The sequence below is a fragment of the Kineococcus deserti genome (genome assembly GCF_050871945.1).
GTDB lineage: Bacteria > Actinomycetota > Actinomycetes > Actinomycetales > Kineococcaceae > Kineococcus.
The window spans coordinates 1-106,738 of record NZ_JBJLSI010000015.1 but is presented as its reverse complement, the minus strand read 5'-3'; the positions used below and the strand labels follow the sequence as shown (position 1 = coordinate 106,738).

Genomic DNA, 106,738 nt, shown 5'->3' with positions numbered 1-106,738 from the left:
GCCCCACGCGGTCGGTGATCGACCTCGTGGAGGCGACGAGCCCACCCCGCCGGCGCGTGATCACCGCCGTTCACGCCGTGGACACCGCCAGGTCGTCCGGGCCGGGTAGACGGGTGCCTCCCCACTCAGGAGGTTCACGTGAAGACCCCCCTTCGCCGGTCCGCGGCCCTCGGGCTCGCGCTCGTCCCGTTCACCGGCCTCGCCCTGGCGCCGCCGGCCTCGGCCTTCCCCGGTCTGCCGACCGTCGGCGGGACGTTCGTGGAGGAGGCGCCGTTCGCCGTCAGCGGTGAGGTCGCCGAGATCCTCGCCGCGACCCCCGACGGCCGCACCGTCGTGTACACCGACGCCGGCGCCGGCGAGGTCGGTTTCGTCGACGTCTCCCGCCCGTGGGCGCTGCGCGAACTGGGCACCGTGGAACTCGAGGGTGAACCGACGTCGGTCACCGTCACCCCCGACGGGCGGTACGCCCTGGTCGCGGTGGACACCACCGACGGGGACTTCGAGGACCCCTCGGGCTACCTGGCCGTCATCTCCGTCGCCGGTCGCGGCGTCGTGCGCACGCTCGACCTCGGTGGGCAGCCCGACTCCATCGCGCTGGCCCCCGACGGCACCGTCGGCGCCGTCGCGGTGGAGAACCAGCGCGACGAGGAGGTCGAGGTCGACGACGTCGAGGGCGGCCTGCCCCAACTGCCCGCCGGGTTCCTCGCCGGCCTGGACCTCACCGGGACCCCCGCCGCGTGGACCGTCTCGCCGATCGACCTCACCGGCCTGCCCGGCGCGCAGTTCCCCGCGGACCCCGAACCGGAGTTCGTCGACGTCGACGCGGACGGCACCGCCGCGGTGACGCTGCAGGAGAACAACGCGATCGCCCTGGTCGACCTGCACAGCGGCACCGTGCTCAACTCGTTCTCCGCCGGTGTCGTGGAACGCACCGACGCCGACCTGACCGACGACGGGGTCGTCTCCTTCACCGAACCGCTGACGGCCCCGCGCGAGCCCGACGGCATCCAGTGGACCGCCGCGGGCAACCTCGTCACGGCCGACGAGGGCGACTACGCCGCCGACCCCGCGGGAGGCCGCGGCTGGACCGTGTTCTCCCCCGCCGGTGACGTCGTCTGGGAGGCAGGCGCCTCGGCCGAGCAGGCGCTGGCGGACGGCGGGCGCTACCCCGACGGCCGCAGCGGCGACCGCGGCGCGGAGTTCGAGGGCGCCGAGGTCGCGGGTTTCAGCCCCTTCGGCCGGTTCGGGGGGACGACCGAGTTCGCGTTCATCGGTTCCGAGCGCGGTGACGCCGTGCTGGTCTACGACATGACCGACGAGACGAACCCGCAGCTGGCCCAGCTGCTGCCCACGGGCGAGGCGCCCGAGGGGGTCCTGGCGGTCCCGCGGTCGAACCTGCTGCTGGCGAGCAACGAGGACTCGGGGACGATCAGCGTCTTCCGGTACGTGCCGACGTTCTCCTGAGGATCAGCCACCCCGTCGGGACGGGCGTGGGTGCTGCGGCGCACGGAGGGTCAGGACCCCACCGCCGCACCCACGCCCGCTCACCCCGCGGCGCCGGGGTCACTGCAGGGCGGCGGTGAGGCGCATGACGTTGTCGAGGTAGCGCTGGCGGAACGGGCGGCGCTCCCACTCCTCGGACGTGAGTTCCACCGACCTGGCCCGGTACTCGCCGACGACCCGGGCCAGGTCGGCCACGAAGTGCGGTTCCAGACCCAGCAGCGAGACCTCGTAGTCGAGGTTGAACGAGCGCATGTCCATGTTGCTGGACCCGATGACCGCGCGTTCACCGTCCACCACCAGGACCTTGCTGTGCAGGACGGCCGGGGCCGGGAGCAGGTGGATGCGCACGCCCGCGCGCAGCAGCATCGTGTAGTACGAGCGCTGCGCGTGGTGGACCATGAACTGGTCCGCCTTCTCCGAGACGAACAGTTCCACCGCGACACCGCGGTAGGCGGCCGTCGTGATGGCCTGCTCCAGCCCCTCGTCGGGCACGAAGTACGGGCTGACGATGGACACCGTGCGGGTGGCCGCGTGGATGAGCGCCGCGAACATCCGCAGGTTCGGCTCGGTGGGGAAACCCGGGCCCGAGGGCACGACCTGGAAGGCGCCCGTCGCCCCCCCGGGCAGCGACCGCGCGGCCGGTGCCGCGATCTCGTCGAGCACCTCGCCCGTCTCGGCGTACCAGTCGGTCGCGAACACGGCCTCCAGCGACTGCACGACGGCGCCGGTGAGCTCGACGTTGAGGTCGACCCAGCGCCGGCCCCGGCGCGCGTGCCTGGGTTTGAGGTAACCGGGGTCGATGAGGTTCTGCGACCCCACGAACGCCGTCCGCCGGTCGACGACGACGAGTTTGCGGTGGTTGCGCAGGTCCGGCCGCCGCCAGCGACGGCGCAGCGGGTCGATCGGCATCATCCGGTGGAACTCCACCCCGTCGGCCGCCAGGCGCTGGTTCATCCGCACGTAGCCGGGGTACCCGCGAGCGCCGAGGTGGTCGTAGAGGAACCGCACCCGCACGCCGCGCGCGACGGCGTCGCGCAGCGCGTCGAAGAACGGTTCCGTCGTCGGGTCGAGGGCGGCGATGTAGAACTCGACGTGCACCGTGTGCTCGGCCGAGGCGACCGCCTCGACGAGGGCGCCGACGAACTCCCCGTCCGGCAGCAGCCGTCGGTGGTCCCCCAGCACGCACGGCAACGCCGTGAGCCGGCGGTTCAGCTCCAGGACCGAGGCGAGGTGGTCGTCGACGGCGTGCTCGACCGGCAGGGCCGGCAGGTCCTCGAACCGGCGGGCGATGACCTCGTTCGCCTGCTGCTGCACGCGGTGCCGGCGGCCGGTCACCCAGGGGCTGCCCAGCAGCAGGAACAGCGGCAACCCGACGACGGGCAGGAACAGGATGAGCAGCAGCCACGCCGAGGACGACCCCGGGCGCCGGTTCTCCGGCACGGTCCCGATCGCGACGACCTTCACCGCGTAGTCGACGACGACCAGCAGCTCGGACAGCAGCGCGACGAGGTTCACCCCGCGGTTCCCGCCCGGGACGTCCTGCGCGGCAGCAGCAGCCGCCGTCCGATGTCCAGGAGCATCGAGCGCAGCACGTCGTCGTCGATGTCGCGGCACGACTCGTCGCCGATCGGGCCGACCATCCCGGACAGGAAGAACACCACCCGGACCCGGCTCTCGTCGTCGGCGCCCTCACCCGCGAGCACCTCGAGCATCTCGGAGGAGATCTGCCGCATCCGCGGGTAGTTCTCCTGCAGGTGGGCGATGACCGGGTCGACGGCGGCGACGACGTACAGCCGCCGGACCTCGACGATGAGGTCGACCAGCCCTTCGAGCACCGCCTCCACGCGGGCGCGGTGGCTGCGCTTGCGGCGGGCCTGCTCGAGGATGTCGAACACCCGGTCCAGGAAGGGGCCGACGACCCCGACGACCAGGTCGTCCTTGGTCTTGTAGTGGTAGTAGACCGCCGCCTTGGTGACCCCGACCTCGTCGGCGATCATCTGCAGCGAGGTACCGCTGACCCCGTGCTCCACGAACAGCCTGAGCGCCGCCTCGTGCAGCCGCTGCCGTCCCGGACCCGCCGGTCGTGTGTCTCCGACCGTCGTCGTCATGGCTCCACCTTAACGGGCGGCCTCGCGGCGACTACGACTTCCGGCGGACTCGAGAACCCCGCACTACTAGCCGATCGACTAGTGACCAGACGTTGGCGGACCCTCACGAGCCGGGGTACCGTCGACTAGCCGATCAGCAAGTAACGCTTCGTCGCCGCCGGAGTCGACGGAAACGCGTCGACCCCCGCGTGAAGGAGCCGTCCATGGCCACCCTGCTCTACCGACTCGGGAGGTTCAGCGCCCGCCGCCACTGGCTGGTGCTGGCCGTCTGGGCCGTCCTGCTCGCCGTGCTCGCCTCCCTCGCCCTGGGGCTGAAGCAGACCGCGGCGCAGGACACCAGCTTCTCCATCCCGGGCACCCAGGCCTCCGCGGGCCTGGACCTCATCGAGGAGAAGTTCGCCGCGGGTGCGAACAACGCCACGGCCACCGTCGTGTTCCAGGCGCCCGAGGGCCAGACGCTGACCGAGGCGAACGCCACGGCCGTGCAGGACCTGCTGGCCGAGCTGCGCGGCATCGACGGTGTCGCGTCGGTGAGCGACCCGCTGGCCCCCGAGACGCCGATGGTGTCCCAGGACCTGCGGATCGCCGCGTCGACCGTCACGTTCGACGGCGGCCTGGGCGACGTGAGCGAGGAGACCGCCGACGCGCTGACCGGGGCCACCGACCACGACGCCGGCGACGTGCGCGTCGAGGTCGCCTCCGACGTGGCCACGACCGAGCTGAGCCACACCAGCGAGGCCATCGGCGTCGCCGTCGCGTTCGTCGTCCTGGTCCTGACCTACGGCTCGCTCGCCGCGGCCGGGGCGAACCTGTTGACGGCGGGTCTGGGCGTCGGCGCCGGGGTGCTGGGCATCACGGCGCTGGGCAAGGTCGTCTCGCTGTCGACGACCACCCCGGCCCTGGCGGGCATGCTCGGCCTGGCGGTCGGCATCGACTACGCCCTGTTCGTCTTCGCCCGCACCCGGACCGAACTGCGGCGCGGGGAGACCCTCGACCAGGCCATCGCCAAGGCGACCGGCACGGCCGGCACCGCGGTGGTGTTCGCGGGCACGACGGTCGTCATCGCCCTCGTCGGGCTGTCGGTCGTGAACATCCCGTTCCTGACCCAGATGGGTCTGGCCGCCGCCGTCACCGTGGCGATCGCGGTGCTCGTGGCGCTGACCGCCGTCCCGGCCTTCCTGAAGGTCCTGGGCCTGCGGGTGCTGCCGAAGAAGGAACGCCACCTCGACCGGGCGGGCCTGCGCGCCGTGGCCGAGAGCGACGACAAGGCCACCACCGACCTGGCCGGCAAGGGCTTCCTGGGCCGCTGGGCGCGCGCGGTCACCGCCCACCCCGTCGTCTCGCTGCTGGCCGCCGTCGTCCTCGTCGGTGTCGTCGCCATCCCCGTCGCCTCGATGCGCACGGCGCTGCCCTCGGCCGAGAACGACGACCCGGCCAGCACCTCGCGCCAGGCCTACGACCTGCTGGTCGAGGGTTTCGGCCCGGGATCGCAGTCCACGCTCGTCGTCGTGGTCGACGGGACCGACGCCACCGCGGTGGCCGCGGCCGCCCAGACCGTCACCACGCAGGTGCAGGGGCTCGACGACGTCGTCGCCGTGACGCCGGCGATCCCGTCCGCCGACGGTTCCGCGCAGCTCATCACCGTGGTGCCCGGCAGCGGCCCGACGGACGAGGCGACCAGCGACCTGGTGCGCGACATCCGCGACGCCACCGGCGACACCCCCGGTGCCGAGGTCTACGTGACCGGTCAGACGGCGCTGGACATCGACGTCACCGACTCCCTCAACGACGCGCTGCCGGTCTACATCGCGGTCATCGTCGTCCTGGCCCTGGTCCTGCTCGTCATGCTGTTCCGCTCCCTCGCGGTGCCGCTGCTGGCCACGGTCGGGTTCCTGCTGTCGCTGGGCGCCTCGCTCGGCGCGGTCGTCGCCATCTACCAGTGGGGCTGGCTGTCCGACGTCTTCCAGGTCGCCCAGCCCGCGCCGCTGCTGAGCTTCATGCCGGTGCTGGTCGTCGGGATCCTGTTCGGGCTCGCGATGGACTACCAGATGTTCCTCGTCTCGGCGATCCACGAGGAGCACGCCCACGGCCGCACCCCGAAGGACGCCGTGCTGGCCGGGTTCCGGCGCTCGGCCCCCGTCGTCGTGGCGGCCGCGCTCATCATGTCCGGCGTCTTCATCGGGTTCGCGACCAGCGGCGACGCGATCATCGGCTCCATCGGCACGGCGCTGACGATCGGCGTGCTGGCCGACGCGCTCGTCGTCCGCATGGTCATCATGCCCGCGGCCCTGGCCCTGCTGGGGAACGCGGCCTGGTGGATGCCGCGCTGGATGCAGCGCGTCGTGCCGAACGTCGACGCCGAGGGACGCAGCCTCGAGGAGCTGCTGCGGGCGCAGCCCGAGCCCACCGGTGAGGCCATCCCGGCGCAGCGGCGCCAGACCGGCGCGGGCCCGGGGAAGACCGCCGGCGAGCCGGCCGAGCAGCGCCTGTCCCGGTTCGCGACCGAGCAGCCGCTGGGCCTGGTCGGGCTCGTCACCGACGCGGCCGGCCACCCCCTCGCCGGGGCCGTGCTGACCGTCACCGACCACTCGGGCCGGCAGGTCGCGCGCACGACCACCGACGGGGACGGTCTGTACCGGCTGCCGCTGCAGGCGGGCGGCACGTTCGTGCTCATCGTGGCCTCGGCGGACGCCAAACCCGTCGCCGACCTCGTCGCGGTCTCCGGCCACACCGTCCGGCACGACGTCCGGCTGGTCGGCAACGCGGGCCTGCACGGCACGCTGACCGACGGCTCGGGGCCGGTGTGCGGCACCGTCGTGACGCTGCTGGACGTCCAGGGACAGGTCGTGGCCTCGGTCCGCAGCGACGACGCGGGCCGCTACCGGTTCACCGACCTCGTCGCCGGCCGCTACGTCCTGTCGGTGCTCAGCGAGTCGTTCCGGCCCGTCGCCCAGACGCTGGAACTGCCCCACGGGCAGGACCTGACCCACGACGTCACCCTGAGCCACGGTGGCCGCCTGGTCGGGACGGTCGCGGCCGCCAGCGACGGCCGCGGGGTGGCCGAGGCGTCGGTGACGCTCGTCGACGGCGGTGGCGCCGTGGTCGAGTCGACCACGACCGAGGCGGACGGGACGTTCTCCTTCGACGACCTGTCCGGCGGCCGCTACACGCTCACGGCCGCGGGCTTCTCCCCCGTGGCGACGAGCGTCGACGTGCCCGAGGGCGGGCACCGCGACGTGGAGGTGCGCCTGGGCCAGGCGGCCCGCCGCAGCGCCGACGGGGAGCCCGAGGGCTCGCACCGCTGACCCGCACCCACCCGGACCCGGGGGCCGACAGCCGCTGTCGGCCCCCGGGTCCCGCGCTGTCACCCGGGGTCGGAGGACGGTTCTAGACGCGGTCCAGCAACCCCGCCGGCAGCTGCGCCAGCGCCGTGTCCGGTTCGGGGTGCGACCACACCAGGTCGCGCACGGTGTCCAGGTCGAGGCCGTCCCCGAGGACGACGAACCCGTGCCGGCGGCCGGCGTCGTCGTCGCAGGCCAGCCCGTCCTCGGTGGCCGTCAGCCACGGGTCGGGCGTGGCGGGCGGGCGGTCGCCCCACAGTTCCACGAGGGTGCCGCGGACGGCCAGGGCCCGGTTGCTGGGGCGGTGCTGACTGATCACCCGCGCTGTTCTACTACAGGTGCCGCCGTGCGTGTACCCCTCAAGAGGGACGGACCATCTCGATGTGCGGGATGCCGTCCTCGAGGAACTCCTCGCCCCGGGCGACGAACCCGAACCTCGCGTACCAGTCCTGCAGGTGGGCCTGGGCGTCCAGGACGACCTCGGAGCCCTGCAGGACGTCCAGCGCGCGCCGCACCAGCGTCCCCGCCAGCCCGGCACCGCGGAAACCGGCGGCGGTGGCGACCCGGCCGATCCGGCCACGACCGTCGGCGTCGCGCAGGACCCGCAGCGTCGCGACGGGAACCCCGCCGGACTCGGCCCACACGTGCAGGCACGTCGGTTCCAGGTCGCGACCGTCGAGTTCGGGGTAGGCGCACTCCTGCTCCACGACGAACACGTCGACGCGCAGCTTCAGCAGGGAGTACAGGACCGCGGGCGGGAGGTCGGCCAGCACCGCCTCCCGGACCACGAACTGCCGGGGAGCGCCGGAACTCATCCGAGCAGGTCGTGCCGCACGACGGTCTGCTCGCGGTCCGGGCCCACCCCGACGGCGGAGATCCGCGCACCGGAGATCTGCTCCAGCGCCTCGACGTAGGCCTGGGCGTTCTTGGGCAGGTCCGCCATCGAACGGGCCGAGGAGATGTCCTCGGTCCAGCCGTCGAAGAACTCGTAGATCGGCTTGGCGTGGTGGAAGTCGCTCTGCGACATGGGGATCTCGTCGTGACGGACACCGTCGACGTCGTAGGCGACGCAGACGGGGATGCGTTCCCAGCCCGTCAGCGTGTCGAGCTTGGTCAGCACGAAGTCGGTGACCCCGTTGATCCGGGCGGCGTAGCGGGAGATCACCGCGTCGTACCAGCCGGTACGGCGCGGACGGCCCGTCGTGGTGCCGTACTCGCCGCCGTCGACGCGCAGCTTCTCACCGTCGGCGTCGAGGAGCTCGGTCGGGAACGGACCCTCGCCGACGCGCGTGGTGTACGCCTTGACGACGGCCACGATGCGGTCGATCCGGTTCGGCGGGATCCCCGCACCCGTGCACGCCCCGGCCGCGGTCGCGCTCGAGGACGTCACGAACGGGTAGGTGCCGTGGTCGATGTCGAGCATCGTCGCCTGCCCGCCCTCGAACAGGACGATCTCGTCGCGGTCCAGCGCGCGGGACAGTTCCAGGCTGACGTCGGTCACCATCGGCCGCAGCCGCTCGGCGTACGACAGCAGGGTTTCCACCGTCTCGTCGACCGAGACCGCGCGGCGGTTGTAGACCTTCAGCAGCAGGTGGTTCTTCTGGTCGAGGGCACCCTCGACCTTCTGCCGCAGGATCGACTCGTCGAACAGGTCCTGCACGCGGATGCCGATGCGGTTGATCTTGTCGGCGTAGGACGGGCCCACGCCGCGACCGGTCGTGCCGATCTTGCGCTTGCCGAGGAACCGCTCGGTCACCTGGTCCAGGACGCGGTGGTAGGGCGCGATGACGTGCGCCGAGGCGGACACCAGGAGTTTGCCGCAGTCGACCCCGCGGGCCGTCATCGCGTCGATCTCCTCGAACAGGACGTTCAGGTCGACGACGACGCCGTTGCCGATGACGGGGGTCACGCCCGGGGTGAGGATGCCGCTGGGCAGCAGGTGCAGGGCGTACTTCTCGTCCCCGACGACGACGGTGTGCCCGGCGTTGTTGCCGCCGTTGAACTTCACGACGTAGTCGACACGTGCACCGAGGGCGTCGGTGGCCTTGCCCTTGCCCTCGTCCCCCCACTGGGCGCCGACGAGCACGATCGCGGGCATGAGATCCCCTGCTTCCTGGTGAAACGACTGTCCGGGTGCGAGCTGGCCCCACGGACCGTCCACACCCGTGGGACACGGGGCCGGTCGCCGCAGACCACCCCGAGCTTACCGGGTGGTGCGGGGCTCACGTCCTCCGTGGGATCAGCGCGCGTACCGGCGCGACAGTTCCCGGCCCAGTTCCGTGCCGGACTCCCAGGCCGTCTGGACCCGCGAACGCTCACCCCACGCGTCCCCGCAGACGCCGATCCCGCTGGCCTCGTCCCACCCGTACCGCTCCTGCGCGTGCTGGCGCAGCGGGCTGGCCAGCGACCAGCGGTGCGCCCGGGCCCACGTGGGGTCCGGGGTCGGCGCCGAGGTCAGCAGCGGCCCCAGCTCGGCCAGCACCGGCGCCACGACGGAGGCCGGGGCGTCGAGGTGGTCGCTGGAGAACTCCGGAGCGGTGTGCGCGACCAGGACGGGAGCGCCGTCGCCGCGGCGCGAGCCGTCGTCGGCCAGGAAGACGAGCAGGTCGGAGTCGTTGACGAAGGCGCCGCGGAAGTCCGGCCACCAGCGCTGCGGCCAGGCCGCGTACACGGCGATGCAGGGCCGCCAGTTCCACCGCGCCGACACGTCCAGCCGGGTGGCGACCATGCGCGGCAGCAGGTCCGCGGCCTGCGGGTCGGGCATCGCCAGCACCACCGCGGGCGCGGGACGGCCGTCCGCCGTGGGCCCGTCGGCGCCCGTGTCCACCGTCTCGACGTCGATGCCGGAGACGACGTCGAGCGCAGCCCTGCCGGGCGGGGCGACGAGGTCGTCGAGCAGCGTCCTCAGCCCCCCGGGCGCGCCCCAGCGCACCGGGCCGGACGACTCCCCGGACAGGCCCCCGCCGTCGGCGGCCGAGCCGGTCACGGTCGCGAAGGTGTCCGTCCAGGGCCGGGCCAGGCCGCGGCGCTCCCAGTCGGCCACGGTGGCGGCGAACGATCCCGGCTCCCCGGCCTCCCCCGAGGCCGTGAAGTACGACGCCCCGAGGTCCACGACCCGGACGCCGGCGCTGGTCTCCACCCGGCGCCCGCTCATCCGGCCCCCGACGCGCCGGCCGCGGTCCAGCACCCGCACCGGGACCCCGGCGTCGGCCAGCACGCGGGCGCAGGCCAGGCCGGAGATCCCGGCCCCCACGACGAGGACGGGACGTTCCGGGGTCGCCACCGCGGAGGCGGGGCTCACGAGGGCAGCAGTTCGCGCGCCGCGGCCGGGTCGCAGTCGCTGAGGAAGGTGGTGCAGCGCACCGCCTCCTCGGTCTCGCCGATGGCCTGCGCGGCCTGCTGCAGGACCGCCAGCGCCCGCAGGAAACCGCGGTTGGGCTCGTGCGACCACGGCACCGGGCCGTGACCGCGCCAGCCGGCGCGGCGCAGCGCGTCCAGGCCGCGGTGGTAGCCGGTGCGGGCGAAGGCGTAGGCGGTGATCGTCTGCCCCTGTCCCAGCGCGCGTTCGGCCAGCAGCGCCCACGGCAGCGACGCCGAGGGGTGCGCCGCGGCGACCGCGTCGGGGTCGGTGCCGGCCGCCAGGGCGGCGTCGACCTCGGGGACCGCGGGCAGGTGGGTGGGCGGGGGCCCGCCCAGCAGATTCGTTCCGGTGCTCATCGCACGCCTTCCACTAGTGGTCGATCTCGACCCAGACGATCTTGCCGCGCCGGGTGCGGGTGGTCCCCCACCGGCCCAGCGAGGCGACCAGCCGCATGCCGTGCCCGCCGGCCCCGTCCGGTCGCGCGTCGACGACCTGGGGCTCCTCGGGACTGTCGTCCTCGACCTCGATGCGCAGTGTGCCGGGCATGTCGAACAACCGCAGGCCGAGCGTCCCCCAGCCGTGCAGGACGGCGTTGGCGACGAGCTCGGACACGACGATCTCGGCCTTCGGGCCGACGTCCAGGCCCCAGACGGCGCTGGCGCGCAGCGTGGCGTGCCGGGCCTTGCCGATGGAGGACGGTTCGGAGGGCAGCTGCCAGCGGCGGCGGCGCGGGGTGTCGGCGGTGGGCAGCGGCTCGCCGCCGAGCTCGGACTCCTCGGGCACCCGCACGACGACGATGGCGGTGTCGTCCTCGGGGGTCTCGCCGAGCCCGGCGAGCAGTTCCTCGCCGATGCCGGCGGCGTCGCGGGCCTTGGAGCGGGACAGCACCTCGACCAGCACCTCGAGCCCGTCGTGCATGGGACGCGAGCGGGTCTCGATGAGCCCGTCGGTGTAGAAGACCAGGACGTCGCCCCGGGACAGGGCGCGTTCGCGGGTCGGGCGCGGGCGCTCCCCCAGCCCGACGAGGGTGCCGGTGGCCTCGCTGAGGACCTCCACGTGCGACTCGCGACGCAGCAGCGGCGGCAGGTGCCCGGCGCTGGACCAGGCCATCTCCCAGCCGCCGTCGTCCAGGCGCTGCAGGGTGGCGTAGACGAGGGAGGCCATCCGGCCGATCCGCAGTCCGCCGGCGAGCTGGTCCACCCGCATGAGGACGCTGCCGGGGTCGTCGAACTCGTGGGCGGCGGTGCGCACGACCGAGCGGATCTGCCCCATGGCGGCGGCCGCCTCGACGTCGTGCCCGACGACGTCCCCGATGACGATGCCGGCGACGGGGCCGCTGCGGCCGTCGGGCGCGGCGGGCAGCACGTCGTACCAGTCGCCGCCGACCTGGTGGTGGTCGGCGTTGGACGCGTAGAACGTCCAGACGTCGAGGCCCTCGATGCCCTCGAGTCCGGTGGTGTCGGGCAACATGCTGCGCTGCAGCGTTTCGGACAAGGCGTGCTCCCGTGCGTGCAGTCGTGCGTTCTCCACCAGCAACCCCGCCCGCCGAGCCGCACCGCTCACGACGGCGAGGTCGTCGGCGCTCAGCCCGCCGGGGTGGGGGCAGACGACGAGGACGCCGAGGACGTCCTCACGTCCTCGCAACGGGACGGCCAGCGGCGCCGTTCCCGGCTCGCTGCCCGGGGGTTGCGCGAGCTCGGCCAGCCACGCGGTCACCGTCCCGGCGGCGGCCGGTCGCGCCAGGTCGACGGGGTCGCGGCCGTCGGCCAGGACCGGGTCGGCGGGTGGACCGGACCGCCCGGGCTGCCCGGGCTGCTCCGGCGACTGCCTCGGCCGGCGCATCCGCCGGCCGAGCATCTGGTGCAGCGCCCGGCCGTGGGCGGCGACCACCTCGACCTCACCGTCACGTCCGCCGTCGCGTCCGCCGTCCCGTCCGGCCAGCCGGTCCTGCACGACGACGACCAGTGCGGCCGCGACCAGGTGGTCACCGAGCACCCGCACCACGGCCTGCAGGGCCTGGGGCAGGTCGTCGGCGGCGTCCGTGCCGTCGAGGGCGGCGTCCACCGCCGCGTCGAGCCGGGTCAGCGCCTCCAGCCGCAGTTCGGCCCGCCGGTCGAAGGCCGAGCGCCGGGTCACGTCGGTGTGCCGGGTGACGACGTGGCAGACCGTCCCGGAGGCGTCGCGCAGCGGGATCGTCCGGATCTGGTGCAGGAAGTCGGTGCCGTCGCCGCGGTGGTCCAGGACGGTGACGGTGGTGGCGCGGCCGTCGGTGACGCTGCGCGACAGCTCGGCCAGGGCGGACTCGTCGCGGGTGCGCAGCAGGTGGTGGCAGGAGCGTCCGAGCACCTCCTCCGCCGCCGTCCCCGTCGTGCGGGTCCACCCGCCGTCGACCCAGTCGACCAGCACGTCCCCGTCGCGGACGGCGGACAGCGCGGTGCCCGGGGCGGCCACGACGGCGGCGGCGCGGCCGGAGGGGTGGGGGTCACCGTCGAGCACCCCGGCGAGCACGACCAGCAGCTGGTCGCGGCCGGGGACCCGGCCCACCGTCAGCCACAGGTCGACGCCGTCGACGAGCAGCTCACCGGCGACCGTCCCGCCCCGGGCCACGACGTCCCAGGCGGGCCCGGGAGGCAGCTGCGCACGTCGCCGGAAGCCGTCGAGGTCGGCCGGGAACGGGTCGTGGGGGCCGAGCCCGGCGCGCGCGCGACCGGCGTCGTCCAGGGCCAGCAGCGCCCCGGGGCGGCGGCCGGGAACGGACTCGAGGAGCAGCACGGCGGCGGGCTCGCGCAGGGCGAGCGCCTGCGGATTGCTGCCGGGCATCGGGTCGTGCTCCTCGTCTCGCGTGGCGTCGCAGGTGCGCGGCGTCGGTGCGGACCTGGCCTCGATAGCATGCAGGTGGGCTGCACGGGACGCGCGTCGAGGGTGGCGCGGGTCGCGGGTGGGCCCTCGTGCGGTTCGAGGCCGTGCGGGACGACTTCCGCTGCCTGTAGAACCCGGGCACGGCGATACAGCGGGCGGACTGCGGAGGACTCCATGACGAACGACGCCACACCCCCGGGCGACACGCCACGGGTGCCCCAGGTCCGCTCTGTGGACCCCGGCTCGGTGCACGTGCTGTACGAACCGCGGGCGACCAGGGTCGTGCTGACGGGCGAGATCGACGCCGAACTCGGCCCGGACCTGCTCGAGGCCGCCGAGGACGCGCTCAGCTCGGGCCGGCCGCTGCAGGTCGACGCCCACCACGTGACCTTCATGGACTCGACGGGTCTGGCCTTCCTGGCCCGGCTGGCGTCCCGGTCCAAGGCCCACCGGGTGACGCTGATCCGCCCGCCGGCGGTCGTGAAGTTCCTCATCGAGACGACGAACATCGTGCAGCTGCTCGACGTCGTGGACGAGGAGCCGAGCCTGACCAGCACCCGCACCGACGGGCCCGACGGGCCCGACGACGACGGGCCCCAGCCGGCCTGAGCCGGCTCGCCCGGGCGCCACGAAGGCCCAGGACCCCCGCCGGGGTCCCGGGCCTTCGGCGTCCCGCGCGCGGTGGCGCCGGGGGCTACTTGATGCTCTGGCCGGCGCTGCGCAGGTTCTGCGCGGCCTCCACGACGCGGGCGGCCATGCCGGTCTCGGCGGCCTTGCCCCACGCCCGCGGGTCGTAGGTCTTCTTGTTGCCCACCTCGCCGTCGACCTTCAGCACGCCGTCGTAGTTCCTGAGCATGTGGTCGGCGACGGGCCGGGTGAAGGCGTACTGGGTGTCGGTGTCGATGTTCATCTTGACGACGCCGTAGTCGACGGCGTCGCTGATCTCCTGCGCCGAGGAGCCGGACCCGCCGTGGAAGACCAGGTCGAAGGGCTTGTCCTTGCCGACCTGGGCGCCGACCTGCTCCTGGATCTCCTTGAGGATCTCCGGGCGCAGCTTGACCCCGCCGGGCTTGTAGACGCCGTGCACGTTGCCGAAGGTGAGGGCGGCCATGTAGCGGCCCTTCTCGCCGGTGCCGAGGGCCTTCACGGTCGCCAGGGCGTCCTCGACGGTCGTGTAGAGCTTGTCGTTGATCTCGTGCGCGACGCCGTCCTCCTCGCCGCCGACGACGCCGATCTCGACCTCCAGGACGATCCTGGCGGCCGCGGCCCGGGCGAGCAGTTCCTCGGCGATCTGCAGGTTCTCGTCCAGCGGCACGGCCGAGCCGTCCCACATGTGCGACTGGAACAGCGGGTCGCGGCCGGACTTCACGCGCTCGTCGGAGATCGCCAGCAGCGGGCGGACGAACCCGTCCAGCTTGTCCTTGGGGCAGTGGTCGGTGTGCAGCGCGATGTTGACGTCGTAGGCCTTGGCGACGTGGTGGGCGTACTCGGCCAGGGCCTGCGCCCCGATGACCATGTCCTTGACCGTGCTGCCGGACAGGAACTCCGCGCCGCCGGTGGAGACCTGGACGATGCCGTCGCTCTCGGCCTCGGCGAAACCGCGGATGGCGGCGTTCAGCGTGATCGAGGAGGAGATGTTGATCGCGGGGTAGGCGAAGGAACCGGCCTTGGCGCGGTCCAGCATCTCGGCGTAGACGTCCGGGGTGGCGATGGGCATGGGGACTCCTCCGTCTGGCGGCTCTGGCAGGGCGATCCTTCCACGCCCGCTCCCGGAGGGGGAGTGGCCCCTTCCCGGATGCCGACGCCGCCATCCGGTGCGAGCGTTGAGGACATGACGGACGCATCGCTGACGGGTAGGAAGGTCGCATTCCTCGTGGCGACCGAGGGCATCGAGCAGGTGGAGCTGACCGAGCCGTGGAAGGCCGTGCAGGAAGCGGGGGGTGAGCCGGTGCTCATCTCCACCCGGCCCGGTTCGGTCCAGGCCTTCGACCACCTCGACAAGGCCGACACCTTCGAGGTGGACGTCGTGGTGGACCACGCGAGCCCGTCGGAGTACGCCGCCCTCGTGCTGCCCGGTGGCGTCGCCAACCCCGACGCCCTGCGCACGAGCCTGTCGGCGGTGAAGTTCGTGCAGCAGTTCGCCGCCTCCGTCCGGCCGATCGCGGCGATCTGCCACGCGCCGTGGACGCTGGCCGAGGCCGACGTGCTCGGTGGCCGGCGCATGACGTCGTGGCCCTCGCTGGCCACCGACCTGCGCAACGCCGGGGCCGACTGGGTCGACGAGGAGGTCGTCGTGGACCGCAACGGTCCCGGCCCCCTCATCACCAGCCGCAAGCCCGACGACCTGCCCGCGTTCACCGGGGCTCTCCTGGAGGCGCTCGCATGAGCCCCGTCGGCATCGGCTACACCTGCATGAGCGAGCAGTCCGACCCCCGCTGGCTGGTGCGCGACGCGCAGGCCGCCGAGGAGGCCGGTTTCGACTCGATCGCGTTCTCCGACCACGCCTCGCCGTGGCTGACGACGCAGGGCCACGCCCCCTACGCCTGGTCGGTGCTGGGCGCCGTGGCCGTGGTCACCTCGCGCGTCGAACTCATGACGTACGTGACGTGCCCCACGATCCGTTACCACCCGGCCGTCATCGCGCAGAAGGCCGCGACGGTGCAGATCCTGTCCGAGGGCCGGTTCGTCCTGGGGCTGGGTTCGGGTGAGAACCTCAACGAGCACGTCGTGGGGCAGGGCTGGCCGGCCGTCGAGGAACGCCAGGACATGCTCGTGGAGGCCACCGAGATCATCTCCAACCTCTTCGACGGCGAACTGCTCACCTACGCCGGCGACTACTTCCGCGTCGACTCGCACCGGCTGTGGGACGTCCCCGAGCACCGGGTGCCGATCGCGGTCGCGATCAGCGGCGAGAAGTCCGCCACCCGGTTCTCCCCGCTCGCCGACCACGCGATCGCCGTCGAGCCGGAGGCCGCCCTCGGCGCGTGGGACGCCGCGCGTGAACCCGGGCAGACCGCCAGCCGCAAGATCGGGCAGATGCCGGTCAGCTGGGACGCCGACCGCGACGCGGCCATCGCCCGGGCCCACGAGCAGTTCCGCTGGTTCGCCGGCGGCTGGAAGGTGAACGCCGACCTGCCCACGACGGCGGGTTTCGCCGGGGCGACGCAGTTCGTCCGGCCCGAGGACGTCGCGCAGCAGATCCCCTGCGGCAACGACGTGGACGCGATCGTCGAAGCCGCGTCGGCGTACTTCGAGGCCGGTTTCACCGACCTCGCCCTCGTGCAGATCGGCGGGGAGCACCAGCAGGGGTTCCTCGAGGCGGCCAGGAGCGACATCGTCCCCGCGCTGCGCGAGGCCGCGCAGGGGACGGACCCCTCCCCCAGCTGACGCCGCAGGGGTGCCCGGGCTCGCCGCACCCCTGACCCCACCGTGGTCGTGCACTCCCGGTCCGGAGTGTGCGACCACGGTCGGGCTAGCCGCCGCGGACGGGCGCCGACCCCACCCGGAACCGCTCCGGGACCGACCCGGTGCCCAGCGCGACGTCGGCGGCGATCTCGCCCAGCAGCGGCGCGAACTTCGCCCCGTGCCCCGAGCACGGCGACACCACGGTCACGCCGTCGGCCTCGTCGATCACGAAGTCCTCGGTCGGGGTGCTGGTGAACAGGCAGGTCGTCTCGGCGTACGGCTCGGGTTCCAGGCCGGGCAGGAACCGGCGGACGTGCTCCACGACCCGCTCGCGGTTCGCCGGGTCGACGACGCCCGACCGGGTCGACGCCGAGGTCAGGACGCGCCCGGCGTTGAACTCGGCGACCTTCTGGCCGCGGAACTGCGCGTCCCGGCCACCGGGGAGTGCGTAGACGTAGCCGCTGCGGCGCCGGTGGATCAGCGTCGGCCACGCGGACCCACCGCCGTCGCGGTAGGGGAAGTGGAACGCGTTCTCCTCCCGGACCTCCAGTGCGGGGAAGGCCCCGAGGAAGCCCGACGGCAGCGACAGGTTCCCGAGCAGCTCGGGCAGCCAGCCGCCGGCGCTGACGACGACCCGCCCGGCCTGCACGGTGCGCCCGTCGAGGGCGTGCGCGGTGAAACCCGGCCCGGTGCGTTCCAGCCGTTGCAGCGGCCAGCCCGTGAGCACCTGCGCCCCCTTCGCCCGTGCGGCGGCGACCATGGCTCCCACCGTGGACTCGGCGTCCAGCACCCCGCCCGCCGCGTGCAGCAGGACGTCGCTGTCGAAGGCGATCTGCGGCCACCGTTCACGCGCCTGCTCCTGCGGGAGGAGTTCGTGGTCGACCCCGGCCGCCTCCAGCACCGTGGCGAGGTCGTGGGGATGGCGGTCCGAACCGAAGTCGAGGGCCCCGGTCCGCGTGATGAGCGGCGCACCGTGCACCGCCGACAGTTCGGCCCAGCCCGGTTCGGATGCGCCGACGAGGTCGACGTAGGCCCGCTCCGGGTAGGCGTACCGGAAGATCCGCGCCGAGCCGTGCGAGCTGCCGTGCGCGCAGGCCGGGACGTCGCGTTCGACGAGGGTGACGGAGAACCCGCGGTCGGCCAGCCGCCAGGCGGTCGAGGCACCGGCCAGCCCGGCCCCGACGACGAGGAACTGCGCGGAACTCACGAGATCCCTTCCACCACGACGCCTCGGGCACGGACGTCCCCGGGAGCCACCGCGAAGTGCGCCTGGAGGGTCGCCAGGTCGACGACGGCCTCCGCCGTGCCCGGTTCCCCCACCCGGACATCGGCCCGGTGGGGACGGTTGGCCATGACGTTGACGGCGGTGACCTCGCCGTCGGGCGCGGCCGTCACGACGTCCTCGCCGGCGAACCGGAGCAGGTCGCCGGGACCGAGCGGATGCGCGACCCCGGCGACGGTCAGGACGAGCCTGCCCCGGGCGACCACGAACGTGCGGTCGACCCCGGGGAAGACCGAGAACTCCCCCGGGGCGGTGATCGTGGCGATGCTCAGCCGCCACCGCCCGTCGCGGTGCAGCTCACGCGTCGTCCCACCTCCGTTGCGCCACGGCTGGTCGGGGACGTCGTCGTAGCTGACCGTTCGCACCGGCTCAGGATGCCCGACCCCGGAGTGCGGGCGGGCGCTCCGGTGGCCCCGCCGGCGGATCCGCACGTCGCGCACGGGCTCACCGCTCCGGCAGGGCCTCGGCGAGCAGTTCGGCCAGGTGCTTGGGCCGCACCCCGGCGAGGTTGTCGGACTGGGTCCGGCAGGAGTACCCGTCGGCCACCACGACCGCGTCGCCGCGTTCGCGCAGCGCGGGCAGCAGGGCGTGCTCGGCGACCTTCACCGACACGTCGTAGTGCCCCTTCTCCGCGCCGAAGTTGCCGGCCAGGCCGCAGCACCCGGACAGGACCTGCGCGTCGACCCCGGCCTTCTCCAGCAGCTTGGCGTCGGGACCGAAACCCATCGCGGCGTGCTGGTGGCAGTGCGGCTGCACCACGGCCCTGGTGTCCACTCGCGGCGGGATCCAGTCCGGACGCTGCTCGGTGATCAGCTCGGCCAGGGTCTTCACCCGCCGTTCCAGGGCGTGCGCGCGCGGGTCGTCGGGCAGCAGTTCGGCCGCGTCCTCGCGCAGCAGCGCCGTGCACGACGGTTCCAACCCGACCACGGGGATGTTCGAGGTGCCCAGGGCGTCCAGGGAGGACCGCAACTGCCGCTTGGCCCCGTCCAGCTGCCCGGTCGACACCCACGTCAGCCCGCAGCACACCTGCTTCCCGGTCAACCGCACCGAGAAACCGAGGTGCTCCAGCAGTTCCACCGCCGCCCGCCCGACCTCGGGCGAGAAGTGCTCGGTGAAGGAGTCCACCCACAGCAGCACCGGTTCCCCGTCCGTCTCGGGACGCTCGGCGAACCAGGTGCGGAACGTCTCCTCGGCGAACCGCGGCAACGGCCGGTTCTGGTCCACCCCGCCGACGGCCCGCGCCGTCCACGCCAGCGCCGGAACGCTCGTCAGCGCGTTGACGACCTTGGTCGCCAGCCCGTGCACGGTCGCCAGCTTCGACCACCGCGGCAGCCAGCCCAGCAGGTAGTGGTTCATCGGCCGCAACCGGCCCGCGTAGAACTTGTCCAGGAACTCGGACTTGTACGTCGGCATGTCCACCCCGGCCGGGCAGTCGGCGGAACAGCCCTTGCAGGACAGGCACAGGTCCAGGACGTCCTTGACCTCCTGCGACTTCCAGCCGTCGGTGACCAGGGTTCCGTTGACCATCTCCTGCAGCAACCGGGCCCGGCCGCGGGTGGAGTCCTTCTCGTCGCCGGTGGCCAGGTACGACGGGCACATCACGCCACCGGAGTCGGCGCGGCACTTGCCCACGCCGACGCAGCGGTGCACCGCGCGGGTCAGGTCGCCCTCGTCCCGGGAGTACCCGAACTTCAACGGCATCCCCAGCGCGTGGGACTTCTTCGCCGCCGGAACCCGCAGGTCCGCGGCGACGTCGGCGGGCCGCACGATGATCCCGGGGTTCAGCAGGTCGGCCGGGTCGAAGGCGCGCTTGACCTCCTCGAACGCCGAGATCGCCTCGCCGTCGTACATCAACGGCAGCAGCCCACCGCGCGCCCGGCCGTCGCCGTGCTCCCCCGACAGCGACCCGCCGTGCTTGGCGACCAGCCGTGCGGCGTCCTCCAGGAAGTCCTTCGCCTTCTGCCCGCCGCCGTTCTCGTACAGCGGGAAGTCGATGCGGACGTGGATGCAGCCGTCGCCGAAGTGCCCGTACGCCAGGCCGTCCACGCCGTGGGAGGCCATCAACGCGTCGAACTCGCGCAGGTACTCGCCCAACCTCGCGGGCGGGACCGCGGCGTCCTCCCAGCCCGGCCACGCCGGCTGCCCCTCCGGGGACCGCCCGGCCAGGCCGGCGCCGTCCTCGCGGATGCGCCACAACGTGCGCGCCTCGGCCGCGGTGGGGATGACCACCGAGTCCAGCGCCTGGGAATCGGCGACCATCGCCCGCGCCGCGGCCAGGGACTCCTCGGGGGTTTCCCCGCCCATCTCCACGAACAGCCAGCCGTTGCCGCCGGGCAGCCCGTCCACCGAACCGCCGCGGCGCACGACGATGTCGGCCAGTCGCCGGTCGATGCCCTCCACGGCCAGCGGGGCGTGCGCCAGCAGTCCCGGGGTCGCGTCGGCCGCCTCGTGCATCGAGGCGTAGCCGAGCACCACGAACGTCGTCGAGGGCGCCTGCCGCACCAGCCGCACCCGGGCGCGCAGGATCGTGGCCAGCGTGCCCTCCGACCCGGTCAGCAGCCGGGCCAGCGCCGTCCCCGTCGGGCCCCCCGTCTCGGGCAGGAGGTGTTCCAGGGCGTAGCCGGAGACCTGCCGGCCGAACGTCGCGAACGTGGTACGGATCATCGCCAGGTGCCGCGAGGCGACCCCGCGCAGCTCCTCCAGCAGGTCGGCCGGCGGGGCGTCGGTCCAGAACCGCCGGCCGTGCCCGTCCAGCACCTCCAGCGCCACGACGTTGTGCGAGGTGCGGCCGTAGGCCAGCGCGTGCGAACCGCAGGCGTCGTTGCCGATCATCCCGCCGACGGTGCAGCGGGCGTGCGTGGAGGGGTCCGGACCGAACCGCAGCCCCAGGGGCGCGGCCTGCCGCTGCAGGTCGTCCAGGATCACGCCCGGTTCGATCAGCGCGGTCATCGACTCCGCATCGATGTCCAGCACCCGGTTCAGGTGCCGGGAGAAGTCCAGCACGACACCGGAGCCGATGGCGTTGCCGGCCACCGACGTCCCCGCCCCGCGGGAGGTGAACGGCACCCCCAGGTCGCGGCAGACCGCCCACACGGCCTCGACGTCCTCGACGCTGCGGGGGAAGACCACGACCTGCGGCACGACGCGGTAGTTCGAGGCGTCGGTCGTGTACTCCGCGCGCCGCCGCGTCGAGGCGTCGACGATCCCGGAGGCGGGGTCGGTGCCGAGCGCGGCGTTCAGGGCGGTGAGCAGGTCGGCACCGGCAGCCGCAGCGGCCGTGGCCCGGGTGTCGTCGATCAGGGTCACGTGCTCAGTGTGACGCCGCCAGCCGTGTGCTCCGGTACGCCCTCCTCCTCCGCGATCGAGGATTCGACTCCGGTGATCGAGGATTCGAGCAGGCGCGGGCCGGGGCCGGGTCCTCGATCGCCGGGTCAGCGCAGCAGGGCGAGGCGGCGGTCGCTGACCTGCACGTGCAGGCGCTGGCCGCGGCTGACGGTCAGCCGGTCCTCCTCCAGGCCGTCGCCGAAGACGACGAGCTCGTCGGACAGCACGTCCAGCGTCAGCGCGTCCTGGCCCAGGGAACCCACGACCAGGTCGGCGCCGGTGGTCGGCGAGGGCCAGGCCTCGCGCACGAACCAGGCCAGGGCGGGGTCGGTCGCGGCCGGCAGGGCGGCTCCACCGCGGGCACGGGCCAGCGACGCCAGCCAGCCGGTGGCGCCCGTCCCGGTGCCGACGACGACGCCGCTGGAGGCCTGCTCCTCGCGGCGGCCGGCGCACCCCAGCACGTAGCGGGAGGTCTGGTGGCTGCGGTGGCCGACGAAGACCTCGTTGAGGGCGTGCAGTTCCTGGCCGTCGTCGGTCCTCGCGCAGACCATCGTCCGCAGCTCGACCGGACCACCGGAGGTGCTGCGCTGCAGCAGGTCCCGCGCCTGTGCGGCGTGGTGCGGGACGAGCACGCCGGCGTTGCGGCCGGGCGCGGGGTCGATGCCGACGACGGGCTGGCCGGACAGGTACTTGGCGACGTTGGCCACCAGGCCGTCCTGCCCGACGACCACGACGACGTCCTCGGGGGCGAAGAGGAAGCGCGACAGCTCGCCGCGTTCGACCGATCCGCTGCGCCAGTCGGCGGGGACGGCCGCGGCGACGGTCGCCAGCGCCTGCCGCTGCTCCTCGTCGGCCGTGGCCAGCTCGTCCAGGGAGCGGCCGCGGGTGCGCAGGAAGAAGTCGGCGGCACCGGGGGTGCCGTGGCGGGCCACCGCCTGCTCGTACGCCGTCCGCCGGTGCACGAGCACGGCCCGGGGCGCCAGGCTCACGCCTGCACCCCCGCCGCCAGCTTCGTCAGGGCCCCGGTCACGACGTCCGGGGTGAGCACGAGGGTGCCCACGTTCGGCAGCTGTCCGGCGAACTCGCGCAGCGCCAGGGTCAGCAGGACCTCCGGCGGGGTGCCGGCGATCGCGGCCATCCGTGCGGCCTCGGCGGCGGCCTCGGCCTCGCCCTGCACACGGCGGGCGGTGGCGTGCGCCTGGGCCAGCCGTTCCTCCCGCTCGGCCTCGGCGGTGGTGCGGACGGCGTCGGCGGCTGCGGCCTCCTGCACGCTGCGGCGCTGGTTGGCGCCCTTCTGCGCGACGAGCTGTTCCTCGCGCCGGGCCAGCTCGATCTTGTTCTGCAGTTCGTTCTCGCTGATGGCGCGTTCACGCTCGACGGCGAGCGCCCGGCGTTCGGCGGTGGCACGGTCGGCCTCGGTCTGCAGCTGTTCGCGGGTGGGGGTGCCCAGCGCCTTCTCGACGTCGGGGTCGGGGCGCACGGCGACGACGCGGGCGTCGACGAGGGCGAGCCCGGTCTGGGCCAGCCGGCTGTCGGCCAGGAGACCGGCGGTGATGCGTTCGCGGGTCAGGGCGACGCCGGAGACGAGGACCTCGCGCAGCGGCAGCGTGGCCAGGACGTCGAGGACGTGCTGCTGGGCGGTCTCGGTGAGCAGGCCCGCGATCTGCTGCAGCGGAGCCGCACGCCAGCGGCCGGTGCCCGGGTCCAGGGAGAAGTCGACGCGGGTGGCGGCCAGGCCGGGGTCCTCGATGCGGAAGGTGACGGTGGCCTGGACGGTGACGTCGACGAAGTCGGCGGTGCGGGCGTGCAGGACCAGCGGCAGTTCGCGGTCGTCGACGGGCAGTTCGGACAGCGTCGCGCTCAGCGGCCGGAACCAGAACGCCTGGCCGGTGCCGGAGTGCGCGAGCCGGCCGCGGCGGTGGTGGATGACGTGCGTGGTGGGCGTGCTGCGCAGGTGCCGGGCGAAGGGGTAGCGGGTGATGTCGGCCATCGGTTCCTCCAGTGCTTGTCGTCGAAATGACGATAACCCCCGCCCTGCCATAATCGTCAAGTCGACGACAAGTCGTTAGGCTGACGGGGTGACCTACCCCTCCGTCGCCGTGACCGTGGACCTGGCCGTCCTGACCGTCCGCGCGGGCGCGTTGTCGGTGCTGCTCGTCGAACGCGGCGAGGAACCCTTCCTGGGCCGGTGGGCCCTGCCCGGCGGGTTCGTGCGCCCCGACGAGGACCTCCCCCGGGCCGCCGAACGCGAACTGGCCGAGGAGACCGGCCTGCCCCGCGGGCTCGTCCACCTCGAGCAGCTCGCCAGCTACGGCACTCCCGGCCGCGACCCGCGCCAGCGCGTCGTCACGGTCTGCTACCTGGCCCTGGCCCCCGACCTGCCCGCGCCGCACGCGGGCACCGACGCCGCCGACGCCCGCTGGTTCCCCGTCGCCGAGGCGCACGAACTGGCCTTCGACCACGACCGGCTGCTCGCCGACGCCGTCGAACGCGCCCGCGCCAAGCTGGAGTACTCCCCGCTGGCCACGACGTTCTGCCCCGAGGAGTTCACCGTCGCCGAACTCCGCCGGGTCTACGAGGCCGTCTGGGGCACCCCGCTCGACCCGCGGAACTTCCACCGCAAGGTCACCGGCGCCGCCGGTTTCCTCGAACCCACCGGTGCCACGACCACGCGCGACGGCGGCCGTCCGGCGCAGGTCTTCCGCCGCGGCCCGGCGACGTCCCTGCATCCGCCGCTTCTGCGCTGAGCGTTGCTGCACTAGGGTCGAAGACCGTGTCCGCCTACCCCGCCCTGGTCGTGGCGGGGTTCCGCAGGTGGTCGACGTACCGGGCCGCGACCGCCGCCGGAGCGCTGACGAACTCGGTGTTCGGCGCCATCAAGGCCGCGGTGCTGGTCGGCACCGTGAGTTCTGCGGGTGGGGCGGTCGCGGGCTACGACGCGGCGCAGGCCGCGACCTTCGCCTGGGTCACCCAGGCCCTGCTGGCGCCGGTGTCGGTGTTCGCCGACGACGAGGTCGCCCGGCGGGTGCGGACCGGCGACATCGCCGTCGACCTGGCCCGGCCGGTGGACCCGCAGCTGGCGGCGTGGGCGACCGACCTGGGCCGGGCCGCGTTCACGTTCCTGCCCCGCGGGGTTCCGCCGGTGCTGCTCGGCGCCCTGCTGACCGGCCTGGCGCTGCCCACCGGACCCCTGCCCTACGTCCTGGGGATCTGCTGCGCCGTGCTGGGCGTCTCGGTGTCGTTCGCGGCGCGCTGGCTGGTGAACCTCACGGCGTTCTGGCTCACCGAGGTGCGCGGGATCATCATGCTCTACACCGTGGTGGCCACCGTGCTGACCGGGCTGGCGATCCCGGTCGGCTGGTTCCCGGGGTGGCTGAGCACCCTCGCCCACGCCACCCCCTTCCCCTCGATGCTGCAGACCCCGGTCGACGTCTTCCTCGGCCGCACCGCGGGGCTGGAGGCGCTGCGGTCGATCGCCGTCCAGCTGGGCTGGCTGGCCGCCCTGCTGGTGGCCGGGCGGCTGCTGCTGGCCGTGGGTGCCCGCCGGCTGGTGGTGCAGGGTGGCTGAGACCACGCTGGCGGCCTACCGCGCCGTCCTGGGCTCCCGGATCCGGTCGCAACTGGCCTACCGCACCTCGTTCGCGGCCGACCTGCTGGCCAACGTCGGCGTCGGCGTGAGCGAGTTCGCGACCATCTACGTCGTGTTCTCACAGGCCACCACGCTGGGCGGTCTGGACGTGTGGGAGGCCTCGCTGGTGTTCGCCCTGGCCAACGTCACGTTCGCCCTCGCCGACCTGCTGGTCGGGCACCTCGACAGCCTGCCCACGCACGTGCGGACCGGAACCCTCGACGCGTTCCTGCTGCGACCGCTGCCGGTGCTGGCGCAACTGGCGACCTCCGACGTCTCGCTGCGCCGCATCGGCCGGGTGGTCGTCGGAGCGGTCGTGCTGGCGCTCGCGTGGCCGCACACGGGGATCGTCCTCGACACCCGCGCGGTGGCGTTGCTGGCGGTCGCGGTGGTCGGCGGGACGGCCATCTTCTGCGCGGTGTTCGTCATCGCCGGCGCCTGCCAGTTCTGGCTGCTGGACGGCAAGGAAGCCGTGAACACCATCACCTACGGGGGCTCGAACGCGGCGCAGTACCCGTCGTCGCTGTACTCCACGCCGCTGCGCTGGCTGTTCTGCTACGTCGTGCCCACCGCGTTCGTGTCCTACCTGCCGGTGCTCGCGCTGCTCGGCGAACCCGGTCCCGCGGGCCTGCCGGCCTGGCTGGGCTGGCTCTCGCCGGCCGCGGCGCTCGCGCTCTGGCTGGTCGCGCTCCTGCTGTGGCGCGCGGGGATCCGGCACTACACCGGGAGCGGGTCGTGAGCGCCCTGCAGGTGACCGACCTGGTCCGCGAGTACGTCGTGCGGGAGAAGACCGACCGCCGGTTCCGCCGGCGCCGCCGCGTCGTGCGGGCCGTCGACGGGTTGTCGCTGCGCGTCGAACCGGGCGAGTCCGTGGGGTTCATCGGCGCCAACGGGGCCGGCAAGTCGACCACGGTGAAACTCCTCACCGGCATCCTCGTGCCCACCTCCGGCACCGTCCGGACCTGCGGCCTGGACCCGGTGGCCAGCCGGCGCGACCTCGCCCGCCGGATCGGGGTGGTGTTCGGCCAGCGCAGCCAGTTGTGGTGGGACCTGCCGTTGAGCGAGTCGTTCCGGCTGCTGGCCGCCATCCACCGGCTGCCCGCGGGCGTCTGGGGACCCCGGCTGGCCGACCTCGACGAACGCCTCGGGCTGGCCGAGTTCCTCACCACCCCGGTGCGGCAGCTGTCGCTGGGCCAGCGCATGCGCGGGGAGGTCGCCGCGGCCCTCCTGCACTCCCCCGAACTGCTGCTGCTGGACGAACCGACCATCGGCCTGGACGTGCTGTCCAGCGAACGGCTGCGGCAGTTCCTGCGCGCCGAGCGCGCCGAGCGTGGCACGACGCTGCTGCTGACGACGCACGACATGGGCGACGTGCAGCGGTTGTGCGACCGGGTGCTGGTCGTGGACCGCGGCCGCGCCGCCTACGACGGCGACCTGCCCGGGCTCGTGCGCCGGGTCGGGGCCCGTCGCGTCCTCGTCGTGGACCTGCGCGAACCGTCCGCGCCCGTGCCGGTCGACGGCGCGGAACTGCTGGCCGTCGAGGCCGGCGGGTTGCGGTTGCGGTACGCGTTCTCGGCCGAGGAGACGACCGCGGCCGCGGTGCTGGCGCAGGTGTCGCGCCGGGCCGACGTCCGGGACCTGTCGGTGGAGGAACCGGACATCGCCGACGTCCTGCGCCAGCTCTACTCAGCCGGCTGAGTCACTGCAGGCGTCCGCCGGCGGTGGGCCCGGAGTACGTCTCGGCCGTTCCCGTCGACGTCCGGCGCGGCAGCACCAGTCCCAGCAGGACCATGCCGATCCCCAGGACCAGGTGCAGCCAGTTGTCGGCGGAGTTCAGCGGGACGAAGTTCGCCGCGCTGTCCTGGGAGATCACCATCCCGTAGATCCACAGGGCGAGGTACACCACCCCACCGACGATGAGGTAGCTCTTGGCGAGGGACGCCCGGCGCGAGGCCAGGATCCCGAGGACGCCGAACGCCAGGTGCACGATGTTGTGCAGGACCGACACCTGGAAGACGCCGAGCAGCATCGCCATCGACTCGTGCCCGGCTGCGCCCATCGTGTGGTAGTCCGTCGTGATGCCCGGGATGAACCCCAGCACCCCGACCAGCAGGAAGGTGGCACCGACCAGCAGGGCCGCGGTCGAGACGGGAGACCGGCGGACCGAGAGGTCAGAGGACGTGGACGTTCTGGTGTTCACGGGATCTCCTCCGAGCACGGCCGGGACCGACCCGGCGTGGGACGGCCGTGGGTTCGACCTGTCTCCACGGTAGGCAGCACCCGTGCGCGAAGCACCCCGGAGAAGGTCACGATTCGGTCGAGGACCTCCGCCGTGCGGAGGTCCCCGACCGACGGCTCACAACGCCGACGTCAACCGCCCGAGCACCGGCGTCCACCCGACCACCGAGCGGCCCGCGATGACCCGGCCGTCGGTGGCGAACGGGTCGGCGTCCAGCAGCTCCTCGACCGCCGCGGCGTCCGCGCCCTCGAAGACCAGGAACGCCCCGTCGGCGTCGGTGGGGCCGGACAGCAGCAGGGAGTCCTGGGCGGCCAGCCACTCACGGTGCGCCGGACGCACGGCGTTCCGGGTCTCGGTGTCGGGGCTGTAGGTGTAGGTCACGACGAAGTAGGGCATGGCGCAACGCTATCGACGGCGGGCACGACGGCGGGGCGGCGCCTCGCCGGGTCCAGGAGCGGCAGGAAGAAGCCGACGAGCGGGCCGATCCCGAAGGCGAAGGCGACCGTTCCCACCCCGACGTTCCCGCCGAGCGACCAGCCCGCCACCAGAACCGAGACCTCGACCGCACCGCGGCACAGCCAGATCGGCCGGCCGGTTCGCGCGTGCAGGCCGGTCATGAGCCCGTCGCGCGGCCCGGGACCCAGACCCGCGCCGAGGTAGACGCCGCTGGCCACCGCGAGCAGCACCAACCCGGAGGCGAACAGCGGAACCCGCGCCCACAGCACCCCGGGGGCCGGCAGCAGGTCCACGGTCAGCTCGATGGCCGTCCCGACCAGCAGCACGTTCAGCACCGTGCCCACCCCCGGCCGCTGCCGCAGCGGGATCCACAGCAGCAGCACCGCCAGGCCGATGACGTTCGTGAGCCACCCGACCCCGGCGCCGGTCAGCCGCGACAACCCCTGGGCGAACACCGTCCACGGCCCCACGCCGATCCCGGCGAGCACCATGAGGCCCTCGGCGACGCCGTACAGGACCAGACCGAGCAGGAGCCGCGCGACGCGGCGCAGTGGACTTCTCACCCTCTGATTGGACTGCACCTCACGCCCGGGAGACAGAGCCAATCCGCGTAGAGTGGCCTGGTGCCCGCACTCTCCGCCTCCGGCCTCGGTCAGCTCCTCGGCGACTGGCGCAGCGCCGGCGGCCCAGCCCTGCAGTCCCTGGCGGGCAGGATCCGGTTGCTGCTGGTCGACGGGCGCATCACCTCCGGCAGCCGGCTGCCCGCCGAACGCGAACTCGCGCAGGCCCTCGCGGTCAGCCGCACGACCGTGGCGGCCGCCTACGCCCGGCTGCGCGAGGACGGGTACGTCCGCAGCGTCCGCGGTTCGGGCAGCGTCATCTCGCTGCCCGCCGCCTCGCCGCCGCCGGACGGCGCACCGGGGACCCTCGCCGTGAACCTCACCCGAGCGGTGCTGCCCGCCGCGCCCGAGGTCGGCGAGGCGGCGCTCGCGGCCGCCGGGGACCTGGCCGCCCACCTGCCCGGCGACGGCTACGAACTGCTCGGCGTCCCCGTCCTGCGGGCCGCGATCGCGGAGCGGTACACCCGCCGCGGGTTGCCCACCGCGCCGGAGGAGGTCCTCGTGACCCTGGGCGCTCAGCACGCCGTGGGACTCGTCGGCCGGACGCTCACCACCGCCGGGGACCGGGTGCTCGTCGAGTCACCGGGGTACCCGCACGCCCTCGACGCCGTGCGCGCAGCAGGCGGTCGCCCCGTCGCCGTGCCCGTGACCGCCGGGCTGCCGGGACGTCCCGGCGGCTGGGACTTCACAGCGCTCGAGGAGGCGTTCGCCCGCACCCGCCCCGCCCTGGCCTACCTCATGCCGGGATTCCAGAACCCCACGGGGGCCGTGATGCCGCCGGACCAGCGACGGCGGCTGTGCGAACTCGCCCGCCGGCACGGCACCCGCCTGGTCGTCGACGAGACGACGAACGACCTCGCGATCGAGGGCGAGGTCCCACCGCCCTTCCCCGCCGACGTCCTGCACGTCGGATCGGTCGCCAAGTCCTTGTGGGGCGGACTGCGGATCGGCTGGGTCCGCGCGGACGCGGCCACCGTCCGGAACCTGGCGGCCCACCGCTCCCCGTGGGAACTGGGCACACCGGTGCTGGACCAGCTCGTCGTCGCCCGCTGCCTGCCGCAGCTCCCGACGATCCTGCAGGCGCGACGCCGGGAGCTGGGGGCCCGCCGGGACGCGCTCACCGACGAACTCGCCCGGCACCTGCCGCAGTGGGAGGTTCCGCAGGTCGCGGGCGGGCTGGCCCTGTGGGTCAACCTGGGCGCCGCGGTGAGTTCGGCCCTCGTGGTGGCCGCGGGCCGGCACGGCGTGCACCTGACGGCCGGGCCGCGGTTCGGCGTGGACGGCGCCTTCGAGCGCTACCTGCGCCTGCCGTTCGGCGCGGACCCCGACACGTTGCGCGCCACCGTGCCGCTCCTGGCCCGGGCGTGGCGCGAGGTCGGTTCCGCCGTCCCCGCGCCCCGCCCGTTCGAGGTGATCGTGTGACGCGCAGGCCGTCGTGCTCGAACCGTGCTGGATCGTGATCGTGTTCGACCGTGCTTGATCACCGAAGTGCTTGATCACGGCGGGCCGGGATCCCCATCCCACCGTGATCAAGCACTTCGGTGATCAAGCACTTCGGTGATCGAGCACTGTCAACCCTTGACGGCTCCCGAGGCCAGGCCGGCGACGTAGAACCGCTGCAGCGCCACGTAGAGGATGACGCACGGGATCATCGCGACCACCGCGCCGGCCACGAGGTGACCGAAGTTCACCGCCCCGTACGCCCCCGACTGCAGGTTGACCAGCGAGAGCGGCAGCGTGTACTTGCGGTCGTCGGTGAGGAACGTCAGCGCGCCCAGGAACTCCGTCCAGCTGGCCAGGAACGCGTACAGCGCGCTCGTCGCCATCCCCGGCACGAGCATCGGCCGCAGCACCGAGACCAGCGACCGCATCGTGCCGGCCCCGTCGACGCGGGCGGAGTCCTCGATCTCGGAGGGGATCGACTCGAAGGCGTTGCGCATGACGAACACGCCGAACGGCAGGTTGACCGTCGAGTAGAACAGCACCAGCCCGAGCCGGGAGTCGGTGAGACCCATCGCGTTCATCTGCAGGTAGAGCGGGGTGATGATCGCCTGGAACGGCACCATCATCGTCACCACGACCAGACCGAAGAGGACGTTGCGGCCACGGAACCGGAAGCGCCCGAAACCGTACCCGGCCAGCGTCGCCAGCACGGCGGTGAGCACCGCCGTGCTGATCGCCACGACCAGGCTGTTCGCGACGGCGCGGACGATGTCCGCGTCGCCGGTGAACAGGGACCGGAAGTTCTCCCCCGTGAAGCGCATCAGCTCCGACAGGCTCGGCGTGGTGGAGACGATCGCGTCGTTGCTCTGGAAGGACCGCAGCACCGACCACACCAGCGGCACCAGGAAGACCAGCGCGGCCAGCGTTCCGCCCAGCCAGTACAGGGTCAGCTTGGTGCGGCTCTCCGCCCGCCCGTTCGCCTCGCTCCGGCGGCTCATCCGCAGCTGGTCGGCGGCGGCGGTCGCGGGTTCCGTCATCGTGGCCATGGTCACTCCTTCTCGCGCAGCAGCCGGAACTGGGCGGCGGTCACCAGGCCGATGACCAGCACCAGGACGATCGACAGGGCCGAGGCCGCGCCGAGCTGCAGCTGGACGAAACCGCGCTGGTAGACGTACATGACGACGGTCTGGGTGTCGGTGCCGGGACCGCCGCGGGTGAGGACGTAGAACTGGGTGAAGGCCAGCAACGACCCGATGACCGAGATCACCAGGCTCATGGCGATGGTGCGGCGCAGCATGGGGATCGTGATGCTGCGCTCGCGCTGCCACCAGCTGGCCCCGTCCATCTCCGCGGACTCGTAGACGTCGCGCGGGATGCCCTGCATGCCCCCCATGAGCAGGACCATCGTCAGCCCGGAGACGGCCCACACGATCATCACGCAGATGAGGACGGTGGCCAGGGGGCCGTCGGCCAGCCAGGCCGTCGTGCCGTCGGTGACGCCCAGGGCCTTCAGGACGACGTTGACCGCCCCCGAACTCGGCTGCGCCTCCAGCACCGCGAGGAAGCTCAGCGTGGTGAGACCGATGACGTAGGGCAGGAAGAAGATCGTCCGGAACACCGTCGAGAACCGGCGGTTGCTGCGGACGACGACGGCCAGCACGTACCCGAGCACCAGGATCGGCAGGGTGACGATCGCGGTGTAGAGGACCGTGTAGCCGACGGACTTCCAGAACACCGGGTCGCTCGCCACAGCGGCGTAGTTGCCGAACCCGATGAACTCGTAGGAGCCGATGAGCGGCCAGTTCGTCAGCGACATGTAGACCGCGAAGACCAGCGGTACCAGCACGAACACGACGACGAACGCCAGCGCGGGCGCAGTCAGCAGGAAGCCCGTGCGCGCGGGGTGGGTGAGGGACCTGGGGCGGGGGTCGATCGGGGTTCTGGTCGGAGTCGTCACAGCTGCGCCTGTTCCAGGATGCGGTCGAAGTCCTTCTGCCCCTGATCCAGCGCTCCGTCGAGGTCACCGTCGAAGACGGCCCGGCGGAACGCCGCGATCCACGGGGAGTCCGGCTGGTTGAAGAGCAGGTTGTAGGCGAGCGTCGTGGGTGCGTAGGCCTCCTGGATCCCGTCCAGCGGGGCGACGGCCAGCGGGAACTCCTCCCGGTACTCGGGGGTCGCCGCGTCGGAACGGACGGGGATGTACCCGCCCGCGGGCAGGTTCGTCTGCTGCGGCAGGTCGAGGGCGAACTTCGCGAACCGCCACGCCCCGGAGGCGTTCGGCGCTCCCCGCGGGATGCAGAGGTTGTCCCCGCCGGCGAACGTCGCCCGGCCGCCGGTGGGGCCGGGCAGCAGCACGACCCCGGTCTTGGCCTGCATCTCCGGGTCCGCGTTCAGCACCGCGACGGAGAAGTTCGCCGGGACCATCCCGACGGTGCCCTCGCGGAAGTCGGCGCACCAGCGCGCACCGTCGGCGGAGAAGTTCGCCTGCGGCATGAGCTCCTCGGTCCACATCGTCCGGTAGAACTCGAACGTGCGCCGGACGGCGTCGTTGTCGGCGATCGACCCCCGCTGCTCCCCGACCTCGCCGACGATGTTCGGGGCGTCGGCGGCCCAGATGTGCGGCTGGACGACGAACCCGAGGATGCCGGCGGCGTTCGCGTCCACCGACCACCCGTAGGTCCCCTCTCCCAGGCCGCCGATGGCGCGGGCGGCCTCCAGCATCCCGTCGAGGTCCCGGGTGTGCTCGGCGGGGTCGAGACCGGCCTTCTCGAACAGATCGGTGTTGTAGAACAACGCCGAGTTGTCGGCGATGTAGGGGACGCCGTAGTTGCGGCCGTCCCGCAGCGCCAGTTGCAGCTGGCCGGGGTTGAGGCGGTCGGCGAAGTCGAGCTGCTCGAGCAGCGGGGTGAGGTCGGTGAACGAGTCCCGGTAGATGAACAGCATCGAGTTGATGTCGTCGATGTCGACGATGTCCGGCACGTTCCCGCCGCGGATGGCCGTGGCGAGCTTGGTGACGTACTGCCCGTCCAGGACGGGGGTGACCTCGACGGTCACCTCGTCCTGGGAGGCGTTGAACGCGTCGACGACCTGCCGGACGCCCACGACCGTGGCCGCGCGGCACCACAACCGGACGGTTCCGGTCGCGTCCTCCCCGAAACCGGCGGCGGTGACGTCGGCCTCGGGCAGGGTGGACGCGCACCCCGGCAGCGCGGCCGCCAGCGCTGCGAGTCCACCCAATCCGAGAACTCTCCTGCGGTGAAGCTCCATCGCTGCTCCTCCAGGTTCCGGGTTCCGGTGTCAGGCCCGCGGCAGCCAGACGCGCATGGCCCCGAGGCCCCGGTTCGCCCACGCGTAGTAGGGGACGGCCGGGACGTGGAGGGTCTCCTCGGCGGCGGCCGGGGCCGGTTCGTCCCCGGCCGGCCGGTACAGCGGGCCGGTGGCCGCGCCGAGCGCGGCGTGCACGGGCAGCTGCAGCACGGTGACGCCCTCGAGCAGGTCCGGGCGGTGCTCGGCCTGCGCCCCGCGCAGTTCGGCCACCCGCACCCGGACGTCGTCGGCGACGAGCCCGTCGGGCAGGTCGACCTGCTCGACGGCGTAGACGAGCGGGCCGCGTTCGACGACGACGCAGCCGCGGACGGCGTCGACCCGCGGGTCGGCCTCCACCATGCGCACGGTCATCGGCAGCTCCAGCTCCACGACGTCACCGACGGACCAGTCCCGCCGGATCCGCAGGTACTCCCCCGCCACGGCGTCGACGGCCGAGCCGTTCACCGTCGCCGAGGTCCCCTCGGCCCAGGCCGGGACCCGCAGCGCGAGTTCGAACTCCCCGCGCGTCGCGGTGACCTCGACGCGCACCTTCCCGTCCCACGGGTAGTCCGTGGTGACCTGCAGCGAGGCACCGGCGGCCTCGACCGTTCCGGTCGTGAACTGGTGGAGCTGCACACCCTCGGCCGAACTGGTCGCGACGTAGGCGTCCAGGGACGACAGCGTCCGCATGATGTTGGGCGGGCAGCAGGCGCAGTCGAACCAGGGCCGGCGACCGTGGGCGACGCTGCGCTCCTCCTCGGCGTGCGCGCCGTGCCGCAACTGCAGGGCGTTGACGTAGAAGTACTCCGTCCCGGCCAGCGAGACCCCGGGCAGGAACGCGTTGTACAGCGTGCGCTCGACGAGGTCGGCGTAGCGGGACTCCCCGGTCGCCAGCAGCATCCGCCAGCTCCACTGCACGCTGCCGATCGCGGCGCACGTCTCGGCGTAGGCGCGGTCGGGGCTCAGTTCGTAGTGGTCGCCGAACTGCTCCCAGTCCCAGCGCGACCCGATCCCGCCGGTGACGTACGTCTTGGAGGCGAGCATGCCCTCCCACTGCCCGGCCAGGGCCTTCAGCAGCCCTTCGTCCCCGGTCTCGGCCGCGACGTCGGCGGCCCCGGCCGTCAGGTACACGGCGCGCACCGAGTGGCCCTCCGGGGAGGTCGCCTCGCGCACGGGGACGCGGTCGGAGAAGTAGGTGGGCTGCTTGCCGTGCTTCTCGATGATCCCCGTCCCGCGGGCCTCGACGAACCAGCGGGCCAGCTCGAGGTACTCGCGGGTCCCGGTCTCGCGGAACAGCTCCACCAGGCCCATCTCGACGACGGGGTGCCCGTCGAGGTCCTCGGTCCGGCCCGGGCCGAAGGTGGCGACGAGGTGGTCGGCCAGCTTCACGGCGACGTCGAGCAGCCCGGTCTCGCCCGTGCTGCGGTGCACCGCGACCGCGGCCTGGAACAGGTGCCCGGCGCAGTAGTGCTCGTGGCTCCAGGGCAGGTCGACGTACCGCTCGCCCTTCCCGCGCACCTGCTGGACGGAGTCGAGGTACCCGTCGGCGGCCTGCGCCGCGGCGACGACGCCGGTGACCTCGCGGATCCAGCCGAGGATCTCCTCGTCGGCCTCGCGGCCGTACTCCCAGCCGGCGGCCTCGAGCCACTTGTAGACGTCGGAGTCCATGAAGATCGGGCCCTTGACCTCGCCCTGCTCGGTGCCCGCGGCGATCCGCAGGTTGCGCAGGTTGCCGGCCGTCTGGAGCTTCTCGTAGCCGGTGCGGATCGCCTGGCGGCGGTTGGCCTGCATGCGGTCGAACCAGAAGCCGGCAGTGATCCGGGAGGCGCCGAGCGGGACCGGGTGCAGGGCGACGGCGGCGGCCGCGGTGGGGGCGGCGGGCGCGTTGACGGCGCCGGCGGTCGTGCTGGTCATCTGCTCTCCATCGAGTCTGGGACGCACTGGGGAAACGTCGGAACACGTTTTCTGCGCCGACCGTAGAGTCGGCGCACCGGACGCGTCAAGCGCGCTACCCTGCTGCGACCCGTCCGCAGCCAGGAGGTCGACCATGTCGGAAATCGCCGTTCCGGTGCGGATCGTCGACGTGGCCGCGCTCGCCGGCGTCTCGGCCGGTACGGCGTCCAAGGCGCTCAACGGCACCGGGCAACTGCGCGCCGAGACCCGCGAACGGGTGCGCCGGGCCGCCGAGCAGCTGGGCTTCACCCCCGACTCGATCGGCCGGGGGCTGTCGTCCGGGCGCAGCTACACGGTCGGTCTGATCACCACCGACAGCTTCGGCCGGTTCTCCATCCCGGTGATGCTCGGGGCCGAGAACGCCCTGGGCGCCGGGGAGATGAGCGTCCTGCTGTGCGACAGCCGCGACGATCCGCTGCGTGAGCAGCACTACCTGCGGACGCTGCTGGCCCGCCGCGTCGACGGGATCATCGTGACCGGCCGCCGCACCGACCCGCGGCCGCCGATGCCGATCCCCGCCCACGTCCCCGTCGTCTACGCCTTCACCCCCTCGCAGGACCCGGGGGACACCTCGCTGGTCAGCGACCAGGCCGAGGGTGCCTCCGCGGCGGTACGGCACGTGCTCGACCTCGGCCGGCGCCGGATCGCCCACGTCACCGGCCCCGCCGACCACCACGCCACCCAGGTGCGCCGGGCCGCGGCGGAGCGCACCGCGGGCGAGGCGCTGGTCGGGCCGGCGCTGCACGGGGACTGGAGCGAACGCTGGGGCCGGCTGGCCGCCGACCTGCTGCTGCGCCGGTACCCCGACCTCGACGCGGTGACCTGCGGCAGCGACCAGATCGCCCGCGGGATCTGCGACGGCCTGCGCGACGCGGGGCGCCGCGTGCCGCAGGACGTGGCCGTCGTGGGCTTCGACGACTGGGACGTCATCGCGCTGGCGTCCCGTCCCCCGCTGACCACCGTCAACCTGGGGCTCGAGGCGCTGGGCCGGCGGGCCGGGGAACTGCTGCTCGAGGCCGTCGCCGGCCGCCCCTCCCCCGGCACGACGACGCTGCCGACGCGGCTGGTGGTGCGGGAGTCGACCGTGCCCGCCTGACCCGTCCACCCACCCGCGACCCCGCCGGTGCTGCCTGCGGGACCACGCAGGTGGCGACGGGACGAGGGGTCGGGTCGGGGTCGCGCCCCGCCGCCGGGGGCGCGCCGGGAATGCGCAGCCCGTAGGTTGGCGCTGAGCTGTCGGGCACCCGCGGTGGGCGCCCATCCACAGGAGGACACCCCACTCATGCGTCGCAGGACCCTCGGCACGATCAGCGCTCTCGTCCTCACCGGTCTGCTGGCCGCGTGCGGCGGTGGAGGCGACGACTCGGGCGGCAGCGGCTCGTCGACCGAGGCGCTGACCTTCGGCACCGAGGGCACGTACGCCCCGTTCAGCTACCACGACGAGCAGAGCAACGACCTCGTCGGCTACGACATCGACGTCGCGAAGGCCGTCGGCGAGCAGCTGGGCCGCGACGTGGAGTTCTCCGAGAACAACTGGGACTCCCTGTTCGCCGGCATGGAGGCCAAGCGCTACGACGGCATCGCCAACCAGGTCTCGATCACGCCCGAGCGCGAGGCGAAGTACGTCTTCTCCACCCCGTACACCGTCTCGACCGGCGTCGTGGTCACCCGCGCCGACGACACGTCGGTGACCTCGCTGGCCGACATCTCGGGCAAGACGTCCGCGCAGTCCACGACGAGCAACTGGGCGCAGGTCGCGACCGACGCCGGCGCGCAGGTCGAGGCCGTCGAGGGGCTGACACAGGCCATGACGCTGCTCAAGCAGGGCCGCGTCGACGTGCTGGTCAACGACAACCTCGCGGTGCTCGACTACCTCAAGACGACCGGCGACACCGGCGTGAAGATCGCCGCCACGACGCCGGACACCACCGAGCAGGGTTTCGTCTTCCGCAAGGACGAGGCGGAGACCGCACAGCAGGTGAGCGACGCGCTCGACGCGCTGCGCGCGGACGGGACGCTGGCGCAGATCTCGGAGAAGTGGTTCGGCGAGGACGTGTCCGGCCCGGCCGCCGGCTGACGATCGGCACGGAGGGACGAGCGCGTGGACGAGGGCACGTGGGACCTGGTACGGGACTCCCTGCTTCCGCTGGCCAGCGGTCTGGTCCAGGGCACCATTCCGCTGACGCTGATCAGCTTCGCGATCGGCCTCGTCCTCGCGCTCGTCGTCGCCCTCATGCGGCTGTCCAGCCTGCGCGTCCTGCAGGCGGTCGCCCGCTTCTACGTGTCGGTGATCCGCGGGACGCCGCTGCTGCTGCAGCTGTTCCTCATCTACTACGCCCTGCCGGAGTTCGGGGTCACCTGGGACCCGTTCCCCAGCGCGATCGTCGCCTTCAGCCTCAACGTCGGGGGTTACGCCTCGGAGGTCATCCGCGCCGCGATCCTGTCGGTGCCCCGCGGCCAGACCGAGGCGGCGCTGACCATCGGCATGGGGTACGCGACGACCATGCGCCGCATCGTGCTGCCGCAGGCCGCGCGGGTGGCGGTCCCGCCGCTGTCGAACACGCTCATCTCGCTCGTGAAGGACACCTCCCTGGCCTCGGCCATCCAGGTGACCGAACTGCTGCGCAAGGCGCAGGAGATCGCGGCCCCCACGTTCGAGTTCTTCGCCCTCTACACCGTCGCGGCGGTCTACTACTGGATCGTCTGCCTCGTCCTGTCCTTCGGCCAGACCCGCGTGGAGACGCGCTTGAACAAGTTCGTGGCGAGGTGATCGCGGTGGGACCCCTGCTCGAGGTCCGGGGCCTGGAGAAGTCGTTCGGCGACCACCACGTCCTGCGCGGCATCGACGCCAGCGCCGTTGCCGGTTCGGTCACGGTCCTCATCGGCCCGTCGGGTTCGGGCAAGACGACGGTGCTGCGGTCGCTGAACGCCCTGGAGGTCCCCGACGCCGGAACCGTCCGCATCGGTGACGTCGAGGTCGCGTTCTCCCCCGCCTTGCGCGGCAGGCCGTTGCAGCGCGCGGCGACGCGGTTGCGCGCGCAGAGCGGCATGGTCTTCCAGGCCCACAACCTGTTCCCGCACCTGTCCGTGCTGCAGAACGTCATCGAGGGGCCCGTCCTCGTGCAGGGCCGGCCGCGTGAGCAGGCCCGCGCCGAGGGCCTCGCGCTGCTGGAGCGGGTGGGGCTGGCGGAGAAGGCCGAGCAGTACCCCCACCAGTTGTCCGGCGGGCAGCAGCAGCGCGTGGGGATCGCCCGGGCGCTGGCCATCCGCCCGCAGATCGTCCTGTTCGACGAGCCGACGTCGGCGCTGGACCCCGAACTCGTCGGGGAGGTGCTGGCGGTCATGAAGGACCTGGCCGGCGAAGGCTGGACGATGGTCGTGGTGACCCACGAGATGCGGTTCGCCTCCCGGGTCGCCGACCAGGTGCTGTTCCTCGACGGTGGGGTCATCGTCGAGCAGGGACCCCCCGCGGCGGTGCTGGAGGACCCCCGCCAGGAGCGGACCCGCCGGTTCCTGCAGAAACTCGTCGACCCGATCTGAGGCGTACGGCAGGATTCGGTCGTGAGCACCCTCCTGCGCCCCGGACCCGAGTCGGTCACCGACGTCTTCGACCCCGCCCGCCCGCCGGCGCTCACCGTCGAGTCCGGTGAGCGGCTCACGGTCGAGGTGCTCGACGCGCGCGGCTACCTCGAACGTCCCGCGCACGCGGGGGCGGCCGCGCCCGTGCTGCTCGAACCCCGGCGGGGTCACTGCCTGGCCGGCCCGATCGCCGTCCGCGGCGCCGAACCCGGCGACGTGCTCGCGGTCACCCTGCACTCGGTGAGGACGTCGGGGTGGGGCTGGACGGCGGCGGGGTTCCCCAGCCCGCTGAACTCCCGGCTCGACGCGACGACCTTCGTGCAACTGCTGTGGGACATCGACGACGAGGCCGGCACCGCCACGAACCAGCTGGGCTTCACGGTCGACACCGCCCCGTTCCTGGGCGTGATCGGCACGACGCCGGCCGCACCCGGTGAGCACTCCACGACCCCGCCGCGGCCCGGGCACGGCGGGAACGTCGACTGCCGGTCGCTCGTCGCCGGCAGCACGCTGTTCCTGCCCGTCCACGTCCCGGGCGCCCTGCTGTGCCTGGGCGACGGGCACGCCGCGCAGGGCGACGGGGAGGTCTGCGGGACCGCGGTCGAGTGCGGCACGACCACCGAGCTCAGCATCGCCGTCGTGGCCGACCCCGCGCTGCCCTCGGTCCACGCCACGACGCCCACCGAGCGGATCACCTTCGGTTTCGACGCCGACCTGAACGCCGCGACGGACGCGGCGCTGGGCGACATGGTGACGTGGGTGGCCGCCGAGCACGGTCTGGACCGCTCGACCGCGCTGGCGCTGCTGAGCGCCTGCGTGGACCTGCGGGTGACGCAGGTGGCCAACGAGACCTGGGGGGTGCACGCCGTTCTGCGGCACGACGCGCTGCGCCGGAACGAGAGTGCTTGATCACCGAAGTGCTTGATCACCGCGGGTGGTGGGGAGGGGGGCGGAGAACTAGGGTCGGGGCGTGGCGTCCCCGGAGCACGTCCTCGAACTCGCCGGCCGCGAGGTCACCATCACCAACCCGGACAAGGTGGTCTTCCCGCAGGTCGGGACGACGAAGCTCGACCTCGTCAGGTACTACCTGACGGTCGCCGACGGGGCACTGCGCGGGGTCCGCGGCCGGCCGATGGTGCTCAAGCGGTTCGTCAAGGGCATCGAGGAGGAGGCCGTCTTCCAGAAACGCGCTCCGGCGAAGCGGCCCGACTGGATCGAGGTCGCCGAACTGCGCTACGCGCGCGGCACCTCGGCGGCCGAGACGGTCGTGCGCGACGAGGCGTCGCTGGCCTGGGTCGTGAACCTCGGATGCGTCGACCTCAACCCCCACCCGGTGCTGGCCGAGGACCTCGACCACCCCGTCGAACTGCGCATCGACCTCGACCCCGTGCCCGGCGTCGACTGGCAGCAGGTCGTCGACGTCGCGTTCGTCGCCCGGGAGGTCCTCACCGACCACGGGCTGACGGCGTGGCCCAAGACGTCCGGCTCGCGCGGTTTCCACGTGTACGCCCCCATCGACCCGGTCTGGCCGTACCCGCAGGTGCGGCTCGCGGCCGAGACGGTGGCCCGTGAGGTCGAGAACCGTGCGCCCGGCCTGGCGACGAGCCGGTGGTGGAAGGAGGAACGCGGCGAGGGGGTGTTCGTCGACTTCAACCAGAACGCCAAGGACCGCACCGTCGCCTCGGCCTACTCCGTGCGCGCCACCCCCGACGCGCGGGTGTCGACGCCGCTGAGGTGGGACGAGGTCCGCGACGTCCGGCCGCAGGAGCACACCATCGCCACCGTCGCGCAGCGGTGGGCCGAACTCGGCGGCGACCCGTGGGCGGAGATGGACGGCACCGGCGGTTCGCTGGAGGCGCTGCTGGAACTGGCCGGACGTCTCGGCCCGGCCGAGAAACCGCCGAAGGGTCAGGGCCGACGGACGATGACGATGCCCCTCGTCGAGGTCGCCCGGGCGAGGACGAAGCCGGAGGCCGTGGCGGGCCTGGAGTCCTGGAAGGCCAGGCACCCCGACGTCGTGCCGCTGCTGACCGAGTCCGACGTGCTCGTCGACGGCATGCGCGGCAGCAGTTCCCTCTGGTACCGGGTGCGCGTGAACCTGCAGCACGTTCCCGAGGGACAGCGTCCGGAACAGGCCGAACTCGAGGTCGACTACGACCCGTGGGCGACCTACCGCGGGCGTCAGCAGCGCCGGTAGACGCTCCAGGCACGGATGAGGGTAGGCTCACCTGAACCGCTCTCCCGTCGGAAGGTCCTCATGCCCCTGAACCGCCGCACCGTCCTGCTCGCCGGCCTGGGCGGCGTCGCCGCCCTGTCGGCCTGCGGTTCCGAGGACGAGGCCCCTGCCGCCCAGGACCCCACCTCGGGCGCGGGCGAGGCGTTCCCCGCGACCGTCGGCACGAAGTTCGGGGACGTCGTCGTCGAGAGCGCCCCGACGCGGGTCGTCGCCCTCGGCTGGGGCGATGCGGAGACCGCCCTCGCGCTCGGGGTGCAACCTGTGGGCGCCTCGGACTGGCTGGCCTTCGGCGGCGAGGGCGTCGGCCCCTGGGCCGAAGGTCTGTACGACCAGGCGCCCGAGATCGTCGGAACCCTGGAACCGTCCTACGAGGCCATCGCCGCCCTGCGACCGGACCTGATCCTGGACGTGAAGAGTTCCGGCGACCAGGAGCGGTACGACAAGCTCAGCCAGATCGCCACCACCGTCGGGGTGCCCGAGGGCGGGGACTCCTACCTCATCACGACCCAGGCGCAGGTGACGATGATCGCCACGGCACTCGGCAGGCTCCCCGAGGGCCAGGCCCTGCTCGACGGGATCGACCAGGCGTTCGCGGCCGCTGCGGAGGCCCACCCGCAGTGGGCCGGCAAGACCGCCACCGCCGCCTCCCGGACCAGCCGGGGCTGGGGCGCCTACGTCGAGGGCAGCGAACGCGTCGGCTTCCTGGAGAACCTCGGTTTCGTCCAGAACCCCGCGGTGGCCGCCCTGCCCGTGGGCGAGACGGGTTTCTCGATCGACATCTCGGCCGAGGAACTCCCCGTCGTCGACGGCGACCTCGTCGTCGTGTTCCCGATCGGGGTCGACGCCGCCGACATCACCTCGGACCCGGTGTGGCAGGCGGTTCCCGCCGTCGCCGACGGACGGGCGATCGTGCTGGAACGCGACGTCTCCTCGGCGTACTCCCTGGCCGGGGCGCTGTCGACGAAGTACGCGCTGGAGAAGATGGTCCCGCTGCTGGAACAGGCCCTGCCGGCCTGACCCGAACTCCCCGGACGACGCGGGTCAGGCCGACCCCCGCGGGGTGAACACGTGGCGCACGTGCCGCACCTCGGGTTCGGCCGGCCCGGCGGGGTCCAGCGCGGCGACGGCGAGGTCGACGGCCTGCCGGGCCACCTCGGCCATGTCCACGGCCAGCGTCGTCAACTGCGGCGTGACGAACGTCCCCAGCGACAGACCGTCGATGCCGACGAGCCGGACGTCGGCGGGCACGGAGATCCCGCGCTCGGTGAACGTGGCCAGCGCACCGACGGCGAGGATGTCGTTCCAGGCGAACACCGCGTCCGGCAGCCCTTCCTCGACCAGCCGACGGGTCACCGCCCGTCCCGCCTCGACCTCCTGGGCACCGGCGTTGACGATCCGCGCCCGGACGCCCACCTGGCCCAGCGCGGCCTCGACGGCCCGCGCGCGCTCGCTGACCTTCCCCTGCACGTCCCCGTCGACGACGACGACGTCGCGCACGCCGACCGCGGCGAGGTGGGCGGCCGCCTCCCGCATCGCCGGACGCGGGTCCAGCCGCACCGCGCTGGTCCGCGGCAGCAACCCGTCGACCGGCGGGTCGACGCTCACCACGGTCATGCCGGCCAGGGGTTCGGCCCAGGTGCCGGCCCGCCCCAGGTAGCCGATGACCGCGTCGACCTGACTGGCCAGGCCGGTGAGGACCCGGTCGCGGTCCTGCGCGTGCACCGTGTCGACCAGGACGACGTTCCAGCCCAGGCTGCCGGCGTACCGGACCAGCGCCGCCGCGAACTCGGGGTAGTAGGGGTTCGTCAGGTCGGCCACGACCAGCCCGAGCGTGTCGTGCGTCGCCCGCGCCAGCCCGCGCCCGAAACGGGAGGGCCGGTAGTGCAGGTCCTTCGCGGCGGCCAGCACGCGGGACTTGGTGACGGCGCTGATCCCGACCATGTCGTTCATGGCCCGGGTCACCGTCTGGCGGGACACCCCGGCCGCGCGCGCGACGTCCTCGATGGTGGTTCCGGCCCGCCCGCCCCGCCGGTCGCGCCGGACCACCTCGTCGATCCTGACGTCCTCGACCCGGGACCCGTCCTGGTCAGCCGTCACGCCCGCTCCCTCCGCCGCACTGCACCGGCACGCCTCGTCGCCTGCCCCGACAGCTCCCCGTCACGGTGGCACGGTCTTACCACTCGGTGAGCGCTCACGACAGCCCCGCCCGGAGTCGGCGCCGGAAAACCGTGCGCGCCGGTCGCTCCGCCGTCCTGCCCGCCGGAGCTACCGTCAGCGGGTGGACGTCCTGCGCTACGCCGCCTTCACCGACCACCCCGCGGGTGGGAACCCGGCCGGGATCGTGCTCGACGCGGCCGGCGCCTCCGCCGAGGCCATGCTCGCGGTGGCGGCCGACGTCGGGTACGCCGAGACGGCGTTCGTCACCTCCGGTCCCACCGGTCGCCGGGTCGCCCTGCGCTACTTCTCCCCGCACGCCGAGGTGCCCTTCTGCGGGCACGCCACCGTCGCCACGGCCGTCGCCCTGGCCGAGCGGCACGGGCCGGGCGTCTTCACGTTCGACACCCCCGTCGGCCCCGTCGAGCTGGTGACCGCCGACGGCTCCGCGTCCTTCACCAGCGTGACCCCGCAGGTGGGCGAGCTGCCCGGCCCGGTGCTCGACGAGCTCCTGGAGCTCACCGGACTGCACCACGACGACCTCGACGAGCTGCACCCGCCGCGGATCGCCGCGGCCGGCAACCCGCACCCCGTCCTCGTCGTCCGCGACGCCGAGCGCTTCGACGGCTTCACCTTCGATCCGCGGGCGGCCCGCCGGCTGCTGCAGGCGCACGGCTGGCCGGCGACCATCACCGTCGCCCACCGACGGGAACCGCTGGTGTTCGAGGCGCGCAACATCTTCCCCGTCGGCTCGATCACCGAGGACCCGGCCACCGGGTCGGCCGCGGCCGCCTTCGGCGGGTACCTGCGCGCGCTGGGGCTGGTGCGTCCGCCGGTGCGGCTGACCGTCCACCAGGGCCGGCACGTGGGGCGTCCCGGCGTGCTCGTCGTGGACGTTCCCGAGCACGGCGGGATCGTCGTCACGGGCACCGCCGTGCCCATCGGCTGAGCTCCCCCGCCGTCAGCGCGTTCCTTGACAGCGTCCGTCACCTGGTGGCACCGTCTTTCCACTCCGTGAGCGCTCACGGGGAGCACGGCTCGTGACTCGACGAAGAGAGTGGGCTGGTCGGTTTGCACGTCACGTCTTCCCCGCCGGGGCGGTCCCCCGGTCGGTCGATCTCCCGGCGCAGGGCGCTGCAGGCCGGGTTGGCCGGCGCCGCCGGCATCCCGCTGGGCGCGGGCCTGGCCGGCTGCGGTTCGGGTACGTCCATCTCGAGCGACCCCGACGAACTGGTCCTGTGGTACTGGAACCGATCGATCGCCCCCAGCCTGCTGGAGAAGGCGGCCCAGGAGATCCCCGGGACCACGCGCCGGCTGCGCGCCGACGTCATCGGCGGCGCGTTCGACAACAAGCTGCGGACGGGTTTCGCCGCGCAGGCCTACATCCCGGACATCACCGCGGTGAACTCCAACGCCGCCCTGTACTTCCCCAGCGAGGACCAGTTCGTCGACCTCGACGACTACGGCGCCGCGGACTACCGGGACGACTACTACGAGTGGAAGTGGAACCTCGGGCGCACCCCGAGCGGCCGCTTCCTGTTCTTCCCGATGGACACCGGTCCCACCGGGTTCTTCTACCGGGCCGACCTCTTCGCGCAGGCCGGCCTGCCCTCCGAGCCCGACGACGTGTCCGCCGCCGTCCGCACCTGGGACGAGTGGATCGAACTCGGCCGGCAGTTGCGCGAGACCAGCGACGTCGCGCTCATGGGCAACGCCGTCATGGTCTTCAACCAGTACGTGAACGCCAGTCCTGAACGCTACTTCGACAGCGACGACCAGCCCCTGTTCGAGAAGCCCGGCTCGGCGATCCGGACGGCGTGGGACACCGCGGTCAAGGCGATCCAGGCCGGGGTCACCCGCAACCTCCAGGTCGAGAACGAGCAGAACGCCGCGTGGAACAGCGGCAAGCTCGGTGGGCACATCGAGGGCGCGTGGTGGATGAAGGTCGCCACCGACACCACGCCGGACCTGGCGGGGTTGTGGCGCATCGCCCAGCAGCCGGGGCTGCCGGGCAACAGCGGCGGCTCCTTCCTCGCGGTGCCCAAGACGTCCAAGGACCCCGCGGCGGCGCTGGCGTTCGCGCGCTGGCTGACGCTGCCGGAGAACCAGGCCCAGTCCTACAACGAGGTCCAGCTGTTCCCCTCGGCCCCGGGCGCCTTCACCTCCGGGATGGCCGACTCGGGTGGCTTCTTCGGCGACCAGGACCCGCTGGCCTTCTTCAGCACGGCCGCGGAGAACGTCCCCACGACGTTCATCAGCACCTACGAGAAGCAGATCGAGTCGTTCCGCGACCAGCTCCGCGTCGTGGAGTCGGCCGGCAAGGACCCCGACCAGGCGTGGGACGAGGCCGTCGCCGCCGTCAACAAGATCCTCAAGAAGCGAGGGGTGATCTGATGGCCGTCACGACGCGGACGTCGGCGCCGCAGACGTCGACGCTCGAGCTCGGCAGGTCCCGGCGGCAGCGGATCGGCTCCTTCTGGCCGCAGTACGTCGCGGTCGCACCGTTCTACCTGCTGTTCCTCGTCTTCGGCGCCTTCCCGATCCTCTTCTCCGTCTACCTGTCGTTCACCGACTGGGACGGCATCGGCGACATCAAGTTCGTCGGCCTGCAGCAGTACGCCTACCTCCTCCAGGACACCCGCTTCTGGAACGCCGTCTCGAACACCCTCATCATCTGGGTGATCTCGACCGTCCCGATGCTCTTCCTCGCCCTGGTCATGGCGTTCCTGCTGCACCAGAACATCCGCTTCAAGAGCTTCTACCGGGTCGCGTTCTTCATCCCGAACGTCACCAGCATGGTCGCGATGGCCATCGTGTTCGGCTCGGTGTTCTCCGACAGCTTCGGCATCGTGAACTCCACGCTGACCGCTCTGGGGCTTCCGACGGTCGCGTGGCTGTCGACCGAGTGGGGCATCAAGATCACCATCGCGATGATGGTCATCTGGCGCTGGACGGGGTACAACGCGATCCTCTACCTGGCCGCCCTGCAGGCCGTGCCGAGCGAGTTGTACGACGCGGCCAAGGTCGACGGCGCCGGGTTCTGGCGGACGTTCTTCTCGGTCACCATCCCGATGCTGCGGCCGGTCATCCTCTTCACCGTCATCACGTCCACCATCGGCGGTCTCGGGTTGTTCACCGAACCGCAGATCCTGTTCGGAGCAGCCAACGGCAACGGCACCGTGGGTGGTGTCAACGAAGCCGGCATGACGATCGTCCTCTACCAGTACGACCAGTCGTTCAGCCAGCTCGACTTCGGCTACGGGTCGGCGATCGCGTGGGCACTGTTCTTCCTGGCGGCGATCTTCGCCATCATCAACTGGCGGCTGCTGCGGGACCGCGACGCCGTCCCGCGGGTCGCCCGCCGCAGCAAGGAGGTGGCCCGGTGAGCACGACTCCCGACGTCGTCCGCCCCTCGACGAGCCAGGCCCCGGTCGTCACCCTGAAACCCCGCCGCGGTCGCCAGGAGGTCACCGGCCGGGTCATCACCCACGCCTGCATCCTCGTCGGCGTGCTGCTGTCGCTGTTCCCGTTCTACTGGCTGCTGGTCATGTCCACCAGCACCACGGGACAGATCTTCGGCTACCCGCCGAACCTGCTCCCCAGCACGCACCTGCTGGAGAACCTGCGCAACGTCGTCGCGAACGTCGACCTGCTCGGGGCCCTCGTCAACTCGTTCGTCGTCGCGGGCTCCCTGGCGGTGCTGGTCGTCCTGCTGGACTCCCTGGCGGCGTTCGCGTTCGCGAAGTACCGGTTCCCCGGGCAGAACGTCCTGTTCGCGGTCCTGCTGGTGACGTTCCTCGTCCCCGGCAACATGTCGCTGGTGCCGAGCTTCGTGCTGATGTCGGAACTGGGCTGGATGGGCGACCTGCAGGCCCTCATCGTGCCGGGGGCGGCCAACGCGTTCGGCATCTTCCTGCTGCGGCAGTTCGCGCAGTCCTCGATCCCCGACGAGCTGATCGAGTCGGCCAAGCTCGACGGAGCCGGGTTCTTCCGGACGTGGTGGTCGATCGGCGTCCCGATGCTGCGCGGCGGGCTGGCCTTCCTGGGGATCTTCACCTTCGTCACCGCCTGGAACGACTACATCTGGCCGTTGGTCGTGCTCATCAACCCCGGACGGCAGACGCTGCAGACGGCGCTGGCCCAGATGAACTCCGTCTACACGACGGACTACGGGATGATCATGGCGGGGGCCGTCGTGAGCGTCGTCCCGCTGATCGGGATCTTCCTCATCGGCTCGCGGCACTTCATCGCCAACATCGCGGCCGGTGCCCTGAAGGGCTGACCCCTGCGGCGGTGGCCTCGCGGGTGTCCTCCCGCGAGGTCACCGCTGCGGCGCGTCCGGGCCCGGGCCACGCGGCTGCAGGTCGAGGACGGTGTCGATGCAGGTGCGGCGCAGCACCATCAGCGACTGCTCGCCGGCGCCGACCACCGTCACCCGGTGCGGGCGCGAGCCGGCCACGAGCGAACCGAGGAAGGCGCAGCAGCGACGCCCCGGGGCTGCAGGCGTGGATCCACCCTCCCACCTGCGCCCGGCGCGCCGCCGACCGCCTCGGCCACGGGGACCCCGCAGGACGGTCAGGAGGCGTGGACGCGGTTGCGTCCGGCGGCCTTGGCCGCGTACAGCCGCGCGTCGGCGGCCGCCAGCACCGACGCCTTGTCGCCACCGGGGGTGAGGGCGGCGACGCCGGCGCTGAGGGTGATCGACCGGCCGGGGGTGGTCGCCGACCAGTCGTGGTCCTGCACCGCGGTGCGCACCCGTTCGGCGACGTCGTGGGCGCACCGCTCCTCGTCGGTCACCAGGACGAGCAGGAACTCCTCCCCGCCCAGCCGGGCCGCGAAGGAGTCGGGAGCCGGAACCGCCGCCACGGCCTCCTCCAGGAGGCCGGCCAGGATCCGCAGGACCTCGTCCCCCACCTCGTGGGAGTAGGTGTCGTTGACGGCCTTGAAGTGGTCGAGGTCGAGGAGCACCGCGCAGACCTGCCGGCCCCCGGCGCGGAAGTCCTCGACGAGTTCGGGCAGCCGCTCGTCGACGAACAACCGGTTCCGCAGCCCGGTGAGCGGATCGCGCCGCGCCTGTTCCCGGTAGCGCGCCGCCTCCTGCCGGGCCACGTCCGTCTCGAACATCGCCTGGCGGGCCCGGGCCTGCGCCTCGCGCTGCTCGGACAGCAGGTCCTTGTCGGCGGCGTGGTAGGCCTTGTGCACCTCGAACGCGGCGCGGAAGTCGCCCAGGGCGGCGTGCACCTCGGCCTGCTCGGCCAGCAACTGCGTCCGGACGTCCGCGAACCCCTCCCCGGCGCACGCCGCCCGCGCCTGCTCCAGGGTCCGCGAGGCCGCGGCCGGATCCCCCAGCGTCCGCTGGGCGATGGCCAGGGTGAGCAGGTAGACGGCCACGTCCTCGGCGCTCTTGAGGTCCATCTGCGCACTGGTGTCCACCGCGGCCCGGGCCGTCCGCTCGGCCAGGTGCGGTTCCCCGCACAGCAGGTGGATCCGCGCGACGGTGTCGAGGGTGTTCGCGTTCAGCGGCCGGTCGTAGCGTTCGCTGAGCTCGTGCAGGAGCGCCATCTCCCGCCGCGCGGCCTCGACGTCGCCGCGCTCGAGCTCGCAGTAGGCGCGGTTGTTGACCAGCAGCAGGTGCAGCTGCCCGTCGCCCTCGGCCAGCACCTCGGCCCGCCGGTACCAGGACCGGGAGTCCTCGTGGGCGCCGAGTTCGTCGAGGAGGTCGGCGACCTTGACCAGGACGCGCACCCGCACGCGCACCGGGACGCCGTCGTCGCAGCCGGCGGCCGCGTCCAGGGCGTGCTCCAGCGCGGTGGGACGGTCGCCGAGGCCGGTGAAGACCCGCGCCAGCACCCAGGACGCGCGGACGGTCACCTCGCGGGGCAGGTCCGCGTGCTCCTGACGCAACCGGGCGACGAGCGCCGCGGCACCCGCCCCGTCACCGATGCGCTGCACGGCCTCGGCCTCCCGGACGCGCGCGCAGGCGACGGCGTCGGGGACACCGGCGACGTCCGCACGCCCCGCCAGGGCGCGGGCCACCCGGGCCGCGCGGGCGGGATCGGAGCCGACCAGCTCCTCGATCTCGTCGAGCTCGCGCCCCAGTCGCCGCAGGACGAGACTCGCGGCGGCGTCCCGCGTGCGGCCGTGCGCGGGGTCCTGCGGGTGCCCGTCCACCACGTGCACCACCGCCGATCCCTCACGACCCCGGAGCAGGGTCCTCGACGTCGGTGTCGGCAGCTGCGGCGCCGGGCTTGAGGTCAGCCGGTCACCAGCTGCAGGCGCCGCGACTGGTCCGAGGCGAACTTGCGCTCGGGGTCGACCTCGTCACGGACCTTGCGCCACGCGGGCAGCTGCGGGTACATGCGGGCGAACCGGTCGGCCGTCGTCCGCGAGTCCTTGGCCAGGTACAGCCGGCCCCCGGCGTCCAGCACCATCTCGTCGAGCAGGTTGCACAGCTGGTCCAGGCCCTTCTTGACCGGCAGGTCGACCGCGAGGGTCCAGCCGCGGGTGGGGAAGGACAGCGGGGCGTCGTTGGCGTCGCCGAACCGCTTGAGGACGTTGAGCGCCGAGATGTGCCCCGACTCCACGATGGCCTCCATGCTCGACTTCAGCAGGTCGGTCCGCTCGAAGGGCACGACGAACTGGTACTGCAGGAAGCCGTTGGGGCCGTAGGCCCGGTTCCAGTCCGCGAACAGGTCCAGCAGGTGGTAGAACTGCGTGATGTTCTGCACCACACCGGACTTGGTCTTCGACTTCCGGTAGTAGAACTCGTTGAGCGCCTTGGCGGACAGCCGGTTCAGCATCCCGGACGGGAACAGGTCGGGGAAGCTCGCCAGCTGCGGCGCGTCGAACTTCAGCGGGTCCTTGCGCAGTTCCGGCGGCAGGTCGGACAGCTTCGCCGAGGACCCGCGCAGCAGGAAGCCGCGCCCCATGTGCCTGCCCGTGGTGACCGAGTCGAACCACGTCTTGGAGTACGTGTAGTTCTCGTCGTTCTTCTGCAGCCGTTCGAGCATGTCGTCGAAGTCGGGCGTCTGCTCGACGTCGGCGATGAAGTAGGACGTCTCGACGCGGTCCAGGCGGATCTTGGCGCGCAGGACGATGCCGGTCAGGCCCATGCCGCCGGTGGTGGCCAGGAACAGCTCGCGGTCCGGCCCGTCCGGGGTCAGGGTGCGGACCTGCCCGTCGGCGGTCAGCAGGTCCAGGGACAGGACGTGCCGGGTGAAGGTGCCCTGGGTGTGGTGGTTGCCGCCGTGGATGTCCGCGCCGATCGCGCCGCCGACGGTGACCTGCCGCGTGCCGGGCAGGACCGGGACCCACAGGCCGTGCGGCACGACGGCGCGCAGCAGCTTGTCGAGGGAGCAGCCCGCGTCGACGTCGGCGGTCGCGGCGTCGACGTCGATGTCGTGGATGCGGTTCAGCGCCGTCATGTCGACGACGAGCCCGCCGGCGTTCTGCGCGGGGTCGCCGTAGGAGCGGCCCAGACCGCGCGCGATGATCCCGCGGGGGCCGGCCGTGCGGACGGCCTCGGCGATGACGTCCAGGTCGTCGGTGTGCAGGACCGTCGCCGTCGTGGGGGCGGTGCGGCCCCAGCCCGTCAGGCGCTGCGTGCTGCGGACGGTGTCGGTCGCCGGACGAGGCTTCAGGACAGGGATGCTCACCACGGACGGGAGCCTAACCGGCGGTGACGACAGTTCCACCGGACGGCGGCTGAAGTCGAGGACGGTGCCCGCCGATCTCCTACCGTGCCGTCCGATTCCCCGTCGCTGCGGCCGACGGTCCTGGCGGTCGTCGGCGGGCTGCTCTGCGTCCTGATCGGCTCCCTGCCCGCGCCGGGCACCGACGCGAACACGATCGCCTACCTGCTGCCGCTCGTGTACGCGACCGTGGTGATGAGCGTCGCCGTCGTCCGCATCCCCGCCGGCTTCCGGCGACCGTGGTGGTGGCTGCTGGTCTCCCAGGGGCTGTACCTGTCGGGTGAACTCCTCTTCGCCCGGCTCACGCTGAACGGTGACGAGTCGTGGCCGACGGTCGCGGACCTGTGCTACCTCCTCGCCTACGCACCGGTCGCGGTGGGCCTGCTGTCGCTGAACCGGCAGCGCAGCACGGGGAACTACCGCGGCAGCCTGCTCGACGCGGGCATCCTGTCGCTGAGCGCGGCCACGCTCTTCGGGACCTTCGTGGTCCTGCCCGTCGCCCAGGACAGCACCCAGCCGCTGCTCACCCGCACCGTCAGCTCGGCGTACCCGGTGTGCGACGTGCTGCTCATCTTCCTGGTGGCCCGCCTGGTGACGGGGCCGGGCAGCCGCCCGCCGGCCTTCTGGCTGCTGGTGCTGGGCACCTCGTGCACGATCGTCGCGGACGTCGCCTTCAACCTGCAGCAGCTGACCACCGCGGGGAACGACTCGGACCGCGGGCTGAACGCCCTGTGGTTGCTGTACTACGTCGGGTTCGCGGCCGCGGCGGTCAACGCTCGTCACCCCTGGCACCGGCAGCCGACCACCGAAGCCACCGGGGGGCTGACGGCCGCACGCCTGCTCGTGCTGGCCGTGGCCGCCGTGCTGCCCTCGGCCGTGCTGACGGTCATGGCGCTGCTGCGGCAGACCGTCCCGGTCGCCTGGCTGGCGGCCGGGTCGGTGGCGCTCGTCGCGCTGGTCGTCGCCCGGATCTGGGACCTGCTGCAGCGGTTGCGCTCGCAGTCGCGCCAGCTGGAGTCGATGGCGCGGACCGACCCGCTGACCGGCCTCCCCAACCGGCGCACCCTCGAACACGAACTCGCCCGTGCCTGCCGGTCCGGCCGCGGCGACGACGTGTTCGTCGCGATGGTGGACCTGGACCACTTCAAGGCCTACAACGACAGCCGCGGCCACCAGGCGGGTGACGGCCTGCTCACGGCCGCCACCGCCGCCTGGGCGCTGAGCCTGCGGCCGGACGGCTTCCTCGCCCGGTGGGGCGGTGAGGAGTTCGTCGTGGTCGTCCGCGGCGCCGAGCCGGACGCCCTGGCCCGCCTCGACGCACTGCGCGCGGTGGTGCCCGACGGGCAGACGTGCTCGATCGGCGTGGCCCGGTGGCGGCGGGACGAGACGCCCGACGAGACGTTGCGGCGGGCCGACGAGGCGCTGTACGCCGCCAAGGCCGCAGGACGCGACCGGCTGCGGCTGGCGCCCCCGACGCTCCCCTCCGGCACCGGGCCCCAGCCCGTGGCGTGACGGGCCCTTCGACCTCGCGGAAACAACAGTCTCCGTCGCCTGAGCGCGGCTCGGGCGACGGAGACTGTTGTTTCCGCGAGGTCGAAGGGCTCACACGAAGGGGCGACCGGCGACCGGGTGGCAGACTCGGCGCGTGACCGCACGCACCCGTTCCGAAGTGGCTCGCCTCGTCGACCACACGCTGCTCAAGCCCGAGGCCACGGCCGCCGACGTCGCGGCGCTCGCCGCCGAGGCGCGCGAGCTGGGCGTCCTGGCGATCTGCGTGTCCCCGAACATGCTCGCCGTCGACGGGACCGACCTCGTCGTCGCGACCGTCTGCGGCTTCCCCTCCGGCAAGCACACGAGCGCCGTCAAGGCCGCCGAGGCCGCGGCCGCCGTGCAGGCCGGCGCTCACGAGGTCGACATGGTCATCGACGTCGGCGCCGCACTGGCCGGCGACTTCGACGCCGTCCGCGACGACATCGCCGCGGTCCGCACGGCCGTCCCGTCCCCGACCGTGCTCAAGGTCATCGTCGAGTCCGCGGCCCTGCCCGACGACGCGCTGGTGGCCGTGTGCCGCGCCGCGGAGGCGGCCGGCGCCGACTTCGTCAAGACGTCGACCGGTTTCCACCCCACCGGCGGCGCGACCGTGCACGCCATCGAGGTCATGCACGCGACCGTCGGCGGACGGCTGGGCATCAAGGCCAGCGGCGGCATCCGCACCACCGAGGTGGCCCTGGCCATGCTCGACGCCGGCGCCACCCGCCTGGGGCTGTCCGGTTCGGCGACCGTGCTCGCCGGGCTGTCGGACTGAGCGGGCCGGAGGTGGAGGGGAACGCGATGAGCGAGGTCGACGGCATCGAGTGCTGGCTGACCGACATGGACGGCGTGCTCGTGCACGAGGAGCACGCCCTGCCCGGGGCCGCGGAGTTCCTGCAGCGGCTGGCCGACTCCAGCCGGCGGTTCCTGGTCCTGACGAACAACTCCATCTTCACCCCGCGCGACCTCGCCGCCCGGTTGTCGCGCAGCGGCATCGAGGTCCCCGAGGAGAACATCTGGACCTCGGCGCTGGCCACGGCCGACTTCCTGGCCCGGCAGATGCCGGGCGGCTCGGCGTACGTCATCGGTGAGGCGGGGTTGACGACGGCCCTGCACGAGGCCGGTTTCGTCATGACCGACACCGCCCCCGACTACGTGGTGCTCGGCGAGACCCGCACGTACTCGTTCGAGGCGATCACCAAGGCGATCCGGCTCGTCGAGGCCGGCGCGCGGTTCATCGCCACGAACCCCGACGCCACCGGCCCCTCGAAGGAGGGGTCGTTGCCGGCGACGGGGTCCGTGGCGGCGCTGATCACCCGGGCCACGGGCGCCGAACCGTACTTCGTCGGCAAGCCCAACCCGATGATGTTCCGCTCGGCGATGAACCGGATCGAGGCCCACTCGGAGACGACCGCGATGATCGGCGACCGGATGGACACCGACGTCGTGGCCGGGATCGAGGCCGGTCTGCGGACGTTCCTCGTCCTGACCGGTTCGACCAAGCGCGAGCAGGTGCGGCGGTTCCCGTTCCAGCCCCACAGGATCGTCGACGGGATCGGGGATCTCGTCGACCTCGTCTGAGGAGTCCGACGAGTCGGAGGGTCAGACCTGCGCGCCGAGGACGTGCGCCATCACACGGTGGCCACGCGCCTCGCCGTGCCGGCTCTGCCGTTCCAGGGCCCGGGACAGCAACAGGTGCGCGTAGGCGTCCGAAGGGCTGCGGCGCACGAGGTCCCGGGCCTGTTCCTCGGCCTTGGACAGCATGGCCGCACCGAAGTAGCTGCGGGCCAGCAGCTCGCGCAGCGAACGGTCGTCCGGATGCCGCTCGACCAGCGGTTCGAGCGAGCGGACCGCGTCGGTGAAGCGCCGCTCGTCGAACGCGTCGCGAGCCATCTCGAAGCTCAGCAGGTCGATGTTCACGGTTCCTGCAACCCCGCCACCGGGCGGCTGATTCCGGCCGGTGGCGGGTCAGGCCCAGCCCAGCTCGTGCAGCCGGGCGTCGTCGATGCCGAAGTGGTGCGCGATCTCGTGCACCACGGTGACCTTGACCTCGGCGACGACCTCGTCGCGGTCCCGGGCGAGCGCCAGCGTCGGGCGCCGGAAGATCGTGATGCGGTCGGGCAGCGCGCCGGCGGCCCACCAGGACCCGCGCTCGGTCAGCGGGGTGCCCTCGTACAGACCGAGCAACCCGTCGCCGAACTCGGCCGGCGGGTCGTCCTCGACCAGGACGACGACGTTGTCCATGGCCCGCGCCAGCTGTTCGGGGATCTCGTCCAGCGCGTCGGCGACGGCTTCCTCGAACTCCTCGCGCGACAGGTGGACCACCCGGCTAGCGGACCACGACCACCCGTCGGCTGTCGAGTTCGCGGACCGGGGAACGCCCCCAGCGCAACCGCTCGACGACGACCGCGTCCACCCCGACGACGGCCGTCGACACCAGCGCCGACTCGGCGTGGAGGTGCACGAGCGCGAGGTCGCGGGCGAACTCGGCGCTCGTGGCGCGGACGGTCTGCACGTGGTGGATCCCCGACTCGGCCGTCCCCCCGGTGCGGACCGCGCCGCAACGACGGTGGGCGATGACGGTCACCCGGTAGCGGAGCGTCGTCTCGTTCACGAGTCGATGGTGCGTGCCACCACGCCAGGTGTCGAACATGCCGTCTCAGCTCCGTCTCAGGTCGTCCCCGTCCCCCGTCGTGACACGGCGCGCGACCCGGTGCGGTTCAGCAGCAGCGGCCACCGGGCACGGCCGCCCGGGCGTCGGCGCGCCGCCGCTCGAAGGCGGCCCGGCTGACCGGCGGGTGACCGTGCGCCGCGCAGCGCCGCAGGTAGGCCTCCCAGCGGTCCTGACCGTCGATCTGCCGGCACCACCAGCGCAGCGTCCGCACCAGCCGGTTCACCGGTCGGCCCCGGTGCCCGCCTCCAGCTCGCGGCGCAACGCGGCCAGCCGTTCCCGCTCCTGCGCCGGGACGACGAGCCCGGACGGTTCTACCAGCGCCGAGGCGACGGCGGGTTCCTCCGTCGTGGGCAGCCCGCCGGCGCGCACCGCCCGGGCGATGACGACGGCCGCGTTGACCGCGACCACGACGACGAGCAGCGCGAACAGCGCCTGCAGGATCCCGTTGACGGTGGAGTTCGTGACGACCTGCTGCATCTGCCCGGCGTCCTTGGCCGGTGCCAGCACCTCCCCGGCGGCGAGGGCGTCGGCGTAGCGGGCGCGCTGGGCGAAGTACCCGATCTTCGGGTCGTCGGAGAACACCTTCTGGTAGCTCGCCGTCATCGTCACCACCAGGTCCCAGACGAGCGGGACACCGGTGACCCACACGTACCGGACCCTGCCGTGCTTGACGAGCAGGGTGGTGACCAGGGTCAGGGCGATCGCCGCCAGCAGCTGGTTGGCGATGCCGAACAGCGGGAACAGCTGGTTGATGCCGCCGAGGGGGTCGGTCACCCCGGTGTACAGGAAGTACCCCCACGCGCCCACGACGACGGCGCTGGCGATGACGTTCCCCGGCCGCCACGACAGGTCGCCGAACCTCTTCCAGACGTTGCCGAGGGTGTCCTGCAGCATGAACCGCCCGACGCGGGTTCCGGCGTCGACGGCGGTGAGGATGAACAACGCCTCGAACATGATGGCGAAGTGGTACCAGAACGCTTGCAGCCCACCGCCGAACGCCTCGTGGAACACCTGCGAGATCCCCAGCGCCAGCGCGGGGGCGCCGCCGGTGCGGGAGACGACGCTCTCCTCCCCGACGGCCTGGGCGGCCGCGGCCAGGGTCTCCGGCGTCGTGGTGAAACCCAGCCCCGTGACGAACCGGGCGGCCGAGTCCACGGCGCCACCGGTCACCCCGGCCGGGGAGTTCACGGCGTAGTAGATGCCCTGGTCGATGACCGAGGCGGCGATGAGCGCGCTGATGGCGACGAAGCTCTCCATGAGCATGCCGCCGTAGCCGATGACCCGGACCTGACGTTCCTTGGCGATCATCTTCGGCGTGGTGCCCGAGGAGATGAGCGCGTGGAAACCCGACAGCGCACCGCAGGCGATGGTGATGAACACGAACGGGAACAGCGACCCGGCGAACACCGGTCCGTCGCCCTCCCGCGCGAACGACGTCACCGCGTCGTTGGCCAGGACCGGCCGGGCGACGACGAGGCTGACCGCGAGCAGGAGGATGACGCCGATCTTCATGAACGTCGACAGGTAGTCGCGCGGGGTCAGCAGCAGCCACACCGGCAGCACCGAGGCGACGAAGCCGTAGAGGACGAGCGCGACGACGAGGGTCTCCGGCGTCAGCGTCAGCGCGTCCCCGAGCCCCCAGTCCTCGACGTACCCGCCCCCGACGATCGCGGCCAGCAGCAGGACCACGCCGATCGCGGTGGCCTCCAGCACCTTCCCCGGCCTCAGGAACCGCAGGTAGATCCCCATGAACAGCGCGATGGGGATCGTCAGGGCGATGGAGAACACGCCCCACGGGGACTCGGCCAGGGCGTTGACCACGATGAGCGCCAGCACGGCCAGGATGATGATCATGATGGCGAAGACCGCGATGAGCGCCGCGACGCCGCCCACGACCCCGATCTCCTCGCGCACCATCTGCCCCAGGCTCTTGCCGCCGCGGCGCATCGAGAAGAACAGGACCGTCAGGTCCTGCACGGCACCGGCGAAGATCACGCCGACGACGATCCAGATGGTCCCCGGCAGGTAGCCCATCTGGGCGGCCAGCACCGGGCCGACGAGCGGGCCCGCGCCGGCGATGGCGGCGAAGTGGTGGCCGAACAGCACGCGCCGGTCGGTCACCTCGAAGTCGACGCCGTTCTCGTACCGCTCCGCGGGCGTCGCGCGGCGGTCGTCGGCGCGCAGCACCCGGTAGGTGACGAAGCGCGAGTAGAACCGGTACCCGATGGCGTAGGACGCCAGGGCGGCGAACAGGACCCACAGGGCGTTGACCGACTCCCCGCGCGCCAGGGCCAGCACGGTCCAGCAGACGGCTCCCACGACGGCGACGGCGGTCCACACCACCACCGACCGGACCGACGGCCTGCCCCGCCGTGTTCGTCGGCCGGTCTCGGGAGCAGTTGACGACGTTCGGCTCACGTTCCGCCTCCTCGCGGTCGAGCTGTGCGACTGCTGTGCAGCCTCGCACACGACGGCTCCGGCCGGTCACCGTGACGAGGCGCACGGGCGGGGTGCGCATCCGTGGCAGGATTCGCGCGTGCGATTGGCTCAGCAGCTCGACGGCAAGCGGTTCCTCCTGACCGGGGTGACGGGCTTCATCGGCGAGGCGCTGATGCAGCGTCTGCTCGTCGACCTGCCCGGGACCTCCGTGGTGGCCCTCGTCCGTCCCAAGCCCGGCCAGTCCGGTGAGGACCGGCTGCGCTCGGTGCTGCGCAAGCCGATCTTCCGGGCCGCCGGCGAGGCCGACGACCTGCTGAAGACGCGCGTCGAGGCCCTCGAGGGTGACCTGTCGAGCGTGCCCGAGCTGCCGTCCGACCTCGACGTGGTCGTGCACTGCGCGGGCGACGTGTCCTTCGACCCGCTCATCCAGGACGCCTTCACGACGAACGTCGTGGGCACCCGGTCGCTGGTCGAGCGGGTCCTGGACGCCAACGAGCGCGGCCACGGGGCGATCCACTACGTCCACGTCTCCACCGCCTACGTCGGCGGCCGCCGCCGGGGCGCGGTCCCCGAGCGGGCCGTGGAGCACCAGGTGGACTGGCGCACCGAGACCGAGGCGGGCCTGCGGCTGGCCGCGCGCATCGAGGAGGACTCGCGGCTGGAACCCCGCCTGAAGGAGTTCCTGCGCGCCGCCGAGCGCGACCACGGCCGCGCCGGGCCGCTGAGCGTGGCCGCCGGCGCCGAGGAGCGCCGCGTGAAGTGGGTCGCCGCCCAGCAGAAGGCCGCCGGCCTGGAGCGGGCGCGCACGCTGGGCTGGACCGACTGCTACACCTTCACCAAGTCGATGGGCGAGCGCCTCGTCGAGGAGCTGGCCGCTCCCGTCGTCCCCACGACGATCCTGCGCCCGAGCATCGTCGAGTCGGCCGTGAAGCACCCCCACCCGGGGTGGATCGAGGGCTTCAAGATGGCCGAGCCGATCATCCTGGCCTACGGCCGCGGCGAGCTCACCGAGTTCCCGGCCGCGCCGGACTCCGTCATCGACGTCGTGCCGATCGACCACGTCGTCAACGCCATCCTCACCGCGTCCGCGACGCCGCCGCCGCTGTCGCAGCCGGCGTACTACCACGTGAGCTCCGGCAGCCGGAACCCGCTGACCTTCCGGGACGTGTACGAGTTCATCCGCGAGTACTTCACGGAGAACCCCTTCGACTCCTCCCCCGCCGTCATGCCGACGTGGGACTTCCCCGGCGGCCGGGCCGTGGAGCGCAAGGTGCGGGCCGGGGAGGTGCTGACCAACGCCGGCGACCGGCTGCTGGCGCTGGCCCCGCGCTCGAAGCGGGTGCGCGAGGTGTCCCGCAAGCTGGACGGTTCCCGCCGCCAGATCGAGTTCGCCCGCCGCTACATGGACCTGTACAAGGCCTACACCGAGGCCGAGCTGCGGTTCGTCGACGACAAGACCCTCGCCCTGCACCGCTCCCTGGACCCGCAGGACGTCGAGCTGTTCGGCTTCGACACCTCGACGGTGGACTGGCGGCACTACTGGCTGGACAGCCACTGCCCCAGCGTCACCACCCAGATGCGCAAGTACGAGGAGATCCGCCGGCGGCGCAAGCAGGCCGAGGCGACCGGACCCCGTGAGCTGCAGCCCGTCGCCGACGGGGCGGCCCCCGTCCTGGCCGTCTTCGACCTGGCCGGGACGTTGCTGCCGGGCACCGTCGTCGACTCCTACCTGACGCTGCGGCTGTCGGCGCTGGACGCCCCGGCCCGCATCGCCGAGTTCGGGCGGGTCATGCGGCACCTGCCGGGCTGGATCGCGGCCGAGCGCCGTGACCGCGGCAGCTTCCTGCGCTCGCTGTTCCGCGGGTACGCCGGGGTGGACCTGGACGCGCTGGAGACCTACGTCGACGACGTCTTCGCGCCCGGCTTCCTGCAGCAGGTCTCCTCCGACGCCCTGCGGCGCATCCAGGCCCACCGCGACGCCGGTCACCGCACGATCCTCATGACCGGCGACGTCCGGCAGGTCACCCGCCCGCTGGCCGGGCTGTTCGACGAGGTCGTGTGCACCGAGCTGGACGAGGAGCGCGTCGACGGGCAGCGCCAGGCCAACGGCTTCCTGACCTCCCCGCCGCTGGTCGGCGAGGCCCGCGCGGCGTGGCTGCGCCGGTACGCCGAGGTCGAGGGGGCCGACCTGTCGGCCAGCTACGCCTACGCCGACTCCCACGTGGACCTGCCGCTGCTGAAGACCGTGGGCAACCCGACCGCCGTCTCGCCCGACGTCCCGCTGTTCCGGGTCGCCCGGGCCTCGCGCTGGCCGGTGGCGGACTGGGCGGCCTCCTCGCCCACCCGCCGCCTGCGCGTCCCGCAGCAGGTGCTGGCGGGCACCGACTGAGGCGCGGCGTCGCGGTGCGGACGGCTCCGGTCGGGCGCGGGCGTGGCAGGATGCGTGGTGTGAACTCCACACCGTCGAGCAGTCGCTGCGGACCGCCGGTGTCGAGGACCGAAGGATGGCGAGGCTGATGGGCATCCCCCGAGCGAGCCGGATCGTGCGCGCACTTCCGTTGCTGCGCAAGCGTTCGGGTGTCGGCGCACCGGAACCCGAGGAGGGCAGCCGGTCGGTCCACCGCAACGACTGGGTGCGGTCGGCACCGGCGACCCTCGTGCGGTCGGGGCTGCAGCGGGCGCTCATGGCGCCCGTGCTGCGCTCGAAGCTGTCCATCCACGTGCAGGGCGCCGAGGTGCTCGACCGGCTCGGGACGGCGGCCATCCTGGTCGCCAACCACTCCTCGCACCTGGACGCACCGGTGATCCTGGAGGCCCTCGGGCCGCGCCGGCGCCGTCGGGTCGCGATCGCCGCGGCCGCGGACTACTTCTTCGACGTGTGGTGGCGGGCGGCTCCCTCGGGCCTGGTCATCGGGACCTACCCCCTGGAACGTCGTGGCGGCCGGGGTCCGAACTCCTCGGCGAAGCTGCTGCAGGACGGCTGGAGCCTGGTGATCTTCGCCGAGGGCGGCCGCAGCTACACCGGCGAGATGCGCCCGTTCAAGAAGGGTGCGGCCTACCTCGCCCTCGAGGCCGGAGTGCCGGTCGTGCCCATCGCGCTGCGCGGCACCTTCGACGCCATGCCCCCGAAGCAGAACTGGCCCTCGAAGGGCCGCCAGCCGATCTCGGTGACCTTCGGTGAGCCCCTGTACGGGCGCGCGGGTGAACGCGCGGGGGACTTCACGCCGCGCATCGAGGAAGCCGTCGCGAAGCTGCTCGCCAACAGCTGACCACCGGCTCACCCTGTGAACTGCATCACACGGTCGGGCGTGCGCCCAGCCTGAGCACGGGGTTTCGGGTCACGATCCGGTCGCGAGACGGTGTACGGGAGGCCCCCGGCTTGTTACGGTCGGTCCGTCCCTGAGCCCGTTCGGGGACACGGCCGCGGAACGCCGAGTCCTGCCCACCGCGCGCCGGAAGCAGAACACGTGGGTAGGAGCGGGGGACCCAAGGTTCCTCGGACGACCACGGTCGTCCTCGGGGTGAAGCCGCGTCCGCGCGGCCGGGTCAACCTTCGATCCGAACCCGACAGCTGACCTCGCAGGCGTTGGAGGTCGACCCATGTCTGCGATCCGTCGCGCCACCGCGCGCCCCCGTGCCCTCTCGAACCGGTCCACGTTCCTCCGCCGCGGCCTGCTCGCGTCCGCCGCGGCCGGCGCCGCCGGCGCCGCGATCCTGGGCCCCGTCTCCAGCGCCTCCGCCGCTCCCGTGGAGCAGTGGGACCGCCTCGCCCAGTGCGAGGCCAGCGGCAACTGGCACATCAACACCGGCAACGGCTACTACGGCGGGCTGCAGTTCAGCTCGAGCACCTGGACGGGCTTCAACGGCGGGCAGTACGCCCCCCGCGCCGACCTGGCCACCCGCGAGCAGCAGATCGTCGTCGCCGAGCGCGTGCTCGCGCGGCAGGGCTGGGGCGCCTGGCCCTCCTGCTCGCGCAAGCTCGGCCTGAACGGCGCCGCCGACCCGGTCGGCCAGGAGCAGGCCCTGCTCAACCCGGCCCCGGCCCCGGCGCCCGCCCCGGCTCCGGTTGCCGTGGTCGAGTCGGCCCCGGCGCCCGCGGTGCGCACCCACACCGTCGCCCCCGGCGACACCCTGTACCGCATCGCCGTCAACAACGGCGTCGCGGGCGGCTACGCCGCGGTGTGGAACGCCAACCGCGCCCTCATCGGCGACAACCCGGCCGCCATCCACGTCGGCCAGGTGCTCGTCCTCCCCTGACGGAGGCCTGCTGACCAGAACGCTGCACCAGCTCCCCGATCCGGGCCGTTCCGAGGCCGTCAGGGTGAGCTGGTGCAGCGTTCTGGTCACGACGCCGAGCCGACGACGCGCCCTGTCCCGGGGACGAGGCGCACCGGCCCGCGACAGGTCCCGCCTCGTGGGACCTCCGTGACGCACGGCGTGGTCGGCGGTGCCGACCACTGAGGTCGCCCACAGGCCTGCCTACGGCCGCTGGCCGAAGACGTGGCGGCGGACCCAGGCGTGCTGGGCGATCGCGGCCGCGGCGCCGACGTTGATCGAGCGGGTCGAGCCGAACTGGGCGATGGCGAGCACGTCGACGCAGTGGGCGACGGCCGCCTCGGTCAGACCGGGCCCCTCCTGGCCGAAGAGCATCACGCACTCGCGCGGCAGGTCGTAGGTCTCCAGCGGCACCGACCCCTCGACGTTGTCGATGCCGACGATCGGCAGGTCCCGGTCCGCGGCCCAGGCCGCCAGCGCCGCCACGTCGGTGTGGTGGTGGACGGACAGGTACCGGTCGGTGACCATGGCGCCGCGCCGGTTCCAGCGCTTGAAGCCCACGACGTGGGCGCCGGCGGCGTTCACGGCGTTCGCGGTGCGCACGACCGAGCCGATGTTCGCGTCGTGCTGCCAGTTCTCCACCGCGACGTGCAGCGGGTTCCGGCGGGTGTCCAGGTCGGCCACGATCGCGGCGTTCGACCAGTAGCGGTACTCGTCGACGACGTTGCGGCGGTCGCCGTCGCGCAGCAGTTCCGGGTCGTACCGCGGGTCGTCGGGCCAGGCCCCCTCCCAGGGACCCACCCCGACGACCCGTCGTTCCAGCTCAGTCACCCGGACATCGTCCCAGGTGTCAGGCGGCCTTCTTCCACGCCGACCGGAACCCCAGCGACCGGCCCGTCTGCAGCAGGCTGTTCTCGTACAGCCGCCGCGCGACCGCGACGAACAGCAGGGCCGTCACGGCGATGACCGCCAGCGACAGCAACGGTTCCCACAGCGCGACGTCGCCCTGGACGACCCGCTTGGGCATGACCATGGGCGAGGACAACGGCACGTAGCTCAGGACGGTCTGCAACGTCCCGGGCTCGTTGACGACGAAGGAGGCGAAGAACGGCAGCATCACGAACATCTGCACGGGGGTGGCGGTGGACTGCAGGTCCTCCAGCCGGCTGGCCATGGCCCCGGCCGCCGCCCACAGGCACGACAGCATCGCGAACCCGAGGACGAAGAACACCAGGAACCACACGGCGGCGCTCGGAATGCCCGGGATGGACTCCAGCAGATCCGGTTGCGCGACGGCGAGGGCCGCCAGGCCCGCCGCGACGAGCAGCAGGATCTGCGCGAACGCGAGGATCCCGTTGCCGAGGATCTTGCCGATCAGCAGCTGCCGCACCGGAACCGTCGTCACGAGCAGCTCGATGACGCGGGTCTGCTTCTCCTGCACCACGCTCTGGGCGATCGAGTACCCGAAGATGACGACGATCTGGAAGAACAGGACCGCGAACGCGAGCCCGAGCAGGTAGACCATGAACGGGTCGACGGCATCGGGGTCCAGCAGCACGGTCGCCGGCGGCGGCAGCGACAGGACCCGTTCGACGTCGGCGCGGTCGACGCCCACGGCCTCGAACCCGGCGACGGTCTGGGCGGCGCCGACGCGGGCCGACAGGATCGCGGACAGGGTGTCCGGAACGGTGCGGTCCCCCACGATCGTCGTCCCCGTCTCACCGACCAGGACCGCCGCGTCGACGTCCTCGGAGCGGACGGCCGCCTCGGCGGCGGCCTGGTCGGCCACCTCCCGCAGGGCGACCCGTTCGTCGGGGTCCTCCCCCGGCAACGCCGTCTCGACGAGTGCGCGCGAGTCGCTCGTCACCGCGACGTCGTAGTCGTCGGTCCCACCGGACAGCACCCCCGGCAGCACGGCCGCGGCCGCCACGATGACGAACAGCAGGACGGTGGAGAAGATGAACCCCTTGTCCCGCAACCGTTCGGTCATCTCGCGCTGGGCGACGATCCACCACTGGCCCTTCACCGGGACACCTCCTGGAACAGTTCGGACAACGTGGGCAGCACGGGCCCGAAGGCCCGGACGGGCCCGCGGCGCAGTGCTTCGGCGAGGATCTTCTGGTCCAGGTCGCCCGCTCCGTCGGGCAGTTCCAGGACGACACCGCCGGCGCGGCGGTCGACCAGCCGCACGCCGGCGATGTCGCGCACCCAGTCCAGGTCGGCGTCGGCGACGAGTTCGTACCGCGAGCCTCCGCGGGCGCGGCGCAGCTTGTCCGGCTCGCCGGAGGCGACGACCCGCCCGCCGTGCAGGATGACCAGTTCGTCGCAGAGCCGGTCGACGAGGTCGAGCTGGTGGCTGGAGAACAGCACGCCCACGCCCGCGGCCGTCTTCTCCCGCAGCAGCTCCGCCATGGCGTCGACGGCCAGCGGGTCGAGCCCGGAGAACGGTTCGTCGAGGACGAGGAGTTCGGGGTCGTGGACGAGGGAGGCCGCGACCTGCACGCGCTGCTGGTTCCCCAGGGACAGCGATTCCAGCTTGTCGCCGGAGCGGTCGCCCAGGCCCAGCCGGTCCAGGAGGTCCTGCCCGCGCTCGGTGGCGACCCCGCGGTCGACGCCGTGCAGGCGGGCCAGGAACACGAGCTGCTCCAGGATCCGGCCCTTGGGGTACAGGCCGCGTTCCTCGGGCATGTAGCCGAACCGCCGGCGCAGGGCCAGGTCGGGCACCTGCCCGCGGAACGTCACCGTTCCGGAGTCGGCGGCGAGGACGCCCAGGGCGATCCGCATCGTGGTGGTCTTCCCGGCACCGTTCGCGCCGACGAAGCCGACCATGCGTCCGTCGGGGACGCTGAGGCTGACGTCGTCGAGCGCGAGACGGTCCCCGAACCTGCGGGTGATCGAGTCGAGGACTAGCACCCGGCGAACCTATGCGCGCGCTGGGAGGGAGCGCGTCCGCCGAAGGTCGCTCAGCCGAACGTCGAAGAGGTCGGGTGGACCCGCACGGCCGTCGCCTTGACGGCCAGGTGGACGGTGGCGCCGGGGGTCAGGTCCAGCTCGGCGGCCGCGCCGACGGTGATGTCCGCCAGGACGTCGGTGGCGGGCAGCGCGTCCGGGCGGGCGCGCACCCGCAGGACGTCGCCGTGCGGGGTGACGTCGACGACGGTGGCGGCCCAGCGGTTGCGCGGGCTGCCCCCGGGGTCGCGCGCGTGCACGGCCACCGCGGAGGGGCTGAACAGGGCCACGCCGCGTTCCCCCGGGGCACCGTCGACGACCCCGGCGACCGTGGTCCCGTCGGCGGTCCGCAGACCGTCGGCGGTGATCTGCCCAGGCAGCAGCACCAGCCCGGCCAGCTGCGCCCCGAACGCGCTGCGCGGAGCCGACAGCACCTGGCGCACCGGCCCGCGTTCGGCGATCCGGCCGGACTCCAGGACGACGACCTCGTCGGCCAGGGCGAGGGCGTCGAGCGGGTCGTGGGTGACCAGGACGGCCGACCGGCCGCGCAGCACGCGGCGCAGGACCTGCCGGACCTCCGGGGCGGCGGTCACGTCGAGCGCGGCCATCGGCTCGTCGAGCAGCAGCAGCCGCGGCTCGGCGGCCAGCGCCCGGGCGATCGCGACGCGCTGAGCCTGGCCGCCGGACAGTTCGTGGGGGCGGCGGCGCGCGAACTGCGTCATGCCCACCTCGGCCAGCAACCGTTCCGCCCGGGCCCGGGCCCGGGCCTTCGACAGCCCGGAGCTGCGGGGGCCGAAGGCGACGTTGGCCTCCACGGTCAGGTGCGGGAACAGCAGCGCCTGCTGGGCCAGCAGCCCCACTCCGCGCCGGTGGGCCGGGACGAAGGTCGCCCTCCCGTCGGCGCCGTCGCCGGCCAGGACCCGCCCGTCCAGGACGATCCGGCCGGCCGAGGGGCGCAGCAGTCCCGCCAGGAGGCTCAGCAGCGTGGACTTCCCGGCGCCGTTGGGGCCCAGCACGGCCAGGACCTCCCCGTCGGGGACCACCAGGTCCAGGGCCAGCCCCCGCTCGGCGAACCTCACCGCCACCTCGAGGCTCACGACAGGGCTCCGCGACGGCCCCGCACCGCCACCACGACGACGACCGCGACGACGACGAGCAGCAGCGACATCGCCGCGGCGGCGTCGGGATCGGTCTCGCGCTGCAGGTAGATCTCCAGCGGCAGCGTGCGGGTGACGCCCTGCAGGCTGCCCGCGAAGGTCAGCGTCGCGCCGAACTCCCCCAGTGCCCTCGCGAACGCCAGCACGGCCCCCGACAGCAGGCCGGGCGCCACCAGCGGCAGCGTCACCCGGAACAGCACCCGGCCCGGCGGGGCGCCGAGGGTGGCCGCGATCGACTCGTACCGCCGGCCCGCGCTGCGCAGCGAACCCTCCAGGCTCAGCACCAGGAACGGCAGCGACACGAACGTCTGCGCGATGACGACCGCGACGGTGGTGAACGCGATCGTGACGCCGAAACCCTCCAGCGCCGGGCCGAGCAACCCGCGGCGGCCCAGTGCGTACAACAGCGCCAGACCACCGACGACGGGCGGCAGGACGAGGGGCAGCAGCACGATCGAGCGCAGCACCCGCAGGCCGGGGAAACTGCTGCGCGCGAGCACCAGCGCCATCGGGACGCCGAGCAGGAGGCAGCACACGGTGCTGGCCGTGGCCGTCCGCAGGCTGAGCGCGAGCGCGGCGCGGGCGGACTCGGAGGTGACCAGCGCGAGGAAGTCGGACCAGTCGACGCGGGAGAGCACACCGAGCAGCGGGGCCAGGAACAGGAGCAACCCGCACGCCGCCGGGACGAACACCCAGCGGGGCAGCGCACTGCCCGCCACCCCACCGCCGCGACGCGTCACGGCCGCCCGAACCCCGCGGCCTGCAGCACCTCCTGACCGCCGGCCCCCACGACGAACTCCACGAAGGCGTCCGCCAGGTCGGGGTCGGCGGCACCGGTCAGGGCCGCGATCGGGTAGGTATTCACCGCGGCGGCGGACTCGGGGAACTCCACGCCGGTGACCCGGTCGCCGGCCGAGATGACGTCGGTGACGTAGACCAGACCGGCGTCGGCCTCCCCGGAGGTGACCTTGCCGAGCACGTCGGTCACCGAGGACTCCTCGCTGACCGGGTCGAGGGGGACGCCGCTGCTCTGCTCGACCCTGTCGGTCGCCGCGCCGCAGGGTACCTGCGCGGCGCAGACGACGACCCTGACGCCGGGTTCGGCCAGGTCGGCGAAGGTGGCGATGCCGGCGGGGTTGCCGGCGGGGGTGGCGATCTGCAGGACGTTGGTCGCGAAGTCGACCGGGTCGGCGGCGGTCAGGGCCTGGCCGGTGACCTCGGTCATGGTGTTCTCGTCGGCCGAGGCGAAGACGTCACCGGGGGCGCCTTCGGTGATCTGGGTGGCCAGGTCGGAGGAGCCGGCGAAGGAGAACGCGACCCTCACCCCGGGGTTGGCCGCCTCGAACTGCTCGCCGATCTCGGTGAACGTGCCCGTGAGCGAGGCCGCGGCGAACACCGTCAGGGTCCGCTCCTCCGGTGCGGCCGGGTCGGCGTCGGAGGAACCGCAGGCCGCCAGCAGGACTCCCGCGGCGAGCAGGGCGGTGAGCGGACGGCACCTCACGAGCGTCCTGCGGGGGTCTCGACGATGACCGTGGTCGCCTTGACCACGGCGGTGGCGCGGCTGCCGGGTTCGAGGCCGAGCTCCTCGGCCGCCTCCCGGCTCATGAGCGAGACGACGCGGTGGGGGCCGCACTGCATCTCGACCTGGGCCATCACGCCGTCGGCGACCACACGGGTCACCAGCCCGGCGAAGCGGTTGCGCGCCGAACGCGCCACGGACGTGGTGTCGGCGCCGGCCGCCCCGGCGTGCTCGACGGCGAAGGCGGCGAGCCGGGCGCCGTCGACCACCGTCCGGCCGGTGGAGTCCTTGCCGCTGGGCAGCGCTCCGCTGTCCGTCCAGCGACGGGCGGTGTCGTCGGAGACGCCCAGCAGGTCGGCGACGTCACGGATGCGGTACTGCGGCACGCACGCACTTTAGCCGCACCTGCGGATCCGAACCGCGTTTCGTTCCGCACCTGCGGAGACTCTTGCGATCTCCAACACCCGCGGCGTACTTTCCACCTAATAGAGCCATTCAATGTGTTGAATGGTTGATCTTCGGAGGAGCACCGTGGCTCACGACGTCGTGACACCCGGCCTGGCCGTCGACCGCGCCCGGCCGCCCCGCCGGCCGCGCACCACGCGCCAGGCGCGCTGGGGGTACCTGTTCGCCGGCGCACCGCTGCTGCTGTTCGCGGTGTTCGTCCTGCTGCCGTTCGTCCTGGCCCTGCTGGTCAGCTTCACCGACTACGCCGTCGTCGGGGAGGCGAACTGGGTCGGTCTGGAGAACTACCGCAGGATCGTCGACGACCCGTTCTTCTGGACGGCGTTCCGCAACACCGTGCTGTACACGGTGATGTACGTCCCGCTGGGTCTGGTGGTGGCGCTGGCGACCGCCTCGCTGCTCAACGCCAGCCACCGGGCGGTCACGGTCTTCCGGACGCTGTTCTACGTCCCGGTCGTCTCCTCCACGGTGGCGACGGCGACGATCTGGTACTGGATGCTCAACCCCGACCGGGGGCTGCTCAACGTCGCCCTCGGCTGGTTCGGCATCGACGGCCCGGCGTGGCTGTACGACTCGCAGTGGGCCATGACGGCCATCGTGCTGATGTCGGTGTGGGCCGGTTTCGGCATCCACATGCTCATCTACCTCGGCGGGTTGCAGAACATCCCGCGCGACCTGTACGAGGCGGCCCGGCTCGACGGCGCCAACGGGTGGCAGACGTTCCGGTACGTGACGCTGCCGGCGTTGTCCCGCACGACGTTCCTGGTCTCCACGCTGCTCGTCATCGGCGCGTTCCAGGTCTTCGACCAGGCCTACGTGCTCACCAAGGGCGGTCCGGGCAACTCGACCGTCACGATCGTCTACTACATCTACGACCAGGGGTTCGGCAACCTCGACATGGGCTACGCCTCGGCGCTGTCGTTCGTGCTGTTCGCGGTCATCGCCGTCTTCTCCCTGGTCAACGTGCGACTGGCCCGGAGGAACTCGTGAGTGCGACGAAGGTCCCGCCCGCCGTCCGGACCAGCTCGCCGGTCGTGACGGCCAGGCCCAGGGCGTCCTGGCGCAGGAAGGTGCGGACCGCGCTGTGGTTCGCCGGGTGCGTCCTGGTCAGCACCTGCACCGTCGCCCCGCTGCTGTGGACGCTGGTCACCTCGCTGCGCGACCCCGGCGAGATCCTCGCCGCCCGGGGTCTGGACCTGGTCCCCGACGCCATCACCCTCGACAACTACCGCGAGGCGCTGACCTCGGTGCCGTTCGGCCGGTACGCCGTCAACTCGATGGTCCTCGGCGTCGCCGGGGTCGCGACGAACCTGTTCCTGGGATCGCTGGCGGGCTACGCGTTCGCCAAGCTGCCCTTCCGCGGCCGGCGCGCCGCCTTCGGCGTGCTGCTGAGCTCGATGATGATCCCCGGCATCGTCACGATGGTCCCGTTGTTCCTCGTGCTGCGGCACTTCCCGCTGGCCGGTGGCAACGACGTCCTCGGTGAGGGCGGCCTGGGGTTCATCAACTCCTTCTGGGCCGTCATCCTGCCCGGCGCGGCGGGGACCTTCGCGGTGTTCTTCATGAAGCAGTTCTTCGAGACCCTGCCCGACGACCTCGGCGAGGCCGCCCGCATCGACGGCGCCGGGGAGTTCCGCATCTTCTGGCAGGTGTACCTGCCGCTGGTGAAGGCGGGCCTGGCCGTCCTGGCCGTCCTGACGTTCCAGGCGGGCTGGAACAACTTCATGTGGCCCCTCATCGTCCTGAACTCCGAGGAGATGATGACCGTCCAGGTCGGGCTCTCCTCCTTCGTCACCAACTACAACACCAGCTACGGGCCGCTGATGGCCGGCACCGTCATCGCCAGTCTTCCCGTCGTGGTCGTCTTCCTCCTCGCCCAGCGCTGGATCGTCGAAGGTGTCGCCCACGTCGGGGGCAAGTGACCCCTCGCAAGCAGAATCCGGGAGAAACCGTGCAACGACGCCACTTCCTGACCGCCGCAGCAGCGGCCGGAGCACTCACCGCCTGCAGCAGCGGGGCGGGTTCGGGGACCGACGACTCCGGGGCCGTCACCCTGTGGGGCTCCTGGTCCGGCGACCAGGTCGCCCAGCTCAAGCAGCTGCTGCAGACCTACAACGACGCCCACCCCGGCACGACCGTCACCTACAAGCAGCAGGAGGTCGTCGAGGAGAAGCTGCTGACCGCCATCGCCGGCGGCCAGGTCCCCGACGTCGTGCTGTGGGACCGCTTCACGACCAACGTGTACGCCCCCAAGGGTGCGCTCGAGCCGATCGACGACCGCCTCGGCGACGTCGACCTGAACGCCTTCTACCCCGAGGCCGTCGAGGAGCTGCGCGTCGACGACCAGCTGTACGGGCTCCCGCTGCTGGTGGACTGCCGCGCCCTGTTCTACAACAAGGCGTTCTTCGCCGAAGCCGGTCTGAACCCGCCGACGACGTGGCAGGAACTGGCCGACACCGCCAGCGCGCTGACCGTCCGCACCGGCGGGAAGCTCGAGCGCGCCGGGTTCTCCCTGGACGACCCGGGCCTGTTCAGCACCTGGCTGGGCCAGGCCGGCGGGACCATGCTCACCGAGGACGGCACCGCGACGAACTTCAACTCCCCCGAGGGTCTGCAGGTGCTGACGTTCTGGGACGAGCTGCTGCGCGAGCGCAAGGTCTACGACCTCGGCTTCGGCGACGGCGGCGACGCCTTCGGCGCGGGCCAGCTGGCGATGAAGTACGACGGGCCGTGGAGCCTGACCACGTACGACGCGGTCGAGGGCCTGGAGTACGCCGTGGTCCCGCCGGTCGCCGGGCCGGACGGCGGCAGGGCCGCGGGGCTCGGCGGTTTCGGGCTCGTCATCCCCAAGGGCGCCAGGAACCCCGACGCCGCGTGGGACTTCATCACCTGGTGGACGACGCAGCCGGCCAACGGCGTCGAGTTCGGCAAGGTGACCGGCTGGATCCCGGCCAACCAGGAGGCGGCCCAGGACCCGTACTTCACGGGCAGCGAGAAGTACGCGGGCATGGTCGAGACCCTCGGGTTCGCCAAGGCCCGTCCGACGGTCAAGGGGTACTCCGACGTCGAGGGCAAGGCCCTCATCCCGGCGCTGGAGAAGTTCCTCGCCGGCGAGGTCGGTGCCGAGGAGGCGCTGGACACCGCCGCGCGCGACGGCGACCGCGTCCTGCAGGAGGCAGCGAAGTGAACCGCGACCTGGACCGCGCCGGACGGGCCGACGCCCTGCAGGACGCCCTCGAGGAGCAGTTCGGTGCTCCCTGGCCCCAGTTCCTGCACAACAAGGTCCCGTTCCAGGACGGTGACGACGAGGTCTTCAACTACTGGTGGCTGGCTCACGTCGTCGACGCCCGGCTCGACGCCTACGAACGCTCCGGGGACCCGCTGCGCCTGGACCAGGCCACCCAGGCCTACCGGAACGTCCTGGAGCGCAACGGGTCGCTGTTCAACGACTACTTCGACGACATGCTGTGGCTGGGACTGGCCGCCCTGCGGCTGGCCGGGCTCAGCGGCGAGGAGCGGTACGCGCGGGACGCCACGGCGATCTGGGAGCACGTCGTGGAGTTCGGCTGGAACGACCAGCTCGGCCCCAGCCTGGCCTGGCGCAAACCCCAGCTGGACTACAAGAACACGCCCGCCAACGGGCCGCTGGCGATCCTGTCCGCCCGGCTGGCCGAGCACGGCGACCCCCGCACGCTCGCCTACGCCGGCAAGGCGCTGGACTGGCTGGAGGCCACCCTGGTCGGCCCCGACGGCTTCGTCGAGGACGGCATCAACCGCACCGGCGACGGGACGGTGGACCGGCAGTGGCGGTTCACCTACAACCAGGGGCTGTACATCGGCGCCTGCCTGGCGTGGGCGCAGGCCACCGGCACCGAGGACCGCCTCGAGCAGGCGCTGCGCACGGCCCGGACCGCGGTGCGCCACCTCACGGCCGACGGGGTGTTCCACGAACCCGTCGGCGAGGGCGGCGGCGACGTCGGCCTGTTCAAGGGGGTCCTGTACCGCTACGCGACCCTGCTGGTCGAACGGACCGGGGACGCCGGACTGCGCGACTTCCTCGTCGCCAGCACCGACGTGCTGTGGCGGGACGGCCTGGGCGAGGACCTGCTGGCGGGCGACGACTGGTCGCGGCCCTGGCCGGGCAGCAGCAACTACTCGACGCAGCTGTCGGCGCTCATGGCGACGGAATCGGCGGCGCGACTGGCTGCCGGGCCGGGCCGCTCGACTCCCCCACCACCAGCCGGGTCGGCAGTGCCAGCTTGACCACGGCCGTCGGGTCCTCGATCTGGGCCAGCACCAGGTCCAGGGCCCGACGGCCCAGTTCGACCTGCGGCTGGGCGACGTGGGTGAACCGGAAGATCTCGTCGTCCAGGAACGAGTCGGGCTGGTCGAAGCAGACGATCGAGACGTCCCGCGGGATCCGCAGTCCCAGCTCCCGCACCGCCCGCCGCACCAGCAGCGCCACGTGGTACTCGGTGACGACGAAACCCGTGAGGTCGTCGTGCCGGCGCAGGAACGCCGTCAGCCGCTGGAGGTCGTCCGTGGGGTCCTCGTCGGCGCCGGGCACGACCACCCGCACGTCGCCGTACATGCGGTCGGGGTCGAGGGAGTAACCCCGCACCGCGTGGGCCCGCACGAAACCCTGCCGTCGTTCGTCGATGGTGGAGACGGCACTGGCCGAGGCGACGAGCCCGACCTGCCGGTGCCCCAGCGAGAACAGGTGCTCCGTCGCCGCCTGCGCACCCGAGACGTTGTCCGAGCGCACCGTCGAGACCGGGATCTGCTCCAGTCCACGGTCGAGCACCACGACGGGGAACTGCCGCGTCACGAGTTCCAGCAGCGCCGGTGAGGCGTACTCGGAGGAACTGGGCAGCAGCAGCACCGCCTCGGCTCCCATGTCGACCGCCCCGGCCAGCAACCGGTCCTCCCGCGTCGTGTCGCCCACCGACCGGTCCAGCACGATGTGCGCGCGACCGGCTGCGGCGTCGAGCAATCCGATGAGCACCGGGGTGCCGAACGTGTCGTCGAAACCGGTCACGATGCACCGCACCAGCGGCAGGCCGTCGCGCCGGTGCACGCTCTGCCCGGGGTCCGCGCTGACCACCACCGTGCCCAGCCGGGGGCGGCGGACCACGAACCCCTCGTCCCGCAGCATGTCCAGCGCGCGCTTGAGGGTGATGGCGCTCACCTGGAGTTCGGTGGTGAGTTCCTCGGAGGTGGGCAGCCGGGAATCCACGGGGTACGTCCCGTCGAGGATTCGCGCCTTGATCTGGTCGTACACCCGGCCGTACAGGCTGCTGGCCGCCACCTTCGAGAAACTACCAGTCTGATCACGCCCGCGGGGCGTTCAGCAGCTCCGTCATCTCGGGCAGGTCGAACACCTGGGCCACCGCGATCCCCGACTGCCGGCCCAGGGCCGGATCGGCACCCGCGTCCAGCAGCAGCTCGACGACCTCGCGCGCCTGGCGGAACACGGCCGCACCCAGCGCCGTCTGCCCCTTGTCGTTGACCCGGGAGTGGTCGGCTCCACGCTCGAGCAGGGCCCGGACGGTCTCGGCGTGCGTGTGGTAGGCCGCCAGGATCAGCAGCGTGTCGCCACCGGAGTTCGTGAGGTCGGCCGGCACCCCGGCGTCGACCCGCTCGGCGAGCGCCGCCGTGTCCCCCTCGCGCGCGAGGTCGAACGTCTCCTGCAGGAAACGCAGCTCGTCGTCGGTCAGTCCCTCGCTCATCGGGGGATGGTAGCCGCGCGGGGCGGGGGGCTAGCGCGGCGGCGGCCCCGCACCGTACGGTTGCTGAACCGGTTCGGTAGACGGGCCGGGGACGCGGGCGTCCAGGTCGGCGCGCCCGCGAGGACGCGAGAGGACGTACCCCCCACTCATGACTCTGGACACCTCCAAGATCTCCGTGCAGCTGTACACGGTGCGCGAGGCCCTGGCCGCCGACCTCGGCGGCACGCTGGCCCGGCTCGCCTCCATCGGCTTCCGCCAGGTGGAGCCCTTCGGCCTGCAGGACTCCGCCGCCTCCCTCGCGCCGCTGCTGGCCGAGCACGGCCTGAGCGCCCCCAGCGCGCACGCCAAGGTCGTCGGCGGCGACGTCGACGCCGTCCTGGCGGCCGCGGCGCAGACCGGCACGACGCTCGTCGTCGAGCCGCACGTCGACCCGCAGCGCTGGACGACCGCCGAGGACGTGGCCGCCATCGCCGCCGAGCTGAACGCCGCGGCCGAGCGCGCCGCCGACGCCGGTGTGACGATCGGGTACCACAACCACGAGTTCGAGCTGGCCACGAAGATCGACGGCCGCCCGGCGCTGGAGGTCTTCGCCGACCACCTCGCCGACGGCGTCGCCCTGGAGGTGGACACCTACTGGGCGGTCGTGGGTGGCGTCGACGTGCCCGAGCTGCTGGGCCGGCTCGGCTCGCGCGTCAAGGCCGTGCACCTGAAGGACGGCGACGGCTCGCGCGACAACACCAAGCAGGTCGCCTTCGGCTCCGGCCAGGTCGACGTCGACTCCATCCTCGCCGCCGTCGGCGGTGTCGACCTGGGCGTCATCGAGCTCGACGACACCACCGGCGACATGTTCACCGCCGTGGAGAACAGCTACTCCTACCTCGTGAAGGCCCTCTCGTGACTGCTCCCGCACCCCGCACCGGACCCGTCGGCATCGGCATCATCGGCGCCGGCGTCATCAGCGGCACCTACCTGGAGAACCTCACGTCCTTCCCGGACGTGCAGGTCCACGCCATCGGCGACCTGTTCCCCGAGGCCGCCAAGGCGCGCGCCGAGGAGCACGGCGTCCCCCACCACGGCGGCATCGACAGCGTGCTCGGCAACGAGGACGTCGAGATCGTCATCAACCTGACCATCCCGGCCGCGCACGTCGAGGTCTCGCTCGCGGCGATCTCGGCGGGCAAGCACGTGTGGTCGGAGAAGCCGGTGGCCCTGGACCGCGAGGGCGGGCAGCGGCTGATCGGCGCGGCCGACGCCGCGGGCGTCCGGCTGGGCTGCGCTCCCGACACCTTCCTCGGCGCGGGCCTGCAGACCGCCCTGAAGGCGCTGAAGCGCGGCGACATCGGCACCCCGCTGACGGCGCTGACGCTCATGCAGTCCCCCGGCCCGGAGTCGTGGCACCCGAACCCGGCGTTCCTGTTCCAGACCGGCGCGGGCCCGCTGTTCGACATCGGCCCCTACTACCTGACCACGCTGGTGCAGGCGTTCGGGCCGATCAGCTCGGTGGCGGCCATCGCGTCGAAGTCACGCGAGCAGCGGACCATCGGCTCGGGCCCGAAGGCCGGTGAGGTCTTCGACGTCACCGTGCCCACGCACGTCAGCGCCATCGCGCAGTTCGCCGGTGGCCAGAGCTCGCAGAGCATCTTCAGCTTCGACTCCCCCCTGCCCCGGCACGGGTTCGTCGAGATCACCGGCACCGAGGCGACGCTGGCGCTGCCGGACCCGAACAACTTCGACGGCGACCTGAAGATCCGCCGCCGCGACGGCGAGGACTGGGAGCTGCTGGCCTCCACCAAGGCGCTGTCGACGCGCGGCACGGGGGCGCTGGAGATGGCGCGCGCGATCCGCGCCGGGCGCCCGCACCGCGTGCAGGGTGCGCTGGCCCACCACGTCGTCGACGCCATGGTGTCGATCGACGAGTCGGCCCGCACGGGCGCCTTCGTGCCCGTGACCAGCACCGTCGAGGCCGCCGAGCCGCTGCCGGACGACTGGGACCCGACGGCCCGCACGGTCTGAGGGCCGGGCCCGGTGGGGCTCCTCGTCTCCACGCGGTCGATGACCGACCTCGGGGAGGCGACGAGCCCCACCGGCCGCGCCGCGGTGTCCGCCGACCGGCTGGTCTCTGCCCGTTCACGTCATCCTCTGGGCTGATCTGCAGCCGCAGGCAACCATCTGCCCCCGGCGGGGACTTACCCTGGAGTCGTGTCCTTCCTCGCCGAGTTCTCGGCTGCTCTCGGGTCGGCCGCGCCGGCCGCCGCTCCCGCGCTGCTCCCGGACTGGGCCAACCCCGAGCACTTCCTGGACTCGCTGGGAATGGCCGCCCTGTGGGTGTCGGTGGCGATCGTCTTCGTCGAGTGCGGGCTGTTCCTGTTCTTCCTGCCCGGCGATTCGCTGCTGTTCACCGTCGGGTTGTTCACCCATTCGGGTGTCCTCACCGATCCGATCTGGCTGTCCTGCCTGCTGCTGTCGATCGCGGCCTTCCTCGGCAACGCGGTCGGGTACGAGATCGGCCGCAAGGCCGGGCCGGCCCTCTTCGACCGGCCGAACTCCAAACTCCTGACGCCCAAGCGGATCGCGCAGACGCACGAGTTCTTCGAGCGGTACGGCGCCCGGGCGATCATCCTGGCCCGCTTCGTGCCCGTCGTGCGCACCTTCATCACGCTGGCTGCCGGCGCAGGTGCCATGCCCCGCAAGACGTTCCTGACCTTCTCGGCCATCGGCGCGGTGGCCTGGGCCAGCGGGATCACGATGCTCGGCTACGCCCTGGGCGGTGTGGAGCTCATCGCGAACAACCTCGAGGTCGGTCTGCTCCTGCTGGTCGTGCTGTCGCTGATCCCGGTGGGCATCGAGTACCTGCGCGACCGGGCCAGGGCCCGCCGGTCGGGCGAGGTGCCGGCGCAGGCCACGAACCTGGACAAGGCCCCCGAGAATCAGCGCTGAGACGTCACCGGGCACGATGTCCCGGTGGCTCGCCTGCAGTTGCTCCTGTCCCTGCGCTGGGGGGACATGGACGCCTACCGCCACGTGAACAACGTCGAGGTGGTGCGTCTGCTGGAGGAGGCCCGGGTGCGGGCCTTCGGCATCGCCTCCCCCGACGGGGCCGCGCCGATGCTGGCGACCGGGATGGTCGTGGCCAAGCACACCGTGGAGTACCTGCGGCCGCTGGACTACCGGCTCGAGCCCGTCGCCGTGGACCTGTGGATCGGGCGCATCGGCGGGGCGAGCTTCGAGGTCGACTACGAGATCCGCGAACCCGAGGACGAGGCGCTGGTCTACGCGCGCGCCCGCACCGTCTGCGTCTCCTACGACTTCGCCGCCGGCCGGCCCCGCCGCCTGGACCCGGACGAGAGGGCCCGGCTGACCGCTCTCGGCGCCTGAGGACCTCTGGCAAGATCGGGGAGTGTCCGACTGGCTCGCACAGCTCGCCGATCCCCAGCTGGAGACCCTCGGCGCCCTCGGGCTGTACGTGCTGGTCTTCGGGATCGTCTTCGCCGAGACGGGCACCCTCGTCGGCTTCTGGCTGCCCGGCAGCAGCGTCCTGTTCACGGCCGGACTCATCGCCGGCCGGGACGACTCCCCCGTCTCGCTGTCCGTCCTGGTGGTCGGGGTCACCGTGGCCGCCATCCTGGGCGACACCGTCGGCTACTGGTCGGGCCGGCGGCTGGGACGTCCGTGGCTGCTGCGCCGCGCGGGCAAGGCCGCCCACCACCTGCCCAAGGCGGAGGCGTTCTACCTCAAGTACGGCTGGTTCGCGGTCGTCGCGTGCCGGTTCATCCCCTGGTTGCGGGCCTTCACACCGATCATCGCCGGGACGGCCGCGATGCCGTACGCCAAGTTCGCCTCGGCCAACGTCGTCGGCGCCCTGTGCTGGGGTGCGCTGCTGGTCCTGGCCGGCTACGCCGCGGACTCGCTGCCGTGGGTGCGGACGCTGGCGTACTCGATCGCCGGCGTCGCGATCCTCGTCTCGCTCCTGGCCCCGGTCGTGACGTGGCTGCGCCGGCGGCGCCGGGCGCGCCGGTGAGGGACCCGCTGCCGGTCCTGGCCCGCGGGGTGCGCACCGAGCTCGTCGTCGAGCGGTCCCGCTTCGTGACCACCCTCGAACCCGTCGAGGACGTCGCCGGCCTGGACGACGTGGTCGCCCGCGTCCGCCGGGAGTTCCCCGACGCCCGGCACCACTGCACGGCCTCGGTCCTGGGTGAGGACGGCGAGCTGCACCGCTCCAGCGACGACGGCGAGCCCGCCGGGACGGCCGGGGCGCCGATGCTCGCGGCCCTGCACGGGGCCGGGGTGACCGGTGTCGTCGCCGTCGTGACGCGGTACTTCGGCGGTGTGCTGCTCGGCACGGGCGGCCTGGTGCGCGCCTACGGCGGTTCGGTGACGGCGGCCCTGGCCGAGGCGGGGGTGGTGCAGCGCCGCCGGGTCGACCTGGTGGAGGTGCGGGCGGGGCTGGCCGACGGCGGCCGGGTGGAGGCCGAGCTGCGGCGCACCCACGTCGTCGAGGACGTGACGTGGGGCGCGGACGGCTGGCGCGCGGTCCTCACCGTCGCGGTCGACGGGCAGGGCGCCCTGCGCGCCGAACTCGCGGCCGCGGGCCTGGAGGCCTCGGTCGCGCTGCTCACCCGCGCCGTCCGCCCCGCCCCACCCCTGCGGTGATCAAGGATTCAACCCCGCCGATCAAGGATTCGATCCGTCACCGAGTCCTTGATCGGCGGGGTCGAATCCTTGATCACCGGGGGTGGGGCGGGTGGCGACGGTGAGGCGCACGGCGACGGTGACGTCGGTGGCCTCCGCCGTGCCGGCCAGGCGCTCGTCCAACGCCCCCTGGTCGACGTGGTGGGCGCTGGGACCCATGAGCACCAGCGCGCGCAGGTCGTCGCGGGAGAACGCCCGCGCGAAGCGGACCTCGCGCTCCTCGTCGACCTCGAACCCGGCGAGGTCGGCGTGCAGCCGTTCGGCCTTGCGCTCCTCGACCCCGACCATCCCCAGCGGCGCGCGCACCTGCTCGAGGTGGTCCGGCAGCGGGGTGACGACGATCCACCGGCCGCCCGGGCGCAGGACGCGCCGCACCTCGGCCACCCCGCGCGGGGCGAAGACCGTGGTCACGAGGTCGGCGCAGGCGTCGGCGAACGGCAACCCGCGCCACACGTCGGCACCCACGGCCGCGGCCCGGGGATGAGCGCGGGCCGCGCGCTTCAGCGCCGCCGCCGAGGCCTCCACGACCACCCCGGAACCGCCCGTCGCCTCCAGCACCGCGGCCAGGTAGTAGCCGGTCCCGCCGCCGACGTCGACGACGAACCCCGGAACCGCCAGGTCCGCGAGCGCCGCCGCGATGCCCGCGTAGTGCCCCGCACCGAGGAACGCCTCGCGCGCGGCCACCATCCCCGCGCTGTCACCGGGGCTCTTGCTGCCGACGGCGAGGTTGACGTAGCCCTGGCGGGCGAGGTCGAACCGGTGTCCCGCAGCGCATCCCAGCGTCCGCCCGGCGAGGGTGAACCCGCCGCCGCAGACCGGGCAGCGCAGCGCGGGCAGGACCTCGGGAAGGGCGTTCAGTGCTGTTCCGCGGCCGCGCCCAGCGGGTGCAGGCCGGACAGGGCCCCGACCCAGGACGCGGGCACGGCGTGCAGGCGCGAGTCGTAGGCGCGGACGGCGGCGGAGTGGAAGGCGATGTCGCCGGCGAGGCGGTGCTCGGCGTCGGCCAGTGCACGCACGGTCTGCGGGTCGGGTTCGACCTCGCTGGCCTCCTGGGCGGTGAGGTGCGTCGACAGGTCGGCCAGCCGGCTGCGCCGCTGCTCGGCCAGCGCCCCGGCCTCGACGGCCAGGTCACGCATCCGCACGAGCGCCGCGCGGGTGCTGACGGCGTACAGCACGGCGACGAGGACCAGCAGCACGACGACGACCAGCACGACCGTCCCGACGGTGCCCATCAGGCGAGCCCGAGGTCGGCCAGGCCGAACGCGTAGCGGTAGGGCAGGCCCTGCGCCTCGACCTTCTCCTTGGCGCCGGTGTCGCGGTCGACGATGACGGCCACGCCGACGACCTCGGCGCCCGCGGCGCGCAACGCCTCGACGGCCGTCAGGACGGACCCGCCGGTGGTGGAGGTGTCCTCGACGGCGAGCACCCTGCGGCCGGCGACGTCCGGGCCCTCGATGCGGCGCTGCAGGCCGTGGGTCTTCTCGGCCTTGCGGACGACGAAGGCGTCGAGCGCCCTGCCGTCGTGGGCGTCGGCCCAGCCGCGCGCGTTGGCGGCGTGGACCATGGCCAGCGCGACCGGGTCGGCGCCCATGGTCAGCCCGCCGACGGCCTCGAAGTCCCAGTCGGAGACCAGGTCCAGCAGCACCGGCCCGACGAGGGCGGACGCCTCGCCGTCGAGGCTGATGCGGCGCAGGTCGACGTAGTAGTCGGCCTCCTTGCCGCTGGACAGCGTCACCCTGCCGCGCACGACGGCCTTGGAGGCGACGAGCTCGGCCAGGCGGGAGGTGTCGGTGGCGGGGGTGGTCACGGCGTGCAGCTTAGGCGGTCGCCTCCGGTGCCGTGAGCAGCGCCGAGAGCCACTCCAGCTGCCGGCGCCACTGGTGCACCTGGCCGCCCTCGTGGTCGTTGAAGGGGAAGACCGACAGCTCGGCCGGTCCGCCGTAGCGGCGGTAGGCGGCCCACACGGTGGACGGCGGGCAGACGCGGTCCATCAGCGCGAGGGAGATGAGCGCCGGCGCGCCGGCGCGTGGGACGAGGTGCGCGACGTCGAAGTAGTCGAGGGTGGTGAGCACCCGGTCGACGTGGTCGCGGTGGACGCTGAGGTACCGCACGACCTCGGTGTAGGGCTCGACGGGAGCGATCTGCAGCGCACGCCGGAACCAGGACAGGAACGGGACGTCGGCCATCACCGCGCGCACGTCCGGTGCCAGCGATCCGGCCGCCAGCGCGATCGCACCGCCCTGGCTGGCCCCGGCGACGCAGACGGCGTCGTCGCGGACCTCGGGCAGCGAGCGGGCCGCCTGCACCGCACGGACCGCGTCGGTGAACACCCGGCGGTAGTAGTAGGTGTCCTTGTCGAGGATCCCGCGGGTCATGAACCCGGGGGTGGAGACGTCGGAACCGACGGGGTCGGCGGTGGATCCGCCGCTGCCCCAGGCCGCGCCCTGGCCGCGGGTGTCGACGACGAGGTGGGCGTAGCCGGCGCTGGCCCACGTGAGCCGGTCGTGCGGCAGGCCGCGGCCGCCGCCGTAGCCGACGAACTCCACCACGACGGGCAGCGGGCCGGTGGCGGTGGCCGGCAGGACGAGCCACCCGTTGATGCGGTCTCCCCCGTACCCGGCGAACGAGAAGTCCTCGTGACGCAAGGTCGTCAGATGAGTGACCACCGGCTGGCGCCGAACGTCGAGCGGGTGCGCGTCGGCCGCGGACAGCGTGCGGGACCAGAAGTCATCGAGGTCATCGGGCTCCTGGAGCACCACATCGAGCTTTTCGAGGTCTTCGAGGGACAGGTCGGACAGCGCCACGCCGGAACTCCTTCGTCCGCGTTCCGGACGGCTCGGCCGCCGGAACTCCACCATTCATCAGACGACTATCTTGACACCTCGTCCGGAAACGGTCATCGTCGGGGGGCGCGACCGCACTGCGACAGCTGTGCCGAACGTTCCGCGCGGTGGCCGCCGGCCACGGACAACCTCGAGGAGATCACGATGATGTGGACCGTCGGCGCGGGCGACAACCGCGCAGCCAACCGCCCCGGCCCCAGCGCGGGCCTGTCCCGTCGTTCGTTCGCCGCCCTGGGTACGGCCCTGGGCGCGGGTGGGCTCCTGAGCGCCTGCAGCAGCGGCGACGAGGACGGCACCTCGGACACCGCGGGCGGTTCGGCCCAGGCACTGCAGTTCTGGGGCTGGGTCCCCGGGTTGGAGGACCTCGTCGAGACCTGGAACGCCGCGAACCCGGACGTGCCGGTGGAGTTCCACCGCATGACCGGTGACGACGGCAAGAAGGTCGAGGCCGCCGTGGACGCGGGTGCCGGCCCGGACATCGTCCAGCTGTCGACGCACGACCTGCCCGACTACGTCATCAACGAGCGCGTGCAGGCGATCACCGAGTACGTCAGCGACGACGAGAACCTCTACACCCCGGCGTCGTGGAAGTCCGTAATCGTCGGTGAGGACGTCTACGGGCTGCCGCAGGGCAGCGGCCCGACGGCGATGATGTACCGCGAGGACATCCTGCAGCAGCACGGCATCGCCGTGCCCACCACGTACGAGGAGTACGAGGCGGCCGCCGCCGCCCTGCACGCCGCCGACCCGAACGTGTACCTGGCGGGTTTCTCCCCCAGCGAGATCGGGCAGTGGGTGCAGGACGTCTCGCAGGCGGGCGGCTCCTACTTCGCCATCGAGGGCCAGGCCTGGGACGTCGTCGTCGACAGCCCGGCGAGCCAGGAGGTCGCCGCCCGCTGGCAGCGCCTGCTCGACGCCGACCTGGTCAAGGTCACGCAGATGTGGACCCCCGACTACTGGGCCGCCGTCAACGCGGGCCAGATCGCGACCATCACGTACGCCGCCTGGTTCCCGGTGCAGCTCATCGAGAACTGCGCCGACCTGAGCGGGAAGTGGAAGATCGCACCGCAGCCGACCAGCGGCGGCGAGGCCGTGGCGGGTGACAGCGGCGGCGCGGCGAACGTCGTGCTGGCCGGCGCGACCGACCTCGAGGGTGCCACCAAGTTCCTGCGCTGGCTCAACAGCGATCCCGAGTCGGTGACCAAGCTCATCTCGGTCGGCGGCATCTTCCCCACCGCCAAGGTCGGTTTCGACGACCCGGCCCTGAGCGAGACGTTCCCCTACTTCGGCGACCAGGCCATCTACGACGTCTACCGCGATGCCGCCGAGACGGCGCCGACCACCTGGACCGACGGGCCCGCCAACGGCCAGGTCGACGCCGACATCACCGACGGTTTCGGGAAGGTCGCCACGGGCGGCACCACCTTCGCCCAGGTGCTCACCGACGCCGACGCGGCGGCCGTCGCCCGGCTGCAGAAGGCCGGGCTGGACGTGGTGGGCGGCTGATGAGCTCCACCACCCAGGTGGCCCGGGCGAGCACCCCGCGGACACCGGGACGGCGGACCGCGGCGCGGGCGGGGCAGCGGATCGCCCCCTACCTGTTCGTCGCCCCGTTCGCGGTCCTGTTCCTCGTCTTCCTCGTCGCACCGATCCTGCTGGCCCTGGGCACGAGCCTGTTCGCACGCAAGTCGGCCGGCGGTCTGGGTTTCGGCGGGTCGACGCAGACGGTGTTCGCAGGGCTGTCCAACTACACGACGGCGCTGACGAACTCCGACTTCGTCGCCGGCTTCGGCCGGGTGCTGCTCTACGGCGTCGTGCAGGTCCCGGTCATGCTCGCCCTGGCCCTCGCGCTGGCCCTGGTGTTCGACTCCGCGGCCGTCCGGTTCCGGAAGTTCTTCCAGGCCGCCGTGTTCGTGCCGTACGCCGTCCCGGGCGTCATCGCCGCCCTGCTGTGGGGTTTCCTGTACCAGCCGGGGGTCAGCCCGTTCGTCGGGGTGCTCGCCGACCTGGGGATCGACGCCGACTTCCTGGCTCCCGGCACGGTGCTGTGGTCGCTGGCCAACATCGCCCTGTGGTCCAACACGGGCATCAACATGATCATCCTCTTCGCGGCGCTGCAGGCGGTCCCGACCGAGGTGGGCGAGGCCGCCCGGATGGACGGCGCGAGCGAGCTGCGGATCGCGCTGAGCGTCAAACTCCCGCTCATCGCGCCCGCGCTGCTGCTGACGACCCTGTCCTCGGTCATCGGCACCCTGCAGCTGTTCAGCGAACCCAACGTGCTGCGCAACGTGACCTCCAACATCACCAGCGACTACACGCCCAACATGGCCATCTACTCGGCGTCCTCCGAGGGGCAGGACCCGAACCTGGCCGCGGCCATGGCCGTCCTGCTCGGCGCCGTGACCCTGGTGCTGTCCCTGGTCCTCATGCGGGTCTCCAACCGCCGGAACGGAGCTGTCTCGTGAGCGGACACGACGTGGTCGACCGCCTCTCCCCCGTGCGCCCGGCCTCGCGGTTCCGGCCTGCACCGCGAGCCACGACGGGCGGGGAACGCCCCTCGCTGCTGGTGCGGGTCCTGGCGACCGTCGCGGTCGTCGTGGTCGCGCTGTACTTCCTGGCGCCGGTCTACTGGCTCCTCGTCGCCTCGACGAAGTCCGCCACCGCGCTCTTCACCACCCCGGGGTTCTCCTTCGCGCAGCCGCAACTGCTGAGCAACCTGTCCGAACTGTCCAGCTACGACGGCGGCATCTTCTGGCGCTGGGTCCTCAACACGGTCCTGTACTCGGTGGTGGGCTCGCTGCTGACCGTCCTGGTCTGCGCCGCGTGCGGGTACGCGCTGGCGATGTACGAGTTCCGCGGCAAGCGGATCGTCGTCGGCGCGATCCTCGCCAGCCTGCTCGTCCCCGGCACGGTCCTGGCCCAGCCCACCTACCTCCTCGTCGTCCAGCTGGGGTTGAACAACACCTACGCCGGGGTCCTCCTGCCCTCGCTGGTCTACTCCTTCGGCGTCCTGCTGTGCATGGTCTTCGCCCAGTCCTCCGTGCCTCGCGAACTCCTGGAGGCCGCCCGCCTGGACGGCGCGGGGGAACTGCGCATCTTCGTCTCGATCGGGTTGCGCCTGATGAGCACCGGCCTGGTGACCGTGCTGCTGTTCGCCTTCCTGGGCAGCTGGAACAACTACCTGCTGCCGCTGCTCGTCCTGACCGACCAGGACCTCATGCCGCTGACGGTGGGCCTGACCGGCTGGAGCCAGTCCTCGATCACCATCCCGGGGTTGCAGATCCTCGTGGTCACCGGGTCGCTGGTCTCGGTGGTTCCCGTCGTCGCGGTGTTCGTGGCCCTGCAGCGCTTCTGGCGGTCCGGCCTCACCGCCGGCGGCGTGCGGTTCTGAGCCCGTGGACCACCTGCGCTACGAGGGTGCGGCCACGACGTGGCTGGAGGGACTGCCCGTCGGGAACGGCCGGCTGGGCGCGGTCTGCCGGGCCCAGGCCGACGGCGAGCGGCTGTCCCTGAACGACGACCGCGCCTGGTCGGGGCCGGTGGGTGGTCCCGTCCACGTCACGCCGGCCGACCACCCCGAGCGGGTGCAGGCCGCACGCGCGGCCGTCCTGGCCGGAAACCCCACCTGCGCCGGCGAGCTGCTGGAACCCGTGGTGCCGCACACCCAGGCGTTCGTACCCGTCGGGGACCTGCTGATCACCACGACGGGCCCATCCACGCCGGACCTCGTCCGCGGCCTGGACCTGGCCGGTGCGACGGCCTGGTCGCACCGGACGTCCGCCGACGGCGCGCACCGCGTCCAGCACGAGACGTTCGTCGCCGCGCGCGCCGGGGTCCTCGTCCACCACGTCGTCGCCCGGGACGAGGCGATCGGCCTCGACCTCACCCTGGACCCCGCGCTGCGCACCGCAGGTTCCACCCTGCACGAGGACGCCGGGGGCACCGGGGACCTCGAGTGGCGCACGCTGCTCGACCTGCCCGAGGACGTCCGCCCGTGGCGCCCGGACCAGCACGAGGACCCGGTGCGCTGGGCGCCGGCCGGGGTTGCGTCGCGGCAGATGGCCGTCGTCGTCCGCGTCCGCTGCGACGGGGTGCGGCGCGACGCCGCCGGTGGTCCGGGCTGGAGCGCGGTGCGTGAGGCGCACGTCGTGGTCGCCGTCGAGGCACCGGACCCCGGGACCGACGCGGCCGGCCGTCCCGACGTGAGGGCGGCCGCGGCCCGGGCCGCGGCCGCGCTGGACGACGTGGCGGCCGTGCGCGCCGCGCACCTGCGCGACCACGCCGGGCTCTTCGGCCGCGCCGGCCTCGACCTCGGCGGCCGGGTGCCCGCGGGCACGACGACCGACGCCCTCGTGGAACTGGCCGGGCACGACGAGGACGCCGCCCGGGTCCTGGCCGCGCTCGTCGTCGCCCACGCCCGCTACCTCCTGGTGACCGGCTCGGCGCCGGGAACCCTGCCGATGACGCTGCAGGGCATCTGGAACGACCAGCTGCAACCGCCCTGGAGCAGCAACTACACGCTGAACGTCAACCTGCCGATGGCCTACTGGCCGGCGCACTCCTGGGCTCTGCCCGAGTGCGTCGAACCGCTGCTGACGTTCGTCGAGCGGCTGGCCGCCGCGGGTTCGGCCACGGCCCGCCAGATGTACGGCGCTCGCGGCTGGGTCGCCCACCACAACAGCGACGGCTGGGCGCAGAGCCGCAGCGTCGGAGGCGGCTGGGCCGACCCGGCGTGGTCGGCGTGGCCGTACGGCGGGGTCTGGCTCTGCCTGAACCTGCTGGACTCCCTGGACTTCGCCGTCGACCCCGAGCTCCTGGCCGCACGGGTCCTCCCGGTGGTGGCCGGAGCCGTCCGGTTCTGCCTGGACCGGCTGGTCCGGTTGCCGGACGGAACCCTGGGCACCGCACCCTCGACGTCACCGGAGAACCACTGGCTCGACGAGCAGGGGCGGCCGCAGGCGGTCGACCGGTCCAGCACCTGCGACCTGGAGCTGACCCGCGGACTGCTCACCGGGTGGTCGCGGTGGGCGGGCGGGCACGGCCCCGCGGACCTGCGGGCCGAGGTGGCCACCGCGCTGGCCGCCCTCCCCCGGCCGGGCACCGGAACCCGCGGCGAGCTGCTGGAGTGGCACACCGAGTTGCCCGAGGCCGAACCGGAGCACCGGCACACCTCGCACCTGGTGGGCGTGTACCCGCTGGACACCGTCGCGGCCGGCACGCCGCAGGCCGCCGCGGCCGCCCGCTCCCTCGACCTCCGCGGGTCGGATTCCACCGGCTGGGCGCTGGCCTGGCGGCTGGCCCTGCGGGCGAGGCTGGGGGACGGAACCGCCGCCGGGGACCTCGTGCGCCGCTGCCTGCGCCCGGCACTGCCCCCGCGCTCGGCCGGCGACGGGGCGCCGCACCGGGGCGGGTTGTACCCGAACCTGTTCTCGGCCCACCCGCCGTTCCAGGTCGACGGCAACCTCGGCTTCGCGGCCGGGGTGGCCGAAACCCTCGTGCAGTCCGACGCGCACCGCGTCGACCTGCTCCCGGCGCTGCCCCCGCAGTGGCCGGACGGGACCGTGCGTGGGCTGCGGACCCGCGCCGGCGTCGAGGTCGACCTCACGTGGGCCGACTCCGCGCCGGTCCACGTGCGCGTACGCCACCTGCGGCCCTCCACGGCCCGGGTGACGTGGCGCGGAACCGTCCTGGCCGACACCACCGGAACCACCGGCGACGAGCACGACGTGCCCGTGGCCGCCCCGCCGTTCGGAACGACCCGGGCCTGAACGCCCGGGAGAGGAAGGAAACTCGTGAAGATCCTGCGCACCGGCCCTCTGGGCGAGGAGACCGCCGCGGTCCTGTTGCCGGACGGTTCGGCCGCCGACCTGTCCGGGGTGCTGGACGCCCACCGACCCTGGTCGTCCGCGGACCTCGACCGCGCCGCCGCGGCCGTCCGCGACGGCCTGCCGGCCATCGACCTCACCGGCCGCCGCACCGGGGCTCCGGTGCCCCGACCGGGCACGGTCGTGTGCATCGGGCTGAACTACCGCGACCACGCCGCCGAGACCGGCGCCCCGCTGCCCGCCGAGCCGGTGGTGTTCCTGAAGTCGCCGTCGACGGTCGTCGGCCCGCACGACACGCTGCTCATCCCGCGCGGCAGCACCAAGACCGACTACGAGGTCGAACTCGGCGTGGTGCTCGGTGCCCGCGCCCGCTACCTCGACAGCGCCGAGGCCGCGCTCGAGGTCATCGCCGGTTTCGTGGTCTCGCACGACGTGTCCGAACGGGAGTTCCAGCTCGAGCGCGGGGGGCAGTGGGACAAGGGCAAGAGCTGCGAGACGTTCAACCCGCTGGGGCCCTGGTTCGTCACGGCCGACGAGGTCGCGGACGCCGGCTCGCTGGGCCTGCGGACGTGGGTCAACGGGGAACTGCGCCAGGACGGGTCGACGAAGGACCTGGTGTTCGGCGTCGCGGAGGTGATCCGCTACCTCAGCTGGTTCACGGTGCTCGAACCCGGCGACCTGGTCAACACGGGAACTCCCGCCGGGGTGGCGCTGGGGCAACCGGACCCCAAGCCGTACCTGCGTCCCGGTGACGTCGTCGAGTGCGAGATCGACGGACTGGGCCGCACCCGCAACGTCGCACAGGCCGCGTGATGGCGACCTTCACCCGGTTCGAGACCTTCGACGTGCGGTTCCCGACCTCGCGCGAGCTGGACGGGTCGGACGCGATGAACCCCGACCCCGACTACTCCGCTGCCTACCTGGTCATCGGCACCGACGCCGACGACGGGCTGACCGGCCACGGTTTCGCCTTCACCATCGGCCGCGGCAACGACGTGCAGGTCGCCGCCATCGACGCCCTGGCCGGGCACGTCCTGGGCCGCGACGTGGAGCAGGCGCTGGGCGACATGGGCGCGACCTGGAAGTCCTTCATCGACGACTCCCAGCTGCGCTGGCTGGGCCCGGAGAAGGGCGTCATGCACATGGCGATCTCGGCGGTCGTCAACGCGCTGTGGGACCTGAAGGCCAAACGCGCCGGTCTGCCGCTGTGGGACCTGCTGGGCCGGATGAGCCCCGAGGAACTGGTGGCCCTGGTCGACTTCCGCTACCTCACCGACGCCCTGACCCCCACCCAGGCGCTGGAACTGCTGCGTGCGGCCGAACCCGGCCGCGCGCAGCGGCGGCAGGAGCTGCTCGACGGCGGGTTCCCCGCCTACACCACCACGCCAGGCTGGCTGGGGTACTCCGACGACAAGCTGGTGCGGCTGGCCGAGCAGGCCGTGGCCGAGGGGTTCGGCCAGATCAAGCTGAAGGTGGGGGCCGACGTGCACGACGACGTGCGCCGGATGCGGCTGGCCCGCGCTGCCGTCGGGCCGGACGTGCGGATCGCCGTGGACGCCAACCAGCGCTGGGACGTGGCGCCGGCGGTGGAGTGGATCACCGCGCTGGCGCCCTACGACCCGTGGTGGGTGGAGGAGCCGACGAGCCCGGACGACGTGCTGGGGCACGCCGCGATCCGCCGGGCGGTGGCGCCGGTGAAGATCGCCACCGGGGAGCACGTGCAGAACCGGATCGTGTTCAAGCAGTTGCTGCAGGCCGGGTCGCTGGACGTCCTGCAGATCGACGCGGCCCGGGTGGCGGGGGTCAACGAGAACGTGGCGATCCTGCTGCTGGCGGCCAAGTTCGGGGTTCCGGTGTGCCCGCACGCCGGCGGGGTGGGGTTGTGCGAGCTGGTGCAGCACCTGTCGATGTTCGACTTCGTCGCCGTGGCCGGCAGCAGGAAGGACCGGGTCGTCGAGTACGTCGACCACCTGCACGAGCACTTCGTCGACCCGGTGCGCCTGGAGGGCGGGAACTACCTCCCCCCCACCGCCCCCGGTTCCTCGGCCGAGATCCGTCCCGAATCCCTGCAGCACCACCTGTTCCCCGCGGGAGCCGCGTGGTCGGGGGTTCCGTCCGCCCGGTCGGCCGCGGGCGGACTGGAGGAACTCGTCGACGAGCAGGTGGCCGGATGAGCGGCCCGGACGCCGCGCAGGGGGTGGCCGGCCTGCGGGTCCTGGTGACGGGCGGTGCCTCGGGAATCGGCGCGGCCACCGTGCGGCGCTTCCTGGCCGACGGTGCGCGGGTCGCGGTCCTGGACCGCGCCTTCGGCGGTTCCCCGCAGGTTCCGGCCGGCGCGCTCGCGCTGACGGCCGACCTCACCGACGACGAGGCCGTCCGGGCGGCGGTCGCCGGAGCCGTGGCGCACCTGGGTGGGCTGGAGGTGCTGGTCAACAACGCCGGGATCGGCGCACGAGGCACCGTCGCCGACAACGACGACGACGAGTGGCACCGGGTGTTCGACGTCAACGTCCTGGGCGTGGTCCGCGCGACGCGGGCCGCGCTGCCGCACCTGCGGGAGTCCGACCACGCGGTGGTCGTCAACACCTGTTCCATCGCGGCCTGGGCGGGTCTGCCGCAGCGCGCGCTGTACTCGGCGACGAAGGGGGCCGTGCAGGCCCTGACCCTGGCGATGGCCGCCGACCACCTGGCCGACGGGATCCGGGTCAACTGCGTGAATCCCGGCACCGCGCACACACCGTGGGTCCAGCGCCTGCTCGAGGCCGCCGAGGACCCCGCCGCCGAACTGGCCGCCCTGTCCGCCCGCCAGCCCAGCGGCCGGCTCGTCGAGGCCGAGGAGGTCGCGCACGAGATCGTCCACCTCGCCGACCGGCGCTCCGGCGCCGTCACCGGGGCCGTCGTCGCGGTCGACGGTGGGATGCACGGCTTGCGCCTGCCCCCGCGGGCGGGGCGGCCCGGGGCAGCCTGCACCGGGCGGTCGGGGACGACGTGACGACCGTCGTCCTGCCCGCCGGCCGCTGAGACCTGCTGGACCAGTCCGCCCTGGACGACCTGTTCCCGCAGCCGCGCACCGCGGGACGTCGGTCGTGCTCGGCGGCGTCCTGGGGTCCGGCGCCCTGGCGGTGGACCGCCCCGGCGACGGGGCGACGTACCGCTACGCCCCGGCCGACGTCCTGACCCCGGGCCCGCCGCCTGGGCGCGGTGGCCCGTGAGCACGGGGCGCCGTTGCCGGCCCTGGGTTCTGCGGCGCCCGACCCCGCTCGCCCGACCCGCTCAGCCCCGCTCGGCCAGGAAGTCCTCCACGGCCAGCAGGTGGTGGGCCATCCGCAACCGTGCGCGGTCGGGGTCGTGGGCCCGCAACGCGGCCAGGATCGCGCGGTGCTCCTCGACGGTGCGCGCGATCGCCTGCTCGTCGGCGATGGCCCGCCACACCCTGGCGCGCACCGTCCGACCGGCGAACGCCTCGACCATCGCCGCCAGCACGGGGTTGCCGGCGGCCTGGGCGATGACCTGGTGGAAGTGGATGTCGGCTTCGACGAACTCCCGCGGGTCGACCCCACCCGGCCCCGACACCGCTTCCAGCGCCTCGGCGGCGGCGGCCAGCGCGGCCTCGTCGGCGTGCCGGGCGGCCAGGGCGGCCGCCTCGGTCTCCAGCAACCGCCGGACCTGGTGCAGCGCCCGCGAGCCACCGGGGTGGTGCAGGTCGACCAGGAAGGACATGGGCGCCAGCAGCAGCGAGGAGTCCAGCGCGGTCACGAACGTGCCGGCCCCCTGCCGGGTCTCCAGGACGCCGAGGTAGGACAGCGCCCGCACGCCCTCGCGCAGCGGCCCGCGCGAGACCCCCAGCTCGCGGGCGAGGTCGGCCTCCACGGGCAGTTGCTGCCCGGGCCCCAGGGTCCCGTCGAAGATCATGCGCTTGATGCCGTTGACGACGACGTCCGTCTGCGACGTCGCACCCTCGGCCTGGTCGCTCGGCACATCGCCTCCAGGTGCACTCGCGGAAGGCCCACCCTAGTCGTCTGATGAATGTCCGTCGGAGGCGCCGGGTAACGTCCCGCGCGTGCGCCTCGCCACCTGGAACGTGAACTCCATCCGTGCCCGCCTCGACCGCGTCCTGGCCTGGATCGACCGCAGCGACGTCGACGTCGTCGCCCTGCAGGAGACCAAGTGCAAGGACGAGCAGTTCCCCGAGCAGGCCTTCCGCGACCTCGGCTACGAGGTCGCCCACCACGGCCTGTCGCAGTGGAACGGGGTGGCGCTGGTCTCCCGGGTGGGCCTGGAGGACGTGAGCACCGCGTTCTCGGCCGACGTCCCGCACTTCGGTGAGCCGGCCGTGGCCGAGGCCCGGGCCATCGGCGCGGTGTGCGGCGGGGTGCGGGTGTGGAGCCTGTACGTGCCGAACGGGCGCGCGCTGCAGGACCCGCACTACGCGTACAAGCTGCAGTGGCTGGCGCGGCTGCGGGAGGCCGGCCAGGAGTGGCTGGCGCGGGAACCGGACCTGCCGGTCGCGCTCGTGGGGGACTTCAACATCGCCCCGACCGACGAGGACGTGTGGGACGTGGACTTCTTCGCAGGCTCGACCCACGTGTCCGAGCCGGAGCGGGCCGCCTTCGCCGCGCTGGTGGACGCGGGCTTCGCCGACGTCGTCCGCCCGTACGCCCCCGGGCCGGGCACCTTCACGTACTGGGACTACACGCAGCTGCGCTTCCCCAAGCGCCAGGGCATGCGGATCGACTTCGTGCTCGGCTCCCCCGCGCTGCAGGCCCGCGTGACGGGCGCGACGATCGACCGCGAGGAGCGCAAGGGCAAGGGCGCCTCCGACCACGCCCCGGTGGTCGTGGAGCTTGCGCCGAACGCGTGAACCCTGCCCGAACGGGCTCCACGGGGGAGACGCCGCCGCTTCGCCTCACTAGATTCCGAACGGTGCGAGCACCTGTCAGCTGCGACGACCTCGAGCGGGTCGAACTGAGCGCGGCCAACGACGCCCGGGGACAACGGGCCGTCGCCGATCTCCTGCAGTCCTGGGCCCGCCGCGCGGTCCCGGGGGACTCGGTGTCGCGTGGCCGGCTGCTGGTCGCGGCCAGCGAGCACGCAGCCTTCGCCGGCGACGCGCGCCGGGCGCTGCGGCTGGCCCGCGAGGCACTGGCGACGGGCGACCACGTCGCCCCGGACACCCGCTGCTACGTGGTCTCCGCCCTGCTGGTCTGCGGCCACCTGCGCGAGGCCGTCGTGCTGGCCGACGAGATCGTCGACTCCCGCGGCGCCGACGTCGACGTGTACCTGCACCTGGGCGAGGAGTTCTCCTGGCACCGGCAGGCCGACGAGGCCGCACGCATCTACACGCTGGGGATGTTCCGCTGCGCCGGCGACGACGACGCCACCGAGCAGCTGCTCGGGGCGTGGCGGCGCGGCCGGGCCCCGCGGGTGGTCGACCTGCGCGAACCCGTCCCCGCCCCCGCCGCCCCCGTGGACTGAGACCCGCCTGACCCCGCCCCACCCGGGGCGGGGTCAGGCGGTGGACCAGGACCCGGCGTGCTCGCCGACGTGCACCGGCACGTCGACGACGTTGCCCGGCGGCGGCAACGGGCAGGCCCACGCCGGGTCGTACGCGCAGCTGGGCGGGTAGGCGAAGTTGAGGTCGACGACCAGACCCTCGGCGGTACCGCCGAGGTCGGCCCCCTTGACGGTGTCGAGCAGGTAGCGGCCACCCCCGTAGCCGGGGCCGGGATCCTTCAGCGGCAGGAAGAGCCCTCCGCCGTACTGGTCCAGCCACCACACGTCCAGGGTCCCGACACCCTGCAGCGCAACGGTTCCGACGCGCTCGAAGCCGACGGTGCCGTCGGTGCCGGTGACCGCCTCGCGCCGCAGCGGCGGGGCCGGGTCCACGGGGACCTCGAAGCGCAGGGCGGGGTCGTAGGGGGCGACGGGCAGACCGCGGAACGTCGCGCGGTCGGCCGGCAGCAGCGGACTCGCCGGGTGCTCGGCGAACAACTCGTCGCGGCCGGCGACCCACAGGGCGTGCCCGTCGGCGGGTGGACTCGAACGGACCGCGGCGTACAGGGCGCCGATGCGCCGGCGCCAGTCCAGGACGTCGAGACGGTCCACGCCGGTCAGCTCGGTCCGGAGAAGTCGATCATCTGCTCCAGCCTGGCACGGTGCACCAGGTGCCGCACGACCTCCGGCGCACCGGACAGGGTGATCCGCCGCTGCCCGCTGCGGGAGGCCAGCCGGGCCAGGAACCCCAGCCCGGTGGAGTCCATGAACGTCACCTCGCCGGCCTCCACGACGACCGGCAGCCCGGTGCCCAGGGCCTCGTCGACGCAGCGGACCAGGTCGGGGCCGAGGTAGGCGTCGATCTCACCGGTCAGCAGCACGACCACGTGGTCGGCACCGGACCGCACGCGCACCGACCCCGACGGACCGGAGAACGGGTCGGTCGAGGTCACGCCTGCGAATGTAACGGGTCCTCACGGGTGCGCGCGGGCACCTTTGAGAACCCGGTCGACCGAGTTCTTCGCACCGTGCACGGCCAGCCCCACGAGGTCGAGGTCGGCGGCCCCGACCGCCGCCACGGCCGCCCGGTTGGCGGCGTCGTGCCCCGTGCCGAACATCTCACGGGTGAACAGCGCCGTCGCCAGCTGCCGGCCGAGGGCCTTGGTGTGCGCGGCCTTCAGGACGGCCGCGTCGCCCTCGAAGACGAGGACCGGCCGGCCGAGCAGGGGCAGGTAGGCGTTGCCGTCGGCGTCGGCGTAGGGCTCCCCGACGAGGTCGGGGTGCGCGGCCGTGATGCCGCTGGTCAGGAACGCCGTGACGTTGAGGCGCTGCCAGGGCAGCAGGTCGTCGCGGACCAGGACGGCGGTCTTGGTGTCGAACCGCACGGGCTCGGAGAGGACGTCGTTCACACCGGTGATCGTCGGGCCCCGGAGCCCGGCGGGTCTTGTACGTTCGTGACGTGGGTGAATCGGTCCGCAGCTGGCGACCGGACGTGCCCGGCATCACCGAGGTGCTGCACGCCCGCTTCGTCGAGCACGCCTACCCGCTGCACACCCACGACACCTGGACGCTGCTGCTCGTGGACTCCGGCGCCGTGCACTACGACCTCGGCCGCACCCCGCACGACACCGGCTCGCTGGTGACGCTGCTGCCCCCGCACGTTCCGCACGACGGGCGGTCGCTGACCCCGTCGGGCTTCCGCAAGCGCGTGCTCTACCTGGACGCCACCGCCCTGCCCGCCGGGGTCACCGGCCGGGCGGCGGACGCGCCGGAACTGCCCGACCCGCGCCTGGTGACGGCGGTCCGGGAACTGCACGGGCGGCTGCTCGACGGGCGCGACGCGCTGGACGTGCAGTCACGGGCGGCGGTCCTGCTGGAAGCCGTGGACGCGCACCTGCGCCGCACTCCCCCGCGCCGGGTCCGGGACGTGCCGCTGGCGCGGCGGCTGCGGTCCCTGCTGGACGAGCACGTCGTGGAGGGTTTCCCCCTGGCCGCCGCGGCGGCCGAACTCGGCGCGTCCAGCGCTCACCTGGTCCGGACCTTCACCCGCGAGGTCGGCATGCCGCCGCACGCCTACCTCACCGCCCGCCGCGTCGACCTGGCCCGGCGGTTGCTGCTGACCGGGGTCCGGCCTGCCGAGGCCGCGGCGCTCGCGGGTTTCCACGACCAGTCGCACCTGACCCGGCACTTCCGCCGGGTCCTGGGAACGACGCCGGGGCGGTTCGCCGGGCGCTGAGCCGCCGAACTCGGGTTGCCGACGGGCGCGGGCGGTGTTCCAGTGGATCGTCGGCCCCGGACCCCGGTCGGCGCAGCGCGCCGCGTCCCGGCTGCGCCGCAGTCGAGTCGACGGCTGCTCCCACCACGGCTTTCGCAGTCCAGCAGCGGGCAGCGTGTCTCCTCCGTCCCAGGGGTCGCCATGTCCCGCGCACCTGCCTCCTTGTCCTCGCCCGCTGCCGGTACCGCACCGCCGCCGCCCGAGGTCCCCGTCGAACGCGAACTCATGACCCCCGCCGTCGTGCACCTCGGGCTGCACGGCCTGCGCGACGCCCACCACACCGTCTACGTCGACGAGATCGCGCGGCAGCGCCTCAGCCTGGACTGGGGCCTGATCCGCATGGAGGTCCAGCCCTCCGGTGGGCAGCTCCCCGAGGACGCGCCCGGACAGCACCGCGTCCAGGTCTCGGGCTCCTCGCGCGAGGTCACGGTCCTCGTCGACTACATCACCTCCGGGGAGGACTCGGAGGCGTTGCTGGAGGCTCTGGCCGCTCCTTCGACGAAGGTGGTGACGGTCGAGACCGACGTGCACGACCCCCTGCTCGCGACCGGCCCGGCCCCCGAGGCGGCGGCCGTCGTGCACACCTACCTCGCCCGGGCCCTGGCCCGCCGTCGCTCGGCGGGCCGGGCGCCGTTCACCGTGGTCGCGTGCGACGCCCCTCCGCGCAACGGGCCACGGGTCCGCGCGGCCGTCCTGGAGGTGGCCCGGCGGGACGATCCGGAACTGGCCGCGTGGATCGAGGAGCACGGCCGTTTCCCCAGCAGCGTGCTCGATCCGGTCCTGGCGGGCACCGCCGGGTGCCCCCGCTGGATCGTCGAGGACTCCTTCAGCGACGGTCGTCCCCCGCTGGAGGTGGTGGGTGCGCAGTTCGTGACGGGCACCGTGCCCCACGAGACGCTGCGGATGCGCCTGTACGACGCGACGCGTTGCCTCGCAGCCCTCCTGAGCGCCGGTTCCCCGGCCCGGACCACCGACGAGGCACTGACCGCCCCCGCGGTGCGCGCCGCCCTCGAGGGTTTCCTCGACGAGGCCGCCGCCCCCGTCCTGCAGGTCCCGGGCGTCGACCTCGCGCAGTACCGCACGGACGTCGTGGCCCGGCTGGCGGACCCCCGCACCGGTGAACTCCTGGAACCCCTGCAGGCCGCCGCCGCCGCGGCGTTCCCGACGCTGGTCCTGCCCTCCCTGCGCCAGGCGGTGGACCAGAACCACCCCCGGCAGCGACTGGTCCTCGCCCTCGCCGCCTGGATGCGGTCCTCGGCCGGCGCGGGCCGCGACGCGGAAGCGCTGCTGCGGCGGCACCGCGACGTGCTCGGAACCCTGGCCGACGAACCCCACCTCGTCACGGAACTGCAGGAAGCCCTGGACCTGCTGGAAGCGGCAGAAGACGCTCCCCACCCGACCGCACCCCTGGAGGAACTCCCGTGACCAGACCGGTCCCCGAGCAGGTCGCCGTCGTCCTCGGCGCCTCCAGCGGCATCGGCCGCGCCACCGCCCTGCGCTTCGCGCGCGAGGGCGCCGCCGTCGTGTGCGCCTCCCGGGGGGCCGACGCGCTGCGGTCCCTCGTGGACCAGATCACCTCCGAGGGTGGCCGGGCCACAGCGGTTCCCGCCGACATCACCCGGCCCGAGGACCTGCAGGCCCTGGTCGCCGCGGCCGAGGAGACGTACGGCCGCATCGACACCTGGGTGACCATGGCCGGCATCAGCGTCTACGGTTCCATCGCCCAGGTGCCGCTGGAGGAGTTCCGCCGGGTGAGCGAGGTCAACTACCTCGGGCACGTGGCCGCGGCGAAGGCCGCGGTTCCGGCGCTGGCCCGGGCCGGCGGCGGCGTCCTGGTGGGCATGGCCTCGGTCGAGGGCGTCCGCTCGCTGCCGCTGCACGCCCCGTACACGGCCTCGAAGTTCGCCGTCCGCTCCTTCTACGACGCGCTGCGCATGGAACTGGCCGCCGAGGGTTCCCGGACCGCGGTGAGCACGATCCTGCCGGCCGGCGTCGGAACCCCCTTCTGGGAGCACTCCCGCAACCACACCGACCACCTCACCAAACCCCCGCCGCCCGTCTACGCACCGGAACTCGTCGCCGACGTCGTCGTGCGGATGGCCACCCGGCCCCGGCGCCAGGCCGTCGTCGGCGGCGCGTCGCTGGGTTTCCTGCTCGGCGAGAAGTTCAACCCGGCGCTGACCGACGTCCTGCTGAGCCTGCTCGGGCGCAGGCTGCAGACCAGCGACCACCCCGACAACGGAACGGACATCATGGACACCCCCACCGCGGGCCCGGGGCAGGTGCACGGCGACCACGTCGGTCACCTCGTCCGGCGCGACCTGTTCACCACCCTCAGCGAACGACTCCCCCGGCCGGGCGAGGCCCTGCTGGCCCTGCGGGCGCGGTGGGCCCGGTGAACGGCGCCCCGCTGCCGCTGCGGCAGGACACCCTGGCGGACCTGCCGGACGACGTCGCCGCACCCGGTTACGACCGGTCGGCCCTGGAACCGTCCGTCGTGCACATCGGTGTCGGAGGTTTCCACCGCGCGCACCAGGCCGTCTACCTCGACGACCTGGCCCGCACGGGAGAGACCGGCTGGGGACTGGTCGGCGTCGGGCTGCGCAGTCCCGAGATGGGGAAGGTGCTGGCCGACCAGGACAACCTCTTCCTCGTCGTCGAACGCGGGGAGACCGACCGCGCGCGGGTGGTCGGGGTGCTGAACCGCTACCTGTTCGCCCCGGACGATCCCGCCGCGGTGCTGGACACCCTGGCGGCGGAGACGACCCGGGTGGTGACGCTGACCATCACGGGCTCCGGTTACCGCATCGACCCGCACTCGGGGGAGTTCGACGCCGACGACGAGGACCTGCGCGCCGATCTGGAGCACCCCTCCACCCCGCGGACGGTGTTCGGTTTCCTCGTCGAGGCCCTGGACCGCCGCCGCCGCGCCGGTCTGCCCCCGTTCACCGTCCTGTCCTGCGACAACATGCCGGACAACGGAACGGCCGCGCGGACGGCCGTGGTCTCCTTCGCCCGGCTGCGGGACGGGGAGCTGGCCGACTGGATCGAGGCCGAGGGCGCGTTCCCCAGCAGCATGGTCGACCGCATCACCCCCACCACGACGCCGGGCGAGCGCGAGCGGATCGTGCACCAGACCGGTGTCGACGACCGCTGGCCGGTGGTCACCGAGTCCTTCACCCAGTGGGTCGTCGAGGACTCCTTCTGCCACGGCCGTCCCCCGCTGGAACGCGTCGGGGTCCAGTTCGTCGACGACGTCGCGCCCTACGAGGCGATGAAGACGCGGATGCTCAACGCCGGCCACTGCGCCCTGGCCTACCTGGGGATCCTGGCCGGGTACTCCACGATCGACGAGGTGCTGTCGGACTGGGTGTTCCGCGCCTACTTCGAGCACCTCCTGGCCGACGAGATCGCCCCGCTGCTGCCCCCGGTGCCGGGCATCGACCTGGAGGAGTACCAGCAGACCCTGGTGCGGCGCTTCGCCGACCCGCGGATGGGCGACCAGCTCACCCGGCTGGGCCGGCGCGGGTCGACCAAGATGCCGAACTACGTCTTCCCCTCGGTGCAGGCCGCGGTGGCCGCCGGCCGTCCGCACCAGCTGCTGCTGCTCGCGGTGGCGGGGTGGATGAGGTTCCTGCGAGGGTACGACTACGCCGGGAACGACGTCCCGGTCGAAGGGCCCCTGGCCGACCGGCTCGTGGAGCTGGCCCGGCAGGGGCAGGAGCAACCGGAGCCGTTGATGAGCGAGCAGACCGTCTTCGGCGACCTGCGCGACGATCCCGCGTTCGCGGCGGGTGTGGAGGTGGCCTTGCGGGCGCTGGAGGAACAGGGACCACGGGAGGTCATCGGGTTGTACCTGGACCTGACGACCGGAGCGGGCCGGTGAGCCCGGCCGCACCGTTCGACCGCACCCGGGTGACCACCCTGCTGTGCGACGCGGACGGAACCCTGTTCCCGTCGGAGGAACCCGCCTACGCCGCCTCGGCGGGAGTGACGAACCGGTTCCTCGCCGAGCTGGGGGCCGAACGCTCCTACGGTCCCGACGAGTTGCAGGCCATGACGAACGGGAAGAACTTCCGCGCAGCGGCGCAGGAACTGGCCCGCGGCTACGGCCGGGAACTGGCCGGTGACGAGCTGGACGGCTGGGTCGCCCAGGAGAAGGACGTCGTCACCGAGCACCTGCGGACGGTCCTGCGTCCGGACCCCGCGGTGCGCGATCCGCTGCGCGCCGTGGCGGGGCGGTTCACGCTCGCCGCGGTGACCTCCAGCGCCAGCTCCCGCCTGGACGCCTGCCTGGAGGTGACCGACCTGGCCGGGTTGTTCGACCCGCAGCGGCGGTTCAGCGCCGAGGACTCCCTGGAGGTGCCGACCTCGAAACCCGACCCCGCGGTGTACGCGTTCGCGGGAGAGCGGCTGGGCGTCACTCCCGACGTGGCCGTGGCGGTCGAGGACTCGATCAACGGGGCGCTCTCGGCGGTCGCGGCCGGCTTCCCCACGATCGGCACCGTGCAGTTCGTCGCCGAGGGTGATCGGGAGGCCCGCACCGCGGCGCTGCACGAAGCGGGTGCCCGGGTGGTCGTGAGGTCGTGGGCGGAGGTCGTCGACCTGCTCGGCTGACCGCGACCGGCGAGGCTCACCGGGCCGGTGCCGCACCGGCCCGGTGGGCGGCCGACCGGCGCAGACCCTCCAGGCCGGCGGCGGAGGTGTCGGCCGGCGCAGCATCCGTGCCAGCAGGTCCAGGACGCGGGCGACCGGCGAGGCGACGGCCGACGGGAAGCTGGGCGCGGTGCTGACGTCGACCCCCAGGGCACCGAGGACCGGTGTGGAGAAGTCCCGGGTCGGCCTGGGCGTTCCGTCGGTGACGTGGCAGACCCCCCGGTCGCGGCCGCGTTCCAGCGCCGGCGTCGGCCGGTGGTTGTCCCGTTCGAACCCGGCGTCAGAACCCCAGAACTCCATGCGTGCCGCCGCGTGCACCACTGCAACGCACCGGTCGAGGACCCCAGCCAGGCCGGGGGCGCCGACGCACCGGTGAGCTCGGCGAGATCGCCGCGGGCGGCCGTCGCCCCGGCCCCCCGACCTCGCGGCGTCGATCGACCGGCTGCAGCGCACGCCCGGGTTCCGCAGGTGGTGGGCGCTCGGATCGGTGGGTGAGCACCAGAGCACGCAGAAGCTCGAACGTGCTTCACCACCCAGGGCACGAACCTGCGTCTCGTGGTGGACACACCACGTCCCGGCACCGACGCCCGCAGCAGGCTGAACCTGCTCGCGGCCATCGGCGTCGAGCAGTTCACTCCCTCCGGCAGCGGGTGACCCGCGACCTCAGGAACTGGTGGCGACGAGTTCCTCGAGCCGGACGTCGGGGTTGTCGCGGGCGAAGCTGCGCACGCGCCACTCGTCGGTGAACAGGGCGAAGGTCCGGCCGTCGGAGCCCTGGACCACCTCGGCGCCGCGGTGGGCGCGCAGCAGCGGGGCGTCGGCGGCGTCGATGATGCGGGCCGTCGTGAACGGCAGCTCGGTGAACAGCACGGGCGAGCGGAACTCGTGCGTCATCCGGTGCTGCACGACGTCGAACTGCAGCGCTCCGACGGCCGAGAGCACGGGTTCGCCGTCCCCGCGGGTCTCGGAGGTCAGGACGCGCACGACACCCTCGGCGTCCAGTTCGCGCAGCCCCTGGCGGAACTGCTTGCCGGCGCCGAGGTCCTTGGGCCGGACGGTGCGGAAGTGCTCGGGGGCGAACACCGGCAGCGGCGGGTACGCCAGGCGCCCGTTCTCCGACAACGTGTCCCCGACGTTGACGTGCCGGGCGTTGACCAGGCCGATGACGTCGCCGGGCCAGGCCACGTCGACCGTGGAGCGGTCGGCGCCGAAGACCGTCTGGACGTGCTTGAGGACCATCGGCCGGCCGCTGCGGTCGTCGCGCACGGTCATGCCGCGGTGGAAGACGCCGGAGTGGATGCGGGCGAAGGCCAGGCGGTCGCGGTGGGCGGGGTTCATGCCCGTCTGGGTCTTGAAGACCTGGGCACTGAACCCGCCCGTCACGGCGTGGACGGCGCCCTCGACGTCGGCCTGGTCGTGCGGGGCCGGGGCGATGTCGACGAGCGCGTCGAGGACCTGCCCGACGCCGGTGTTGGCGACCGCGGCGGTGAAGAACACCGGGGTGGTGCGGAAGGCGAGGAACTCGTCCTCGTCGTGGTCGGCGCCCGTCGCGGCGAGCAGTTCGTGCTCGTCGAGCGCCTGCTGCCACGCGTCGCCCTCGACCTGCGCGGCGCCCTCGGCGTCGAAGCGCTCCTCGACGGCCAGCGTCGCGCCGCCGGGGGCCTTGGTGTACTTCACGTACCCGCCGGTGGCGCGTTCGAGCAGACCGCGGAAGTCGCCGGCGATGCCGACGGGCCACGTCACGGGCGTGGGCCGCAGACCGGTGACCGACTCGATCTCGTCGAGCAGCGCGAGGGCCTCCTGGCCCGGCCGGTCCCACTTGTTCACGACGGTGATGACGGGCAGTCCCCGCTGCTTGCAGACGCCGAAGAGCTTGCGGGTCTGCTGCTCCATGCCGCGGGCGGCGTCGACGAGCATGATCACCGCGTCGACGGCCGTGAGCGCGCGGTAGGTGTCCTCGGAGAAGTCCGCGTGGCCGGGGGTGTCGACGACGTTGACGACCATGCCGCGGTGGTCCAGCTGCAGGACGGCGGAGCTGATGGAGATCCCGCGCTGCTTCTCCATGTCCTGCCAGTCGGTGACGACCCCGGCGCGGCCGGCCTTGCCGTGCACGTGGCCGGCCTCGCGCAGCGCCCGGGCGTGCAGGGCCAGGGCTTCGGTCAGCGTGGACTTGCCGGCGTCCGGGTGGGAGATGACGGCGATGGTGCGGCGGCGCCCGGCCTCGGTCAGGACCTCCGCGGACGTCGCGGTGCTCGGTTCGGCGGTCTCCGTCTCGGTGGCGCTCACCCCTCCATTCTCCCCGCCTGCCGGTGGTGGTCCCGACCACCGCGCCAGGGGCCGTCACGGCCGGTGCGTGGACCGCTCGTCGTCCAGCAGGAACCCCTCGTGCACGACGGCCGTGGCCACGGCGGTCAGTGACGTCCCGCGGTGGCGCGCGTGCCGGCGCAGCCGCGCGAAGGCCTCGTCCACCGTGCTCGCGGAGCGCGCGGCCAGCACGCCCTTGGCCTGCTCGATGACCACGCGACTGTCCAGCGCTGCCTGCAGCTGCTCGGCCAGCACGGTCTGCTCGCGCAGGTACCGCTCGTTGAGCAGCCCGATGGTGGCGATGTCCGCCATGGCCCGTCCCAGCTCCAGCGACTCGCGGCCCAGCGTCGGCCTGCGGTCGCTGAACAGGTTCAGCGCGCCGATGACCCGGTGCCGCAACCGCATCGGCAACGCGTGGGTCGACACGAGGCCGGCGGCGTTCGCCGCCGCGGTGAACTCGGGCCAGCGCTCGTGCGCACGGGTCAGGTCCACGTCGACGACGGGTTCACCGGACCGGAAGCAGTCGACGCAGGGACCCTCGTCCACCTGCAGCTCGAATAGCTCGACCGAGCGGGTCAGGGTCGAGGTGGCGGCGACCAGCTGCAGGCGGCCCCGGTCGTCGCTGAGCATGAGCCCGGCCGAGGTCACGTCCAGCAGCTGCACGCAGCGTTCGGTGAGCAGGTGGAAGAAGTCGACGAGGTCGAAGTCGTCCACCAGGGTGTCGGCGAGTTCGACGAAGACCCGCGCGACCTGTGCCTGGTTCACCGGAAGTCCCTCTCGTCACCGTGCCCGTCCCGGGGCCGATCATGGTGGTCACGTCCGGTCCCGTCCAGCAGGACCCGTCCGGTGACGACGTCGGCGGCCAGCTCGTCCAGGGCGCGTCCCTCCGCGTAGGCGCGGCCGCGCAGCAGCACCAGGGCCTGGCCGACCCCGACGTGCGCGCTGACCGACACGATCCCGCTCGCCTGGTGCACGACGGCCCGGTCGTCGGCGAGCGCGATCCGCGCCTCCTCCGGTGCGTCGAGCGGTACCGGCCCGGCCGCGGTGAGCGCGGACTGCAGCTGCAGCACGAGCGTGGTGGCGAGCACCGCGCAGGCCGAGGCTTCGGCCTGGCCGGCGTCGTCGAGGGGACCGGCCCGGTCCCGGTAGAGCTCGAGGACCCCCAGCGCGACCGAGCCCATCCGCAACGGGTAGGCGAAGACCGCGGCCACCCCGCGGCGGGCGGCGGTCGCGGCGAAGACCGGCCACCGGTGCCCCGCGGCGCCGGCCAGGTCCGCGACCAGCACGGGCGAGCCGCCGCGGGCGGCGTCCAGGCCGGGTCCTTCGCCGAGGTCGAACTGCAGCTCCTCCACCGCGGCGGCGATCCGGTCGCTGGCGGTCAGGAGGCTGCCCGGGCCACCCGCCGACGTCATGAGCGACAGGGCCGCACCCGAGACCGGCACCGCCCGGCAGCAGGCCTGGACCAGCCGCAGCGGCACGGTCGCGGGATCCGGTGCCGTGGCAGCGATCACGTGCGGAACTGCTGCGCCAGCGGGCAGGTCTGCTGCCGGCGCCCGGCCAGGCCCACGGCGTTCAGGTGGGCCACGACCGCGGCGAAGGCGCCGGCGAAACTCTCCTCGGTGTAGGGCATCCCCAGCTCCTGGCAGTGCCGGCGGACCATCGGCTGCACCAACCGCAGGTTCGGACGCGGCATGTTCGGGAACAGGTGGTGCTCGACCTGCCGGTTGAGCCCGCCCATGAAGAAGTCCACCAGCCGTCCCCCGCTGACGTTGCGCGAGGCCAGCACCTGACGGTGCAGGAAGTCCTGCTTGACCCCGCGCGCCAGCACCGGCATGCCGGTGTGGTTCGGGGCGAACGCCCCGCCCAGCAGCACCCCGAACAGCGCCAGCTCCACGGCCACGAAGGCCGCGGCCTTGCCCGGCGACATCGCCAGCAGCAGCACGGTGGCGTACGCCACCCAGCGGGAGGCCAGCAGCACGACCTCCAGCCGGCGCCGTTTGACCGCCCCGCGGCGCAGCACGGCCGTGGCGCTGTCGTAGTGCAGGTTGAAGCCCTCCAGCAGCAGCAGCGGGAAGAGCCAGAACCCCTGGTGGGTCAGGAACCAGCGGTGCGCCCGCCCCTTGTCCTCCAGCGCTTCGGGGTGGAAGGCCAGGACCTTGGAGTCGATGTCGGTGTCGCGGCCGATCTGGTTCGGGGCGGCGTGGTGGACGTTGTGCTTGCCGGTCCACCAGCCGTGGCTCAGCCCGGCCAGCAGGCTGGCCAGGAACCGCGAGGCGACGGCGTTCCATCGGGGGGAGGTGAAGATCTGCTGGTGGGCGGCGTCGTGCCCCAGGAAGGCGACCTGGCTCAGCGTCAGGGCCACCAGCGGGGCGAGCAGCAGCTGCCACCACGTGTTCCCGACCACCTGCACCGTGGCGGCCAGGGCGCTCAAGGCCAGCAGTGTCGCGGCGATGCGCCGCCAGTAGTAGCCACGGCGGCGTTCGAGCAGGCCCGCTGCCCGGACGCGCTGCGACAGCGCGGTGTAGGAGCTGGTGAAACGGCGGGCCGGCCGTGGCGGCGTGCTGCCCGGCGTCCCCACGAACTGGTCGGTGCTCATCGTCGGAATCCCGTCTGCGCGTGTCCTGCGTCGACACGTCACCGGGTCCGGGGCGACTCGTCCTTGCCCTCCCACGGGAACACGCCCAGGGGCCGTCGGCAACCCGGCGGGTGTCGGTGCGCGGGCCGGTACCGGCCGTGGTGTGCTGACGGCGGTCCCCCCTCGACCGTGGGGGGACCGCCCGGGCCGGACGAGGTCGGAGCAGACCACCGGAGGGGAGGAGGCCCGGATGACCGCAGCCGACGTGCACGCGGACACCGCCGAGGCCGGCGACCCGGCGCTGCCCGCCTGGTTCCTCTCGGCCGCCGAACGCGGCAACGACGCGTCCGCGCTGACCCCCGGCAGCACCGGCAACCACGTCCGCGTGCTCGTCGACGGCGCCGACTACTTCCGCGCGCTCGCCGCCGCGCTCGCCGGCGCCGGAGCGGGCGACCTGGTCCTCTTCGCCGACTGGCAGGGCGATCCGGACGAACTGCTCACCGGTGCAGGCCCCACCATCGCGGACGCGCTGACGGGCGCGGCCCGGCGCGGCGCGGTCGTGAAGGGCCTGGTGTGGCGCTCGCCGTGGGACTGGCAACGGCTGGTGCCCGAACGCAACCGCCACCTGGCCCAGCACGTGCGCGGTGGCGCCGAGGTCCTGCTCGACCAGCGCGTGCGGACGCTGGGCAGCCACCACCAGAAGTTCGTCGTCGTCCGCCACACCCGGCGCCCGCAGGACGACGTCGCCTTCGTCGGCAGTCTCGACCTCGCCCACAGCCGCCGCGACGACGCCGCCCACGACGGGGACCGGCAGCCGATGTCCTTCGGCCGCGCCTACGGACGCCACCCGTCGTGGCACGACGTCCACACCGAGATCCACGGCCCGGCGGTGGACGACGTCGAGACGGTGTTCCGGGAGCGGTGGGACGACCGGGCGCCGCTGTCGCTGCTGCCGTGGCAGCTCGGTTCGGACCTGCTGCGGCGTCTGCTGCGCCGCCCGGCGCCGCTGCCCGCGCGCCGAGCTGTTCCCGTGGCGGCCGCAGGCTCGTGCGCCGTGCAGCTCCTGCGCACCTACCCCCGCCGCCGGCCGCGCTACCCCTTCGCCCCGGACGGGGAGCACAGCATCGCCGCCGGGCACGCCAAGGCACTGCGCCGGGCCCGGCGCCTCGTCTACCTCGAGGAGCAGTTCCTCTGGTCGGCCGAGGCCGTGCAGGTGTTCGCCGACGCCCTGCGCGCGTCACCGCGGCTGCAGCTGGTGGTGCTGCTCCCCCGACGGCCCAAGCGCGGCGGGATCGCGGCTCCGCCGTTGCTGCTGGGTCAGGTGCGTGCGCTGGAGGTCCTGCGCGCGGCCGGCCGGGACCGGGTGCACGTCTTCGACCTGGAGAACGAGCAGGGGGATCCCGTCTACGTCCACTCCAAGGTGACCGTCGTCGACGACGTCTGGGCGTGCGTGCGCAGCGACAACCTCAACCGGCGGTCCTCGAGCCACGACTCGGAGTTGTCCGTCGCGGTCCTCGACGCGGAGCGCGACGTCCGGGAACCTGCCGACCCCGCGGGGCTGGGCGACGGCGCGCGCCGGTTCGCCCGGGACCTGCGGCTGCGGTTGCTGCGCGAGCACCTGGGCCTGCCGGACGGGGAGGACACCGACCTCCTCGATCCCGACCGCACTGTCGAAGCGTTGCGCCGCAGCGCATCCGCGCTCGACGCGTGGCACGCCGGCGGACGCCGCGGTCCGCGTCCGCCGGGGCGCCTGAGGTTCCACCGCGACCCGGTGCTCCCGCGGTGGCAGCAGCTCCTCGCCGCACCTGCGTACCGGATCGTCCTCGATCCCTCGGCGCCGGGTCACCGCTGAGGCGATCGGCTTCCCCGTCGCGCCACCCAGTGGGCGAGCGCCTCCCCCTGCACGCGCTGGAACTCGCGGACGGTCGGCAGGCCGGGCGGCGGCGGCTCGGCGGCCCGGTCGAGGAAGAAGCGCGAGAAGCCCGCGAGCACGGTGGTCAGGACGTCCGGGTCGACGGCCGTCGTGAGCCGGGAGGAGCGCAGGACCTCCTCGGCCAGGTCCTGCTCCCCCAGCCGGTCGACCTCGAACAGCAGCGTGAGCAGGTCCAGCCACGGCGGGCCGAGGCAGGCGTGCGGCCAGTCGACGAGGACCGCGCCGTCGTCGGTGAGCAGGACGTTGTCCGCGCGCAGGTCGAGGTGGACGAGGGTGTCGCCGTCCAGGAGCGCCAGCGCCTCCTCGGGCAGCTCCCCCGTCAGCGACTCCCGCGCGGTCGGCAGCCCGGGCACGGGGCACGGCGTCCCGACGTCGGCGAGGGTTTCGAGCGCCTCGACGACCAGCCGCAGGTCCGTCGCGCGCCAGGGCAGGCCGGGCTGGCGGCCGGCGACCTCCGCCAGCACCAGGACCTGCCAGCCGTCCACCTCCCGGGCGCCCAGGAGCTGCGGCGCCGGGAGGCCGGCGGGCAGGCTCGCTGCGACGCGCGCCTCGCGGGCGTGCATCGTCGGGGACACGGGGTTCTGCGCGGGGCTGACGGCCTTGACGAACGCGCGGGTTCCCGCGGCGGTCAGGACACGGTCGGCCGAGCCGGGCGAGAACCCGCCGGACTGCGAGACCGCCTGCACGACGGGCGATCCGAGGACGTCGGCGACGGCGTCGTGCACCGCCGCGGGGAGTTCCTCCCAGCGGACCCTGTTGCCTCCCGACCCGAGCACCCGACCACCGTGCCAGGAGCTGGCGAACGCTCGCACCCCGTTTCCCGGGGGGGGGGGGGGGGGGGGGGGGGGGGGGGGGCCGGGCGGGGGGGGGCGCGGCGGCCCCGCGCGCGCGCCGGGCCCCCCCGCCCGCCGCGCGCGGCG

Annotated in this window: 105 protein-coding genes and 1 riboswitch; of the genes, 53 read left to right on the top strand and 52 right to left on the bottom strand. The window is 73.1% G+C overall.

Features of this window, described 5'->3' with window-relative positions; translation table 11 throughout:
* The first annotated feature begins 138 nt into the window (after positions 1 to 138).
* Positions 139 to 1,464, top strand: a complete 1,326-nt coding sequence (locus ACRYR2_RS13490; protein WP_432563385.1) for a hypothetical protein — start codon at positions 139 to 141, stop codon at positions 1,462 to 1,464.
* Positions 1,465 to 1,563: 99 nt separating this feature from the next.
* On the opposite strand, the gene cls is transcribed toward ACRYR2_RS13490, so the two are convergent.
* Positions 1,564 to 3,018, bottom strand: coding sequence for a cardiolipin synthase (cls, locus tag ACRYR2_RS13485; RefSeq protein WP_432563384.1), 1,455 nt, complete (start codon positions 3,016 to 3,018; stop codon positions 1,564 to 1,566).
* Positions 3,015 to 3,611, bottom strand: coding sequence for a TetR/AcrR family transcriptional regulator (locus ACRYR2_RS13480; RefSeq protein WP_432563383.1), 597 nt, complete (start codon positions 3,609 to 3,611; stop codon positions 3,015 to 3,017). The genes cls and ACRYR2_RS13480 overlap by 4 nt, the downstream gene beginning before the upstream one ends.
* 203 nt (positions 3,612 to 3,814) lie before the next feature.
* On the opposite strand from ACRYR2_RS13480, the gene ACRYR2_RS13475 reads away from it, so the two are divergent.
* Positions 3,815 to 6,916, top strand: a complete 3,102-nt coding sequence (locus ACRYR2_RS13475) for an MMPL family transporter (protein WP_432563382.1) — start codon at positions 3,815 to 3,817, stop codon at positions 6,914 to 6,916.
* A gap of 82 nt (positions 6,917 to 6,998) precedes the next feature.
* Here the strand turns inward: ACRYR2_RS13475 and ACRYR2_RS13470 are convergent, their stop codons facing one another.
* The 6 genes from ACRYR2_RS13470 to ACRYR2_RS13445 form a co-directional block, all read right to left on the bottom strand.
* A complete protein-coding gene (locus tag ACRYR2_RS13470) occupies positions 6,999 to 7,271 on the bottom strand; it encodes a hypothetical protein (protein ID WP_432563381.1) in 273 nt (90 codons plus the stop codon).
* Positions 7,272 to 7,311: 40 nt separating this feature from the next.
* On the bottom strand, positions 7,312 to 7,767 hold the full coding sequence (locus ACRYR2_RS13465) for a GNAT family N-acetyltransferase (protein WP_432563380.1): 456 nt from the start codon (positions 7,765 to 7,767) through the stop codon (positions 7,312 to 7,314).
* On the bottom strand, positions 7,764 to 9,050 hold the full coding sequence (locus ACRYR2_RS13460) for an adenylosuccinate synthase (RefSeq protein WP_432563379.1): 1,287 nt from the start codon (positions 9,048 to 9,050) through the stop codon (positions 7,764 to 7,766). The genes ACRYR2_RS13465 and ACRYR2_RS13460 overlap by 4 nt, the downstream gene beginning before the upstream one ends.
* 141 nt (positions 9,051 to 9,191) lie before the next feature.
* Positions 9,192 to 10,253, bottom strand: a complete 1,062-nt coding sequence (locus ACRYR2_RS13455; RefSeq protein WP_432563378.1) for an NAD(P)/FAD-dependent oxidoreductase — start codon at positions 10,251 to 10,253, stop codon at positions 9,192 to 9,194.
* On the bottom strand, positions 10,250 to 10,669 hold the full coding sequence (locus tag ACRYR2_RS13450; protein ID WP_432563377.1) for a DUF3151 domain-containing protein: 420 nt from the start codon (positions 10,667 to 10,669) through the stop codon (positions 10,250 to 10,252). The genes ACRYR2_RS13455 and ACRYR2_RS13450 overlap by 4 nt, the downstream gene beginning before the upstream one ends.
* Before the next feature lie 13 nt (positions 10,670 to 10,682).
* Positions 10,683 to 13,133 carry a SpoIIE family protein phosphatase gene (locus ACRYR2_RS13445; protein WP_432563376.1) on the bottom strand — a complete coding sequence of 817 codons (2,451 nt, stop codon included), beginning with the start codon at positions 13,131 to 13,133 and terminating at the stop codon, positions 10,683 to 10,685.
* 213 nt (positions 13,134 to 13,346) lie between these two features.
* Here ACRYR2_RS13445 and ACRYR2_RS13440 point away from each other — a divergent pair, with 213 nt between their 5' ends.
* Positions 13,347 to 13,781 (top strand): STAS domain-containing protein, encoded by a 435-nt coding sequence (locus ACRYR2_RS13440; protein WP_432563375.1) that lies wholly within the window; start codon positions 13,347 to 13,349, stop codon positions 13,779 to 13,781.
* Between the two features lie 85 nt (positions 13,782 to 13,866).
* Here ACRYR2_RS13440 and fbaA read toward each other — a convergent pair whose 3' ends face one another.
* The gene (gene fbaA, locus ACRYR2_RS13435) at positions 13,867 to 14,889 is read right to left on the bottom strand and encodes a class II fructose-bisphosphate aldolase (RefSeq protein ID WP_432563374.1); all 1,023 of its coding nucleotides are present in this window, start codon (positions 14,887 to 14,889) and stop codon (positions 13,867 to 13,869) included.
* A 114-nt stretch (positions 14,890 to 15,003) separates the two neighbouring features.
* Between fbaA and ACRYR2_RS13430 the strand changes: the two genes are divergently transcribed.
* Positions 15,004 to 15,558, top strand: a complete 555-nt coding sequence (locus tag ACRYR2_RS13430) for a type 1 glutamine amidotransferase domain-containing protein (RefSeq protein ID WP_432563373.1) — start codon at positions 15,004 to 15,006, stop codon at positions 15,556 to 15,558.
* Positions 15,555 to 16,559, top strand: a complete 1,005-nt coding sequence (locus tag ACRYR2_RS13425; protein ID WP_432563372.1) for a TIGR03557 family F420-dependent LLM class oxidoreductase — start codon at positions 15,555 to 15,557, stop codon at positions 16,557 to 16,559. The genes ACRYR2_RS13430 and ACRYR2_RS13425 overlap by 4 nt, the downstream gene beginning before the upstream one ends.
* 85 nt (positions 16,560 to 16,644) lie before the next feature.
* Here ACRYR2_RS13425 and ACRYR2_RS13420 read toward each other — a convergent pair whose 3' ends face one another.
* From ACRYR2_RS13420 to ACRYR2_RS13400, 5 genes are all read right to left on the bottom strand, one after another.
* Positions 16,645 to 17,784 (bottom strand): FAD-dependent oxidoreductase, encoded by a 1,140-nt coding sequence (locus tag ACRYR2_RS13420; RefSeq protein ID WP_432563371.1) that lies wholly within the window; start codon positions 17,782 to 17,784, stop codon positions 16,645 to 16,647.
* Positions 17,781 to 18,224 (bottom strand): HutD/Ves family protein, encoded by a 444-nt coding sequence (locus ACRYR2_RS13415; RefSeq protein WP_432563370.1) that lies wholly within the window; start codon positions 18,222 to 18,224, stop codon positions 17,781 to 17,783. The genes ACRYR2_RS13420 and ACRYR2_RS13415 overlap by 4 nt, the downstream gene beginning before the upstream one ends.
* Positions 18,225 to 18,303: 79 nt before the next feature.
* The gene (locus ACRYR2_RS13410) at positions 18,304 to 21,165 is read right to left on the bottom strand and encodes an FAD-binding and (Fe-S)-binding domain-containing protein (protein WP_432563369.1); all 2,862 of its coding nucleotides are present in this window, start codon (positions 21,163 to 21,165) and stop codon (positions 18,304 to 18,306) included.
* A 125-nt stretch (positions 21,166 to 21,290) separates the two neighbouring features.
* Positions 21,291 to 22,172: an NAD(+)/NADH kinase gene (locus ACRYR2_RS13405; RefSeq protein WP_432563368.1), complete on the bottom strand. Its 882-nt coding sequence runs from the start codon at positions 22,170 to 22,172 to the stop codon at positions 21,291 to 21,293.
* Positions 22,169 to 23,173, bottom strand: coding sequence for an SPFH domain-containing protein (locus tag ACRYR2_RS13400; RefSeq protein WP_432563367.1), 1,005 nt, complete (start codon positions 23,171 to 23,173; stop codon positions 22,169 to 22,171). The genes ACRYR2_RS13405 and ACRYR2_RS13400 overlap by 4 nt, the downstream gene beginning before the upstream one ends.
* An 88-nt stretch (positions 23,174 to 23,261) precedes the next feature.
* Between ACRYR2_RS13400 and ACRYR2_RS13395 the strand changes: the two genes are divergently transcribed.
* From ACRYR2_RS13395 to ACRYR2_RS13380, 4 genes are read left to right on the top strand one after another with little or no spacing between them, the layout of a single operon-like run.
* Entirely contained in the window at positions 23,262 to 23,930 is a 669-nt protein-coding gene (locus ACRYR2_RS13395) for an NUDIX hydrolase (RefSeq protein WP_432563366.1), read from the top strand.
* Between the two features lie 26 nt (positions 23,931 to 23,956).
* On the top strand, positions 23,957 to 24,751 hold the full coding sequence (locus ACRYR2_RS13390) for an ABC transporter permease (protein WP_432563365.1): 795 nt from the start codon (positions 23,957 to 23,959) through the stop codon (positions 24,749 to 24,751).
* Positions 24,744 to 25,550: an ABC transporter permease gene (locus ACRYR2_RS13385; RefSeq protein WP_432563364.1), complete on the top strand. Its 807-nt coding sequence runs from the start codon at positions 24,744 to 24,746 to the stop codon at positions 25,548 to 25,550. The genes ACRYR2_RS13390 and ACRYR2_RS13385 overlap by 8 nt, the downstream gene beginning before the upstream one ends.
* Positions 25,547 to 26,509 carry an ABC transporter ATP-binding protein gene (locus ACRYR2_RS13380; RefSeq protein ID WP_432563363.1) on the top strand — a complete coding sequence of 321 codons (963 nt, stop codon included), beginning with the start codon at positions 25,547 to 25,549 and terminating at the stop codon, positions 26,507 to 26,509. Before ACRYR2_RS13385 ends, ACRYR2_RS13380 begins: the two co-directional genes overlap by 4 nt.
* Before the next feature lies 1 nt (position 26,510).
* Here ACRYR2_RS13380 and ACRYR2_RS13375 read toward each other — a convergent pair whose 3' ends face one another.
* From ACRYR2_RS13375 to yczE, 3 genes are all read right to left on the bottom strand, one after another.
* Positions 26,511 to 27,011: a DUF4383 domain-containing protein gene (locus ACRYR2_RS13375; RefSeq protein WP_432563362.1), complete on the bottom strand. Its 501-nt coding sequence runs from the start codon at positions 27,009 to 27,011 to the stop codon at positions 26,511 to 26,513.
* A 156-nt stretch (positions 27,012 to 27,167) separates the two neighbouring features.
* On the bottom strand, positions 27,168 to 27,446 hold the full coding sequence (locus ACRYR2_RS13370; RefSeq protein ID WP_432563361.1) for a YciI family protein: 279 nt from the start codon (positions 27,444 to 27,446) through the stop codon (positions 27,168 to 27,170).
* Positions 27,428 to 28,069 (bottom strand): membrane protein YczE, encoded by a 642-nt coding sequence (yczE, locus tag ACRYR2_RS13365; RefSeq protein WP_432563360.1) that lies wholly within the window; start codon positions 28,067 to 28,069, stop codon positions 27,428 to 27,430. Before yczE ends, ACRYR2_RS13370 begins: the two co-directional genes overlap by 19 nt.
* A gap of 60 nt (positions 28,070 to 28,129) precedes the next feature.
* On the opposite strand from yczE, the gene yczR reads away from it, so the two are divergent.
* Positions 28,130 to 29,548: a MocR-like transcription factor YczR gene (yczR, locus tag ACRYR2_RS13360; protein WP_432563359.1), complete on the top strand. Its 1,419-nt coding sequence runs from the start codon at positions 28,130 to 28,132 to the stop codon at positions 29,546 to 29,548.
* A 149-nt stretch (positions 29,549 to 29,697) separates the two neighbouring features.
* Here the strand turns inward: yczR and ACRYR2_RS13355 are convergent, their stop codons facing one another.
* From ACRYR2_RS13355 to ACRYR2_RS13340, 4 genes are read right to left on the bottom strand one after another with little or no spacing between them, the layout of a single operon-like run.
* Positions 29,698 to 30,615, bottom strand: a complete 918-nt coding sequence (locus ACRYR2_RS13355) for a carbohydrate ABC transporter permease (protein WP_432563358.1) — start codon at positions 30,613 to 30,615, stop codon at positions 29,698 to 29,700.
* A 2-nt stretch (positions 30,616 to 30,617) separates the two neighbouring features.
* Positions 30,618 to 31,526, bottom strand: a complete 909-nt coding sequence (locus ACRYR2_RS13350) for a carbohydrate ABC transporter permease (protein WP_432563357.1) — start codon at positions 31,524 to 31,526, stop codon at positions 30,618 to 30,620.
* Complete coding sequence (locus ACRYR2_RS13345; RefSeq protein ID WP_432563356.1) at positions 31,523 to 32,806, bottom strand: ABC transporter substrate-binding protein; 1,284 nt, start codon at positions 32,804 to 32,806, stop codon at positions 31,523 to 31,525. The genes ACRYR2_RS13350 and ACRYR2_RS13345 overlap by 4 nt, the downstream gene beginning before the upstream one ends.
* Positions 32,807 to 32,866: 60 nt before the next feature.
* Positions 32,867 to 34,789, bottom strand: coding sequence for a glycoside hydrolase family 127 protein (locus tag ACRYR2_RS13340; protein ID WP_432563355.1), 1,923 nt, complete (start codon positions 34,787 to 34,789; stop codon positions 32,867 to 32,869).
* A gap of 133 nt (positions 34,790 to 34,922) precedes the next feature.
* On the opposite strand from ACRYR2_RS13340, the gene ACRYR2_RS13335 reads away from it, so the two are divergent.
* The 7 genes from ACRYR2_RS13335 (at position 34,923) to ACRYR2_RS13305 (ending at position 41,660) form a co-directional block, all read left to right on the top strand.
* Entirely contained in the window at positions 34,923 to 35,924 is a 1,002-nt protein-coding gene (locus ACRYR2_RS13335) for a LacI family DNA-binding transcriptional regulator (RefSeq protein ID WP_432563354.1), read from the top strand.
* A gap of 186 nt (positions 35,925 to 36,110) precedes the next feature.
* Positions 36,111 to 36,905 carry an amino acid ABC transporter substrate-binding protein gene (locus ACRYR2_RS13330; protein ID WP_432563353.1) on the top strand — a complete coding sequence of 265 codons (795 nt, stop codon included), beginning with the start codon at positions 36,111 to 36,113 and terminating at the stop codon, positions 36,903 to 36,905.
* A gap of 24 nt (positions 36,906 to 36,929) precedes the next feature.
* Positions 36,930 to 37,598: an amino acid ABC transporter permease gene (locus ACRYR2_RS13325; RefSeq protein ID WP_432563352.1), complete on the top strand. Its 669-nt coding sequence runs from the start codon at positions 36,930 to 36,932 to the stop codon at positions 37,596 to 37,598.
* Positions 37,595 to 38,368, top strand: coding sequence for an amino acid ABC transporter ATP-binding protein (locus tag ACRYR2_RS13320; protein WP_432563351.1), 774 nt, complete (start codon positions 37,595 to 37,597; stop codon positions 38,366 to 38,368). Before ACRYR2_RS13325 ends, ACRYR2_RS13320 begins: the two co-directional genes overlap by 4 nt.
* 21 nt (positions 38,369 to 38,389) lie before the next feature.
* Positions 38,390 to 39,316: an acetamidase/formamidase family protein gene (locus ACRYR2_RS13315; protein ID WP_432563350.1), complete on the top strand. Its 927-nt coding sequence runs from the start codon at positions 38,390 to 38,392 to the stop codon at positions 39,314 to 39,316.
* Between the two features lie 61 nt (positions 39,317 to 39,377).
* Positions 39,378 to 40,604 carry a non-homologous end-joining DNA ligase gene (gene ligD, locus ACRYR2_RS13310; RefSeq protein WP_432563349.1) on the top strand — a complete coding sequence of 409 codons (1,227 nt, stop codon included), beginning with the start codon at positions 39,378 to 39,380 and terminating at the stop codon, positions 40,602 to 40,604.
* 60 nt (positions 40,605 to 40,664) lie between these two features.
* Complete coding sequence (locus ACRYR2_RS13305; RefSeq protein ID WP_432563348.1) at positions 40,665 to 41,660, top strand: iron-siderophore ABC transporter substrate-binding protein; 996 nt, start codon at positions 40,665 to 40,667, stop codon at positions 41,658 to 41,660.
* A gap of 24 nt (positions 41,661 to 41,684) precedes the next feature.
* On the opposite strand, the gene ACRYR2_RS13300 is transcribed toward ACRYR2_RS13305, so the two are convergent.
* Positions 41,685 to 42,740: a LacI family DNA-binding transcriptional regulator gene (locus ACRYR2_RS13300; RefSeq protein WP_432563347.1), complete on the bottom strand. Its 1,056-nt coding sequence runs from the start codon at positions 42,738 to 42,740 to the stop codon at positions 41,685 to 41,687.
* A 181-nt stretch (positions 42,741 to 42,921) separates the two neighbouring features.
* Between ACRYR2_RS13300 and ACRYR2_RS13295 the strand changes: the two genes are divergently transcribed.
* The 4 genes from ACRYR2_RS13295 to ACRYR2_RS13280 all read left to right on the top strand — a co-directional run bounded on the left by ACRYR2_RS13295 (position 42,922) and on the right by ACRYR2_RS13280 (position 47,079).
* Positions 42,922 to 43,746, top strand: a complete 825-nt coding sequence (locus ACRYR2_RS13295) for a PhzF family phenazine biosynthesis protein (RefSeq protein ID WP_432563346.1) — start codon at positions 42,922 to 42,924, stop codon at positions 43,744 to 43,746.
* A 122-nt stretch (positions 43,747 to 43,868) separates the two neighbouring features.
* Entirely contained in the window at positions 43,869 to 45,191 is a 1,323-nt protein-coding gene (locus ACRYR2_RS13290; protein ID WP_432563345.1) for an ABC transporter substrate-binding protein, read from the top strand.
* Positions 45,191 to 46,183 (top strand): carbohydrate ABC transporter permease, encoded by a 993-nt coding sequence (locus ACRYR2_RS13285; protein ID WP_432563344.1) that lies wholly within the window; start codon positions 45,191 to 45,193, stop codon positions 46,181 to 46,183. Before ACRYR2_RS13290 ends, ACRYR2_RS13285 begins: the two co-directional genes overlap by 1 nt.
* Positions 46,180 to 47,079: a carbohydrate ABC transporter permease gene (locus ACRYR2_RS13280; RefSeq protein ID WP_432563343.1), complete on the top strand. Its 900-nt coding sequence runs from the start codon at positions 46,180 to 46,182 to the stop codon at positions 47,077 to 47,079. The genes ACRYR2_RS13285 and ACRYR2_RS13280 overlap by 4 nt, the downstream gene beginning before the upstream one ends.
* A gap of 39 nt (positions 47,080 to 47,118) precedes the next feature.
* Here ACRYR2_RS13280 and ACRYR2_RS13275 read toward each other — a convergent pair whose 3' ends face one another.
* From ACRYR2_RS13275 to ACRYR2_RS13265, 3 genes are all read right to left on the bottom strand, one after another.
* Positions 47,119 to 47,256, bottom strand: coding sequence for a hypothetical protein (locus ACRYR2_RS13275; RefSeq protein WP_432563342.1), 138 nt, complete (start codon positions 47,254 to 47,256; stop codon positions 47,119 to 47,121).
* A 116-nt stretch (positions 47,257 to 47,372) separates the two neighbouring features.
* Positions 47,373 to 48,980, bottom strand: coding sequence for a tetratricopeptide repeat-containing diguanylate cyclase (locus ACRYR2_RS13270; RefSeq protein WP_432563341.1), 1,608 nt, complete (start codon positions 48,978 to 48,980; stop codon positions 47,373 to 47,375).
* 71 nt (positions 48,981 to 49,051) lie between these two features.
* The gene (locus ACRYR2_RS13265; RefSeq protein WP_432563389.1) at positions 49,052 to 50,446 is read right to left on the bottom strand and encodes an FAD-binding protein; all 1,395 of its coding nucleotides are present in this window, start codon (positions 50,444 to 50,446) and stop codon (positions 49,052 to 49,054) included.
* A gap of 90 nt (positions 50,447 to 50,536) precedes the next feature.
* On the opposite strand from ACRYR2_RS13265, the gene ACRYR2_RS13260 reads away from it, so the two are divergent.
* The 3 genes from ACRYR2_RS13260 (at position 50,537) to ACRYR2_RS13250 (ending at position 53,599) form a co-directional block, all read left to right on the top strand.
* Positions 50,537 to 52,000 carry a GGDEF domain-containing protein gene (locus ACRYR2_RS13260; RefSeq protein ID WP_432563340.1) on the top strand — a complete coding sequence of 488 codons (1,464 nt, stop codon included), beginning with the start codon at positions 50,537 to 50,539 and terminating at the stop codon, positions 51,998 to 52,000.
* Positions 52,001 to 52,133: 133 nt separating this feature from the next.
* On the top strand, positions 52,134 to 52,793 hold the full coding sequence (gene deoC, locus ACRYR2_RS13255) for a deoxyribose-phosphate aldolase (RefSeq protein ID WP_432563339.1): 660 nt from the start codon (positions 52,134 to 52,136) through the stop codon (positions 52,791 to 52,793).
* A gap of 26 nt (positions 52,794 to 52,819) precedes the next feature.
* A complete protein-coding gene (locus ACRYR2_RS13250; RefSeq protein ID WP_432563338.1) occupies positions 52,820 to 53,599 on the top strand; it encodes an HAD-IIA family hydrolase in 780 nt (259 codons plus the stop codon).
* Between the two features lie 21 nt (positions 53,600 to 53,620).
* Here ACRYR2_RS13250 and ACRYR2_RS13245 read toward each other — a convergent pair whose 3' ends face one another.
* The 5 genes from ACRYR2_RS13245 to ACRYR2_RS13225 all read right to left on the bottom strand — a co-directional run bounded on the left by ACRYR2_RS13245 (position 53,621) and on the right by ACRYR2_RS13225 (position 57,110).
* Positions 53,621 to 53,938: a tetratricopeptide repeat protein gene (locus tag ACRYR2_RS13245; protein ID WP_432563337.1), complete on the bottom strand. Its 318-nt coding sequence runs from the start codon at positions 53,936 to 53,938 to the stop codon at positions 53,621 to 53,623.
* Between the two features lie 48 nt (positions 53,939 to 53,986).
* Positions 53,987 to 54,343 carry a metallopeptidase family protein gene (locus ACRYR2_RS13240; protein ID WP_432563336.1) on the bottom strand — a complete coding sequence of 119 codons (357 nt, stop codon included), beginning with the start codon at positions 54,341 to 54,343 and terminating at the stop codon, positions 53,987 to 53,989.
* Between the two features lie 4 nt (positions 54,344 to 54,347).
* Positions 54,348 to 54,632, bottom strand: a complete 285-nt coding sequence (locus ACRYR2_RS13235) for a hypothetical protein (protein ID WP_432563335.1) — start codon at positions 54,630 to 54,632, stop codon at positions 54,348 to 54,350.
* A gap of 106 nt (positions 54,633 to 54,738) precedes the next feature.
* A complete protein-coding gene (locus tag ACRYR2_RS13230) occupies positions 54,739 to 54,915 on the bottom strand; it encodes a CstA-like transporter-associated (seleno)protein (protein WP_432563334.1) in 177 nt (58 codons plus the stop codon).
* A complete protein-coding gene (locus tag ACRYR2_RS13225) occupies positions 54,912 to 57,110 on the bottom strand; it encodes a carbon starvation CstA family protein (protein WP_432563333.1) in 2,199 nt (732 codons plus the stop codon). Before ACRYR2_RS13225 ends, ACRYR2_RS13230 begins: the two co-directional genes overlap by 4 nt.
* A 118-nt stretch (positions 57,111 to 57,228) precedes the next feature.
* Between ACRYR2_RS13225 and ACRYR2_RS13220 the strand changes: the two genes are divergently transcribed.
* The 3 genes from ACRYR2_RS13220 (at position 57,229) to ACRYR2_RS13210 (ending at position 61,388) form a co-directional block, all read left to right on the top strand.
* On the top strand, positions 57,229 to 59,520 hold the full coding sequence (locus ACRYR2_RS13220; RefSeq protein WP_432563332.1) for an SDR family oxidoreductase: 2,292 nt from the start codon (positions 57,229 to 57,231) through the stop codon (positions 59,518 to 59,520).
* A 115-nt stretch (positions 59,521 to 59,635) separates the two neighbouring features.
* Positions 59,636 to 60,400 carry a lysophospholipid acyltransferase family protein gene (locus ACRYR2_RS13215; protein WP_432563331.1) on the top strand — a complete coding sequence of 255 codons (765 nt, stop codon included), beginning with the start codon at positions 59,636 to 59,638 and terminating at the stop codon, positions 60,398 to 60,400.
* Positions 60,401 to 60,571: 171 nt separating this feature from the next.
* A riboswitch (cyclic di-AMP (ydaO/yuaA leader) is annotated at positions 60,572 to 60,732 on the top strand.
* Positions 60,732 to 61,388, top strand: coding sequence for a transglycosylase family protein (locus ACRYR2_RS13210; RefSeq protein WP_432563330.1), 657 nt, complete (start codon positions 60,732 to 60,734; stop codon positions 61,386 to 61,388). It overlaps the preceding riboswitch by 1 nt.
* 222 nt (positions 61,389 to 61,610) lie before the next feature.
* Here the strand turns inward: ACRYR2_RS13210 and ACRYR2_RS13205 are convergent, their stop codons facing one another.
* The 7 genes from ACRYR2_RS13205 to ACRYR2_RS13175 are packed head-to-tail and all read right to left on the bottom strand — an operon-like array spanning position 61,611 to position 67,417.
* On the bottom strand, positions 61,611 to 62,237 hold the full coding sequence (locus ACRYR2_RS13205) for a TrmH family RNA methyltransferase (protein WP_432563329.1): 627 nt from the start codon (positions 62,235 to 62,237) through the stop codon (positions 61,611 to 61,613).
* A gap of 19 nt (positions 62,238 to 62,256) precedes the next feature.
* Positions 62,257 to 63,432: an ABC transporter permease gene (locus ACRYR2_RS13200; protein WP_432563328.1), complete on the bottom strand. Its 1,176-nt coding sequence runs from the start codon at positions 63,430 to 63,432 to the stop codon at positions 62,257 to 62,259.
* A complete protein-coding gene (locus tag ACRYR2_RS13195; RefSeq protein WP_432563327.1) occupies positions 63,429 to 64,319 on the bottom strand; it encodes an ABC transporter ATP-binding protein in 891 nt (296 codons plus the stop codon). Before ACRYR2_RS13195 ends, ACRYR2_RS13200 begins: the two co-directional genes overlap by 4 nt.
* Before the next feature lie 50 nt (positions 64,320 to 64,369).
* Positions 64,370 to 65,452: a sulfate/molybdate ABC transporter ATP-binding protein gene (locus ACRYR2_RS13190; RefSeq protein ID WP_432563326.1), complete on the bottom strand. Its 1,083-nt coding sequence runs from the start codon at positions 65,450 to 65,452 to the stop codon at positions 64,370 to 64,372.
* Positions 65,449 to 66,252: an ABC transporter permease gene (locus ACRYR2_RS13185; protein WP_432563325.1), complete on the bottom strand. Its 804-nt coding sequence runs from the start codon at positions 66,250 to 66,252 to the stop codon at positions 65,449 to 65,451. The genes ACRYR2_RS13190 and ACRYR2_RS13185 overlap by 4 nt, the downstream gene beginning before the upstream one ends.
* Entirely contained in the window at positions 66,249 to 67,013 is a 765-nt protein-coding gene (gene modA / locus ACRYR2_RS13180) for a molybdate ABC transporter substrate-binding protein (RefSeq protein ID WP_432563324.1), read from the bottom strand. Before modA ends, ACRYR2_RS13185 begins: the two co-directional genes overlap by 4 nt.
* The gene (locus tag ACRYR2_RS13175) at positions 67,010 to 67,417 is read right to left on the bottom strand and encodes a TOBE domain-containing protein (RefSeq protein ID WP_432563323.1); all 408 of its coding nucleotides are present in this window, start codon (positions 67,415 to 67,417) and stop codon (positions 67,010 to 67,012) included. Before ACRYR2_RS13175 ends, modA begins: the two co-directional genes overlap by 4 nt.
* Before the next feature lie 145 nt (positions 67,418 to 67,562).
* Between ACRYR2_RS13175 and ACRYR2_RS13170 the strand changes: the two genes are divergently transcribed.
* Genes ACRYR2_RS13170 through ACRYR2_RS13155 form a run of 4 tightly spaced genes read left to right on the top strand, consistent with a single transcriptional unit; the run spans position 67,563 to position 71,759 of the window.
* Entirely contained in the window at positions 67,563 to 68,486 is a 924-nt protein-coding gene (locus ACRYR2_RS13170; RefSeq protein WP_432563322.1) for a carbohydrate ABC transporter permease, read from the top strand.
* Positions 68,487 to 68,530: 44 nt separating this feature from the next.
* Entirely contained in the window at positions 68,531 to 69,418 is an 888-nt protein-coding gene (locus tag ACRYR2_RS13165) for a carbohydrate ABC transporter permease (RefSeq protein ID WP_432563388.1), read from the top strand.
* A gap of 29 nt (positions 69,419 to 69,447) precedes the next feature.
* Entirely contained in the window at positions 69,448 to 70,683 is a 1,236-nt protein-coding gene (locus tag ACRYR2_RS13160) for an ABC transporter substrate-binding protein (RefSeq protein WP_432563321.1), read from the top strand.
* Positions 70,680 to 71,759, top strand: a complete 1,080-nt coding sequence (locus tag ACRYR2_RS13155) for a glycoside hydrolase family 76 protein (protein ID WP_432563320.1) — start codon at positions 70,680 to 70,682, stop codon at positions 71,757 to 71,759. The genes ACRYR2_RS13160 and ACRYR2_RS13155 overlap by 4 nt, the downstream gene beginning before the upstream one ends.
* On the opposite strand, the gene ACRYR2_RS13150 is transcribed toward ACRYR2_RS13155, so the two are convergent.
* Positions 71,671 to 72,804: a GntR family transcriptional regulator gene (locus ACRYR2_RS13150; protein WP_432563319.1), complete on the bottom strand. Its 1,134-nt coding sequence runs from the start codon at positions 72,802 to 72,804 to the stop codon at positions 71,671 to 71,673. The two genes, ACRYR2_RS13155 and ACRYR2_RS13150, sit on opposite strands and share 89 nt — an antisense overlap.
* A 22-nt stretch (positions 72,805 to 72,826) precedes the next feature.
* Positions 72,827 to 73,225 (bottom strand): ankyrin repeat domain-containing protein, encoded by a 399-nt coding sequence (locus ACRYR2_RS13145; protein ID WP_432563318.1) that lies wholly within the window; start codon positions 73,223 to 73,225, stop codon positions 72,827 to 72,829.
* A 148-nt stretch (positions 73,226 to 73,373) separates the two neighbouring features.
* On the opposite strand from ACRYR2_RS13145, the gene ACRYR2_RS13140 reads away from it, so the two are divergent.
* From ACRYR2_RS13140 to ACRYR2_RS13115, 6 genes are all read left to right on the top strand, one after another.
* A complete protein-coding gene (locus tag ACRYR2_RS13140) occupies positions 73,374 to 74,123 on the top strand; it encodes a sugar phosphate isomerase/epimerase family protein (RefSeq protein WP_432563317.1) in 750 nt (249 codons plus the stop codon).
* The gene (locus ACRYR2_RS13135; protein ID WP_432563316.1) at positions 74,120 to 75,238 is read left to right on the top strand and encodes a Gfo/Idh/MocA family protein; all 1,119 of its coding nucleotides are present in this window, start codon (positions 74,120 to 74,122) and stop codon (positions 75,236 to 75,238) included. Before ACRYR2_RS13140 ends, ACRYR2_RS13135 begins: the two co-directional genes overlap by 4 nt.
* A 186-nt stretch (positions 75,239 to 75,424) precedes the next feature.
* Positions 75,425 to 76,162, top strand: coding sequence for a DedA family protein (locus ACRYR2_RS13130; protein ID WP_432563315.1), 738 nt, complete (start codon positions 75,425 to 75,427; stop codon positions 76,160 to 76,162).
* 24 nt (positions 76,163 to 76,186) lie between these two features.
* Positions 76,187 to 76,600 carry an acyl-CoA thioesterase gene (locus ACRYR2_RS13125; RefSeq protein ID WP_432563314.1) on the top strand — a complete coding sequence of 138 codons (414 nt, stop codon included), beginning with the start codon at positions 76,187 to 76,189 and terminating at the stop codon, positions 76,598 to 76,600.
* Positions 76,601 to 76,622: 22 nt separating this feature from the next.
* On the top strand, positions 76,623 to 77,243 hold the full coding sequence (locus ACRYR2_RS13120; RefSeq protein WP_432563313.1) for a DedA family protein: 621 nt from the start codon (positions 76,623 to 76,625) through the stop codon (positions 77,241 to 77,243).
* A complete protein-coding gene (locus ACRYR2_RS13115; RefSeq protein WP_432563312.1) occupies positions 77,210 to 77,875 on the top strand; it encodes an IMPACT family protein in 666 nt (221 codons plus the stop codon). The genes ACRYR2_RS13120 and ACRYR2_RS13115 overlap by 34 nt, the downstream gene beginning before the upstream one ends.
* 21 nt (positions 77,876 to 77,896) lie before the next feature.
* Here the strand turns inward: ACRYR2_RS13115 and ACRYR2_RS13110 are convergent, their stop codons facing one another.
* From ACRYR2_RS13110 to ACRYR2_RS13095, 4 genes are read right to left on the bottom strand one after another with little or no spacing between them, the layout of a single operon-like run.
* Positions 77,897 to 78,742 (bottom strand): putative RNA methyltransferase, encoded by an 846-nt coding sequence (locus ACRYR2_RS13110; RefSeq protein ID WP_432563387.1) that lies wholly within the window; start codon positions 78,740 to 78,742, stop codon positions 77,897 to 77,899.
* A gap of 26 nt (positions 78,743 to 78,768) precedes the next feature.
* Positions 78,769 to 79,146 (bottom strand): hypothetical protein, encoded by a 378-nt coding sequence (locus ACRYR2_RS13105; RefSeq protein ID WP_432563311.1) that lies wholly within the window; start codon positions 79,144 to 79,146, stop codon positions 78,769 to 78,771.
* Positions 79,146 to 79,721: an orotate phosphoribosyltransferase gene (gene pyrE / locus ACRYR2_RS13100; RefSeq protein ID WP_432563310.1), complete on the bottom strand. Its 576-nt coding sequence runs from the start codon at positions 79,719 to 79,721 to the stop codon at positions 79,146 to 79,148. The genes ACRYR2_RS13105 and pyrE overlap by 1 nt, the downstream gene beginning before the upstream one ends.
* Positions 79,722 to 79,731: 10 nt before the next feature.
* Entirely contained in the window at positions 79,732 to 80,718 is a 987-nt protein-coding gene (locus ACRYR2_RS13095; RefSeq protein ID WP_432563309.1) for an acetylxylan esterase, read from the bottom strand.
* Positions 80,719 to 80,901: 183 nt separating this feature from the next.
* Between ACRYR2_RS13095 and ACRYR2_RS13090 the strand changes: the two genes are divergently transcribed.
* The 8 genes from ACRYR2_RS13090 to ACRYR2_RS13055 all read left to right on the top strand — a co-directional run bounded on the left by ACRYR2_RS13090 (position 80,902) and on the right by ACRYR2_RS13055 (position 89,794).
* On the top strand, positions 80,902 to 82,263 hold the full coding sequence (locus ACRYR2_RS13090) for an ABC transporter substrate-binding protein (protein ID WP_432563308.1): 1,362 nt from the start codon (positions 80,902 to 80,904) through the stop codon (positions 82,261 to 82,263).
* Positions 82,263 to 83,222, top strand: coding sequence for a carbohydrate ABC transporter permease (locus tag ACRYR2_RS13085; protein ID WP_432563307.1), 960 nt, complete (start codon positions 82,263 to 82,265; stop codon positions 83,220 to 83,222). The genes ACRYR2_RS13090 and ACRYR2_RS13085 overlap by 1 nt, the downstream gene beginning before the upstream one ends.
* Positions 83,219 to 84,148, top strand: a complete 930-nt coding sequence (locus ACRYR2_RS13080; protein ID WP_432563306.1) for a carbohydrate ABC transporter permease — start codon at positions 83,219 to 83,221, stop codon at positions 84,146 to 84,148. The genes ACRYR2_RS13085 and ACRYR2_RS13080 overlap by 4 nt, the downstream gene beginning before the upstream one ends.
* Positions 84,149 to 84,152: 4 nt before the next feature.
* Positions 84,153 to 86,525, top strand: coding sequence for a glycosyl hydrolase family 95 catalytic domain-containing protein (locus tag ACRYR2_RS13075; protein ID WP_432563305.1), 2,373 nt, complete (start codon positions 84,153 to 84,155; stop codon positions 86,523 to 86,525).
* Positions 86,526 to 86,549: 24 nt separating this feature from the next.
* The gene (locus ACRYR2_RS13070) at positions 86,550 to 87,395 is read left to right on the top strand and encodes a fumarylacetoacetate hydrolase family protein (protein WP_432563304.1); all 846 of its coding nucleotides are present in this window, start codon (positions 86,550 to 86,552) and stop codon (positions 87,393 to 87,395) included.
* Positions 87,395 to 88,756, top strand: a complete 1,362-nt coding sequence (locus tag ACRYR2_RS13065; RefSeq protein ID WP_432563303.1) for an enolase C-terminal domain-like protein — start codon at positions 87,395 to 87,397, stop codon at positions 88,754 to 88,756. The genes ACRYR2_RS13070 and ACRYR2_RS13065 overlap by 1 nt, the downstream gene beginning before the upstream one ends.
* On the top strand, positions 88,753 to 89,574 hold the full coding sequence (locus ACRYR2_RS13060) for an SDR family NAD(P)-dependent oxidoreductase (protein ID WP_432563302.1): 822 nt from the start codon (positions 88,753 to 88,755) through the stop codon (positions 89,572 to 89,574). Before ACRYR2_RS13065 ends, ACRYR2_RS13060 begins: the two co-directional genes overlap by 4 nt.
* 94 nt (positions 89,575 to 89,668) lie before the next feature.
* Positions 89,669 to 89,794, top strand: a complete 126-nt coding sequence (locus ACRYR2_RS13055; protein ID WP_432563301.1) for a hypothetical protein — start codon at positions 89,669 to 89,671, stop codon at positions 89,792 to 89,794.
* A gap of 61 nt (positions 89,795 to 89,855) precedes the next feature.
* On the opposite strand, the gene ACRYR2_RS13050 is transcribed toward ACRYR2_RS13055, so the two are convergent.
* A complete protein-coding gene (locus ACRYR2_RS13050) occupies positions 89,856 to 90,560 on the bottom strand; it encodes a FadR/GntR family transcriptional regulator (RefSeq protein ID WP_432563300.1) in 705 nt (234 codons plus the stop codon).
* An 82-nt stretch (positions 90,561 to 90,642) separates the two neighbouring features.
* On the opposite strand from ACRYR2_RS13050, the gene ACRYR2_RS13045 reads away from it, so the two are divergent.
* Both ACRYR2_RS13045 and ACRYR2_RS13040 read left to right on the top strand, forming a co-directional pair.
* Positions 90,643 to 91,443, top strand: a complete 801-nt coding sequence (locus ACRYR2_RS13045) for an exodeoxyribonuclease III (protein ID WP_432563299.1) — start codon at positions 90,643 to 90,645, stop codon at positions 91,441 to 91,443.
* A gap of 62 nt (positions 91,444 to 91,505) precedes the next feature.
* Complete coding sequence (locus ACRYR2_RS13040) at positions 91,506 to 92,057, top strand: hypothetical protein (protein WP_432563298.1); 552 nt, start codon at positions 91,506 to 91,508, stop codon at positions 92,055 to 92,057.
* Between the two features lie 33 nt (positions 92,058 to 92,090).
* Here ACRYR2_RS13040 and ACRYR2_RS13035 read toward each other — a convergent pair whose 3' ends face one another.
* The 3 genes from ACRYR2_RS13035 to ACRYR2_RS13025 are packed head-to-tail and all read right to left on the bottom strand — an operon-like array spanning position 92,091 to position 93,493.
* Positions 92,091 to 92,687: a DUF1684 domain-containing protein gene (locus ACRYR2_RS13035; protein ID WP_432563297.1), complete on the bottom strand. Its 597-nt coding sequence runs from the start codon at positions 92,685 to 92,687 to the stop codon at positions 92,091 to 92,093.
* Between the two features lie 5 nt (positions 92,688 to 92,692).
* Positions 92,693 to 93,028 carry an STAS domain-containing protein gene (locus tag ACRYR2_RS13030; RefSeq protein WP_432563296.1) on the bottom strand — a complete coding sequence of 112 codons (336 nt, stop codon included), beginning with the start codon at positions 93,026 to 93,028 and terminating at the stop codon, positions 92,693 to 92,695.
* Positions 93,029 to 93,049: 21 nt separating this feature from the next.
* Positions 93,050 to 93,493: a DUF2000 family protein gene (locus tag ACRYR2_RS13025; RefSeq protein ID WP_432563386.1), complete on the bottom strand. Its 444-nt coding sequence runs from the start codon at positions 93,491 to 93,493 to the stop codon at positions 93,050 to 93,052.
* 41 nt (positions 93,494 to 93,534) lie between these two features.
* Here ACRYR2_RS13025 and ACRYR2_RS13020 point away from each other — a divergent pair, with 41 nt between their 5' ends.
* The 5 genes from ACRYR2_RS13020 (at position 93,535) to ACRYR2_RS13000 (ending at position 98,967) form a co-directional block, all read left to right on the top strand.
* A complete protein-coding gene (locus ACRYR2_RS13020) occupies positions 93,535 to 94,311 on the top strand; it encodes an AraC family transcriptional regulator (RefSeq protein ID WP_432563295.1) in 777 nt (258 codons plus the stop codon).
* 180 nt (positions 94,312 to 94,491) lie between these two features.
* Positions 94,492 to 95,775 (top strand): mannitol dehydrogenase family protein, encoded by a 1,284-nt coding sequence (locus ACRYR2_RS13015; RefSeq protein ID WP_432563294.1) that lies wholly within the window; start codon positions 94,492 to 94,494, stop codon positions 95,773 to 95,775.
* A complete protein-coding gene (locus ACRYR2_RS13010) occupies positions 95,772 to 96,749 on the top strand; it encodes an SDR family oxidoreductase (protein ID WP_432563293.1) in 978 nt (325 codons plus the stop codon). The genes ACRYR2_RS13015 and ACRYR2_RS13010 overlap by 4 nt, the downstream gene beginning before the upstream one ends.
* A complete protein-coding gene (locus ACRYR2_RS13005) occupies positions 96,746 to 98,236 on the top strand; it encodes a mannitol dehydrogenase family protein (RefSeq protein ID WP_432563292.1) in 1,491 nt (496 codons plus the stop codon). The genes ACRYR2_RS13010 and ACRYR2_RS13005 overlap by 4 nt, the downstream gene beginning before the upstream one ends.
* A gap of 29 nt (positions 98,237 to 98,265) precedes the next feature.
* The gene (locus ACRYR2_RS13000; RefSeq protein ID WP_432563291.1) at positions 98,266 to 98,967 is read left to right on the top strand and encodes an HAD family hydrolase; all 702 of its coding nucleotides are present in this window, start codon (positions 98,266 to 98,268) and stop codon (positions 98,965 to 98,967) included.
* A gap of 702 nt (positions 98,968 to 99,669) precedes the next feature.
* On the opposite strand, the gene ACRYR2_RS12995 is transcribed toward ACRYR2_RS13000, so the two are convergent.
* Genes ACRYR2_RS12995 through ACRYR2_RS12980 form a run of 4 tightly spaced genes read right to left on the bottom strand, consistent with a single transcriptional unit; the run spans position 99,670 to position 103,906 of the window.
* A complete protein-coding gene (locus ACRYR2_RS12995; RefSeq protein WP_432563290.1) occupies positions 99,670 to 101,292 on the bottom strand; it encodes a peptide chain release factor 3 in 1,623 nt (540 codons plus the stop codon).
* 54 nt (positions 101,293 to 101,346) lie between these two features.
* Entirely contained in the window at positions 101,347 to 102,075 is a 729-nt protein-coding gene (locus ACRYR2_RS12990) for a GAF and ANTAR domain-containing protein (protein ID WP_432563289.1), read from the bottom strand.
* Positions 102,072 to 102,821, bottom strand: a complete 750-nt coding sequence (locus ACRYR2_RS12985) for a GAF and ANTAR domain-containing protein (RefSeq protein WP_432563288.1) — start codon at positions 102,819 to 102,821, stop codon at positions 102,072 to 102,074. The genes ACRYR2_RS12990 and ACRYR2_RS12985 overlap by 4 nt, the downstream gene beginning before the upstream one ends.
* Complete coding sequence (locus ACRYR2_RS12980; protein ID WP_432563287.1) at positions 102,818 to 103,906, bottom strand: fatty acid desaturase family protein; 1,089 nt, start codon at positions 103,904 to 103,906, stop codon at positions 102,818 to 102,820. The genes ACRYR2_RS12985 and ACRYR2_RS12980 overlap by 4 nt, the downstream gene beginning before the upstream one ends.
* A 229-nt stretch (positions 103,907 to 104,135) precedes the next feature.
* Here ACRYR2_RS12980 and ACRYR2_RS12975 point away from each other — a divergent pair, with 229 nt between their 5' ends.
* Positions 104,136 to 105,737, top strand: coding sequence for a phospholipase D family protein (locus ACRYR2_RS12975; protein ID WP_432563286.1), 1,602 nt, complete (start codon positions 104,136 to 104,138; stop codon positions 105,735 to 105,737).
* Here the strand turns inward: ACRYR2_RS12975 and ACRYR2_RS12970 are convergent.
* Complete coding sequence (locus ACRYR2_RS12970; protein ID WP_432563285.1) at positions 105,728 to 106,594, bottom strand: phosphotransferase; 867 nt, start codon at positions 106,592 to 106,594, stop codon at positions 105,728 to 105,730. The two genes, ACRYR2_RS12975 and ACRYR2_RS12970, sit on opposite strands and share 10 nt — an antisense overlap.
* Between the last annotated feature and the right edge of the window lie 144 nt (positions 106,595 to 106,738).

Excerpts from the sequence above, each read along its gene's own strand:
- ACRYR2_RS13105 (WP_432563311.1), bottom strand. The coding sequence starts at position 79,146 with ATGGGCACCGTCGGGACGGTCGTGCTGGTCGTCGTCGTGCTGCTGGTC.
- ACRYR2_RS13015 (WP_432563294.1), top strand. The coding sequence starts at position 94,492 with ATGTCCCGCGCACCTGCCTCCTTGTCCTCGCCCGCTGCCGGTACCGCA.
- ACRYR2_RS13085 (WP_432563307.1), top strand. The coding sequence starts at position 82,263 with ATGAGCTCCACCACCCAGGTGGCCCGGGCGAGCACCCCGCGGACACCG.
- ACRYR2_RS13440 (WP_432563375.1), top strand. The coding sequence starts at position 13,347 with ATGACGAACGACGCCACACCCCCGGGCGACACGCCACGGGTGCCCCAG.
- ACRYR2_RS12980 (WP_432563287.1), bottom strand. The coding sequence starts at position 103,906 with ATGAGCACCGACCAGTTCGTGGGGACGCCGGGCAGCACGCCGCCACGG.
- fbaA (WP_432563374.1), bottom strand. The coding sequence starts at position 14,889 with ATGCCCATCGCCACCCCGGACGTCTACGCCGAGATGCTGGACCGCGCC.
- ACRYR2_RS13250 (WP_432563338.1), top strand. The coding sequence starts at position 52,820 with ATGAGCGAGGTCGACGGCATCGAGTGCTGGCTGACCGACATGGACGGC.
- ACRYR2_RS13460 (WP_432563379.1), bottom strand. The coding sequence starts at position 9,050 with ATGCCCGCGATCGTGCTCGTCGGCGCCCAGTGGGGGGACGAGGGCAAG.
- ACRYR2_RS13450 (WP_432563377.1), bottom strand. The coding sequence starts at position 10,669 with ATGAGCACCGGAACGAATCTGCTGGGCGGGCCCCCGCCCACCCACCTG.
- ACRYR2_RS13340 (WP_432563355.1), bottom strand. The coding sequence starts at position 34,789 with ATGACCAGCACGACCGCCGGCGCCGTCAACGCGCCCGCCGCCCCCACC.
- ACRYR2_RS13370 (WP_432563361.1), bottom strand. The coding sequence starts at position 27,446 with ATGCCCTACTTCGTCGTGACCTACACCTACAGCCCCGACACCGAGACC.
- ACRYR2_RS12975 (WP_432563286.1), top strand. The coding sequence starts at position 104,136 with ATGACCGCAGCCGACGTGCACGCGGACACCGCCGAGGCCGGCGACCCG.
- ACRYR2_RS13430 (WP_432563373.1), top strand. The coding sequence starts at position 15,004 with ATGACGGACGCATCGCTGACGGGTAGGAAGGTCGCATTCCTCGTGGCG.
- ACRYR2_RS13060 (WP_432563302.1), top strand. The coding sequence starts at position 88,753 with ATGAGCGGCCCGGACGCCGCGCAGGGGGTGGCCGGCCTGCGGGTCCTG.
- ACRYR2_RS13425 (WP_432563372.1), top strand. The coding sequence starts at position 15,555 with ATGAGCCCCGTCGGCATCGGCTACACCTGCATGAGCGAGCAGTCCGAC.
- ACRYR2_RS13465 (WP_432563380.1), bottom strand. The coding sequence starts at position 7,767 with ATGAGTTCCGGCGCTCCCCGGCAGTTCGTGGTCCGGGAGGCGGTGCTG.
- ACRYR2_RS13090 (WP_432563308.1), top strand. The coding sequence starts at position 80,902 with ATGATGTGGACCGTCGGCGCGGGCGACAACCGCGCAGCCAACCGCCCC.
- ACRYR2_RS13480 (WP_432563383.1), bottom strand. The coding sequence starts at position 3,611 with ATGACGACGACGGTCGGAGACACACGACCGGCGGGTCCGGGACGGCAG.
- ACRYR2_RS13400 (WP_432563367.1), bottom strand. The coding sequence starts at position 23,173 with ATGGCCGACATCACCCGCTACCCCTTCGCCCGGCACCTGCGCAGCACG.
- ACRYR2_RS13445 (WP_432563376.1), bottom strand. The coding sequence starts at position 13,133 with ATGCCCGGCAGCAATCCGCAGGCGCTCGCCCTGCGCGAGCCCGCCGCC.
- ACRYR2_RS13475 (WP_432563382.1), top strand. The coding sequence starts at position 3,815 with ATGGCCACCCTGCTCTACCGACTCGGGAGGTTCAGCGCCCGCCGCCAC.
- ACRYR2_RS13335 (WP_432563354.1), top strand. The coding sequence starts at position 34,923 with ATGTCGGAAATCGCCGTTCCGGTGCGGATCGTCGACGTGGCCGCGCTC.
- ACRYR2_RS13355 (WP_432563358.1), bottom strand. The coding sequence starts at position 30,615 with ATGGCCACGATGACGGAACCCGCGACCGCCGCCGCCGACCAGCTGCGG.
- ACRYR2_RS13305 (WP_432563348.1), top strand. The coding sequence starts at position 40,665 with ATGCCCCTGAACCGCCGCACCGTCCTGCTCGCCGGCCTGGGCGGCGTC.
- ACRYR2_RS13140 (WP_432563317.1), top strand. The coding sequence starts at position 73,374 with ATGACTCTGGACACCTCCAAGATCTCCGTGCAGCTGTACACGGTGCGC.
- ACRYR2_RS13285 (WP_432563344.1), top strand. The coding sequence starts at position 45,191 with ATGGCCGTCACGACGCGGACGTCGGCGCCGCAGACGTCGACGCTCGAG.
- ACRYR2_RS13215 (WP_432563331.1), top strand. The coding sequence starts at position 59,636 with ATGGCGAGGCTGATGGGCATCCCCCGAGCGAGCCGGATCGTGCGCGCA.
- ACRYR2_RS13145 (WP_432563318.1), bottom strand. The coding sequence starts at position 73,225 with ATGAGCGAGGGACTGACCGACGACGAGCTGCGTTTCCTGCAGGAGACG.
- ACRYR2_RS13065 (WP_432563303.1), top strand. The coding sequence starts at position 87,395 with ATGGCGACCTTCACCCGGTTCGAGACCTTCGACGTGCGGTTCCCGACC.
- ACRYR2_RS13210 (WP_432563330.1), top strand. The coding sequence starts at position 60,732 with ATGTCTGCGATCCGTCGCGCCACCGCGCGCCCCCGTGCCCTCTCGAAC.
- ACRYR2_RS13330 (WP_432563353.1), top strand. The coding sequence starts at position 36,111 with ATGCGTCGCAGGACCCTCGGCACGATCAGCGCTCTCGTCCTCACCGGT.